Source organism: Clostridia bacterium, from assembly GCA_035561135.1.
In the GTDB taxonomy this organism is placed as follows: domain Bacteria; phylum Acidobacteriota; class Terriglobia; order Terriglobales; family Acidobacteriaceae; genus DATMYA01.
In genome coordinates this window covers 173015-262265 of the sequence record DATMYA010000048.1, presented here as the reverse complement: position 1 = coordinate 262265, position 89251 = coordinate 173015, and the positions used below count along the sequence as shown (strand labels likewise).

Here is an 89251-nt window from a genome sequence, read left to right as displayed (position 1 = left end):
AGCGCGATAAGAACCTCAGGGTCCAGGCGGTTCACTTTTTGCGATGAGTGCTTTGCGATGCCGGCGTCGAGTGCCGACTGCCAGCGCAAAGTGCCCATTACGAGTTCGGTGCAAAGGCCGCGATCGGCGGGGCTCAACTCGCGCAACCGGTCGGAGTGGAGCATCTCGGAGGCGTAGGATTCGCGCTCCTGCACTCTGAGGAGGATATCGAATGCAATAGCGCGCGCTGGCGAAACTGGCATCAGGAGTTGCTCGGTGCGGGGCCAAGTCGTTCGCCCGGTTGCGGGCGATAGCCGTTGATGAAGTCGCGCGCCGCGGCACGCTTCTTGCCTTCGATCTGCAGTTCTTGAATTTCGAGGACAGTCGATTCGCCGCATCCGGCGATAAGTGTGTCGCAGTGGATTGCGATTTCTCCCGGCGCGAGCAGGGCACTGTCGCCTGGGAAGGCCTTCACCGAAAGCAGGTTCAGCTTTTTGCCGCGGAAGTTTGTGTAAGCGCCGGGCCATGGTTGGAATCCCCGCCAGCGGTTTACGATCTCAGTTGCCGTCTGCTTGAAATCAACAGCGCCGTCCTCCTTCGTCAGAATCGGAGCCAGAGTCGCTCGGGCGTGATCCTGCGGGCGAGAAGTAACTTCCCCAGCGGCGAGGCCGCGCAGCGTCTCTACCATGAGTTCGGCTCCCATGGCGGCCAATCGCGGCGCAAGCGTCACAGAGGTGTCGCCGGGTTCAATCGCAAGCTCGCGTTGCAGCAGAATGTCTCCCGTGTCGAGTCCGGCGTCAATGCGCATGGTGGTGTTGCCCGTGACGGTTTCACCACGTGCGATCGCCCACTGAATCGGCGCTGCACCACGGTACTTCGGCAACAGCGATGCGTGCAGGTTCAGGTTGCCGAGAGCAGGAAAATCAATCATCCACTGCGGAATGATCCGTCCGTAGCCGACGACGATGATGGCATCGGGATTGAGTTCTTCGAGCTGGGCGCGGAACTCATGATTACTCTTGATTTTGGCCGGTTGCAGAACCGGCAACGCAAGCTCGAGGGCCTTCCGCTTCACTGGCGAGAAGGCAACCTCCATGCCGCGCCCCTTCGGACGGTCGGGCTGAGTGACGACGAGCGAAACATCGTGACCGGCGCGGACTAGCGCTTCCAGCGTAGGGGCGGCGAATTGTGGCGTTCCGCAAAACACGAGTCGCATTGCGGACTCAATTGTACAGGGGGCTCGCGCGACTGCTTCCGTGCATGCGAGCCGAGTGGTTGCTCTACCACTCGCCGAGCTTCTGGAGCTTCCTGATCTTGCGTTTCATCAGGTCGCGTTTGAGTGCGCTGATGTGGGTTATGTAGAGCCTGCCGTTGAGGTGATCGGTCTCATGCAGGAGAGCGCGGGCGAGCAGTTCTTCCCCGGTCTTCTCGAACCACTGGCCGTTGATGTCCTGCGCGCGCACGGTGACGCTACGCGGGCGCGTCACATTCTCGCGAAAGTCCGGGAGGCTCAGGCAGCCTTCCGCCGAGGTGACGCGGCCTTCGGTATGGATGATTTCAGGGTTGGCCAGAACCAGCTTGGCTTCTGGATCTTCCTTGAAGCTGATGTCGATGACGGCCAAACGTAGTGCGAGGCCGATCTGCGGCGCCGCGAGACCTACGCCGTGCGCCTCGTACATCGACTCGAACATGTCTTCGACGAGCTTCTTGAAATCGCCATCGAAACCAGTAACCGGCTTGGCTGGAGTCTCCAGCACCGGGTCGCCGAACTTAACGATTGGATAGATCATTCAGTAGTTTCGCAATTGCTGGCGGTAGCCTTCAAAATTCCTTTTCGTCTCCAGCATGGAGTCGCCGCCAAATTTTTCCAAAGCACACCGCGCCAATGTCAGCGCGACCATCGATTCACCCACAACGCCCGCGGCGGGGACGACGCATACATCAGAACGTTCATAAGCGGCCTTCACCGGCTCGCGAGTCTCGAAGTCCACGGACGCCAGGGGACGCCGCAACGTCGAAATCGGTTTCAGATAGCCGCGAACGATGATGTCGCTCCCGTTTGAAACTCCGCCTTCGATACCGCCGGCGTGATTCGATCCCCGCGTGAAGTTTGTAAACGCCGAGTCGGCGGGGTTCCGCTCATATCCTATTTCATCATGCACGCACGAACCGAGGGAAGTGGCTGCCGTGACACCGTCTCCGATTTCGACCGCCTTGACCGCCTGCACCGACATCACGGCGCTCGCAAGAAGTGCGTCAAGGCGCTCGTCCCAGTTTACATACGTGCCGAACCCAGGCGGCACGTTGTGCGCTACGACTTCAAATACGCCACCAACGGAGTCTCCAGTGCGCAGAGCAAGGTCCACCTGCTCCTTCATGCGTGATTCGGCTTCTGCGTCGACGCAGTTCAGGAGGACTTCGTCGCGTTTGGCAAGGTCGCGCAACTGCTCCCATTGCACTTCCGAACTTGTCCGTGCGGAGCCGACCTGTAAAACGTGGCTTAAAACTTCTATGCCGAGCTCGTTCAGGAACATCTTGGCGATCACGCCGCCAGCCACTCGCGCGGTGGATTCACGTGCGGATGCGCGCTCGAGCACGTATCTCGCCTCTGGAAAGTTGTACTTAAGAGCGCCGGCCAAATCGGCGTGTCCCGGACGAGGCGATGCCACGCGCTTGTGCTTGGTGGGATCGCCTTGCTCGACGGGCAGCGAGTCCTGCCAATTCTTCCAATCGCTGTTTTCGATCATCAGGGCGATTGGTGAGCCGATGGTCATCCCGTTGCGAACGCCCGACAGCAGGCGCGCGTGGTCGCGCTCGATGCGCATCCTGCCGCCGCGTCCATATCCTTGCTGTCGCCGCCACAATTCGCGGTTCATCCATTCTTGGCTAACCTTGAGTCCGGCAGGCAAACCGGAGATCAATGAGACCAGCGCTTCACCATGTGATTCGCCGGCGGTTGAGAACTTCAGCATAGGTGGATTGTAGTCGATGGCGCGCGATATGGGGCCTTACGGGCTGATCCTCGTGGCGCATTAGATAATTGCGAAGTAGTAAACTTTTGTGCTCGCGTTTACTGGATTCTCAGGTGAAAACCTAGTAGAATATCCAATAACTTAGGTAGTTGGGGTAATCAGTAAGTACTGTCGGTCTCCCCTAAATCTCGCCTTAGTAACGTCTCCCGCATCTAAGGAGTCCATGATGTCCGCCCTGCTGCCAATCAAGGAGAGCGTGCGCGCTCTGATCCTGGAAGTTGCAGGGGCACTGCAACCGCATTTCGCGGATATTACCGCTGCATGGCGCAAGAGGATGTTCGAAGAGTTCCAGTTTGATGGCCGTGCCATGACCGCTTTGGAACGCCTGAATCTCGGAACCGGATTCGCGCTTTTTGGCCATTCCGACTTCGCGGCATTCTCGGAAAACCTGGATTACCACGGAACGAGGCTGGCCAAACTGCAAGTGGATACGCGAGCAGTCGCGCGCTCGCTTGAGTTGTACCTGGAATTGTGTGCGCTTTATGTACATCGGCTTTTCGGCGAACGCCGCTTTGAGGTGATGGCTGCGCTGGAAATGTTATCTTCCGCAAGTTTCGTGGCAATCTCAGGCGCGTATTTCGATACGCAAAAAGCTGCTTCCGACGCGCTGCTTGCCGTGCTGGATGCCGAACTGTCGGCGCGCAACCTTTCCGCCCTGCTTGAGCGCGTGTTGCAGATCACGACCAAAATCTTCGGCGCGACTGCGGGAATAGTGCTTCTTCTCGATCAAGAAACCAACCAACTGCACGTTAAACAAGTTGTGGGTTTGGAGACGGCACTCGACGCGGACCTGAGCATCGCGATGGGGCAGGGATTCTCAGGGCAGATCGCGGCATCTGGCGAACCCGCCATACTGGCGGATTTGACGCAATCGCATGGGGTGCTGAACCCGTACTTGAGACCCGTGGCGCGGTCGCTCTGGGGCGTGCCGCTAAAAAATGGCGACCAGGTTATCGGAGTGGTCCTGATCGGTTTTGGAAAGCTGTACGACTGGCTTCCGCGAGAGCGAGAACTGTTGCGCGCCATTGCCGACCGTTCCGCGCTGGCGATCGACCGGGCAGGCATGACCGACGCGTTACGAGAACGCGAGATGCGTATTGCGGAGCTTTCCGGATACCTGCTGAGGGCGCAGGAGGAAGAACGCAAGCGTATCAGCCGCGAGCTGCACGATGAGACGGGACAGGCTCTGATGGTAATCCGCCTGTACCTGGGCATGTTGGAGAAGAACGTCGGCACGCGCACGGCACGAGCGAAGATCCACGAAACGCTCGATGTTGTAGATCGCACGATTGAAGGGATCCGGCGCATCATCGGCCGTCTCTCGCCGCTCGTCCTGCAGGAATTGGGAATGATCGCGGCCATCCGTAAAGAAGCCAAGGACTTGGCGAAGGGCACCGGGGTGAAGGCACGTGTCAGCGTTTCGGAAGATATTGGACGCCTTGCTCCCGAGATCGAGATCGCAATCTACCGCGCAGTGCAGGAAGCGCTTCACAATGTCGCCAAGCACGCGGAGGCAAAGTCGGTGAACATCCAGATGGCGCGCGAAGAAGGCGCAGTGCGCCTGGTCATAGAGGACGACGGCGTTGGCATCAACCCTGTGCAGAACCCCGGACGCCGCAGTTTTGGACTCGCGGGAATGAGAGAAAGAATCTGCACGCTTGGCGGGACCATGCGCGTGACATCGCGGAAAAACCAGGGAACGCGCATTGCCATTTCTGTGCCCATCCCGCAGCACGGAAACCTGCAGGAATTACCAAAAGGAACTGCCATGCCCATCGGCCATGCGGGCGCGATGCCTCTGGTTGGTACGGGCACAACCGATTAATAAGTGGAGCATAGATGCCGAAAATCAAATGTCTTTTGGTAGATGACCACACGTTGTTTCGCCAGGGTGTTCGCCGCCTTCTTGAAACTGAAAGTGATTTCGAAGTGGTTGGCGAGTCGCCGGACGGCGGGGATGCCGTGGAGAAGGCCCGTGAACTGCGCCCCGACGTAGTCCTGATGGATATAGGCATGCCCGGCCTTTCTTCGTTTGAAGCCGCGCGTCATATTCGCAAGAATCGAGTCGAAACCAAGGTCCTGTTTCTCACCATGTATGAGGACGAGGATTACCTGGTGCAGTGTTTGGAGGTTGGCGCCTCCGGATACGTTCTGAAGGACACGCCTGCCGCGCAGTTGCTCACCGCCGTTCGCGACGTATACAAGGGGGGCAAGTATCTCAGCTCCCAGGTTTTGGGGAAGCTGGTGGAAGATTTTCGAGCGCGTGTGCGTGACGCAAAGATGCGTCCTCGCATCTCAACCCTCACGCCGCGCGAGCGAGAGATACTGAAGTTGCTGGCGGAAGGCAATTCTGTGAAAGAGATCGCCGTGATGCTCGGCCTAAGCGTCAAAACCGTCGAAGCGCACAAGTTCAACCTGATGCGCAAACTCGACATCCACAATAAGGCGCAGCTTGTTACATATGCCATCCAGAAAAAAATCATCAAAATTCCGGTGAACCAATGAGTTGTGTTGGTGTCTCGGGTCTGAAGGGCGCAGGAAAGTTCCCGTGGGACTAATGCGAGTACTCTTCGTCGATGATGAGCCGAACATCCGGCTGACCTTGCCGGCGATCTTGAAGATGCACGGGTTCGACGTTACGGCCAGAGCGACCGTCGCCGAGGCGCTGGCCACCATGCACGCTGAGAAGTTTGATGTTCTCATCGCGGACCTGAACATCGGTCAACCGGGCGATGGTTTCACTGTTGTAAGCGCGATGCGGCGCACACAACCACACGCTGTCACCATCATCCTCACTGGGTACCCGGCATTTGAAACCGCACTGGAAGCTATCCGTAACCAGGTGGACGACTATGTTGTGAAGCCTGCGAACGTGCCTCAACTGCTGAACGTCATCGAGGAGAAGCTGAAGAACCACACGCCGTCTCATCATCTGCCAGTCAAGAGGGTGAGCAGCATAGTGCGTGAGAATAGGCAGGGCATCTTTGATCTCTGGCTGGACGCATGCCTTCAATCGGTGGAGTTAGCCTCCGCCCAATTGAGCGAGGCGGAAAGATTAGATCACCTGCCGGCGGTCGTCGAAGAACTGGCTGCCATGTTGGATTCGCATCCTGGCGCAGTGAGCCAGACGGCAATATCGGCAGCCGAGCAACACGGACTTGCGAGACGCGCGCAAGGCTATACGATTCCGATGATGTTGCTGGAAGTACGGATATTGCGTTGCGCGATCTACCGCACTTTGCAGCAAAACCTGCTGGCGCTCGAAATCAGCTACGTAATCTCGGACATGATCCACATCAGCGATAGCCTCGACCAGCAGTTGCGACGGTCCTGCGAAGCCTATATCCGCGGCAGCGTCGAGCCAACCACTCCTGGCCAGGGGCGGTCAGGCCCCGGCCCCATGCAGACGCAGTAATCCGCGATTGAGGTTTGTGCTGTTCCTACCCTGCGAACGTCGCCAGTGCCTTTAGATCAGGCACTTCTATATCGGGCAGCGCGTGCGCCGGAGGCGTAGCTCCGAATCCAGACTTACCAGCGCGCCGATTAATCCAGACCGTCTTGAGTCCAATCGCCTTCGCCGGAACCACGTCGTGATACAAGCTTTGTGCAACATGGAGAATCTGCTCGGCAGGATGCCCGATCTTCTGCAACGCGATCCTGAAATTATTGGTCGAGGGCTTGTAGCTGCGCGCCTCCTCCGCCGTGATCACCCAATCGAATTCCACGCCTAGCTGGCGGGCCGATGCGGCGAACAGGCTGTTGTCGATGTTCGAGATTATTGCGAGTTTGTATCGCCTCTTCAGCCTTTGGAGCGACTGTGGCGTATCTGGAAAGGGCTGCCAGTCCTTCACCGAGTCGGGTAGCCGATCCATTTCCTGAATTGTGGGGACAAAGTTCAATCGCATTCCGATTCCAGCAACTACCTCGCGCATCACCTGCTGGTAAGAGCGATACGTGCCCGCTTCTATTTGAGCTTCCAGTTCGCCGTAGATTTCGAGCAGCGCGTCATCGGTGGCGTGGACGTTGTGTGCGGCGAGAATGGGGCGAAGGCTACTAAGGATGCCCGTCTCCCAATCGATGAGCGTGCCGTAGCAGTCGAAGGTGAGAACGCGGAACTGCTCGAAATCCAGCATGATTGAGCGTAGCAAAGAATGACGCCTCTGCCGAGGCGTCGTCTCACACTTCTACCAGGTGTGTATCAGAAGGCGTCGCCACCATCACTGCAGGCAGCGGCAGCGGCCTGCTTGGGAGCGGGTGTCTTCTGTAGAAATTTCTGCGTATTCAGTAGAGGCCGCCCGAGTGAAGCGTTGTAGCCGGTCCATGGAGACTCAAGATCCGCCTCGCGTTCGAAGTGCGCTCGCATGCTCTCCATCTTTGAGTCCAGATCGTCGAGATAGTGCAGCATCAGCGCTTCCGGGAACATTGGTAACTTCGGTGAGCCGAACTCGTACTGGCCGTGGTGGCTGATGATGAGGTGTTCGATCAGAATCTTCAGATTGTCCGGGAAGCCTGGGACGAGCGCGATCTTGTCATGCAACATCTCGAGCTCGATGATCATGTGCCCGAGCAATTGCCCCGAGGTCGTGTAGGAGATGGACCGCGCGTACGCCAGTTCGTGAATCTTGCCGATGTCGTGCAGAAAAGCGCCGGTCAGCAGCAGATCACGGTTCACCTGGGCGTAGTTGCGCGAAACGAGGTCGCAGCTGGTAAACAACGAGACCACGTGATCCAGCAACCCGCCGATGAAAGCGTGATGCAGGGTCTTCGCAGCCGGAGCATTCTTGTAGGCCGTCGCGATCGCCGGGTCGGCCATGAAAGCTTCGAGCAAGGCTTTCAGATGCGCGTCCTGCATACTCGCAACGAATGCGGCCAGCGTGTTCCAGAGCTCGTCCACGTCCTTCGTTGTCTTCGGCAGGTAGTCGGCAAAATCAATCTCATGATCGTCCATCGTTCTCACTTTGTGGATGGTGAGTTGCCAACGATTGTTGTACTTGTTAATCAGTCCCTTGATCTTGACGATGTCGTCCTGCTCGAAGGCGTCGAGCACTTCGGTGACGTTGTCCCACATCTTGGCTTCGATCTGGCCGCTGCGGTCAACGAGAGTGAGCGCAAGGTAGGGTTCGCCGTTCTTCTTCGACTTGATCTGCTTGGCCGCGACCACAAAGCTGGCCACGACTGTTTTGTTCTCGAATTGCACGGCGTCGCGTACGTAGAAGTCTTTCATGGGTTCCTATCGAGGGCGCGCCTGCCGCGCCTGAACAGATTTCATGGTACCCCTATATGCTCGCTCGCTGCTTAAGTAAAAACAGCGCCTGTGGCGTGGAGCGGACAGAACAGGGAGCCGGGACAAAAGAAAGGCGACCCCAAAGGGCCGCCGTGTCGAATGCGTTGAGCCTGTTTTAGAAGATCAGGAAGTGTTTCTTGCGTTTTGCCTTTTCCTGCGTGGCTGGGCTGGGGGTGGATGAAGCCACTTCGGGCTTGGTCTGGTTCGGGCTGGCACCCTCATCGATGTATCCGGGTTTCACGTCGATGTAGGCTTCTTCACGCAGCTTCGTGAGATACTCGCGCAGCGCAGGCTGCATCTTCTGCATGTAGATTGCGTCCTGAATCCGCGACTCCGCTTGCGCCATCGTAGGCACGCCAGGCTGCGTGTGTTGCGTTACTTTCATGATGATGAAGCCCTGCTTTGTGCGGATGACGTCGGTCATCTCGCCCGTCTTCATCGAGAACGCCTTGTCCTCTAGCTCCTTCGACAGCACGCCGCGCTTGAATTCGCCGAGTTCGCCACCCTGCTCGGCGGTCGGGCCATTCGAACTCTGCTTGGCTACGTCCTCGAACTTCGCTCCATCTTTAATCTTCTTCAGAAGCTCCTGTGCTTTTGCTTCTGCTTGCGCCAGTTGTTCCGGAGTGGCCTCGACGAGCTTAGGCTGCTCGTTCGATTTATCCCCGCTCGGTGGCGGAGTGGGGACGGCAGCTACCAGTATCTCGCTCAAGCGAACGAGTTCGGGCTGCTCCATCTCAGCCTTATGTTCTTCGTAGAATTTCTTGATCTCATCGGCCGTGACCTGGATGTGCGAGCCCACTTCGCGTCCGATCACCTGCTGCGTGATGATCGAGTTGCGCATGTTCTGCTTGAAATCTTCGAACTGGATGCCCTGCTGCTCGGCCAGTTTTTCCAGTTCTTCCATCGACCCGGCGTTCATCTGCTTGCGGATTTCGTCCAGCCTCTTGATCGTCTCGGTGTCAGCCGTGATCCCGAGATCCTGACCCTTCTGCACGAGCAGTTGCTGGTCGATTAGATCGCGCAGCAGCACCTTCTCGCGTTCGGCAATTTCCGCCTGGGTGACGTTTGGGTTCTGCTGGCGTAGTTCCTGGAGAGTCTGTTCGCGGCTGCGGCGCAGGTCGGCACGCGTAACGATGGCGTTATTGATACGCGCAATAATCTCTTCCACCACGGTGTCTTCCTGTGAAAACGTGGGGATAGCAAATGCGAAGATGGCTAGAAGCACGAAAACGAGTTTTCTCATGGGAAATCCTGCCGCCTCGTCCGTTGCGCCGAATATCTGGTACGGACACATGGCTACTTGGGTCGTGTGCGTATCTCCTATTTTACATTGCAGGCAGCTTCTCGACACGCGGTCTCCCAAAAGCCGGACAGGCACAAAGCATGACCGGCCGCTGCGGGCTGCTAAAATGGCGAGTTCCGGTGGGCCGTCCGTCCAACCATGCCGGGGACCCCTTCCTGGGAGGCCCCGCACCGGGCAGCATGGCGCGCGGCCAAAGGTCTTGCCGGCCGAGGACTCTCATGAAAAACAGATTCGCCTTTCTGGTCGTCGGTTTCCTGATGCTGTCTCTCCTCGCTTATGCGCAAACTGCCCCAGCCAAAGCGAAAACCGCGGCCACTACCGACGGAGCTCCCAACGTGCAGCAACTGCAAAAGATGATGGCGCGATTTGCCCCGACAGAGATGAAGGTCGATACCTCCGCACTCTCACCCGGAGATAAGAAGGCGCTCGCCAAGCTCGTTGAAGCCGCCAGCGTAATCGACGACATCTTCCTTACGCAATTTTGGAGCGGCAACCAGGCGTTGTATTCGAAGCTGAAGAAAGACACGACGCCACTGGGCAAAGCGCGGCTGGAATACTTCTGGATCAACAAGGGACCGTGGTCCGCGCTCGACGGCCAGAAAGCCTTCCTGCCTGGCGTGCCTCCCGAGAAACTCCCCGGCGCAAACTTCTATCCCGAAGGCGCGACGAAGGAAGAGATCGAGAACTGGATCAAGACTCTGCCGGAAGGTGAGCAGGAACAGGCACGTAGTTTCTTTACGGTCATTCGGCGCGCTCCGATGACCGACAAATCCGAACACGAAATGGGTTCCGCGCCGGTGCGCAAGTTGGGCGGTCCCGCGAAGATGGGCGGCCTCAAGACCGTTCCCTTCAGCGACGCTTACAAACACGACTTGGAGCGCGCTGCCAACCTTTTGCGCGATGCGGCGGAACTCACCGACAACGCCAGCCTGAAACGCTTCCTCACGACTCGCGCTGCAGCCTTCTTGTCGAACGACTACTACGAGAGCGACGTTGCGTGGATGGACCTCGACGCGCCGCTCGACATCACCATCGGCCCCTACGAAACCTACAACGACGAGATGTTTGGCTACAAGGCTTCCTACGAGGCATACGTCAACCTGCGCGATGAGAAGGAGAGCGGCAAGCTTGCGGCATTCTCCAACCATCTACAAGAAGTTGAGAACAACCTGCCAATCGACGAGCAGTATCGCAATCCGAAGATTGGATCGCAGGCGCCCATCCGTGTCGTGAATGAAGTCTATGCCGGCGGCGACGGCAACCATGGCGTGCAAACTGCCGCTTACAATCTGCCGAACGATGAACGCGTCGTGCAGCAGAAGGGCTCGAAGCGCGTCATGCTGAAGAACGTGCAGGAAGCCAAGTTCAACAAGACGCTGGTGCCGATCTCGCGCCAGGTGTTGAGCAAGGATGAGCAGAACGATCTCAGCTTTGAGTTGTTCTTCACCCACATTCTCGCGCACGAGTTGTCGCACGGACTGGGCCCGCACCAGATCACCATCAATGGCCGGAAGACCACGACGCGCGAGGAATTGAAAGACCTCTATAGCGCGATGGAAGAAGCCAAGGCCGACGCGCTCGGCCTGTTCTCGTTGCAATACATGATGGACCACGCCCAGCAGATGGGCATGGACAAGGTACTGCCCACGGGAGCAGACGCTGAAAGGAAGCTCTACACCACGTTCCTGGCCTCCTGCTTCCGCACTCTGCGTTTCGGATTGCACGAAGCGCACGGCAAGGGAATGGCGTTGCAGGTGAACTATCTCATCGACAAGGGCGGCTTCGTGGTTCGCCCGGATGGCACGTTCGCCGTGGATTTCGACAAGATCAAGCCCGCCGTCCGCGACCTCACGCACGACCTCTTGATGCTGGAGGCTAAGGGTGACTACGCAGGCTCGAAGAAGATGCTCGCAGAGTTGGGCGTTCTCCGTCCAGACTTCCAGAAGGCGCTGAACAGCCTTACGGCAATTCCGACAGACATCCGTCCCGTATTCGTCACTGCCAACGAACTCATTGGCAGCGGAATGGCTAAGCCGGCAAAGAGCGCGGCGGGGAAGAAGTAGCTTTCTACGAGTGTGTCAGTGCTTACCGCGAGTCTTCGGCCTCGCGGTAAGACTGCTAGAAGATCATTCAAACACCGCTACAACATCGTTCAAAGACTGCCTACAAAATCATCAAAACTAGCGCCGGTATTCCAACGATTAACTTGCCAGCTCCGGCAGGTTAGCGCAGAATCCGTGTGCATTCGCACGAAGAATCGGAGGGTGTCTATGATCCGAGGCCTACTGAACACGGTAGGATTCCTTGTCTTGGTGTCGGTGCTCGCATTCGCAGAAAGCACCCCCAGTGTGTACATCGAGCCGTCACGCAATCTTGTGCGCGATGTCATCCAAGTTTCGGCCGGCCAGGCAAAGTGGTATGCCCTCACATTGGAACGTGGAAGCATCGTCTATGCCGATTTCAAGGTCGAGGGCGGCCTGAACAATAAGGCGGCCGTCTGGTTGCTGGACGAGTTCAACCTGCGGCAGTTTCTCGCGCACCAACAGTTTCGCTACTTTCCCGGCACTTCCGGTGAAGTGCGCGGTGTAGGGCGGTACACCTTCGGCGTTCCGCAGAGCGGAACTTATTACCTCGTCATCGACAATGGTCGCGCGTGGTTCATGCCGCGAAACGTGAAGGTTTACGCGTACGAAGTATTGCCTTACCAGCCTGCCGAGCTTCAAATGGCTGAACAGCAGCTCGCAACCTTCTACAATGTGCTACGCTCGGCGTTCGTCTTTCCCGATTTCTCGATCAGCATCCGGCATTGCGGGATGGAGAACGCATTCTCCGATCCGAACATCACGATGTGCGAAGAACTCCTGGAGAGTTTGGCTGCCCAGCGGCTCGAACCGGCGATCACCTTCATCCTCTTCCACGAACTTGGCCACACGCTGCTGAAGCAATGGGGATTACCGACGTGGGACAATGAAGATGTCGCGGATGAGTTCGCGACAGTTTTCATGATCATGGCACACGAGCAAAACGGAGCGATTGCAGCGGCTAAATTCTGGGCGTCTTCGGGGACACGCCAGGAAGCACTTTCGAAGTTGTACATTGATGATCGTCACACAGTTTCGCCGCAGCGGGCAAGAAACATCCTGCATTGGCTGTCGAAGCAGGATGACCTTGTCCAGCGATGGCAGAAGCTAATCATTCCGAACATGCAAACAGAAGCCTTGAGGCAACTACGGCAAGGCACCTCTGGTGCATTCGATCAACGGATGGTTGAGGCTGAACTGCGCGGTCGGGGTGAGTAGCACCGTACCGCAAAATCGGGTGGCCCAAGTTCACGCCGGTGGTCGACGTTAATCCGGGCGGTACCTCCTCTTCGAACTGCAATGGAATGGGTTTTGAAACTCAGAACTGCGAAGTGCCGACACAATCCATATTCATTAACCCCGGCCTACTGGCCGTACTTGTCCTTGAGATAACGCGCCATCTCCAACTCCAGGCCGTCGTAGCCGGAGTGGACGGTTGTCCTCAGCGCAGACTCCGTTGAGGAGCCCTGGCCGATGCGTTCGAGAATCAATCGAAGATCGCCCATGCCGTATGTGTCGTTGATGTACTCGGTAGCGAGGAGAGCTTCTGTGTACGCCAGCGTCGCCTGCTCGCCGCTCAAGCGCATGAAGGAGCCTTCCAGAAGGTTGAGCGGAACTTGTTGTTTGTTCGCGTACAGCGATGCCAATTGCCGGCCGTACCTGCCTACGGAACGCGGTTCCAGCAACTGAGCGATACCTTCGTGCAGCCACTGCGGACAGCGTCCTCGGCTCACTTGCGTGATGAACGAATGTGCCAGTTCGTGCCGTAGCACGCGCGAGAGTTCCCTCGTCATGGAACTGACGCCCTCGATAGGAATCTTGATCTTGCCATCGTTCAGCGCGCTGATCCAACCCGGCGACTGCGTTACGTCGAAGAAAGCCTGTTCGGTGTAAAGCACGACGCCGATGTTGGCGCGTGGCGTCACTCCAAGCTCGCGTACCATGTCGTCGTAGTGAGACTCCAGGGTTTGCAGGATCGCCTGGCCCAGTTCCACGGAAACCGTTTTTCCTTCGTACTTCAGAGTGAAGTGTCCGCTGTCATTCTGCGAGAACTCGGCTTCGACGGCGGCCTCGCGCTCCGCTTTTTTTAGGTAGCTCTGTACGGTGGCATCCGGTCGAACGAGGAGCGACCGCTTCCAGATGCGGATGGCGTCGCGTGTGCGATCCGCGCCGAAGTATGCGTATCCGAGTACTGTAAGGCTGTCCGCCGAGTTGGGAGAGATGCGCACGGCGCGTTCCGCGTGCGGCACGGCTTCGGAAGCCCTGCCCATCTGCACGAGGAGCGCAGCGTAATGATCGAGGAGAGTGGAATTGTCGGGCAGGAAGGTCAGGGCCCGTTGAAGATACCCCAGAGACTTTTCGCGATTCCCTCGTTCCTGTTCATATCGTGCTGCGATAAAGTAAGCGGCTGCGGCATTTCTAGGATCACCGGCGCGGTCCATGGCGGCCAAGGCATCGGTGTCCAGCCGACCGTCGCGCACGAGCGAAAGGCTCAGGTCATCGGAGCCTTGCAGGGTTTCGGTAGGAGTGTACTCGGGATTGTCTTTTTGAGGAGAAGTGGCGGAGCCTGACGCCGGAGCGCCTCCGGCGTCTATGCGTTCGACCAGCGTTTTCGGGATTGCGTAGGTGTCGTCGCTGATCTCGTATTCGATGCGGCCGTTCTTCTCTCGCGCGGTGTCTACAAGAATGCGCCTGCCATTCTTCAAGACGATCGTATCGGCCTGGGCAAAGGAACTCGCGAGCAGCAGGAAAACGATGACAGGGAAGCGCACGGCAGCGCATTCTAGCAGTAACGAACGGCTGGCAAAAGTGAACTCGTCCCCAAACCCGTTGCGTGTCTGGTTACCTTGGTGCCGCTGCGCCGCTCTCCTGGATCGCGTTCTGCCCAGCACTCTTTTGGCACTCAGTTTGCTGAGTCCTGCTCGTGCCCTGCAAGCGCCCGCCACCGTGCCTGCCACCCCGGGGACAGGCTCAGGACAGGTGCTCACGCTTTATGGTGAACTGCGGAAAGCGCCGCTCGACGCTTCGCAGGTATATCGCGTGCGCGAACTGGCGCTTGATCGCGAAGACGTGCACATCTTCCTCACCGATGGCACGCTGGCCTTCACCGGCTCCATAGATGGACACGTCACGGGTGCATTCTTCGAAGGCGAAGGCGAAGTATTGCTGCGTCCGCCAGATCACGTCGAGCGCGGATCCCTAGGACTTTTCACCGGCGAAGGCGTCCTCAACGAGAAGTTCAAGGACGCCTATCTTCGATTCAACGACGAAACCTACCAGGAACTACGCGCCAACCTGCAGCCCGCAGAAGATGCCGCGCAGTTCATCGCGAAGTGGGACCAACCAGCACGGTCGCTCTCCGAGATGGACGCGCTCCGTTTGCTGAGCAGCTTTACCAGCGATTTCGGCAACACAGAGCCTCGCGACCGCTACCTGCACGCGCGCATCGGTGGAGAGCGCTTCGGCGTTTTCGACATTATCTATGACACTATGGCCGACGAGCAGGTCACCGTCTGGAATCTCCCTGGGCGCGCGAGTTTTCTCGACCTCTGGATGGCGTTCCCGGCACGCAACGCCCGTATGGGCAAGACCGCTGCGCGTCCCATCGATCCGTGGAAGTCCTCATCGGCGGTGAGCATCTCCAACTTCAAGATCGCGGCCGAACTCATCCCTCCACAGGAAATCGATGCGGAGGCCGTGCTCACAATGCAGGTGAGGAACGGCGGCCAGCGCCTGCTGTACCTGGAACTCTCGCGATATCTCCAGGTGAAACAAGCAAAAGTGGATGGTGCCGTGGTCGAGTTTCTGCAAAACGAATCGATTGAAGGCAGCCAATTGGCGCGGCAGGGAAACGACTACGTCATCATTATTCTTCCCGAAGCATTGCACCCCGGCCAGACCTTACAAGTGGAGATCAAGTATCGCGGCAATGTGATGGCGCAAGCCGGCGCGGGTCTTCTCTATGTGGGTGCACGTGGCACCTGGTATCCGAACCGTGGCATGGCAATGGCGAACTTCGATCTCGAATTTCGCTGGCCTGCGGAGTGGACGCTGGTCGCTACCGGCCGTCGTGTTTCTCTCGATAAGCGCGGCGACCTGCTCGTTGGCCGCTGGGTGTCGGACGTCCCGATTCCGTTGGCCGGCTTCAATCTTGGACAATACACGCGCAAAAGCTCGCGCGCCGGCAATGTCGCCGTCGAGAGCTACGCTACTGCCGGCATGGAGTACGGATTCAAACGTCAGCAAAAGGTGGTAGTTGTGCCGCGGTCGCAACGCGGCGAAATGGAAACTGCGGTTGTGGTGCCTTCGCTGGAGGTGAATCCGGCGTACATGGGGCAGGGAGTCGCCGACCGCTCGGCGCGTGCAGTGACGCAGTTCAGTGAGTGGTTTGGGCCGTATCCTTATAGCTCGCTTTCGCTCACGCAATTTCCCGGCAACGCCAGCCAGGGTTGGCCGACTTTGATCTTCCTCTCCGGACTGGTGTTTCTCACTTCTGAGGAAAAGGCGAATCTCAAGCTCGATGATTACGGCCGCATTCTCTACGGGCAACTGATGCAGGACCACGAGACGGCACACCAGTGGTGGGGAGGCGCGGTTTCCTGGGCCGGATATCGCGATCAGTGGCTTGTGGAGGCGCTCGCGAATTACAGCGCGCTCATGCTCCTGGAACGTGAGCACCCGCAGGACTTCGCAAAAACCATGGAGTACTACAGGCAGGAACTCCTGACAAAAAGCCCGAACGGTAAGCAATATTACGAGGCTGGTCCGGTCACGCTCGGACTTCGGCTGTCGTCATCGCAATTTCCCGATGGATACATCACGATCAGCTACGGACGCGGCACGTGGCTCTTCCATATGTTGCGCTACATGATGCGCGACGCCGTCGCCGCCTCGCCGCAGACGCGAGGCGTTTCCGGCGACGAACTTTTTCTGCGCGCGCTGCGCACGATTCGCGAACGTTATGCCCGGAAGCAGATGACCACGCGCGGCGTGCTGGCAATCTTCGAAGAGCAATTACCAACTTCTCTGCGCTTCGAGGGCAAGAAGTCGCTGGAATGGTTCATGGACGGATGGATCAACGGCTCGGCCATCCCCAGGCTCAGCCTTGACGACGTGAAGATCTCATCGAAAACGGGATCGGCGTTCGCGACCTTCACATTGAAGCAGGAGAACGCTCCTGAAGAGCTTGTGACTTCAGTCCCAATCTATGCGGTGTTGGGCGACAATCGCCAGGTCTTTGCATCCCGCGTCTTCGCTGACGGTTCCCAGACAAAGCTGCGAGTGGCTGTACCGCCTGGTACCCGCCGCCTCGTTCTCGACCCGCATCAAACAGTGCTGACGCGCAAGTAGCTCGCACGCTCACCTCGTGCCAATCGTGAGATCTGCCATATAAGAGCAGGTACGTTCTTGTGATTAGCGGGTATTTAAATGAGTGGCCTAGCGAGTGCGCCGCTCTCGATTTGTGGCCATCCTCGCTGTAGTCGAGATGCTCCAACTCCATAACGCCAAATCTTGGCGATGGGAGATTGAACTCCCCGGGGGGGAATGTATGGGAGCGATAATTGGCTGGATCATCTTCGGCATAATTGCCGGAGGCATAGCCAAACTTTTGATGCCGGGACGCGATCCGGGCGGCTGGATTGTCACCATGGTTCTGGGTATTGCGGGTGCCGTGGTCGGCGGTTGGATTGGACGCGCGATCTGGGGCAGCACTGGAGTGAACGACTGGAGTATCGGCAGTTTCACCCTCGCTATCGTCGGCGCGGTTTTGCTCCTGGCGATATACCGCATGATCGTAGGACGACGGAAACCAGGCGATGTTGTCACTCGCGACCGCGACAAGTGGGCCGCCTAGCACAACTCCAACACGAGAGAACCTTAGCGCCTGCGCAACATGCAGGCGCTTTCGTTTTGTGCGCTCTGTCGCGAAAGCGGGCAGGACTAGATATCGCGATTTTTTCGAACCAAATTCCCGCACGGACCCAGCATCCGATATAATGCGAATTGCCGCACACTGCACGAACCTCGCGGAGAGGTGGCCGAGTGGCTGAAGGCGGCGGTTTGCTAAACCGTTATACGGTCAAAAGCTGTATCGGGGGTTCGAATCCCCCCCTCTCCGCCAGCCTTCCTAACTCTCTTCAGCATAACTATTACAACGACGGCTGGTCCAAGCGGAGTGCTTTGTCGGCTGTCATCCAACTCGTACGGCGTCCAGAACCTCCCGCCCGTGACTGCCTGCATCTCAAGAAAGTACGTTCATCGACCGTGCCGATTCGCGGCGACTTGACAGCCGTGATTCAGGAGTCCGGTACAGGCGAGGGAACCCCTTGCAACTCTGTCACGCAATACAAAAAATCCTAATCGCTTTCTTGTTTTTCGATGTTTTTGAAATACATCCGCTGAGTGGGATTTGAGCGTTACCTCTTACCCGCAACGATGAAAGCTGAACAGATAACTGATCCGGTTACTTATCACGGCGAAGGTCCGCGAACGGCTTGAGGTGTATCGGAGAAGTTCGAGAGTTCATGGTTCGAGGCACGATCCTTAAGTGCGATCTTTTGAACTAACCGGAACAGCTTGGCGAGCGCAAACGATTGAAGAGGATCCCTGGTAACGCAACATGATAAAGCGACTGATCCTATTCGGTGCGACAGGCGACCTTGCTGGTCGTTTTCTGCTGCCAGCCCTCGCAGAGCTATACGATGAGGGCAAATTACCGCAAGGCTTTAGCGTCATCGGTGCCGCCGTTGAAGACTGGGATAGTGAGCAATTTCGGCAGCACGCCGCTGAGCGCCTTCAAGAACACACAGCCACGGACGTTGCGGCGGCTTCGCGCGAAGCGGTTGTGCGCTCCCTTCGCTATCGAAGAGTTGATTTGAACGATACTGCCGCCGTCGCGGCCCTCGTCGCAGATGCCACCGGTCGAAACGTCCCCGATGCTGAAGTTGAGCCGGCCGCGGCCTATCTCGCACTGCCGTCGGCCCTGTTCCCACTTGCGGTGAAGGCGCTCGGCTTAGTTGGATTGCCTTCGGGCAGCCGCATTGTGCTGGAGAAGCCGTTCGGCGAAGACTTGGATAGTGCAATTGCGCTGAACAGAATGCTCAAGCGAGTGGCTGGCATCGCGGGCGAGAAAGCGATCTTCCGCGTCGACCACGCTTTGGGACTGGCTACGGTGCAGAATTTACTCGGAGTGCGGCTCGCTAACCGGGTGCTTGAGCCGGTTTGGAACAGCAACCACATCGAACAGGTGGACATTCTTTGGGACGAAACCCTGGCGCTTGAAGGTCGTGCTTCATACTACGACCGTGCGGGCGCACTTAAGGACGTAATCCAGAATCATCTGTTGCAAATTTTGTGCATCATTGCAATGGAGCCTCCGATCAGCATTGAGGAGCATGATTTGCGCGACGCCAGGTTCGACGTGCTACGCTCGGTGCGCCCGCTGACTTCGGCTGACGCAGTATTGAAATCTCACCGCGCCCGCTATACTGCCGGCCGTTTGGGTGACACCGGCGGGGCGGACGGGCGCGTTGTTCCGGCTTACGTCGAGGAGAAAGGGGTTAGCCGGCAGCGCGAAACGGAAACCTTCGCCGAGATCGTTCTGGAACTCGACAGTTGGCGCTGGTCCGGGACTCGCTTTGTGCTGCGAACAGGCAAGGCGTTTTCGCACCGACGCAAGGAAGCCGTGCTGAGGTTTCGCCCCGTCCCGCGCCTGCCCTTCGGCAACGACGCCTCAGCGAGACTTACTGCCAACGAACTGCGAATCGGGCTAGACGGACCATACGGCTTTGCTCTGCATTTGACGGGCCTCAAGACCGGACCGCCATCACATTTCGCGTCGATGATTCTGGACGCGGAACTGCCCGCGCCCGAACTGCCCGCCTACAGCCGCGTGCTGATGGACGTTCTGAATGGCAACAACGCATTGTCAATCAGAGGGGACGAAGCAGAACAAGCATGGCGGATCGTGACGCCCGTGCTGCAAGCGTGGGCCGATGGACGGGTTCCGATGCAAGAGTATCCGGCCGGGTCGGACGGGCCTCCCTCTGCAACGCAGGCGTAGCGATTATGACAAATTCAGCGATCGACACTCGCTACGTCACGATGGTTGCTTCCGGAGCCGCACTCGGCGGATTTCTTTTCGGCTTCGACACCTCAACCATGAATGCGGCTATTACCGGCATTCGGTCCACGCTTGAACTGAGTAGCGCCCAGGTCGGTCTTGTCGCGGCTATTTCCCTGATCGGCGCTGCCATAGGAGCGTGGTTCGCAGGCCCGGTTGCGGCGCGGTTTGGCCGCAACCGCGTCATGTTCATCGCCGGCGCGCTGATTACACTTGGCGCGTTGGCATTCTCGTTGACGAGTCAAATGGTGCTGCTTGGTCTCTTTCGATTGATGGTCGGCTTGGGCATCGGCTCGGCGAGCGCGGTCGTCCCTGCCTACATCGTCGAAATTTCGCCTCCAGCCATCCGCGGACGGCTCGGCTCGTTGTGGCAGTTCGCCATCGTCATCGGACAACTGCTCGGCTTGCTTGCGGGTTACGGGCTGACGCGCTGGGCTGGGTCGGAGGCAGCGCCGTTGTTCTTCGGCGCGGCAGCGTGGCGATGGATGTTCGCCGTAGTCGCTCTGCTCGCGGCTGGCTACGTATTCATCTCACGTTTACTGCCCCAAACGCCGGAAGACTTGATTCGCTACGGTCACGAAAACGATGCCCGGGCGCTACTGAGCAGAATTGGCGGCGTCACGGTGGAAGAGGAAATCGCGTCGATTAGCGAGGAGTTGGGGAAAGAGAGCAGGGTCGCTACGCTCAAAGATTTGCGTGGCTCTAAGTTCGGGCTCAAGGCACTCGTCTGGGTGGGGATTTTGCTTGCCGTCTTCCAGCAACTCGTCGGGATCAACGTCGTCAAGACCTACTCGAACGCTTTGTGGCGGTTGGTCGGGTTCTCCACGGGTGCGTCCTTCACCATCAGCATCATCACCGTGCTCGTGAGCATCGCCTCAACCATGGTGGCGATTGTGATCATCGATATGGTTGGCCGCCGCGCGATGCTCCTCAGCGGAGCGGGGATGATGGCGATGGCGTTGGGAACGCTAGCAGTGTGCTTCTGCACGGCAACTGGCAGCGGTGACGACATCGTCTTGACCCGCCGTGCAGCCATTACCGCGCTCATCGCCATCAACGTGTTCTCCGTCGCGTTTGGCGTCACTTGGGGACCTGTGATGTGGGTGATGCTGGGCGAACTGTTCGCCGGGAACCTGCGTACCGTCGCCGTCGCCGTCTGCACCGCGGCCAATTGGATCACGAATTGGGCCGTCACCCGGACATTCCCGTTGCTTGCGGGTATCGGACTCGGCTTCGTGTATGGACTCTACTCAGCGTTTGCCGTGCTTGCGTTCGTCTTCGTGCTGAAAGCGTTGCCGGAAACGAAGGGACGTGCAATCACTTGATGGCGGATTTCATGTGACTAGCGCGAATCACCAGAGCAACGACGGCGACGGCCTGCGAGGGCGAATGGCTGCGATTGTGTCGCGTGCATGGGCGATGGTGAGTGCTGACGCTTGGCTGCTGCTGCAAAGGACAATCGCTGCGACCGCAGCGTGGTTGATTGCGAAGCGAGTCTTCGATCATCACGAGCCGTTCTTCGCACCCATTGCCGCGGTTATCGCGCTCAATGCTTTACTCGGCGAGCGCGGCTCGAATGCGATGCGGTTGTTGCTTGGCGTGGGCGTCGGAATTCTGGTGGGAGAACTCACGGTCGTCGTGCTCAGCGGCGGTTACGGCGCCCTGGCGCTGTCCACCTTCGTCGCAATGGCGATTGCCCGTGCTCTTGGGGGCGCACGCGTCACTATCAGTCAAGCGGCAGCCAGCGCCATCCTCACTGTGGTATCCGCGAACGATCAAGCTGGAACGGAGCGGCTGTTCGATGCTGTCATCGGCGCCGGTGTCGCGCTCGTCTTCAGCCAATTCCTCTTCTCTCCGGAGCCAATCGCCTTGCTGCGCCGCGCAGAGTCGGCAGCGTTGGCTGACATTTCGCACGGGCTTGAGCTAACGGCCCGTGCGCTCGAACGTGACGACTACGAGTCGGATGAACGTGCATTGAACAGCGTCCGCAATTTGCGCGACCGCTTAGTTGAACTGACTCGCCTGAGACGTGCCAGCAGCCGCGTAGCCCGTCATTCAATCGTCTGGCGGTCGCAGATGACGCCGGTCGTGCGCGAAAAAGAGAGCGCCGATTACCTCGATCTTGTCGGCAGCAGTTGTCTGATGCTCGCGCGTACCGCCATTGCCGTAAAGCCGCCTGAACGCCGAACGCTCGCGCCGAGTGTGCGCGAACTGTCTAACGTGGTCGACGGTTTGGCGAAGAACCTCGGAGACCTTCAGATGCGCCAAGGTGCGGCTGACCGCGCGCTCGACATCGCTCGCCGGCTTGGCAGCAGCGGCATTCGGTCCAAACCGACCCTCGCCGCTGCACAACTAACCGCGCAGATGCTGGCCGCCGACATCATGGTGTTCGCCGGAGTCTCTCCCGACCAGGCTGCGGGCGCAATACAAGCGTCGAGCGGAGAACCTCTAGTTCCTCTCCCGCCGAACACGCCCCGAATACCATTCCTTTTCAACCGACGGCGCCCGCGTAGATGAGCGCCTTACATCTCCGAGTGTCGACGAGGGCGGATCGCTGGCCGGCAACGATCCCGATTAAACTCAGACCAGTTTTTGGCTAACGTCGCTAGGGTTGGTTGCGACGTATACCGTGCTGGTTGTTCTGTGTACATCACCGGCTCGCGCCAATGTAAAAATTGGTTCATCAGGTGGGACATCTAACGGAAACATCGATTCAACTAACCCCACCAAGAAAACTCCACAACTCAAAGGCGCTGGTAGCATTCAACGATAACGACACCGCAAATAGCTTCCTGGTGTCATGGGGGACGAAGTTTTTCGACGCCGTAGAGGACCGCTCCTGGCTACCATTGTCGTTCCGGAAACGGGCGGCTGGCAGAACTGGCAGTCCGTGACAAGTGCAGCCATATCAGCCAGCGGCATCCATAACCTCTACGTGGTTTTCAAGGGCTCCGGTGCAATCGGGAACTTGAACTGCTTTCAGTTTCACTAGACAGCACGGCGCTGAATCACGAACTCTTACCAATCCGCGGAGACGGCGAAAATGAGGAGCCACATGACAGCGTGGATGCGATTTGCAGTACTCGCTATGGGACTCGCTCTGGCTTGTGTGGCACTACACCTCCGGGCGCAGAATGTTTCAGTTGATCCCGCAAAGATGCCACGCATTGCTACCGTCGATGCCCGATTCCAGTCCTACAACATTGAGATGGCGGAAGTCACCGGGGGAAGCTTCTGGAAGCCATACAAGAGTCAGCCCGCGAAGAAGACTGAAGCGAAGCCATCCTTACCGCAGTCCGGCTCCACTCCGGCAGGGATGGACCCGAACCTGTACGAATACCGTCCGCCTATCGACCTCTCAAATAGTCGTCTGCGCAAGTTGGCTGCGGCGCTCGGCCCAGCGTATGTTCGGGTCAGCGGGACATGGGCGAACTCGGTTTACTTCGCGGATTCAGACAACCCGCCGGCCAAAGCGCCAACCGGATTCAGCGGCATTCTGACGCGAAAAGAATGGAAGGGCGTAATCGAGTTCGCGCATGCGGTGAACGCCGAGATCGTGACGTCGTTCACAACGAGTGTAGGTACGCGAAATTCTAACGGCTTATGGACGCCCAAGCAGGCGGACGAATGGCTCGCCTATACCAAATCAGCAGGAGGCCGGATCGCAGCAACCGAATTTATGAATGAACCCACGTATGCGGCGATGGGCGGCGCACCTAAAGGGTACGACGCCGCGGCGTATGGACGCGACGTCGCTGTGTTTGGGCCTTGGCTGAAGAAGAATTCTCCCGGCACTCTGTTCCTCGGCCCTGGTTCTGTCGGCGAAGGACCATTCGCCATGGAGATGGGCAGCGAAATGCTGAAAACGGAAGACCTGTTGAAAGCAACCGGGCCGGTAGTCGACGTCTTCTCCTATCATCTTTATGCTGCCGCATCGAAGAGGTGCGCTGCTCTAGGCGAGCAGAACCAAACGACAGCTGCAGCGGCGCTATCGCCGGAGTGGCTTTCCCGTCCTGAAAAGATTAATGCATTCTATGCAAACCTTCGCGACCGCTTTGAACTCGGCAAGCCGCTCTGGATTACCGAGACCGCCGATGCAGCGTGCGGGGGAAATCCCTGGGCCTCGACTTTCCTCGATACCTTTTGGTACCTGATAGAACACGCAAGTCTGGCGCAACGCGGCGTGAAGGTCATCATGCATAACACGCTTGCTGCGAGCGACTATGGCTTGCTTGACCCGGATACCTTCGAGCCTCTCCCAAACTACTGGGCGACCCTGTTGTGGCACAAACTGATGGGGACCAAAGTGCTCAATCCGCAAATATCAACCCCGCCTAATACTTATGCCTACGCGCAATGCCTACAGGGGCGGCCTGGCGGTGTAACGCTCCTCGTCATCAACGCAGATCGGCAGAAGGAACTCGCAGTCATGCTGCCCGAAGCCGCCGAGCGGTACACACTTACCGCGAGGCAACTGCAAGACATGCTCGTTCAGCTCAACGGCAATACGCTTCGACTCAATGGCGACGGGGGGCTACCCCAACTGGAGGGCGAGCCAACGAAAGCAGGCCGTGTGAGCTTCGCGCCCGGCACGATCACCTTCCTGGCGGTTGCAACTGCGCAGAACAAAGCCTGTGAAGCGGAAGAGTGACGCCGATTACGGGGATCGCTGATGGTGGTTCTCTGCGTAGAGTATTGGCTGCCGTATGCCTGTTAGCCGATTCCCTCCGCCTGATGCGCGCTGTTGCCGGCGAGTATGGTTGGATTTCCCTCCGCGATGCCGGTTGCATCCTTGTTGTATGCCTGTGTAATAGGACCGTCATTCTAGCGGCTTCAGGTAGGAATAATCCTGTTAGTTATCCTGAACGCCACGCCATGAAGATTCGTCGCGAAACCCCGACGAAGCGTTGCCACGCGTGACAATTCGATTCCGGCTTTCTCAATCGCAAATGCGGTGTTATGTTACTGCTCGCATTTACACGTCGTAAACACGAGGATGGCTACATACGAGATCACTTACGCGTGATTGAGGCCGAAACGCTTCAGCAAACCATCGTCGCGTCCGTCGTAACCCAGCGCCCCACGCCCTCCGGCGCCGAGCACGTCTTTGTAAATAACATCCGGCACTGGTCGATGTTTGCGATCGTTCTCATCCACTGCTATGTCTTTGCAGCTGGATCCACGCTGGAACTACCCTTTGGGACAGAGATGTTTGTACAAGCCGCCAAGTTCGGTACCATCGGCTTCTTCTTCATCTCAGGATTTCTTTTGGGTGAGCGCGTGGAGGCAAGAGGGCGCTTGGAGTACTTTAAGAGGCGTCTCCGCCGGCTGTGCGTGCCCTGGATGTTCTGGATTGCGGCGTACTGCTGCTTGCTTGTTGTAGGTCATGCGGTACTCCAGGAAGTACTTCCTACCTTCGACGAAATTGCGTCGCTAGTCTTCCAGGCTTTATTCAATACAGCATACTGGTTTGTTCCGAATATGCTTCTGGCTTCGGCGATGATGTTGGCGTTTGCGCGCTATATAGAAGGTTGGCGATTCGGAGGGGCGCTTCTCGGTGCCGCATTGTTCTATGCTGCGAACATTTATGGCCACTGGATACCAAGTCAACATTCGACAGCAGTATTTGGCTTTGTGGGTTATCTCTGGCTGGGTGCCTGGAGTTCCCGGAACTGGGAGAAGGTGAGAAGGGTTCTGTCGCAGTTCCCACCCCGGCTCCTGCTTTGCCTTGCGATACTTGCGTGGGCCTTGTGCCTTGCGGAAGCGCATCACTTGAGGTCATTGGGAAGCATAGATCCGCTCAATGCGCTTCGCATTAGCAACCAGGCATTCTCAATCGTCGTTGTGATGCTCTTTTTGAAGCTGTCGAAACCCGCCTGGCCCAAGTTCATCAATGTTCGCGAACATACATTCGGCCTGTATCTTACCCACAGCTTGGTCTTGGTGTTAGTCATGCGGGTGCTCAAGCAATACACCGGTTCGGGGCCAGCGTCCTCAGCGCTGGGGCGATTCGGCTTAGGGACGCTTGCCTTCGCACTGACCTACGCGGGTTCGGTGATACTCACCAAGTGGTTGGCCGCACATCCGAAACTGAACTGGAGCGTTGGCGCGAAAGCGAAGGGCAATTGGGAGAGAAGCGCTCCATAGCCAGTTCTACCCTCCGGCACAGAACCTCGCAAGAAGCACGCGCCATGGCTGATTCGTGTTGTACGGGTGCTTCTCGAATTTGAAATTCTGGGCAGAGATCGGGCCGTTAGGCGTTATCTCGCTGTCTAAAATGCAGGGGCGGGTTGGGGGACGCGGGCCTACGACGGCAGCACGCCGATTTGTTTCAACATCCCCATTAGGTCATAGAACAAGTTCTCCTCAATGATCTCACTATTTTTCCAGTGGTAAGGGCCGAACAGTTAGCTGCTTCCGACTCGCTATCCGATTTTCGCGGCCAGCATGGAAATCGATCCGCCATCGACGCCTTCGACTGGAAACGTGACGTCCTCGCTGTTTTGCCTGGTCGCGAGTACATAGAGGAGCGGCAGGTAGTGGTCAGGCGTTGGAATTGAGAGCGCCGCATCTTTTCCAAGCGACTCGTAGTCGATGAGCGGCTTGTACTCCCCGGCCAGGATCATCTCTCGCGCCATCGTCTCGAAGCGCAGCGCCCAATCGTAGGGATCTGACATGTGGCGGCCCCAGGCGTAGGTGTGAAGGTTGTGAACGAGGTTGCCGCTGCCTACGATCAATATGCCTTCGTCGCGCAACGGGGCAAGCTTCTCTCCGATCTGGAAGTGAAAGTTTGCGGGCTGTGTTTCGTCGATGCTTAACTGCACGATGGGTACGTCCGCCTCAGGATAAACGTGTCGCAGCACAGACCATGTGCCGTGATCGAGACCCCACGTTCTATCAAGTACAACCGGGACCGGAGAGAGCAACTCTTGAACCCGGCGGGCAAGTTCTGGATCGCCAGGAGCTGGGTATTGGACTTGGTACAACTCTCTAGGAAATCCGCCGAAGTCGTGAATGGTCTCCGGCGCGGTAGTTACAGTTACTCCCACCTCTGAAACGTACCAGTGCGCTGAAATTGATAGAACAGCCTTGGGCCTAGGAATGCGCTGGCCCAAAAGCTGCCACTGCTCGGTGTACTTATTTCGCAGGACGGCATTCATCGGATTGCCGTGGCCGAAGAAAATCGCGGGCAGAGTGTCAGCCATGAAGTCACCCCAAGTTGTATGTGGAGTAATTTTACCTGCATTATCTTCCGAGGCTGAACCGATCGGTTGCAACCGTTCGCCACGTCGAGCAGCGTCGGCAAGCGGCCATCGTGATAGAACGCCCCGTTATGCTCCGGAAGCATGAACCGAATGAAGACAGTCTGAACCCGGCACTCAATACGTCGAGCAGATCAGAAGCGCGTATCTGTAATCTCGTGCAGTATCGACCACTTCATCTGCATGTGTAACCTATCTCACATTCCGCGTGCGCGCCTGTCCTCTTCACTAGCAGAGCGATTCGGAGCGGCGATCACACGTGGCGGAGTTCGTCTTCGCTGAGGCCGAAGTAGTGTCCGACCTCGTGGATGACCGTGAGGCGGATCTGCTGCTGGATTTCGGCTTCGGAGCCGCAAACAGCCTCGATGTTTCGCTGATACAGGATGACTCGGTCCGGGCCCGCGGATAAATCGAATACGCTCTTCTTCGTGGCCGGTGTTCCAATGAATTGACCCAGCATGAGTGGCCCGTGAGAGACCATGCCGCGCGGTCGCGGGAGCCGGCGTGGCGACTCAGGTGGCAGATTCTCGACGAGCACGGCGACGTTCTTCATGCGTTTGCGGAACTCGTGTGGAAGCGAGTCGAGCGCGTCGGCTACCAGTTCCATGAAACGCTGCTCGCTGAGGCGGGGCATGGGGAGATGGTAACGCAAGTTCAGCCGAGCCTCGGCATACCCCGTGCACAATGCTCTGGCCGTGACCTCAGGGTCCGCTAAAGTTTAGGGACGCGTCTTCGCGATCTCTGGCGCTTTGCGCCTCGCCGGCGAGGGTACCTCCAGGTGGTAACGCGTGAGGTGGTCGCGCAGAATTTCGAAGCCTTCTTCCGGCGTGCTTACGTAATGGAATAGATTGATGTCCTCTGACGAGATCGTGCCGGCATCGGCAAGCGCTTCCAGGTTCAGGACGCGGCTCCAGTACTCCTTGCCATAAATGAGCACGGCGATCCGCTTGGCCAGCTTCTCGGTTTGAGCCAGCGTGAGGATTTCGAAGAGTTCGTCGAGCGTGCCGAAGCCTCCGGGGAAGACGACGAGCGCCTTCGCCAGATAAGCAAACCACAACTTGCGCATGAAGAAGTAGTGGAACTCGAAGTTGAGTTCCGGCGTGATGTAGGGGTTGGGCATCTGCTCGAAGGGCAGATTGATGTTCAATCCGATGGTTTTGCCACCGGCTTCACGCGCACCGCGGTTCGCGGCTTCCATGATTCCAGGGCCGCCGCCGGTGGTAACAACAAAGCGCTGTCGCTTGGAAGGGATGCTCATCGACCACTCGGTGAGCATCGACGCAAGGCGACGTGCATCTTCGTAATAACGCGCCATTTCGACAGCCGTGCGTGCACGTTTCATCTGTTCTACGGGCGGAGCTGCATACGCGGAACCCGGCTTTTCGAGAAGTTGCAGCGCTTCATCGGCGTTATAGCGGCTGCTGAATCGCGCGGAGCCGAAAAAGACTACGGTATCCTGCACGCGTTCGCGACGGAAGCGGGCCAGAGGTTCCATGTACTCGGAAAGGATGCGCAGGGCACGGCCATCCGGTCCACCGATGAAGTTCTTGTTTTCGTAAGCGAGAGGTGCGCGGAAGTTATTCGGGTTCTCTATTTCATCCATGCGTGGCGAACTCGTGCGACAAATGGCCGCAGACAACTTGCCGGTTTAACCGGATCACCAGCATACAGAAATCGTTTCAACGTCGAAAGTTGTTTCCTGGATATCGCTGCCGCATTCGCTTAGGCGGTCTTATCAGCAGGTTTGTTCTCTCGGTAGTGGACGGCCTCCCAGATACCAAGCCATACATCGAGCAAGCCAATACCGGTAACAATGCCGCGAACGAAATTCTGTAGCAGAAACTGTTTCAAAACAGGGAAGCCGATCAGCAGGCTGTTCTCCGTCCACACACGCGTCCACGGCAAAATGGCAAGGAGCATCCCCACTTCCACGCAGAACACTACGTAGACGACCAGCGAAAGGCGGTGCGCCCAGACAGAAGCCCGCGAGTTCTTGTTCCCGCCGGATTCAACGTTCTCGGGCGAAGCAGGGTTGGGCGGCACAACGTTGGGCGGAAGCAGCGTCGGGCCGCCGGCGTCGGGTGGCAAGGAATCGGTCAATGAAGAATTCAATCTGTAGGTCCCCGTTTGAGCGTCCTCGCCGGTTCCGGTACCTCCCGGACTCGAAGTTCCAGGCGCGGCTGCTTTGCGAGTCTGGGTAGGATCCATAGATAGGATTTTACGACTTCAGAGCTTTGATGCGCTCTGCAACGTCACGGTAGTCGATATTGGAACCATAAACTTCCATGAAGTTTGTGAGGGCGAGGGCTCGGTCGCCGGAAAGCTCATGTGCGCACGCGAGTTCGTAGTGGATGGCAGTGCTGGTCTCCCCGTCGGGCGCAAGCTTCAGCGCCTTGTCATACCATTTCAGCGCGGCTTCGGGCACGCCTTTTTCGACAAAGCAATTCGCCAGCCAAGTGTAGGCCTGCATCACCTGAGCGAATGGCTGGCCATGATCGATGGCCAGTGCGACTTTCTGCAACTCGCCGATCGCTTCGTCCAGCAACCCCATTTCCTTGAACGCAACGCCAAGGTTGTAGTGCGTGTCGGGGTCTTCGCCTGCTCCGCTGTCCTCTTCTACGTCGTCTTTGAACTCGGCGAACATGTCGGCGAGCACAGTCGATGTCTCTTGCTCTTCGGCCGTCGGCGCAGGCCCTGAGGCGAAGGCGACTTCGGAGGAGATGGCAGCAGCAATTTCCTGAACGGCCGGTGCCGCTTGCGGAACGGCCCGCAGCGGCGCAGGAGTGGTAGCAATTGCCGGGACCTGGGCGACTGCGGGTTCCGGCGCACTAGTCGGCTTACCCTTCGCGCCAATGACAAAGTCTTCTCCCAGCGATCCTTCAAGATCGAGAACAAAGTTGCCGAGCACATCGGCAGCCTTATCGGGAGTCTCCACGGGCGCAGCAACTGGCGGCAGAGCGGGTTCGACGACCGGCGGGACGATTGTTACCGGCAAAACCGCCGTGGCGAGTGGCAATTCCAGTAACGGCTCCGGTTCGCTTACTGCTTGCAGCGCCACTGGCTCGAGCGGAACCTCCAAGATGGATGGCTCATCGCCAGCAATGCTGAGCGTGGGCAGACTGGGAGCGACGTCCAAAAGCGGCTCGGATTGCTGATCGGCAACGGCGTCGAGGGTCGATGGTTCGAAGAAAAATTCTGCGATGCGCGGTTCCGGTGCGGGCAGGGCTGTGAAGACAGCATCGTCCGCCTGTAAAACCGGTTCTACTTCGATTGAGAACTCCGCTTCACTCCGAGCTTCTGGTTTTGCAGGTAGCTGTCCGTGTAGCTCCACGAGCAACGGATGTTCTGGCGCCTGTACCGCCAGATTGTCAATGGCGGCCGCAGCCTCTGCCCACATTGCCTGCGAAATGTAGAAACGCGCCTCGTCAATAATGTCTTGCGCAGGATCGACTGCTTCTTCCGTGAGCTCCGGCGTGATTTCCAACACATCTTCAAATACATCCGCAAACGCGGCGTCGTCTGAGACGGCCGGCACGACCTCGGGGACGGCCGCGGTGAGGGGCGGGATGTCAGCCGAGACGATCGTCTCCCACTCGTCCGAGAGATCGAATTCGTGTGTTTCCGAAAGTGCCGCTGCAGGTTCCACCTCAGGCGTGGGCAACGGTCTGACCGCGTCCGGTTCGGCTGGCAAGTCGAAGGTAAACTCCTGCACCATGCCTTGCTCGACGGGCACGGGCTCCGCAGTTTCCTCAATTGCAGACGGCATTTCAAACGAAGCCGAAAACGCCTCCGTGGCTTCAATCGCTGCATCGGGCAGAGGCGTCATAGCGACGGCGGGCTCTGCCGTGACCTGTGGGACCGGAATTCCGGCCTTTTCAGCGTACCGGGCCGCCATGTCCGCATACTGATTTGCTTCTGTCGTGTGCCCCGCCGCGGAGTACACGGTATGCAAGACGCTGCACGCGCGGGCGGCATCTTCGAAGCGCTCGCTCCGCGCATAAAGTGAGGCGAGGCGCTGGTTGACGCGCACGTCAAAAGGTGCGAGTGGCAGTACGGATTCCAGCGGTGGAATTGCTTTTGCGGGAACGTTATAGGAATCGAACAGTTCGGCTTCGGTCAGCGCCGTTTGTAATGCGTCGGCGACGGAGTCGGAGTAATGCTGCTCGAGCACGGTCTCCACAGGCTCGAGCTCGTCGACCATGAACGCCTTGCCGCCCTGTTCGACCGACATCGGACGAACCAGAGCATCTTGTCCAAGGCGCGCCAGAACCTGTTTGTGATTCTGCGTGTGGAGCGGATTCTCCGGCTCCATCTCCGCCAGTTCCTTGTAGAGATCACGCGCGCGCACCAGATCGCCTGACTGCACACAGGCATGCGCCAGCAGCTCCATGATCTCGCCGGAGTAAGCAGTATCGCCGGCTTTCTGGAATAGCTTGTGCAACACGTCCAGAGCGGCGGCGTCATCTTTCACGCGGGCGATGCTGCCATGCAGCACCGCTAACGCATTTGGATCCGTAGCGAGCAGGCGGTCGGAAAACTCGTCGTAGAGCTTCAGAGCCTCGGCAACGTTGCCATTTCCGATCAGCATCTCGGCGTAGCTGTTCATGCCGCTCACATCGCTGTGTACGGTGAAGAGCTTGCGCGCGACGGGCTCGGCCTCCTCCTGCCTGCCCTGTTGCAGATAACAATTCAGCAGCGCACGGAGTGAGGCGGGGCGAGAGTCGAGATCGGGGAGTTGCTCGAAATAGATGATGGCAGAAGCGGGGTCGCCCGTTTCCAGCGCGACCTGTCCACGCATTTCCAGCGCGCGCCCGTTCTGCGGATCAAGTTGGAGCACCCGGCCAAGCGCTTCGCCGCAGGCGTCCAGCACATTACGCTGGCGCAATGACTCGGCGGCGCGGAAATAGATATTCCTCGCCTCATCTTTCTTTCCGAGGCGGACGTAGAGGTCCGCCAGCTTCGATTGCATGCTGGCATTCTCGGGATCGAGTTCCAGCAATTTCTGAAAGATATGGGCCGCGCTCTCCAGGGCACCGTTGCGCATGTGGGCATCGGCAACGTGCATGTATTGGGAGCGAGCGTCGGTGTAGAGGCCCTGTTGCGTGTAGAGTTCCGCGAGTTTCTGTACGCATTCGATCGCCGTTGGGCTCAGCTTGGTGAGCTTTTTGTACATGGCGATGGCCTTGACCGTGAAGCCCTGGGTGGCATAGGCGTCGCCAACGCGACGGAAGTAGGTAACGGCCTGGTCCACCTGGCCGATTCGCGCGTTCAAGTCTCCGATGGTGTTGAGGACCGTGAGGTCTTTGGGGTCCTCGCGCACAACCTTCTCATATTCGGTGATGGCATTCTGCAGCTTGCCCTGCTGCACAAATTTCTCCGCCGAGCTGAGAACCTTCGTTTTGTTGAAGCCGAATCCGAGCGCCATAAAGAATTTGGACTCCGGGGGGAAGACACCTAGGCGGCGGCGACCTGCTACCCGGCGCCAGGGGTCTCGACGTCGAGAGTAGCTGTTTACTGCGGGTACAGTACCACAGTTGTTGTTCCTGCCCCAAGCTGTCGGCTAGACCGAAAGTGCGTGTACGCAGGGCATTACGTGCCGGTTACCCGTTTACGTTTGACACTGGCCCACACTGTCAACTACGGTGGCTGGCTTGGACTACTCACGTCTATATAAGCCGGCCGGTCTGCCCCTGGCAGTTCGTAGCATCGCCGTGCTCCTCTTGCTTACGGCGGCTGCGCTGGCCGTGCATGGTTACCATATTGGCGTCGAGGATCAAGCCATCTATCTTCCAGCGGTCAAGCTGGACCTCGATTCCTCTCTGTACTCGCACGACCGGGAATTCTTCCTCCCGCAGACGCGCCCCACGCTGATTGATGAGGCTGTAGCCGCGACCGTCCGCACGACGCATGGCTCGGTGGAATGGGCGGTATTCGCCTGGCATGTCGGGTCGCTGTTCCTGTTCCTGTTCGGGTGCTTGCAAGTCGCGCGACGAATATTTCTGCGAGAGTGTGCGCGATGGGCGGGTGTCAGCCTGGTGACGACGCTGTTGACAATTCCCGTAACCGGTACGGCGCTGTATCTGATCGATCAGTATCTGCATCCGCGCGCGTTGGCAACAGCGTTCATTTTGTTCGCCGCCGCTGAACTGCTGCCCGATGAACGCAAGGCGCGAACGACGCTGGCAGGCTGGGTGAGGATCGCATTGTGGGTGGTGCTTGCAGCACTGGTTCACATACAGATGGCTTTCTTCGGAGTGCTGCTACTTGTGTTTCTGGTTTTCCCGTTCGAAGAGATTTTTCCGTGGGAGCGACAGGCAGATCGGCACATCGATGCGGAAGTTGGTTCGGAAGTGGGTGTATTAGCGGCGGCAACGCTTTTGATGCCGCTCGGCACGTTGTTTCAGTCCGCACCGCCCGAGTGGCGTGAAGCCATGCTGACGCGGTCGCAACACTTCTTATTGAGATGGGAATGGTACGAGTGGCTGGGCGTCTTCGCGCCGATGGCGCTGCTGTGGTGGTTCGCCCTAATCGGAAAGCGCATGGAGTCGCCGGCGCTCGCATTGCTTTGCCGCCGGCTGACATATCTCGCCATCTTCGTTTTTGTGGGTGCGGCGATCACGACGATCCCTTCGCGCTTCGAACGCCTCACGCCCTTCCAGCCGATGCGGATGTTCCACCTCATCTACGTGCTTATGTTCCTGGTGATGGGTGGACTGCTCGGCGAATACGTCTTGCAGAAGAAGGTCTGGCGATGGGTGGCGTTGTTTCTGCCAATTTGTGCCGGAATGTTTTACGCGCAACGCGAACTGTTCCCGTCGACGCGGCATATCGAATGGCCGGGTCGCTCGACAGGAAATGGTTGGGTTGAGGCTTTCGCCTGGGTTCGAAAAAATACGCCGAAAGACGCTTTCTTCGCCATGGACCCTCATTACATCAGCTCCAACGGCGAAGACTATCACGGATTTCGCGGCCTGGCCGAGCGTGGCCAGATGGCTGATCGCGATAAAGATCCCGGCGTAGTCACGTTGTTTCCTGCCATCGCGCCGCTGTGGCATCGGCAGGTGTATGCGCTCGATGGATGGGCTGGGTTCAATGGAGGCGACTTCCACCGTCTGCATACTGACTTCGGCGTGAATTGGGTGATTTTGGCCGTGTCGAGCCGAACGCCATCCGGCGCCGATTCTGCGAAAAAAGGTCTGGACTGCCCCTATCGGAACTCGGCGGTATTCGTCTGTAAGGTAGAGTAATCCTAATAGTTCTTAAGCCGTAATCTATGGAACCCATTCGGCTGTTCGCACGTATACAGAGCTGAGAGACGTTCATGCGCCGGGGCCAAAACATAAAAGAACCCGCAGTTATTGCCTTTGAGACGATGAGAACGCACAAGCTGCGTTCATTCCTCATGCTCCTGGGCGTCATCCTGTCTGTCTCCACGCTGATCCTTGTCGTCGCCCTCATCTCGGGGACGAATCGCTATATGGCGGAGCGCGTTGCGAACATGGGCTCCGGTGTCTTCCTCGTGCAGCGATTCGGCATCATCACCGACGCGCAGGAGTTTGTGAAGGCGTCGCGCCGCAACAAGAACGTCACGTGGGAAGACTACGAGTACATCCGCGACCAGATGCGACTTGCCAAGAATGTAGGCCTGGAGAGCCGGTCGAACGGGCGCATTCGTTACGAGCGAGAGACGGCGGAAGACGTCAGCGTCCGGGGCGTCACGGCGAACATCGGCGAGATGGATATAGAGGAACCGGAGCGCGGACGTTACATATCCGACGCCGACAATGACCATCGCTCGACGACGGCGATGATCGGTTCCGAAGTTGCGAAGAAACTTTTCGCAGGCGCCGATCCGTTGGGAAAGACCATCGTCATCGACGGACACGAGTACACGGTCGTCGGCATTGCGAAACCGATCGGCTCCGTACTCGGGCAGCCGCAGGACAACTTCGCTTATATCCCGATACAGACTTTCATGAAGGTATATGGGATACAGAACCGCTCGTTCAATATCAACATCCAGGCGATCGGGCCGGAGTGGATGGCGCGCACGCAGGACGAAGCGCGAACGTTGATGCGCGCGCGCCGTCACCTGAGCCCGAACGAGGATGACACCTTCGGCGTGGTGAGCAGCGAATCGCTGATGGAGTTGTGGGGCAACCTGACGGGCACGTTGGCCGGAGCCATGGTGGGCGTCGTCTCTGTGTTCCTTGTCATTGGCGGCGTAGTGATCATGAATGTCATGCTGGCGAGCGTGACGGAACGCACGCGCGAGATTGGTATCCGCAAGTCTCTTGGGGCTCGCGGCAGTGACATCCTCATGCAGTTCCTGGTGGAGTCGGCGACAATGTCCACGATAGGCGGCGCGCTGGGCATCGCCATCGCCTGGTTGCTGGCGGTAGTCGTGGAGGCTACGACTCCGGTCCCCATGGCCGTACCCATAGCGGCAGTCATCACGGCACTCACGGTGTCAACCGCAGTTGGTGTGTTCTTTGGAGTTTATCCAGCACGGCGCGCATCGAAACTAGATCCGATTGAGGCGCTGCGGTACGAGATGTAGTACAGGGAACGTATGCGAACGCTGAAAAGAATCTTCCATCTCGGCGAAAACACGAAGATGGCGCTGGCTACCCTGCGCGAACACAAGGCACGTTCGGTGCTGACCGTGCTGGGTGTCGTCATCGCGGTCGTGGTCCTCATCCTCGTCTTCTCCATTATGTATGGCGTCGATAAGGACATGCGCGCGTTCCTGGAAGACTTCGGCACGGACACGCTGTTCATCTTCAAGTTCGACCCCGGCATACGCGTCGGCAGGCTCAGCCAGGAGGAGCGCCAGCGCAAACCACTGACAATCGAGGATGCCGAAGCTATCAAGGATGAGTGCACGTCTGTTCGGGCCGTAACGACAGAGGTGGCATGGAGTTTCCAGCCAGGACCGCGGACGTTCATTCCCTCGGCGAAAGTTGGCAGCAAAGAAGTCTTCAACATTCAGTTCGAGGGCGCTACGCCTTCATATGAAGCGGTTCAGAACGCGCACATGGCGATGGGCCGCTTCTTCAGCGAAGCGGAAGACATGCATCGCGCGGAAGTTGCCGTACTCGGCTGGGACCTGGCCGACACGCTTTTCCCGGACCATCACGCGGTTGGCAAAACGGTGCAGGTCAGCGGAATGACCTTTGAAATCATCGGCGTGATTGAGAAGCGCAAGGGCGTTTTTCTGCGCGACAGCAGCGCCGATAAAGAAGTCATCATTCCGTACCGGACGTACAAGAAGCACCGTCCGCAAGACAAAGAGAACATGATCTCCGTCCAAGCCGAGCCGGGACTGAAAGTGGCGGCAGAGGATGAAGTCCGAGGCGTGCTGCGGCGGCGGCGTGGCGACGGCTTCCACAAGCAGGACAGCTTCGGCCTGACGAGCGCCGAAGCCATGAGCGAGCAGTTCCGCGGCATCATGGGAATGGTAGCGCTCATCACCGTGGTCATCAGCTCCGTCGGTCTGCTGGTCGGAGGCGTGGGCGTCATGAACATCATGCTCATGTCCGTCACGGAACGCACGCATGAGATCGGCGTGCGCAAGGCAATTGGTGCGCGTCGCACAGATGTGATCCGGCAATTCCTTATAGAAGCGGTTCTGCTGACTGGAATGGGCGGCGTCATGGGAGTGCTGCTGGCACTGTTGTTAGTGCTCATCCTGAACCTGGTTCTCCCCAGTGTGCCTGCGGCGGTACCAGCATGGGCCGTAGGTGTGGCCGTGGTAGCGGCAATGGGCGTCGGCCTGTTCTTCGGGATGTATCCGGCGGTAAAAGCCGCGCGCCTGGACCCCGTGGAAGCCTTACGGTACGAGTAGGCAGTCAAAATAAGTGCTAGTGCAGCCACGGATCAGAGCGCAAGAAAGCCGGGCACTTCGCCCGGCTCAGACTGCTGACAAACTAGAGCGTCATATCGACCGGAGCGCCGCAGGCGCGAAGTGGAGACACCTTGTGTTCCGTGTCCCGGACAAACCACAAGGTGGTTGACTACGCGCCCCAAAACCGGCGCTACGCTCGCCATTCACAATTAGAGGTCCGGTCATCGACCAAAATGGGGGTTTGCAAAAATAGCTAACGCACCTGCTCTGATTGCCATCTGATTTTTGATGCAGCAGTTCTGAGGAGGTCCGCCTTGCAATCCTCACTTTTGCGGCTGCGGTTAGGCGTCGTAATCTTGACGGCGGTTCTGCTGACTTCTGTTGCACTCGGTTCAGATGTGGAGAAGACACTCGCATCGCATTCCGGTCTTCGCGGCCGCGTGAAGCAATGCATTGAGCAGACGCTATACCCCGCTCAAGGCGATGTCGCCGAGCGGACCTACACTTCGACATCGATCTACTCGCCCGATGGATCGCTTCTGCAGAGCCGCACCAGCCAAAGTCCGGAGGTGGATTACGTGACCACGTACACGTACGACGCCGACGGCCAGCTTCTGAGAATCACCAGCAGTACGAGTACACCCGATGCCGAACAGTTCAGCGCTACATACTCTTACGACGATAAAGGCCGGCTCGTTTCGATCAGCAGCGGCGGCACTGTGACGACCAGCTATGAGTACGACGAGTATGGTCAAAAGCGCCGAGTCCAACACTACCCTGTTCGCGACGCGGAGCCCAATGCGGCGGTAAGCGGTGTGCAATGGGAGAATAGCGATCTGCACTTTGGATCTCCCTCCGGCGGTACCATCACCACGATCTATGATCAGCGTGATCGTCCCGCGGAGGCGAAGGTAAGCGATGCGAATGAGCGGGTCACCTTGCGCATCGTTCGCGCATATGACGAACAAGGACGGCTTCGAGGTGACAAGCTAATTCCTGAAGATATGGAATCAGCCATCCCGGATGAGTTGGGCGCACTCATGAACGACGCCCAGAAGAAAGCGGTGGCCAAATTCCTGGCGCGGTCTTTTGGTTCCGGGGAGTCGGCATACAAATATGACGCACAGGGCCGCGTAATCGAGAAGCGGGTCACTGGCGGACTACTCGGCAATGAGGTCACCATGATTCGGTACAACGACGGCGGCGATGTCAGCGCGGAGGAGAGCAATCGCACTCCGACGCCGGAAATGAACGCTGCGTTCGGCGTCGATGAGGCTGGCAACATGGCCCCTGTGTCGAAGTCGAAAGGCCTGGGCCCGTCGCGAACCGATGTTCGTTACGCCTACGAATATGACGCGCAGGGGAACTGGACACAGAAGACGGTGTCGGTGCGCTCAGAATCGGATGGCGAGTTCAACGTCTCCATGACCACGCATCGGACATTGACCTACTACTAGGCTTCGAGCATCTCTCAGAAATGCTGTCTTGTATTGACCTAGCGCACGGTGCCCCACATCTGCCTGGTGTTTGCAGATATGGGGCTTAGTTTGATTTCTAGTCGGAACTCGCTAAACGTCACTCGCCACTGGGATGGCGTTCTTGCGGGGGCGCCGGTTCGCTTGCAGTATCTTCTTCCGCAAGCGGAGGGACTTCGGTGTGATCTCAACGAGTTCATCGTCTGCAATGAATTCAATCGCCTGTTCCAGGTTCAGGTTCTTGTGGGGGACCAGCCGGATGGCGTCGTCGGCGCTGGAGGCGCGCATGTTCGTCAACTTCTTTTCGCGAACGCAGTTCACGTCGAGATCGTTGTCGCGCGCATTCTCGCCGATCATCATGCCTTCGTACACTTCGACGCCGGGACCTACAAACAGCTCTCCGCGCTCCTGCAATCCGAACAGCGCATGTGCCGTGGTGGAACCAGCGCGGTCGGCAACCAGAGCGCCGGTCGGGCGGTGGGGAATGTCGCCGAGCCACTCCATGTAGCCGTCGAAGAGCGAGTTCATGACGATGGTACCGCGCGTGTCGGTGAGCAACTCGCTGCGAAGGCCGATCAGTCCGCGGCTGGGTACCTGGAACTCAAGACGCACGCGGCCATAGCCGTGGTTGTGCATCTTCAACATTTGGCCTTTGCGGGAACCGAGCTTCTCGATGACGACGCCGATGAACTCCTCCGGGATATCGATGGTGAGGTGTTCGACGGGTTCCATCAGCTTGCCATCGATGGTCTTGGTCACGATCTCCGGCTTGCCGACCATTAGTTCGTAACTCTCACGACGCATCATTTCGATGAGGATGGCCAACTGCAACTCGCCACGCCCGAGCACCTTGAAGCTGTCCGGGCTGCCGGTATCTTCCACGCGAAGCGAAACGTTGGTGAGCAGTTCCTTCTCAAGCCGCTCACGCAGGTTGCGCGATGTGACGTACTGACCCTCGCGTCCAGCGAACGGCGACGTGTTCACCATGAACTGAATGGCAATCGTCGGCTCATCAATGGCGATGCGCGACAGCGGCGCGGGCGTCTCTATATCGGTAATCGTGTCGCCGATGGTGATGCCTGTCACTCCAGCGACGGCGACAATGTCTCCAAGCTCCGTCTGCTGAATATCAATGCGCTTCAGTCCATTGAAGGAGAACAGTTTGGTAATGCGAACCTTCTCTAGCGTGCCGTCCTGCTTGGCGATCCCGACATCCTGCCCGAAGTTCAGCGTTCCGTTGAAAACGCGCGCAATTGCCAGGCGTCCGAGATAGTCGCTGTAGTCGAGGTTTGCGACGAGGATCTGCAACGGGCCATCGGCGCTGCCTTGCGGTTCGGGGATAGTCTTCACAATCGCTTCGAACAGCGGTTGCAGGTCGCGGCCGGGAACCTCAGGGTCAATCGTGGCTGTGCCCAACTTGCCATTCGTGTAGAGGACGGGGAAGTCGAGTTGATCTTCGCGTGCATCGAGGTCAATGAAAAGATCGTAGATCTCGTTCAGAACTTCCTGCGAACGCGCGTCGGCGCGATCAATCTTGTTGATAACGATAATCGGCGGCAGGCCGGCTTCCAAGGCTTTGCTCAGTACGTAGCGAGTCTGCGGCAGGGGGCCTTCGCTGGCGTCCACCAGGAGCATGACGCCATCTACCATCTTCAGCGCGCGCTCTACTTCGCCACCGAAGTCGCTGTGTCCGGGCGTGTCCACGATGTTGATCTTGATATGGTGATAGAACACGGCTGTGTTCTTGGCCAGGATGGTAATGCCGCGTTCGCGCTCCAGGTCATTGGAGTCCATGACGCGCTCGGCGTGGTGCTCGTTAGCGCGGAAGGTGCCGCTCTGGTTCAGCATGGCGTCGACGAGCGTGGTCTTCCCGTGGTCAACGTGGGCAATGATGGCGATGTTGCGAATAGCCGTGCTCAAAACGTAGGAATCCTTTTCCCGAATGTCAGACGGACGGAAGCAAAACTGGTAGGCTTTCGTTCAGCGCTGGTGCGGGCGTGCGGTTGCGGGCCGGAAGGCTTGAATCCAGTTTACAACAGCGTTGGGCTTCTCCGGCGGGGAAACGGCTAGGAAGGTGCTATAAGCGAGCGGCGTTAGGCGGGTACCGCACTTCGCAACAGCGGAGCTCGGAATACAAAAGGGCGACCGCGATGCCGCCCTTTCGCTACTCACGGAGTTGGTGAGACTTTCAGCAAACTGGCATTAGAGAACGGTAACGTTCTCTGCCTGCCATCCCTTGGGGCCCTTGACGACGTTGAACTGGACGGCCTGACCTTCCTGCAAGCTGCGGAAGCCGTTGGACTGGATGGCGGAGAAGTGAACGAAAACGTCTTCGCCATTCTGACGGCTAATAAATCCAAAACCCTTCGCGTCGTTGAACCACTTAACTGTTCCTTGTTCCATGTTGATGCAAGTTCCTTTTCTGAGTTGTTTGCTGAGTGAGTCGGAGAGAACAACAGAGTCACGTAACGCTGGTTAGGCAGATACTGCTCACGTCCGTCCAAATCAAACGCGCTAAGGATTATATGCAACAAACGGCCGCCGGGCTGCCTCCGGAGTTGCACAGATACTTAGGCAATTCAAGTCGCTGATAAGAAAGAGATTTTATTCCAACAGACTTCAGTCCCAATTGCCAGGGGTGCGGACTTTTGTCATCGCCTATCTCGCTTTAGTGAATAAAAAATAGTTGAAGCTCCGAGTACGAGATAACACTCTATTTAGCCTAGAGAACAGATGCTAAGCCAAATTCAATTTCCCAAGAAGAACATCGAATCTCACGACGCCGCTTCTGGCGCAGCACCCGACACGATCGAGCTACTGCTAGGTTGCCATCAGCGCATTCGCCATTTCAGCGGCGTAGGAGTGAGGCTCGCAAACGCGCAGGGCGTTGCCGCCCCGGAGATCGTGCAGGCCGCGGAAGGTCTGATCCGCTACTTCAGCATCGCGCTTCCGCTGCACGCGCAAGATGAGGACGAGTCTATTCATCCGCGCCTATTGCGCTTCCTGCCCGAAGGAGAACTCGCCCGCCCGGCGTCGGACACAATGGTGGAGCAGCATCAGGAGATTGACCGCATCCTGGAAGCGCTCCTGCCGCTGTGGACTATTCTGCAGGCCGCACCCGCCAGGCTCTACGAACTCGCGCCCGAACTGCGCGGCCTGTCTGCTCGCCTCGATGACCTGTTCCGCGACCACCTGGAAATGGAAGAACAGACGATCTTTCCCGCGATGCGCGCATATGTTCCCGCGACGGAGCTTGAGGCGATTGCGCAAGAAATGAAAGCGCGGCGAAAGTAAACAGATTGGGCGGAGTCACACGCCATTACGAAGCCGTTGCGCGTTACGTGCAACGGCTTCGTTACGTTGAACCCTGGTGTGACAACAATGATGTGACGCGGACGATGAAAACTTCTAAGATGGCTCCGCGGCCAAGCAGAACGCGGGCATCATAGTCGACGAACCAGCGAGCTGTTCTTCGCTTGACTGTGCTTGCCGGATATCATTGTCTGTTTCTTGCCTTATAAGGACCAGAGTAGGGAACCACAGGGAGGATCATGAAGTCAGTTGCCGTTTTGACTAGCGGGGGCGATGCCCCGGGAATGAATGCTGCAATCCGTGCTGTTGTCCGAACAGGGGTGGATCGCGGATGGAAGATGTACGGAGTACGGCAGGGTTTTGCTGGTCTGATGACTGGCAACTTCATTCCGCTCGGCGCACGCGAGGTTGGCGGCATCATCCAGCGGGGCGGCACGATGCTCGGCAGCGCACGGTCGCCTGAGTTCAAGACTGAAGCTGGCAGGGAAAAAGCTCTGCGGGAACTGAACAGCGCAGGCATCGAGGCGCTGGTCGTGATCGGCGGCAACGGATCTCAGGCCGGCGCACATTCGTTGAATGCGATGGGTTTCCCCGTTGTGGGTGTTGCGTCCACCATCGATAACGACCTATATGGCTCAGACATCACGATCGGCGTGGATACCGCCTTGAACATCGCTCTTGAAGCGATCGATCGCCTGAAGGTCACGGCCTCGTCGCACCAACGCGCCATGCTGGTGGAAGTGATGGGACGCAACTGCGGATATCTGGCGCTGATGGCCGGCATCGCCGGTGGCGCCGAGGCGGTTGTCATCCCCGAGCACGAGACTGATCCGGACGCGCTGGCCTCGGAATTGAGCGACGTCTATCGGCGCGGCAAGCCGCACGCTATCGTCGTCGTTGCCGAAGGAGCAAAGTACAACGCCGAAAAGCTGGGGGCATACTTTGCGCAGCACGGGCATCGGGGATTCGACGTCCGAGTCACCACGCTTGGACACGTGCAGCGAGGCGGCTCGCCCGGCGCATTCGATCGCATTCTCGGAACGCGTCTAGGTTCCGGGGCCACCGATTGTCTCGCACGCGGCGAGAGCGGAGTGCTGGTGGGATGGATCGGCAGGGAAATCAAGACAACACCGCTCGATGAGGTTGCTGGAAGCAAGAAGCCGCTCGATCTAGAACTGCTAAGACTCGCGCACATCCTGGCAAAGTGATGGGAATCACTGAAAGCGTTTCGCAACAGTAAAGGGGGCTTTCGCCTGCCGCTGTAATGATCCTTCGATTCCTCTGTCGCGACGCGGGAACCGGTTCGTACTCTCAGTGTCTTCCTGAGCGAGAGCGTAGCCCGCGCCGAAGGACCCCTTTTGTAACGCCACTCTCGCATCGACTACGCGACAGCGTCGTTTCGCCCAGGAAGACACAATCACTTCGCAATCTCTACGGACGTGAGTAGAGGTCGATGATCTCCTCAATCGCGTGCTGACACACGGCACAAAACGTCGGGCCAGAAATCATGATGCATCGCTGCTGCGGCCTGTAATAGCCCTTCGGTTCATAACGAGCGCCTTCGAAAGCTCCAACCTTGCCGGCATAAGGCCCCTCGGAAAGACTCTGCTCCTGGGTCTTGCGTGCTTCGCGCAGCATGGCCGTGATTTCGGTTTCGGGACGTCCTTCGGCGCGCATCTTTTTCGCCTTCTTTTGCGGCTCAGAGATGCTTGCCTCGTAAGTATCTTTCGGCCAGGGCGTTGGAAGCGGAGTGCCGGAAGCTACCAGTGACTTCCACTTCAGAAGCTTCGGGTCAAGCAGGGCTGTGATGTTGGGCTCCCATGGCTCGACTTTTGAATTTGTAGCCCCGTAAGCGACGTTCGCGTTGAAGTAGTACTCGTCTCCCAAATCGCCAAAGTGATGTCCGAACTCGTGAACAAACACCGGAACGCCTGAGGGGTGATCGATACTCACGCTGGCATAGGCGCCGAAAATGCCTCCGTTGCCGTATTCCTTGGAGTTCATCACGATGCCGAGCACGTCATAGGGCGCGAAGGAAGCGGTCGTGCGGATGGCGCGATTGTCGAAGGAAAGCGCATAGCGTTCCGTGCCGAATACGTCAAAGGTCGAGCCGAACAGCGTGCTGCGGTGGATGCCCGCCGACGGATGCGAGACGCCGGACTCGGGCGATGGAGCACAAATAGCCCAAACATTGAAGTCGGCGCGCCGCTCTTTGAAGGGCGAGAATCCGAAGATGCCGTTGGCAAGCCGTCGCACGTCCTTGTCGCACTTGTCAGATTCCGCCGCGGCATAGCCCTCGCCGAGCAGCAACAAGTCGACCTTCATCGATGGGTCGCCGTGCTTTTCGATTTCGATCACGCGCGCGGGAGTTGGTTTCGACTTGTCGATGTACTTGTCTGCCGGATCGACGATAGTGGACCAGATCTCCTGGAACTTGTTCTGCGCGTCGCGCTTCTTGAATACGACGCGAACTGGAGCACTGGGCGCAGGAAAGCGGACGGATTCGTGAAACGTTCGATTCGCTGTTTTCGCTTCGTCGGTCGTCTTCCACTCACCGAAAATGGAAGAGAAGCCGCGCGAGTACAACACGCGATTGCTGGCTGCGTCACGCACCTCATAGAAATACACACCGCGGTTCGTATCATCGATCGACTTCTGCGGATTGCCCGGCCAGGCGAGCGGTTCCATGACGGTGCGATCGACGCTGAACAGTTCCTGGGTTGCGTTGCCAGTATGGAAGTAGTCCAGGCGAAAAGTAGCGGGAGCCTCGGCCAGTGCCGCCATGTAGGGGATCGCGACAAGCGCGAGTAACAGTGCAAGGGACTTCAGTCGCATGGTTCACCTTCACCGGCGTGTTGGTCGAACGTCGCGCCGAATGGATAATGTATACAAAGTAACTCTCGAAACCAATTGAAAGAAATGAAAATTCAAAAAAAGCGTGTTTATTCTGAGCGTAGCGAACGATGACCCAACATTTCGAACGATGGCCCAATGTGGGTTTTCAGCCGCCTGTTCAGGACTCTCGTTATCTTCCTTGACGAGCGACGAAGTCGCGGAGTCGGAAGACCCCTTCAATTGGATGGGAGCAAGCAAAAGGGGCTCCTTCGACTCGGGCTTGTCCCTCGCGCAGGAAGACAAATTCTGCTCATCGCGTTTGTTGAGATGAAATCCAGTTCTCAATTTGCTTCTGTAGAACATTGAGGGGGACGGGCCCCATTGCCAACACTGCATCATGAAAGCTTCTGAGGTCGAAAGCAGGACCGAGTTTCTTTTCGGCTTCTTTGCGAAGCTCACCAATCTTCAACTCGCCAATCTTGTATGCGAGTGCCTGGCCGGGCATGGCAATGTACCGATCAACTTCGTTGGTAACGTCCAACTCCTGGCGAGGCGAATTTTCCAGGAAGTAGTCGATTGCCTGCTGGCGGGTCCACTGCATGGAGTGCATGCCGGTATCGACCACCAGTCGCACGGCTCGCCACATTTCGTAGGTGAGTTGTCCGAAGCGATCGTAAGGATCGTTGTATAGATTCATGTCGTAGCCGAGCCGGGTTTCGGAGTAGAGCGCCCAACCCTCGGAGTATGCCGCGTATCCGGCGAAGCGACGGAAGTTCGGTACGTCTTTCATTTCCATCGCGAGTGCAAGCTGCAGGTGATGTCCGGGAACAGCCTCGTGCAGCGTAAGCGGGAGCATCTCCCACTTCGGGCGCGTCTCGGGCCGATAGAGATTTACGAGGTATGTGCCGGGGCGGGAGCCATCGGGGGCGCCCGGGAAATAGAAGCCGGTTGTTGCGTCGGGAGCAGTCTCGGCCGGCGTAGGTTCCACGCCGTACGGTGCACGGGGCAGCGTCTTGGCAATCTTCAGCAGCTTCGGGTCGATCTGCTTGGCGAGGTTGCGGTACCCGATCAGCAGATCATTGGGCTGCTTGTAGTAAAAGCGCGGATCTGTGCGAAGGAATACGAAGAACTCCTTCAGGGTACCTTTGAATCCGACCTGCTTTAACACCGCGTCCATCTCGGCACGAATACGTTTTACTTCGCTAAGCCCGAGCTGGTGTACCCGTTCTGGGGTGAGGTCGGTCGTCGTGTGCTTCCGGACAAAAAACGCGTACATGTCGCTGCCGGAAGGCATCTGCCAGATGCCAACCTTGTCGGGAGCTGCCGGAATGTATTCCTTGACGAGAAAGTCGTTGAAGCGTCGCAGCGATGGAACGACCGATCGCTCGATGTTCGTTCGCGCCGTCTGCGCCAGTTCTTGTTGCTGCGGGGGCGGGACTGAGGTTGACATCTTCAGGAATGGTTTGAAGAACAAACTGTCGTCGACGCGAGGAACCAACTGCTTCTCGATCTGCGGAGGGATGCGCTTCATGACGACCTTTGGGTTCATCATGCCGTTTCGCATACCCTCGCGCATGAGCGCAATCACCTGATCGACATAGGCCGGGAACGTGGCCAGTCTCGTGTTCCAATCCTGATAGTCCTTCGCCGTTTCGAAACGCAAGTTGGTTGCCAGTTGAGCAGCGCTCTGCACTCCGGGGGGCATGCGGAAGTCCTCCGGCATGCCGCTCATATGGTGTTCGGGCACGAGGTACCAGCGGTACCTGTCCTCTTCGACCCAGGTTGAGTAGAGGTTGTAGAAGACAGCGTAATTGATCTGATCGGCGGGAGAGAATTCGGCAGGCCGAAACGATCGTAAACGTTCGAGTACTGCGAGATGATGTTTGTGTTGCGCGTCGAGGCCTTGAAGGCTGAGGTCATCCCAGCGATCGTTCCAGCGGCGGTCTCCCAGCAGCGAAGCCCATGTCGGATTCTGCTGCATCTCGTAGTCCCACTCCGACTGGAACATCTGTTGCAACTTGCTGTCGGATGTCTGGGCGAAAGCGACGCAACACTGCAATGCAATTAACAAGAGAATTAGAGCAGATGATCGAGCGACTTTAGGCATGGTGCGCCTCCTGCAAACTTGAGTGTAGTCCGTCGGACGTGAATCGGGCGCCGCTTTGTGAGCGAGGCCCGGTTCATCACTCAATTACCGATTTCTATACAACCTTGATTCGGAACACGCATCTCTGCCCACCACGCAAAATCGACTCTTCGACTTCTGCTTCAACAGGCTTTCCGAGAATGGCTGAGTAAGTTTCTTTCTGCCACCCAAGCGTGCAGTCACACTGGCTGGATGGCGTCAGGCCCTTCTCCACCAACGGACAGCTGCACTTCTGCGCCTTATCGATGATTCGGATGGAGCCCGCAGCTTCATCGAATTCTGCCTTCTCAACCCACTTCCCCGGTTCCTGAATTGACTTGAGAAAGCCTTTGATGTCGCCCCTGTATTTTTCAAAGGTCTCACTCCCAAATTGCTTTGCACATTCGCGGCCGAGACTCTCTAAAATTTTCTTGCGTGTCGGCTCGTCAAGACTCTCGTCCAAAACGCTTACCAACTTCGCGTACCGTATTCTGACGGCCTCGAGTTGGCTCTTAAGCCGGTCGGCTTCGGGGTTGTTGGCCTGAGCTACAGCAGCCTGCGGAGCGGAAAATGCGAGGGTAGCTACACACGAACACATTCCGAGCGTGCAGCACTTCATGAATTCGCTTCGGTTCATTGTTTTCATGTTCATCTCGCAAAGTGATCGACCGCACTTCGCCGATCCGGTCCCCAAAAATTGAATGAAAATTGGGCACCGCTTGGCAGCCGACGCCCGGAAATCAACTAAACGCTCTTCTTGCTCACGTTCCAGTACACCGCGTAGCGCTCGTGAACAACCTTATATAGCGGCAAAATCGGGAAGTCGTCTGTCTGCCCTGAAGCCTTGAAGGTAAGAGGCGTTTTCCCATCCTGTTCGACCCATGCCGTCGGTTTGTCTGGATCGGCGGCAATGTCCGGCACTTTGGTCAACTTGCCTCGGGCTTCGTGATCGTCGAAGTTAGACCTTTCCTTCTCGGTGGTTGTGCCAAATGTGCCTGCAAGAACAAGCGGGCCGTACATGACCGCCTGAACGTTTTCATCGTCGGGCATACGGTCGATGTGCAGGCCCATGGGCAAGCTAAGCTCAATCTTGTCGCCGGTTTTCCAGATGCGATTCAGGCTGAGATAACTCGTGGGACTGGCGAACGCCGGTAGCGGAGCGCCGTTGATCTTCACGCTGCCGCCCTGCGCCCAGTATGGAATTCGTAGATTGATGGCCAACTGTACAGGGCTCTTCGCCGAGATGGTGATGGTTGTCCCTTGCTGTTCGGGGAAGTTCGTTTCCTGACGAAGGCGCAGGCCCTTCTCCGGCCATTCGAGTTCGGAGGCGGCGTAGAGATTCACATACACCGCATCGTCACTGTGGAAGTAAATCGTGTCATTCAGTTTCGCGAATTCTTCCACTCCCGATCCGGTGCAGCACCAGAAAGAATTGAATTCGTCGCCGTAGGGCTTGTAGAACCCTGAGACGAGTGGGAGATAGTAGATCGAGGAGCCTTTGTCCATAGGAATAGTGCCCAGGCGATGGTTGAACATGGTGCGTTCGTAATAGTCCATCAGGCGCGCATCTGCCGACCAACCGAAGAGGTGGCGAGTCAGTTTCATCATGTTGTAGGCGCAGCAGCATTCGGTGGAGTTGATGCTGAGTTCCTTCGCGAGATGGCCGGGGTCGGTATTCCATATTTCTTCGTTACTGGTGCCACCAGTGCAGTAGCAACGCTCGCCCACGACTTCGTTCCAGAAGTATTCGGCAATATCGCAATAGCGCTGTTCGCGAGTGAGTTCGTACTGTCGCGCCGCGGCAATCACTTTCGGGATCTGCGTATTCGCGTGTAGTCCCTTCAATTCATCGCGGTGCGCAGCCAGCGGATCGAAGATGTGTTGGTGATCGAAGCGCTTGGCCGTTTCCATGTAGCTCGACTTGCCGGTAACGGCGTACAGGTTTGCGAGAACCTCACCCATTCCGCCAAATTCGGTGCCGAGAATGCGCTGCATGTGCGCGTAGCTGAGCGACTGGCTGTCCGATCGGCCGCTAAAGTACCTGCCTACCCACACCGCCATCTTTTCGACCATGTCGAGTGCCTGCTCGTTGCCGGCGTGAACGTACATGTCCAGCAGCCCGGCCATGATCTTGTGGATGGTGTAGAACGGCGCCCAAACCTTTTCGCGATCGCGCAGCCGATCGAAGAACTCGATCGGAAATGCGCTGAGGTAGCCGTTGTTCTTCAGCGCCTTCTGGCATTCACCCAGTTCAGCAACAAGAGCGCTCCCTTTTTTGCGGAGATCCTCATCGCCGGTGCTCGCGTACATCAGCGCGACGCCCGAGAGATAGTGGCCGCCTGTGAAGTGGCCGCGGAGTTCACCCGTGGGCGCTTCCCATCCGCCGAACGGCTGCGCCGAAGAGGGCAGGCCCGCGTTGATCTTGAACGTGTGTACGAGGCGGTCGACAGGAAGGGCGTGTAGATAGCGACGGTTGGCTTCCATGTGCTGCTTGAAGGGGCCGTCAAGCAATCGAACCTGCTTCATCGGGAAGGGGCTGACTTTCCAGGGGACCTTCTCGTGGCTGACGGTCTTGCCGTCTTTCTGGAAAGTATTCAGAACGGGGTCCTGAAACGGTGATGCCAGAATTTGATCAGGTAGAAGTGCAACTCCGGCCGCTGCGGCAGCCGTACCCAAAAAGCGCCTGCGGGTTACGTCGTTAAGAATGGACATCCAATCCTCCGGCCAAATTTCAGTAAACGCTTACCGAGAAGAACTGCCTGATTCTACGACACGTTTCACCCGAGTGGCTTCCAAAAAGAACTTGGAAGAAGGGGTATGGGCGGGTAAATCAATTGACAATGGATATTTTATACAATTATTGTTTTCCGTATACAGAAGAATGGAATGGGTGCGCGTGTGCATCATGCAGCGGCCAGTAACGACTCTCGAATAGCGGGCCCGATGGGCTCCGTGTTCAACATCATGCGCTTCTCGTTGCATGATGGGCCGGGCATCCGCACCACGGTTTTTCTTAAGGGCTGCCCGCTCGCATGTCTCTGGTGTCATAACCCCGAAAGCCAGGCCGTCAAGCCTGGATTGATGCTCTCGCTCGACCGCTGTGTCCGTTGCGGCGACTGTGTCCCCGCATGCAAACACGGGGCTCTCACCTGGAACCAGGGGCCAGTTCGTGATGCAGCCGTTTGCGTTAATTGTGGCGCGTGCGCGCAGGTGTGTCCCTCAGGAGCGCGGCAGTTGTCCGGACGCAGGATGTCCGTCGCCGAAGTCTGCGATGCCATCCGCAGAGACGTTGTGTTCTTCGATGAATCCGGCGGAGGCGTAACCTTCTCCGGCGGTGAACCGCTGGCACAACCACAATTTCTGGAAGCCATGCTCGACGCCTGCTCCGAACTCGGCATTCACAAGGTGGTGGACACCTGCGCGTTTTCGCCGAAAGAGACTGTGCGCCGGATCTGCCGGAAGGTGGACACGTTCCTGGTCGACCTGAAGATCATGGATGCTTCGCGCCATCAGCAAGTCACGGGCGTGAGCAACGAGCTCATCCTTTCGAACCTTGCCATGCTGGCTCGTGAACACGCTTCGGTCATCGTGAGGATTCCGGTTATTCCGACCATCAATGACGATGACGGGAACCTTGAGCACAGTATGAAGTTCCTCTGCGAAGCAGGCCTGCACCGAGTGGATCTGCTCGCTTATCACGACATCGCCATCAATAAGTACAACCGGCTGGGAGCGCAGTACGACCTCGCCGAGGTAAAACCCCCTACTGCGGAACGAATGGAAGAAATCGCGGGCCGATTCAGAGATAGAGGATTCGACGTCCGTATCGGAGGCTAAGAGATGAACGAGCGAGTTGCTAAATTACGTCGCCAAAGTCTGGATGAGAAGCCATGGCTTTCGATTGAGCGCGCGGCGCTGATCACCGAATTTTACAAGAGTAGCTCGGAGCATTCCGTCCCTGTTCAGCGTGCACTTGCGCTGCGGTATTTGATGGAGCGTAAGTCGATCTCCATTGGGGACGGCGAACTGATCGTCGGCGAGCGCGGGCCGAAGCCAAAGGCGACGCCTTCCTTCCCTGAACTGTGCTGCCACAGCATGGAAGACCTCGAGATTCTGAATACTCGGGAAAAGATCTCGTACAGCGTGGATGATGAGGCACGCAGGATTCAGAGCGAAGAGGTGATCCCGTATTGGAAGGGCCGGTCCATGCGCGACCTGATCTTCCAAGAGATGACGCAGGAGTGGAAAGACGCATACGAGGCGGGCATCTTCACCGAGTTCATGGAGCAGCGTGCTCCGGGACACACGGTCCTCGGCGACGTGATCTACAGAAAAGGACTGCTTGGGCTCAAGGCCGACATTCAGCGCGCGATTGAGGACCTGAACTTCCATCAGGACCCCGAAGCCTACGATAAAGAGCAGGAACTGAAGGCCATGGCGATCGCGGCAGATGCGGTAATTCGCATGGCTGAGCGCTACGCCGAAAAAGCCGAAGAACTGGCCGCAACCGAAAAGAATGCGACCCGCAGGTCTGAGCTGGAGAAAATCAGCGAGGTCTGCCGGCACGTTCCTGCGCAAGCTCCGAGAAACTTCTGGGAGTGCCTGCAAGCTTACTGGTTCGTGCATCTGGGTGTGGTCACGGAACTTAACACCTGGGATTCATTCAACCCTGGCCGGCTCGATCAGCACCTGGACCCCTTTTACCGAAAAGATGTGAGCGACGGAACGGTCTCCCGCGAGCAGGCTCGTGAGCTCCTCCAGTGCTTCTGGGTGAAGTTCAACAACCAGCCCGCTCCGCCGAAGGTCGGCGTTACGGCGGCGGAGAGCGGAACGTACACGGATTTCGCAAACATCAATACGGGTGGCCTGAAGCAGGACGGCTCTGACGGTGTCAACGATGTTACGTACCTGGTCCTCGATGTCATCGATGAGATGCGCTTGCTTCAGCCTTCATCGAACCTGCAGTTGAGCAAAAAGAATCCCGAACGTTTCCTCAAGCGCGGGCTCGAAATAGTACGTGAGGGCTGGGGGCAGCCGTCGATCTTCAACGCAGACATGGTTGTTGAAGAGTTGCTGCGCCAGGGCAAGAGCATTGAGGACGCGCGCTGCGGAGGAACCTCCGGTTGCGTCGAGACCGGCGCTTTCGGCAAGGAAGCCTACATCCTGACGGGCTACTTCAATCTTCCCAAAGTCCTCGAAATCACGCTCAATAATGGCGTGGATCCCCGGACATCCAAGATGATTGGCGCACAGACGGGCGATCCTCGGAATTTCGGCAGTTACGACGAGTTCTACGCGGCCTTCCGCAAGCAGTTACATCACTTCATAGATATCAAGGTTCGCGGCAATAACGTGATCGAGCGCCTGTACTCGAAGTACATGCCCGCGCCGTTCCTCTCCATTCTGATCGACGACTGCATCGCGACAGGAAAGGACTACAACTGTGGCGGAGCGCGGTACAACACAAGCTACATCATGGGCGTAGCGCCCGGTACATGCACGGACGCCTTGTCGGCAGTCAAGTACCACATCTACGACAAGCAGACCATGACGATGGATCAGTTGCTGAATGCGCTAGCCAAAAATTTCGATGGCTGCGAAAAGGAGCGATTGATTTTAGTCAACAAAACTCCGAAGTACGGCAATGACAATGACTACGCAGATGAAATTCTGAAGTCGGTATTTGCAGCGTTTTACGAAGAGATCAACGGCAGGAAGAACACTAGGGGTGGAATGTATCGCGTCAACTACCTGTCGACAACCTGCCACGTCTACTTCGGTTCCGTAACCGGTGCCACACCCGACGGTCGTAGGGCGTGGGAGCCGGAGTCCGACGGTATCTCTCCCTCGCACGGCGCCGATCTCTACGGCCCTACGGCGGTGATTCGATCAGCAGCGAAGATGGATCAATCCAAGACTGGCGGAACGTTGTTGAACCAGAAGTTCACTCCGCAGTTGTTGGCGGGCGATGCCGGCATTACGTCCCTCGCACACCTGGTCCGGTCGTATTTCAAACTCGATGGCCATCACATTCAATTCAACGTGGTTACCGCCGAGACGCTTAGGGAGGCTCAGGCAAATCCTGAACAACATCGCGACCTGATCGTACGGGTTGCCGGATACAGCGACTACTTCTGCGATCTCACAAAAGCGCTGCAGGACGAGATTATTGCCAGGACGGAGCAGACGTCATTCGCGGGAGCTATGGCAAGTTCCGCAATGTAACTGGTTGGTTGAGGCACTCGCTTGCGGGGGGTGCCTCTAATCAAATTAGTTCGGGAAACGATTACTGCAACTCGGATTGTCGGCGAAAAATTGCTTGACGCGACGGGCACGCCGCGATATAGAACGATCTTGAGTTTTAGTAGTTTCTGAAGTAGGCTTATGTGGTAAACGTTTACTAACAGAAGCCGCCTACGCGAATACGGCAACAACGGAATTGCAGAAGTTTGGCAGGGCGAATCGCCTCCCCCGGAACATTGAAGTCTCCGAGGTGACCTTGGAGGTTTCCAGCTTAGCTCGAAAGCTTCGTTCTACTGCCGACTTGGATGAGCGGGTGTGAGTCCGCTCATCCTTCTTTTCAATGATTTTGTTGTCTTGGAAGTTTTGTTCTCGATCTGCGCCGGGACCTTTCGTTCGTGTCGTGCATTCCCAGCTACCAGGTTTCAAACTCACCGGCGTGCCCGGCAGCGTTCAGAACGAAGCTGGTTTCCAAAATTCCGTCCGAGGTCACGAATACGCAGTTTGCAATTCCCACGATTACGGTTGTGGATGATACTTTCGACAACATCGCGACGTGATGGCTGAGATTATCGCGGGTGCGAATGAGCTGGCAGGCAAGTAGTCGTCATCGAGTTTATACAGTCGTACATCGGTCCATTTCGGCTGAAACGATTCGGAGGAATAATGATGAAGTTGCGTAAATTATCTGTAGTGCTCGCACTGAGCATGGCGATCATCTTCGTCGCCGCAGGCTGCCAGCGCAAGCCAGAGGCAAAACTTAATATGGAAAAGCGAGCATTTGGGAAGACAGCGGAAGGCGCAGAAGTCAGCCTATACGTTCTCACAAACAAGAACGGAGTTGAGGCTGCAATCACCAACTTCGGCGGTGCGCTCGTGTCCTTGAAGGCGCCTGACCGGACTGGCAAGTTGGGCGACGTCATTCTTGGCTACGAAAACGTGGACGGCTATGTTAATGATACGTTCTTTTTCGGCGGCACCATCGGCCGCTACGGAAATCGCATCAAGCAGGGTCAGTTCAAACTGAATGGCACTACGTACACTCTAGCCAAGAACAATGGTGCGAACCACCTGCACGGCGGCGTCAAGGGATTTAACAAAGTCCTCTGGGAAGCAAAGGACGTATCGACCGCTGATGTGCCGGCCTTGCAGTTGAGCTACACAAGCAAAGACGGGGAAGAAGGCTACCCAGGCAATCTGTCAGTTCAGGTCACCTTCACGCTGACCGACAGCAATGAACTGAAGATCGACTACGCAGCGACGACGGACAAAGACACAATCGTCAATCTCACCAATCATGCGTACTTCAACCTCGCTGGGCAGGGGGACATCCTTCAGCATCAGCTTCGGTTAGCTGCAAGCCGCTTCACGCCGGTCGACGCCACGCTTATCCCGACCGGAGAGCTCCGCGAAGTCAAAGGCACTCCGTTCGACTTCACGGTTGCGACGGCAATCGGCGATCGCATCAACCAGAAGGACGAGCAGCTAAAATTCGGGGAAGGCTACGACCACAACTTTGTTCTGGATGCGTCGACTGAAGCGCTTCCCATCGCCGCTGAAGTGTACGAGCCCACAACGGGACGCACACTCACCGTCTCGACGACCGAACCGGGAATCCAGTTCTATAGTGGCAACTTCCTCACAGGAACTGCGCCCGGAAAGGGTGGCAACAAATACCCGTATCGGACGGGCTTCTGCCTGGAGACGCAGCACTTCCCGGATTCGCCGAATCAGCCAGCGTTTCCGTCTACCGTGTTGAAGGCGGGCGACCAGTACAAGTCAAGCACTGTTTACAAGTTTTCAGCGAAATAAGAGCGCAAGCATTTCTCCTCGATGCGGTCCTAGCGATCGGGCCGAAATGGCTCGATCGCTGATTTTCATTACCCATCGCAGGCAATTGTTGTTTTGGGCAGCCGCTGAACCAGGGAAGGCGACCGCGCGCGACCTCTGGCTTAAGAAAGACCTCGGCGTGTTCGGTGATGGCTTCAGCGCATTCGTACCAAAGCACGGAGTCGTGCTCATCCGAAATCAAGGCGGCCACGCGGACACGGCTTCCCTCGCCGGCATGTTGCCGCAGCGGGGGCACTTGTTCGAACTGGCTGTTTCAACAGCGAGCGCGAGGAAGCCGTAGCTCGTCTGGTATGTTTGAGTTATGCATTCGATCAGTTGTTCGGCCCTCCTTTTTGACATGGATGGCGTACTTATAGATTCCACCCACGCGGTTGCGCGCGTGTGGTCGCAGTGGGCCGTGGAACACGGTCTTGATCCCGACGAGGTTGTGCACGCGGCGCATGGCCGCCCCAGCATGTCTACCGTGAAGGATTACCTTCCGAATGGGGACCACGAAGCGGAAAATCTTAAGATTGAGCGTCGCGAAATGGAAGACCTGGATGGCTTAGTGGCGTGGCCGGGCGCGCTCGCCCTGCTGAACGCGTTGCCGCCGGAACGATGGGCGATCGTAACATCGTGCACTCGGGCATTGGCTGAAGTGCGCCTCCGTGCCGCAGGACTTCCGCGTCCCCACATCTTTGTCACCGCCAGCGATGTCGTCAGAGGAAAGCCCTTTCCCGATCCCTACCTCAAAGGGGCGCACGCGGTGGGCTTTCCGGCCCGCGAATGTGTTGTGGTCGAGGATGTCCCCGCCGGTATTCGCGCGGGTAAGGCCGCCGGAGCATCCGTAATTGGGTTACGGACGACCGTCGCCGAACGTGAGCTTCGAGATGCGGGCGCCGACTGGATTGTGGACAACTGCGCCAAGATTGCATTAGAGAGTTATCGAAACCAACTGACTCTCGTAGTCGACACGCGCATGGAGCGCGCTACGCACGGTTAATTGTGCCGCAGGTTGCGGCGGTACTCATAGAGCAGAATCATGCAAAGTTTTCGGAGGACTTCATGCACCACGTGGACGAGTTAAGCATTAATACATTAAGATTTTTGGCCGTGGACGCTGTCGAGCAGGCAAATTCAGGACATCCCGGCCTGCCGCTTGGCGCTGCCCCCATGGCGTATGTCCTCTGGAAGCGCCTCCTTCGACACAGCCCCAGCAACCCGGCATGGTTCAATCGCGACCGCTTCGTCCTTTCCGCCGGTCATGGTTCGGCGCTTCTGTACGCTCTGCTCCACGTGTTTGGCTATGACCTGTCGCTAGACGAACTCAAGAGGTTCCGCCAGTGGGAAAGCAAGACACCGGGACATCCAGAGCATGGGCTGACGGCGGGCATTGAAGCAACGACTGGACCGCTCGGTCAGGGCTTTGCAATGGGCGTCGGAATGGCAATTGCCGAAGCGCACCTCGCACAGAAGATAAATAAGACGGGCTTCCCGATCGTCGATCACTTTACGTATGGAATCGTCTCGGACGGCGATCTGATGGAGGGCGTATCGTCGGAGGCTGCGTCGCTCGCGGGCACGCTCGGCCTCGGCAAGCTGATCTACCTCTACGACGATAACCACATTTCGATCGAGGGCGACACGAACCTGGCGTTTACGGAAAATGTGCTCGCAAGGTTTGATGCCTATGGTTGGCACACGCAGACCGTATCAGACGGCAATGATCTGGACAGCATAGAATCGGCAATCCGCACAGCGCAGAGCGTCGACGACCGGCCTTCACTGATCGCCATCCGGACACACATCGGTTTCGGCAGCCCCAGGCAGGGCAAGGCGTCGGCGCATGGCGAGCCTCTGGGCGCGAAGGGCGTGGAGGAAACGAAGAGCAAACTGGGATGGCCACTGACTCCGGCGTTCTTCGTTCCGCAGGAAGTTGGCGAAGTTCGAAACAGCACACTTCAGAACGGCGTCAAAGTGGAAGCCAAGTGGGACGCGCTCGTTGCGCGCTATGCGCAGGAGTATCCAGAACTCGGCGCACTGCTGCAGCGCACGATTAAAGGCGAGTTGCCGGCTGACGTAGCTACGGTGTTCCCGCGCTTCGAGGCAGACAAGAAGGGGATGGCGACCCGGGCGGCCTCGGGCAAAGTGATGAACGCGATCGCCGAGTCCATCCCTGAACTAATGGGCGGGTCTGCCGACCTCGCTCCATCCACCAAGACCGCTCTGACAAAGTTTGCGGACTTCTCCCGCGAAGACAGATCCGGACGCAACATGCACTTCGGCATACGGGAGTTTGCGATGGGCGCCATCGTGAATGGCATGGCACTGCATGGTGGCACGATTCCGTATGGATCCACTTTCCTGGTGTTCTCGGACTATATGCGGCCCGCATTGCGCCTGGCTGCGCTGATGCAGACTCACGCGGTTTTCGTCTTTACCCATGACAGCATCGGAGTGGGAGAAGACGGGCCTACGCATCAACCCATCGAGCACATCATGAGCTTGCGCATGATTCCCGGGCTCACGGTGCTGCGTCCTGCCGATGCCAACGAAACCTCCGCCGCATGGCAAATCGCTATCGAGAAGCAGGGGCCCGTCGTAATGGCCTTGTCTCGACAGAACTTGCCGACTCTGGCCGACTCTGCAAAGACCTTCGATGGTTCGACGAAGGGCGCCTATGTTATCGATAGCGACGCAAATCCCGAAGTCGTACTGATCGGCACCGGCTCAGAAGTTCATGTTGCAGTTGCCGCAGCCGAAAAGCTGCGTGGCACCGGTGTGCGGGTGCAGATCGTATCCATGCCTTGCTGGGAATTGTTCGACAGCCAATCGGACGAGTACAGAGAAGCCGTGCTGCCGCGCGGAATCCCGAAAGTCGCGATTGAGGCGGGCGTATCTCTCGGATGGCAGAAGTACACAGGGCACGACGGTGCGGTGATAGGCATCGACCGCTTCGGGGCCTCTGCACCCGGGGACAAGTTGATGGGTGAGTTTGGATTCAACGTTGAGAACGTCTGCGCGATTGTTTCTGCCGTTCTTCCGAGGAATGCGCACGCAGCAAAGAATGTAATCTGATAGGCGGGGGCGCTGACGAACGGCGTAGCAGGCGAATCCCTGCATATCACTGCTTTGCCGTTGTTGGCAATCGTTTTCTGCGGTATGTTGTTGGCAACTATTTTTTTATGGACATACGAGATATTGCAAAGCGCGCGAAGGTGTCGACTGCCACGGTGTCCCGCACGATCAATCGGGTGCCGACCGTTGACCCACAGCTTGCCAAGCGCGTTTGGAAAATTATCGACGAGCTTGGGTATTACCCCAACAAGCAGGCACGAGCGCTGGTTTCGGGACGCAGCCGTCTTTTCGGGCTGATCGTATCGGAGATCACCAATCCGTTCTTTCCGGAAATCATCCAGGTTTTCGAAGACATCGCGGTCCAGCACAATTATGAAATCCTGACGACCTCGACGGTCCACGATCCTAAGCGCATGGAGCTCTCTGTGCGCCGCATGATCGAGCGCAGGGTCGATGGCGTCGCCGTGATGACGTTTGGAATGGAAGAAAGTCTTCTGCTGGACGATCCGAAACTTCAGAAGGTGCCGCTGGTTTTCGTCGACGTAGGTCCGCGAGCTCCGCACATCAGCAACATCCGTATCGACTACCAGCACGGAATCCGTCAGGCCGTGCAACACATTGCTGCGCTTCGCCACGAACGTATCGCGTTCATCTCGGGGCCGCCCGACCTCAAATCGGCGATTGCCAGGCAGTCGGCATTTGAAGCATCTATGCACGAGATACGGCAGCAGATCGACCCGGATTTGATTATTGCGGGCGACCATACGATTGAGGGCGGGATGCAAGCGATGGGTAAGTTACTTCGCTTGCCGAAGCGGCCCACCGCCGTGCTTTGCTCGAACGACATGACAGCGCTCGGTGTCATGCATGAGTGCTACAAAGAGGGCATTCATATCCCGACGGAACTTTCCGTGGTGGGGTACGACGACATCAGGCTGGCGCGTTTCGTCCTGCCTCCGTTAACGACCGTGCAGATGTCACAGGCCGAACTGGCCCGGTTAGCCTTCCATGCGCTGCTAGCGGATGTGGAGAGGGAAACCCCCGCGGAGCAGGGAACGGAATACGTCCTGCAGACGAATCTGGTGTTGCGCGACTCTACCGCTCTCGCGCCGTCGCATTCGCGCTAGCTAGGCGATGGCGAATGCGATCCGTGAGCACACTGCGCGGAGGGAGTCCCGGCTTCCGCGATGATGCCGCTCGCAAGAAGTTGCAAAATGTGTTTGACAACCCGAGTTCAGGGTTTTATCGTTAAAGCAAGAAAACGTTTACTTGCAAAAAGTGCACGATATGGCCGCTCAGAGGGCCCATGCAATGCTGCTGAAAAGCCTGCGAGAAGAAGTTCTCGACGCAAACCTTGAATTAGTTCGGCGCGGACTCGTGCTGTACACCTTTGGCAACGCGAGCGGTATATCTCGCAAAGACGCTCTCGTGGCTATCAAACCGAGCGGCGTTCCGTATGAGAGTTTGCGGCCCGAGGACATGGTGATTACCGACCTCGAGGGCAAAGTTATCGAAGGCAATTTGCGGCCTTCGTCCGACCTCGCTACCCACCTCGCGCTATACCAGAATTTCCCAGATATCGGTGGCGTTACGCACACGCACTCGGAATTTGCGACCTCGTGGGCGCAGGCGTGCCGGCCCATTCCCTGCTTAGGCACCACCCATGCAGACTATTTCTACGGACCCGTTCCGGTAACGCCATGTCTGCGGCCCAACGAAATCGAAACCGATTACGAAAAGAACACAGGGCTGGTCATATGCCGCACGTTTGCAGATATAGAGCCTGGCAGCGTGCCGGCCGTGCTAGTCGCGAATCATGGCCCCTTCACCTGGGGCAAAAGCGCGGCGGACGCAGCGCACAATGCGGTCGTTCTGGAATCCATCGCGCGCATGGCTTACTACACCGCGGGACTGGCGAACACGCTTGCCCCTATCTCGCGCGAACTTCACGATAAACACTTTTTACGCAAGCACGGCAAAGCAGCTTATTACGGACAGGTATCGGCCAAATGAACCTTGCTCTCGTCCTGATTAACCCCACCCGACTTGTTCACCTTTCGCCGGTGGATTTGGTCGTCATTATTTTCTACTTCGCTCTCGTTCTTGCGATCGGTCTTTATCTCAAGAACCGGGCCAACACAAGCGAGGACTTCTTCCTTGCTGGCCGCGAGATGACAGCCTGGGTTGCGGGTCTGGCTTTTCTTTCTGCAAATCTTGGCTCGCTGGAACTGATGGGATGGGCGGCGGCCGCCTATCAGTACGGCATTCTGGCAACGCACTGGTACTGGATCGGCGCAATTCCGGCGATGCTGTTCCTAGGCATCGTCATGATGCCTTTCTACTACATCTCCAAGACACACTCGGTGCCGGGCTATTTGAAGCTGCGATTCGGAGAGAGCAGCCGCGCATTGTCGTCCATCTCATTTGCAATCATGACGGTGCTGATGAGCGGCATCAACATGTATTCGATGGCACTGGTCATGAGAGTGATCCTGGGGTGGGACATCCACTTCAGTATCTGGGTATCTTCGATCACCGTTGCCGTATACGTGGTGCTGGGTGGATTGCGTTCGGCAATCTTCAACGAAGTCCTGCAATTCATCCTTATCTGGGCTGGCGCGATGCTCGTCCCCATCATGGGGTTGATCGAAGCCGGCGGTTGGAGCAATCTGAAAGCGCAGATCGCGGTCAACGCTTCAGCCGAATACACGCATATGTGGGGAACCCTGGGATCGTTCAGCGGCAACCCCATGGGCATTCACTGGACGGGAATAGTCTTCGGGCTGGGTTGCATTATTTCCTTCGGTTACTGGACGACTGACTTCCTGGTCGTTCAACGCGTGCTCGCGGCAAAGGATCTTCGCTCGGCGAAGCTGGCTCCGATCATCGGCGCCGCTTTCAAGATGTTCGTTCCGTTCATCGTCATCCTGCCTGGCCTGATCGGTCTCGCCGTGCTGCCGATGCAGCTTACAGGTGAGAGCGTTGCGGTCGCAACGGGCGGCCACAGCTATAACGAAGTGCTGCCATTGATGATGGCCCGCTATCTCAGTCCAGGACTGCTTGGCCTCGGCATCACCGCACTGATCGCGGGATTCATGTCAGGTATGGCCGGCAACGTCACCGCGTTCTCGACCGTCTGGACGTACGACATCTACGGTGCGTTGATTAACAAGAAGGCCACCGACAAGCAGTATGTGTCCATGGGACGCTGGTGCACGATCCTCGGCGTCTTGATCAGCATCGGCACTGCCTACCTGGTCATGCAATTCCTCAGCATCATGGATTATGTCCAGGCGCTGTTCAGCTTCTTCATCGCGCCGCTCTTCGGCACCGTGCTTCTGGGCATGATGTGGAAGCGCGCGACGTCACAGGGCGGTTTCTGGGGATTGCTGGCCGGAACCGTATCTTCGATAGGCATGTGGGCTTGGGTGAAAATGAATCCCAAGGCACTCGCATACGTTGCTTTCTCAACAGACGCGAAGGACATGGCAGAGAACATGTACCGCGCACTGTGGTCCTGCATCGTCTGCGTCCTGGTAACGGTAATCGTCAGCTACATGACCAAGCCGAAAGCGGATTCCGAACTCAACGGCCTGGTGTACGGCGTGACAGCTATTCCAGCCGAAGCACCCGTGCCCTTTTATATGAAGCCCATGTTCTGGGCCATAACCGTGAGCCTCATATTTGCGGTGCTCAATATTATCTTCTGGTAGGCGGCAGCTATGTCATCACGAGGCGAGATATCCATCTGGTTCTTCATCGGCCTGTCGTTGCTCGGGAACGGCGTGCTGATTCTAGGGGCGGGACTCTATGAGTTCATCAGTCCGCCTCAAAACCCGGTTGTTCTAAACCACCTGCACGCGAACGTTTGGTGGGGCGCAATCTTGCTGATTATTGGAGCGGTTTACTGCGTCAAGTTTGCTCCATCGCGCAGTCATGAAGAATCGCAGGTAGTCGAATGCGAAGAGGTCCACGCCAAGTAGCGAAGGCCTGATCGTCCGACGCTTGCAGGAGCTGCCGAGCCGTAATCGCCTGGCAGATCACTGGCATTGATGTAGGGCGTCTGTTCCTCAGTCCTAATCTTGATTTCGGGGGACCTTCGACGGGTCCCCCGCTTTTTCGAAAAGCGTTGTGAGTCCGGCGGTGCATTCCGGCGGAGTTCATCTAGCGGCATTCATATTTCGAGGCATTTGATTTTTTATGGCTATCGTGGCTGGAGTAGATTTCGGGACCCTGAGTGTGCGCGTTTCGCTGGTTGATAGCGAACTTGGCGTACTTGATTCCGCTGTTTGTGAGTATCCGCTGCACCGTAAACGCGAGGATCCGGAGCACGCAACGCAGTCGCATGACGATCATATGCGCGCGCTTGCAACCGCAACGCGCAAGGCTGTCGCTCAAGCGGGGATACGGGGAGAACAGGTGGACGCCATCGCCCTGGATACCACCGGGTCCAGCGTCATTCCCGTGGGTGCCGGGATGGTGCCGCTGAGCGAGTACTATCTCTGGTGCGATCACCGCGCCAAGGCCGAGGCGGCCGAGATCACCGAGTTGGCGCACAGCGAAAAGCTGGAGGCCATCAACTGGTGTGGAGGCGTGTACTCCTCAGAGTGGGGATTCTCCAAGCTGCTGCACTGGCTGAGGCACAACCCTGAGAAACGCGACAAATTCGTCAGCGCATTCGAGCATTGCGACATGGTTGCCGCCACTCTATGCGGCATTACCGATCCCTCCAAGGTTGTTCGCAGTGTTTGCGCAATGGGTCACAAGTGGCTATGGAATCGCGACCTGGGCGGCCTCCCGCCGGAAAGTTTTCTGGTCAAGGTTGATCCGCTGTTCAAGGGCGTTCGCGCCAAACTGGACGGCGAATATGCAACGTCCGAAAAAATTGCAGGCCGGCTCTCTCCATACTGGGCTGAAAAACTAGGGCTGCGTTCCGGCATTCCGATTCCTGTCGGAGCCTTCGACGCGCACTGGGATGCTATCGGCGCGGGAGCCAAAGAGAGAGATGTGGTGAACGTTATCGGAACGTCCACCTGCATCATCGGCATTACTCGCGAGACGAAGTTGATTCCGGGCGTTTGCGGCGTCGTTCCTGGAAGCGTACATCCCGCCTACACAGGAGTTGAGGCTGGGTTGTCCGCCACAGGCGACATCTTCAGCGCAATCGCCGAGCGCGCAGGGAAGTCGATTGCCGAACTGAGCACGGGATTGGAGAAATATCGCGCTGGCGAGACCGGGCTGCTGCGAATGACTTGGGACAACGCAGACCGCACTGTATTGGTGAATCCGAACCTGCGAGGCGTCACTTTCGGTTGGCATCTGCAGCACACAGCGCAGGACGAGTTGTTCGCCGCCATCGAAGGTACGGCCTTCCACACCAGGGTCATCCTCGATCGCATGGCGGAGCATGGAGCCGCGATTGATCGTGTGATCAACGGCGGCGGCATTCCGCAAAACAATCCTGTTCTCAACCAGGTCTATGCCAACGTCCTCGGACGGCCGGTGCTGGTGCCGAGCAAGAAGGTCACAAGCCTTGGCTCGGCGATCTTCGCGTTCCTTGCTGCGGGCACGTTCCCCACGATCGAAGAAGCACAGGACAAGATCTGCCCGTCTCACGTGGTCTATCAACCGGAACCCCAAGCACAGAGCGTTTACAACGAACTGTATGGGCTTTATCGCAGGCTCTATTTCGATCTGGGTACTCCGGCGAAGTCCGTCTTCGGAGACGTCCTGCCCGCACTGATTCGAATCGCCGGCGAAAACGCCCGTCAGGTGGCAGACGCAACGAGCAACAAAGCCTGAGCTTACAGGTCTGCGTAAAGCTGGATTCTTTGAAGCGGCACGCCTTCACAGGCGTGCCGCACATTACTGAGTAGTGGGCTCGAAAAACTCGCGTTTGATTCTTCAAGCCATACATACAAAAGGATGAAGGCCAGTGAAAATGATTCGGTTTGTAGTTTGCCTCGTAATCACCGTGCTCTTAGCAGTGAGTTCGGCATTCGCGGGAACCGGCACTGTTACCGTTGACACAAAGAAGCGCGGCCCCCGAATCCCATCCAGTCTTTATGGAATATTCCTGGAGGAAATCAGTCATGCGGGCGAGGGCGGTCTCTACGGCGAGCTGATCCAGAACCGCGGCTTTGAAGAAAGCAATCTTCCGCCAGCCTGCCACCTGGAAGGCAACGTGCTCGTTCCGCCGCGAACCCCGCACTTTTGGACTCAGCCCAAGATCGGCGATTGGACGATGCCGTGGGAAGTGGTTGGCAAATGGCCGGCATGGTCACTGCAGACCGCAGGCGGAAGTGCCGCAGCACTCGATCTTGTCGACATATCGCCACTGAATGACGCTACGCCACATTCTCTACAGGTCAACATTACGGACGTTGCGGAGCATGGGCGCGTCGCGGTTGTGAATGAAGGTTTCTGGGGAATCGCAGTCAAAGACGGCCAGGACTATAAGCTGAAGTTCTATGCTCGCGCGGACCAGGAATTCCGCGGTTCGATCACCGCCTCTTTAGAAAGCTCGACCGGTAAGGTGCTCGCTACGAAGGTCTTCAAGCGCGTACGCGGTCAGTCTTGGCAGAAGTACGAAGCTACGCTGAAAGCCACGGGCTCTGACCCCAAGGCGCAGTTCGTCCTGACCTTCAATTCCAAGGGCAAGGTCTGGCTGGACTTTGTTTCTCTCTTTCCAGGCCGCACGTTTAAGAACCGTCCGAATGGTCTGCGTCCGGATATCGCCGAGACAATCGCGGCCTTGAAGCCAGCGTTTATTCGTTGGCCGGGCGGATGCTTCCTTGAAGGCCTGACGGTTGAGAGTCGTCCCCAATGGAAGACGATGCTGGGCCCTGTCGAGACCCGTCCTGGCACATATAGTCCATGGGGATACTGGAGTTCTGACGGACTCGGATACCACGAGTTCCTTCAGTTCAGCGAAGACGTGGGCGCTGACGCTCTATTTGTCGCCAACGTCGGAGTCTCGTGCGCCTTCCGCAGCGGAACGTATCTTCCCGACGAGCAGATGCCGGAACTGATTCAGGACACGCTTGACGCGATCGAGTATGCCATCGGCCCGGTGGACTCCAAGTGGGGCTCGGTTCGAGCGAAGAATGGACATCCAAAGCCATTCCCGTTGAAGTACGTCGAAGTGGGGAATGAACAGCAGGGAGCTCGCTACGGCGAAAGAGTGGCAAAATTCTATGAGGTGATCAAGGCCAAGTACCCGCAAATCAGCATCGCTCTGAGTTCGTGGATAGCGGGTATCGACCGCGCAGCCATTAACGCGGCAGGAAAAATCGACATCGTCGATGAGCACGCTTACAAGCCGCTCCACTGGCCTGTCGAAAATTTCGACAGCTTCGCCAAGTACAAGCGCGAAGGTTGGGATCTCTACATCGGCGAGTTTGCAACCAACGGCGGTGTCGGAAGAGGGAATCTGCTGGCCGCGCTCAACGACTCCGCTTACATGATGAGCATGGAGAAGAACTCCGACCTGGTGAAGATGGGCAGCTACGCGCCCCTTCTCGAGAACGTCAACAAGCCGAACTGGGAAGTAAACCTGATCCACTTCGACAGCAGCCGGGTGTACGGGCGTGCCTCCTACCACGCAGCCAAGCTGTTTGCCGAGAATCGTCCAGACGTTAATCTTGCAACCAGTGTTGAGTATCAATCCTCCGTCACGAAGCCGATTACCGGCCGTATCGGAGTTGGGACTTTCGATACCTCGGCTGAATTCAGAAACATCCGCGTCGAAAAGAACGGCCAGCTCGCGTTCCAGTCCGATTTCTCAAAGGGTGCCGAGGGATGGACGGCAAAGGACGGTAGCTGGATTGCAGAGAACGGTGCGTACCGGCAGAAGGATCGCGCGACAGCATGGTCCTACTTCGGCGACAAGGACTGGAGCGACATCACCCTCTCGCTCCAGGCCAGGAAAGTTGCTGGCGCTGAAGGCTTCGCCGTGTCGGTTGGCTATGCGGACGACAGGCGAGTTCAGTGGAATGTCGGCGGCTGGGGTAATCGTCAGTACGCAATCCAGGCTGGCACGGGTGTCATAGGCAAAGTGCACAAGGGCAGCGTTGAGGAAGGCCGTTGGTACGACCTCAAAGTCGAGGTAAAGGGTCGAACCGTTCGCTGCTATCTCGACGGGCAACTGGTCAACGAGGAGACTCTTCCACGCGTGGACACGGTGCTCGCAATCGCGGGGATGGACGAAGCCTCCGGCGACATTGTCGTGAAGGTTGTAAACACCAGCGCCGAGGCAGCGTCTATGACGATCAACCTGGATGGTCAGCCTCGTATATCTCCCGGATCCGAAATCACCGTACTAACTTCGTCGAACCCGAAAGACGAGAATTCATTTGAGTCGCCTGAGAAGATCGTTCCCGTTACGAAGAAGATGACCGAGGCAGGAGCGAAATTCACAAACGAATTCCCGCCATATTCGCTTTCGATAATTCGTTTGAAAACGAGTAAGTAATTTTTCGCAGTGTTCGTCTCAGTAGCGTGGCAGATGATCAGAGTTGGCTCGCCAGGGTTGGTCCCCTGGCGAGCCAATTATGTCTCAAGGGTGCGTGCGTCAGACAACTGTCGCTTCTGTGCCGTCTACGTCGCGGTCTGCCGCGGACCTGTTTTCGAGAAAATCGTCTTCGAGAAAATCCAGCAGGCGCAGCGGCGGGGCGGCACAGGCGACGATCACCGAGGTACGGCGAGCGCCGCGCGCGGCCTGGAACGGCACGCAGCAGTCAATGTGTGCTCGCTACCTTCATCAGGACGAGTCCCGAAACGATGAGAATTGCCGCCAAAATACGAGTTACGCTCGCGTGCTCTCCTAGGACCATGATGCCAACAAGGAAGGTTCCGACCGCGCCAACACCTGTCCAGATGACGTAAGCCGTGCCCAGCGGCAGCGTCCTCATTGAGAACGACAGCAAAGCGAAGCTGCCAATCATTGTAACCAGCGTGATTGCCGTTGGAAGTACCCGAGTGAAGCCCTCTGATTGCTTCATGCAGAAAGCCCAGACAACTTCAAGAATTCCAGCGATCAGCAACATGACCCAAGCCATACCCTGCTCCTTCCCAAGAGCCGGGTCGTCCCGGATACTTTCCCAAACTGGGGGAAGGTCGTGGCCTTCGCTTCTTAGAGCTGAATATAGGGAGTTACTTCTTACGAGGCAACACGGCAGGTCTGTGCGCCTTGAGCTGATGGCGGTGGGTCAGGGATTCGAACCCTGGAAGGAGTTACCCCCTTGCTAGTTTTCAAGACTAGTGCCTTCAACCGCTCGGCCAACCCACCGCATTTCGTGACGTGCTAGGAATCCGCTGAACGGCGCCTACGCTGATGCTTTAACGAACACGCTAACACGTTCTCTTCACTCTGCTTCTACCCGCTGCCGCATCGCCTGAACGTAAGTTTTCAAACCGTGTGTACCGGTTTGTTCCACCCGCTCACACATCCCTCCGCGGTTTCCTTATTGTACGACGAGCCACCGTCCAGAATTCCCACTCTGCACGTCCATTTTTTCCGATAGATGCTTCTGCCTGCCTCTCGGCGCGCAGTCTCTCGCGAATAACGGAATAGTCATCCTCCATCCCAATCCAACTGCCGGTCTCAACGATGTTGATCGCTGCGGCGTGAAATCAGCATCGCGGTGGTTTGCTCGCCGTGTCTCGGCTGTACGCCTGGAGCTCAGGCCCTCTACCCGCGTTATAGCCGTTGTGCGGTCAACCAGCGGTAGCAGTGGCACATCTCACTAGACAACAGCAAGGTAGGTTGCAGAATGAGCAAGGACACGGAGAAGGAGTCAGTATGCGGAAGATACTTTTGATAGTTGCGCTGCTGGTCGTCAGCGGCCTGGCCATTGCGCAGACGACTGGCGGTACAGGCACAAGCACATCCGGTACGGGCGCCTCGACCGGAACAACATCGACAACAGGAACAGGCACCAGTACGGATATGCACGGGCAGAACACGACTGGAACGACCGGCACTGCCACCACGCCCGATGTATCCGGAACGACGGGCACAACCGGGACCACGACGGGAGCTGATATAAACGGCCAGACGGGCACCACTGGCTCGACCACCGGCACAACGGGCACCACCGGTTCCACGACAGGCACGACCAGCGACACGAGCGGCATGTCGGGGCAGACCGGTACGACTGGCTCAACCGGTAGCACGACGGGCACGAGCGACACCACCGGAATGTCGGGACAGACCGGCGGCACGACTGGTTCGACCACCGGTACAACTGGCGCCACCGGTTCCACGACAGGCACGACCAGCGACACGACCGGCATGTCGGGACAGACCGGCGGTACGACTGGTTCGACCACCGGGACAACTGGCACCACCGGTTCCACGACAGGCACGACCAGCGACACGACTGGCATGTCGGGACAGACCGGAACGACGGGCTCAACCACCGGTAACACGACGGGCACGAGCGACACCACGGGTATGTCGGGGCAGACTGGTACAACTGGTTCGACCACTGGCGCGACTAGCGATACGACCGGCATGTCGGGACAGACCGGTACGACTGGCTCAACCACCGGAGCGACCGGCACTACGACTGGCACACAGGAACAGCAGGAGTCGACCACTGGCGCCACCGGGGCAACGAGTGGCGCAACTGGCACGCAGCAAGCTGGCGCCAACCTGCCGCAGACCGGCTCCCCGCTTCCGCTCCTTGCGTTGCTTGGCGCGGGTAGCCTGCTCACCGGCGTCGTTCGCCGGTTCCGCGGATAGTCGCCCGAATGCAAGATTGCTTCCGTGTGACACAAGGAAAAGGCTGGAGCGAAGTAGCTCCAGCCTTTCGTTTTGCATAAACGCCAGACTTCAGGCTTCAGGCCTCAAGCCTCTGAGATTAGCGGATGCTACTTGCGTCTTGACGACTGCAGTCTGCTCCTTTCCAGCAAACGAAAGCACAGATTGCTGAATCCTAAATAGTGCCTTTGCGCTTGCAATCGTCGACCGAGGAAGCAGAGTTTGTCGGGGCAGCTGATTGGAGGGAACAGTGAAAGCAAGTTCAGGTATTCTGCTCACAGTGCTGGCCTGCACTATTTTCGTGCAGGCCGACCAACCAATCTCCGAATCGCGAACGCAGGAGAGCGCTGCATCCCAGAGTTCGCAATCCGGCACCATGCAGCAGCAGGGGACGACTCAAGCACCACAAACACAGCAGCCCGGTGCGGCGCAGCAGCCCGGTGCTCCGCAGACTCCGCAACAGGGCGGGATCAATCTCAGCTCGCGTGAGCAGCCAAATTTGAGTGGCTCGCAGGCGCGGATCGGGCGTGAGGTCCGGCACGAACTCGTTATGCTCCCCTACTACAGCTTGTTCGACAATCTCCAGTTCCGCGTCCTGGGCGACACGGTTGTACTGATGGGAGATGTCGTGCGCCCAAGTACGAAGAGCGAAGCTGAGAATGCTGTCAAGAAAATTGAAGGCGTCGAGAGGGTCGACAACCAGATCAACGTGCTTCCGCTGCGTCCGGACGATGACCGCATACGAATGGCAGTTGCGCGTGCCATTTTCAGCGCGGGTGGTTTGTCGCGCTATTCGTTTGAAGCCGTGCCGTCCATACACATCGTAGTCAACGGCGGCAACGTCAGGTTGGAGGGCGTTGTGGACAACGAAAGCGATCGCAATGTGGCCGAGATTTCGGCGAAATCTGTGTCGGGCGTTTTCTCGGTCACAAACAATCTTCGTGTCCAGAGCGAACACTGAAAGCACTGGAACAAGCACTCAGGTTCGCCCCACCGGCAGGGTTCTTGTATATGGAGTAAAAGAAAGAAGCCGGGCTGGTTGGCCCGGCTCACCCATTTCGCTTCTTAGGTCCGTTCGAAAGACGTCAGGTTCTGCGTTTCAATCTGCCGAGGTCGTGCTCGCGGCTGAACCTCAGCGAAAACTTGTTGTGCGTGTCACCGCTTTTTGCACGTTGCTGCACGTTATTGCACCTTATTGCACCAAGGCGATTCGATCCAACTCCTGCTGAATGACTTCCAGTGAGCAACCGGAGCCCTCAACCTTGCTGACTGCATCCCGTGCGGTCTCAGGAGATACGCCGTAGCCCCGCCCAGCCAGAAAGACCTGCAAAAGCTCGGCCGCATCTTGAAAGTCCAGCCCACTCTGGATCAACTCGCTTCTCAGCGCCGCCAATTCAGGAACTGAAAACTTCTCCGCCATCATAGGTCACCTCCGACCCTTTTTGGCTTTTGCTTATTAGACTCACCAAGGGGCATCAACGTTGCAGGCATTTTTGGTGCCAAGAGCGGTGAGTGTTCAAAGCTAATTGAAAAGCCTGTGTCAGGTACAACCCGCCCGTCACACCGATGTTGCGCGAACAGCTTCGGAGTCTCTCGCCAGGCACAGCTCTGCATTTCGGCGCTCAGTCGAATTCGAGAGGTATCTCGACGAGTGAATTTGCAAAACGATGCGCTTACTTCTCGATCGTCGATTCCTGCTCAAGCAGGACTGGGATGCCGTCGCGGATTGGGTACACGCGAAGGCAGTTACTGCATTTCAGCGCGTCATCGCCCTTCATCGCCAGTGGTGTTTTGCACACCGGACATGCCAGCACATCGAGCAGATCCTTGGGTAGCATGAAGCGATTATGCCATGATGCATGGCGATTCGTCTGAAGTGCCGCTTTTTACCCGCGCAGTTTAAGATAGAACTGCGGTCGCAAGTTCAAAGGGAGAGACGCTCGATGTCAGCAACCATTCTTGACGGCAACAAAATCGCCGCGGAGATCAAAGCCGAGGTCGCCGAAGAAGTGAAAAAGCTGGCCGCCGGCGGACTTCGTCCTGGACTTGCAGCCGTGCTCGTTGGCAACAACGCTGCTTCGGAGATTTATGTACGCAGCAAGGTCAAGACCTGCGAGGCGCTTGGAATCTTCAGCGAGAGAATTACGCCGCCGGACACTGTCAGTACCGAAGAACTGTTGGCGCTAGTGCGCGATTTGAATGCCCGGGATGACATAGATGGCATTCTCGTGCAACTTCCACTTCCCCAGCAGGTCGATTCCAAAGCCGTTCTGATGGCCGTCGATCCGGCCAAAGATGTGGATGGATTCCATCCCGTCAACGTAGGCTTTCTTTCCACTGTGCGTCCTGGTCTGGTGCCATGCACTCCGGCTGGCGTCATAGAGATTTTGAAGCGCAGCCACATTGCAATCGAAGGGCAGGAGGCGGTTGTTGTTGGACGCAGCGACATCGTTGGCAAGCCTGTCGCCATGCTGCTCACTAACGCCAACGCAACCGTAACCATTTGCCACTCAAAGACACGTGACCTGCCCGGCGTCTGCCGCCGCGCCGACATTCTCATTGCCGCAATTGGGAAGACGGCCATGATCACGCCTGAGTTCGTGAAGCGCGGCGCAACCGTTATCGACGTTGGCATCAATCGCGTCACAGATCCGCAGGAATTCGGAAGCTACTTCGCGGGAGACGCCAAGCGCGAAGAGGCTTTTGCGAAGAACGGCTCTACCCTGGTTGGCGACGTCCATCCGAAAGCGGCTGAAGTCGCCGGGGCCATCACGCCCGTTCCCGGCGGAGTCGGTCTGCTAACCATCGCCATGCTGATGGCCAACACGGTGAAAGCTGCCAAGATGCGTCGCGGCCACAAGTTCGCAGTAACTGCCTAGGTATTTACTGCTCTATGTTGAAAGTCGGACTCACCGGTGGTGTCGCTTGCGGAAAAACCACGATCATGCGGCTGTTCGCTGCGCGTGGTGCCCACATCATGTTTGCCGATGAAGTCGCGCACGACCTCATGCGGCCGGGCCACTCCGTCTACGAAGCTGTCGTTGAGCGCTTCGGCCGCGAGATTCTGAATGCCGACGGCATCATCAATCGTCCTCGCCTGGCCGCACTCGCGTTTCCGGGCCGCATCAAGGAACTGAACGCGCTCGTGCACCCGGCGGTCATAGCCTTTCAGGATCGCTGGATGCAGGAGATTGGCGAACGAGACCCGCACGCCATCGCCATCGTTGAAGCCGCTCTGCTCGTTGAAGCCGGAGCGCACACGCATTTCGATAAAGTTATCGCTGTGGTCTGCGACTTGGGACAGAAGGTTCGCCGCTTCGCAGAGCGTCAACAGCTCTCGTTGAACGAAGCCGCCGAAGAAGTCCGGCGGCGCATGGCCGCCCAGATTTCCGACGTGGAAAAAGCGCACGTCGCCGACTACGTCATCGACAACTCCGGCACCGTCCAGCAAGCCGAGACCCAGGTTGCACGCATCTGGCAAGAGCTCACGATGGCCAAGGCAGCGGGACATGAACCGGCGTGAAACTTTGTGTAGCCATGCACGTCTATAATGCTGGGCACGTTTGTCTTTAGACAAAACCACTTCGCCCCGAAAAGGTGAGAAGCGCAATGAAAGTGGCACGTCCCTTCGTTTTTGGCCTGGTACTCGCGGCAGCTTTTTACTTCTACACGTCGCATCGTTTTGGCGTTGCGCCCGGAACCTGGGTCACGCGTGACAAGGTCGAGATCACCGAGGCCGCCGGCCCGCAGACCTTCGATTCTGAAGAACAAAACAACATCGATGTTTACAAACGCGTGTCGCCAGCTGTGGTCAACATCACTTCCACGGCTGTGGCCTTCGACTTTTTCTATGGCGCCGTCCCGCAGGAAGGCCAGGGATCTGGCTTCATCATCGACAAGGAAGGCCACATTCTCACCAACTATCACGTTGTTGCGAATGCCCGGCAGCTTGAAGTCACCATGTCGAATCGTAAGAAGTTCCCGGCGCAGGTTGTCGGCCTCGATCCCTCGCACGATCTTGCGGTCATTCAGATCAAGGTTCCGAACCTTGTGCCGGTTGTCATGGGCGACTCGCGCACGCTGCAAGTCGGTCAGAAGGTATATGCCATCGGCAATCCTTTCGGGTTGAACGGCACCATGACGCGGGGCATCGTGAGTTCAATCCGCTCCGTGCGTACGCCGGAAGGTGCTTTCATCGACGAAGCCATCCAGACCGACGCCGCTATCAACCCCGGCAACTCCGGCGGCCCACTGCTCAACGCGCGTGGAGAAGTCGTTGGGATCAACACCATGATTTACAGCGCTTCTGGCGGCAGCGCCGGCATAGGCTTTGCGATTCCGGTGAACGCCGCCAAAGCTGTGCTCAACGATCTCGTCACGATCGGTCGCGTAAGGCGACCCTCGCTCGGCATACGGCCGCTTCCGGTCGGTCCTGAGCTCGCGCAAGAGATGGGCCTTGCCGCCGATTCCGGTATCCTCATCGTGCAGGTCGTTCCCGGCGGCGCTGCCGAGCGTGCCGGACTGCGTGGCGGCACCCAACGCGCTCTACTTGGCAACACGCCCATTATGGTCGGAGGCGATCTCATCGTTGCCATCGACGGTCAGTCGGTCGAAGACCAGCAGGATCTCGCGCACGTTATGAATACTCATCGTGCGGGCGATACTGTAACCGTCACCGTCCTTCGAGCGCGAAATAAAGTTGACGTGAAAGTCACACTCGATGAGGCGAAAGACCGCGGCCGCAGCTAGCGGGAGTCGAAGAGAGGGCGCAGCCCCAAGCTGCGCTGCGCCTCAGTTAAAACTCGCTTCATCTTAAGATGGTTCAGCGCCTTCGGCGCTCCGGTCACATGACACTCTAGTGGTTAACCCAGCCGCTTGACGCATGCCCGCGTGCTTCGGTAAATTCCTTGTTGCGCCTATGTTTACGCCTGAAACTGTCTCAAGCCTTTAGCTCTCTTCGCGGATGCAAACCAACGGGCGTGTATACGTGTGTTCCGGTTGTCCGCTTCTCCGAAAAGAAAATGTGAACAGCGTCGCTCCGTTGCGACGCATGGAGAAATCGCTTGAGCTCGCAACCTAAACTGAACAACGTCACAGCAGAACTGCAACTCGCGCGACGTCTCGAAGCAGCTGAGATGTTGCCCTGCAAGGAAGTCGTCGAACTCGTCTCGCAAACAAACCACGAACTCGGCTGCATGATGGAGCCCATCGCCGGAGGGTGGGCCTTTTTTGCGGGCGTTGGCTCGCCCATGACCCACGCCATCGGCATCGGACTCCACGGCGCGGTTTCGGATGAAGACTTCGATCGTCTCGAATCCTTCTATCGCGACCGCAACTCGCCGTGCGAGATCGTCACTTCGCCGATGGTGGATGGTTCTCTGCTTGAGCACGCCGGCAAGCGCGGCTACCGCCTCACCGAATTCAACTCGGTGCTCGCGCTCGATCTGCGAAGCTACACGGCGGTGCCGCCTCCATCGCAGATCCGCATTGTGCCCGTTGGCCCGCCGGAAATTGCGGCGTGGTCACAAGTGCTTGTCGAAGGCTTTGCCGAACTCGGAGCGCTTCCTCCCGAGTTGTTCCGGCCGTTTGCCGAAATTCGCAATTCCGTTTGCCGGCTTGCCTTTCTCGATGGAGTGCCCGTTGCCAGTGCCGCAGGCTCCGTGTGTGCCGAACAGGGAATCGCGGCATTGTACGGGGCTGCAACTCTCCCGACTTTTCGCCGACGTGGCCTGCAAACGGCACTGCTGCATAGTCGGCTCAGGACAGCGCAGGAGGCCGGATGCGATCTGGCCGTCGTAACCACGCAACCGGGTTCCGACTCGCAACGCAACTCCGAGCGCCTGGGCTTCCACGTCGTTTACACCAAGGTCGTGCTCGTCCGCGATTTTACCGCCAAGTAAATCAGCAGGCGCGGGTGCTCAGTGCACTCGCGCCTGCTCAACTGGCTGCGTACGCGACTCGTGCTAGATTCTTGACCGGAGCTGGATACTCATGAACACCGACTCTGTCCGTCAGCACTGTCTTTCTCTCCCTTATGTCACGGAAACCGTGCAATGGGGCGACGACCTTGTATTCAAAGTTGCAGGCAAGATGTTCGTCATAATGTGCCTGGAACCGGGAAAACTCGCCCTCTCCTTCAAGGCGACTCCAGAAGCTTTCTACGAACTGCAGGAGATTGAAGGCATCATCCCTGCGCCCTACATGGCACGCGCGCAGTGGGTCGCGCTTGAGCGCTTCAACGTCCTGCGCGATGACGAACTCCGCGACCGGCTGAACACGTCCTACCGGCTCGTCTTCGAAAAACTTCCAAGGAAGGTTCAGCAGGAGTTAGAAGCTGGCAGATTCACAACCAAGAAAATGCCGGCAGGTACCAAGAAACCGACTGCACGCGAGGCGGCATCCCCGGCCGCGGAGAAAGTTGCGGTGAGCGGAGCGAAGAAGTCCACACGCAAGAAGTCTGTCCAGCAAACAAAGCACGCGAGAAGTAAGACTACGGGCTCTCGCTGAGCATCAGCGCGGACTATGGTTGAAGATCATCCGATACGCACGTTCATCTCCGCAGCGCGCTTCGGATCGTCCGTGTCGCGCAGCGCCACGTAGAGCAGGCGCAATAGGCCAAGCGAAACGGCTCCGATCAGCAACCCCGCCCAATCACTTGATTTATTCAGACGTTCACCAGGCAAGCGTTCGCCAATCATTGCCATGCCGCGCACCTCGCCCCGAAACTCGTGCTGTTATGAGATGAGCGTTTGGGGGCAGGAGTGAGTAGAGTTCGCCGCGTGCTCCCGATTGACTCGCACGCCGAGTCGCGCTAGCCTCAACTGCTTTCTTCCAAACGCAAACGCCCGAACGTGAACACCGGAACGCGAACACTTATGCGAAGCCAACGCGCACGGCACGCCCTTCTGGTACTCCTGCTTCTCTGCTTTGCGGCGAATACTTCTGCCGCGCCCATGCGACCGGCACACGCGCCGAAGGCCATGGTCGCAAGCGTCCACGAGGCAGCCACACGCGCCGGTCTCGAAGTCATGCGACAGGGCGGCAATGCCATTGATGCCGCCGTGGCTACCGGCTTCGCATTGGCAGTCGTGCATCCGCAGGCTGGAAACATTGGCGGCGGCGGATTTCTCCTCGCACGCTTCGCCGACGGGGATGTTCACTTCCTGGACTTCCGCGAAAAGGCGCCGGCCAAAGCCACGGTCAACATGTATCTTGACGAGCAGGGCAACGTCATCGACGACCTCAGCCTCGTCGGCTACAAGTCCATCGCCGTTCCTGGTTCTGTCGCCGGCCTCGTACACGCGCAGAAGAAGTGGGGCAAGCTGCCCCTGCCGCGCGTGATGGTGCCAGCGATCCGTCTTGCTCGCCAGGGATTTCCGCTTTCGCATGAAGATGCGCAAGATTTTCGCGACGAGCACCTGGCCAAGTTTCCCGACTCTCATCGCATCTTCCAGCGCAACGGCCACTTCTACGAGCAGGGCGAGATGTTTCGCCAGCCTGAACTGGCGCGCACACTCGAGCGCATCGCACGCAATCCCGATGGCTTTTACCGTGGGGCGCTTGCGAAGCAGGTTGCGGCTGCCATTCAACAGGGCGGTGGACTGGTCACGGAGAGGGACCTGGCGGACTACAACGTTGTCGAGCGTCAACCTATCCGGGGAACCTATCGCGGTTTTGAAATCATCAGTGCGCCGCCACCTTCCTCCGGCGGAGTCGCGCTGATCGAGACCTTGAACATCCTGGAAGGCTACGATCTTTCCAAACTCGGCAGCCGATCCGCACAGAGCATGCACCTTACGCTGGAGGCTTTCCGGCGTGCATTTTTCGACCGCGCGGAATTTCTCGGCGACCCGGATTTTTCGCCCATTCCGGTTGCGCAACTCACGGACAAGAAGTACGCGCGCAAGTGGCGCGAATCGCTTTCGCCCGACCACGCAACCCCAAGCGCGGAACTCAAACGTCCCAGCTTCGGCGAACTCGACGTGAACGCCTCGTTGCGTTTACCCATGAACTGGACGGAACCGGAACATACGACCCACTACTCTGTCGTCGATCCAGCCGGCAACGCCGTCTCTGTTACCACTACGCTCAACGACAGCCTCGGCTCGCGCGCGACCGCCCAGGGCCTCGGATTCCTGCTCAATGACGAGATGGACGACTTCGCATCCAAGCAGGGCGTACCCAACGGTTACGGACTCATACAGGGGCCTGCGAATGCGATCGGCCCGGGCAAGCGGCCGCTTTCGGCCATGACGCCTACGATTGTTCTGCGCGACGGCAAACTCTTCCTCGTTCTCGGCTCGCCCGGCGGGCCGACCATTATCACGACAGTCGCGAATGTCCTGATGGGCGTTGTCGATTACGGGTTGAACATCCAGGAGGCTGTCAACGCTCCGCGCTTCCATCACCAATGGATGCCCGATTCCGTTCGCATTGAAAATGTGGGATTCTCGGCTGACACGCTTACACTGCTGGAGGGGAAGGGGCACAGGTTATCGCGACGTAATTACTGGGGCGACGCCGAGTGCATCGCAATCGATCCAAAGACCGGCGAGCGCCTGGGCGCTTCCGACGCACGCAACAACGGCAAAGCGTTGGGCTATTAAACGGAGAGGTTTCCTGGAAGATACTTGCTAAAGAGATCTGCTGAACAGAAACGGCTGTGGCGATTCGCGGGCGCATCCAATCTGCGCGAGGATAGGTAGAGTCCAGATGCTGAAGGCAATGTCGACTTACGTTCACGTACGCGAGCGGTTGCATCCCGGCCTGCTCGATGAACTGTCGCGCGGTGGTGCGCAGGCTATCGAGGTCTTTGCATCGCGCGGCCACTTCGACTACACCAACCGGCAACACGTGCGCGAGATTGCCAACTGGTTCGGCACCAGCGGCGTTGAGTTTAACTCCATGCATTCGCCTATGTTCAATCAGACCGACTGGGGCAATAACGGTGCGCCGCCGCTCAACATCGCCAGCATCGACCGCAAGAGCCGCATCGACGCCATGGACGAAATCAAGCGCGCCATCGAAGTTGCCGAGCAAGTGCCCTTTCGCTTTCTCATTCAGCACATCGGCACCGGCGGCGAAAACTATGACGAGCACAAGTTCGATGCCGCGCTCACCTCGCTTGAGCACCTGCGAGCCTTTGCCAAGCCGCTCGGCGTTCGCCTGCTTGTCGAGAACATCCCGAACGAACTCTCTACTCCTGACCGCCTTCTTGAGCTTATCCGCATCAGCCACTTCGAAGACGTAGGCGTCTGCTTCGATTTCGGCCACGCTCATCTTGGCGAGGGCGTTGAAGTCGAGTTCGACTTGCTCAAGGAGCACATTCGCTCAACCCATGTTCACGACAACAAGAAAGACCGCGACACCCACCTCTGGCCCGGAGACGGTTCCATCGACTGGACACAGGCGATGGAGCTGCTGCACTCCGCCCCTCACGTTCCGCCGATCCTTATGGAAATCGATGGCGATCCGCAGGGCGATCCCGAGTTCGGTAAAGTCGTCCCCGTCAAGATGCAACAAGCCTGGACGAAACTGGAGCGCGCCGACGCAACCGCGTAGGTTTCCAGCAATTGATGTAATTTGTCTTCCTCGGCGAGACGAGAAGTCGCTGAACTGCCTGAGCTGCCTGAGCTGCTGAGCTAAAGCAACCCTTGTTTTCCTGAGCGAGGGCGTAGACCCGAGTCGAAGGACCCGTTTTGTCACCTCCGTGCTGCCCGCAAATGCACCGTAACTGGCCCGCAGGAGCACCTCTCCGCTACAATCGAAAGGTTAGCCTTACGACGTCACTTGTAACCGTGCATGCCGTCGCAGGCTCCAGTCTAATTACGGAAAACATCATGGAAGCAGTACAGACAGCACCTGTCACCACCATCGCTGACATCGGCAAACATGAAGGCCAAACCGTCACCATCCGCGGATGGCTCTACAACCTGCGCGAAAGCGGCAAGCTCCTGTTCCCAATCTTCCGCGATGGCAGCGGCGTCATTCAGGGCGTCGTTCCCAAGAACGCGGTTGCGCCCGAAGTCTTCGACGCGATTAAGGGGCTAACGCAGGAGTCCAGCGTGATCGTCACCGGCAAGGTTCGCGCCGACAAGCGCGCTCCCGGTGGCTACGAACTCGATGTCTCCGGCGTGGAAGTCGTGCAGAAGGTTCCCGACAACGAACCCTATCCCATCACGCCGAAAGAACACGGCGTCGACTTCCTGATGGAACACCGCCATCTCTGGGTGCGTTCGGCGCGACAGGCTGCCATCCTCCGCACGCGCGCCGAAATCATCAAGGCCGCGCGCGACTTCTTCGACGATCGCGGCTTCGTTCTGACGGACCCGCCGATCCTCACACCAGCCGCCTGCGAAGGTACGAGCACGCTTTTCCCGGTGGACTATTTTGGCGACGAGGCATTCCTGACGCAGTCCGGCCAGCTTTACATTGAAGCCACTGCAATGGCGCTCGGAAAGGTGTACAGCTTCGGCCCCACCTTCCGCGCCGAGAAGTCCAAGACGCGCCGCCATCTCACCGAGTTCTGGATGGTTGAGCCTGAAGTTGCGTATGCCACGCTCGACGACATCATGCGACTGGCGGAGGACTTCATCAGTGCGATCGTAACGCGAGTGCTTGAGCATCGCCGTGCCGACCTGGAAGTGATTGGCCGCGACATCTCCAGGCTCGAAAAGATCGCCGCACCATTCCCGCGAATCTCCTACGACGATGCAGTGAAGATGCTGCACGAAGGTTTCGAAAAGGGCGAACTCGAAACCAAGTTCGAGTACGGCAATGATTTTGGCTCGCCCGATGAGACCTACATCTCGTCCAAGTTCGATCGGCCCCTGATGGTGCATCGTTACCCGGCGGCGGTAAAGGCCTTCTACATGGAGCCTGATCCGAATGACTCGACCAAGGCGCTCTGCGTCGACGTGCTCGCGCCCGAGGGCTATGGCGAGATCATTGGCGGATCGCAACGCATGGGCAATTACGAGGCGCTGCTGAAGCGCATCCACGAGCACAATCTGCCCGAGGAAGCCTTCAAGTGGTATCTGGACTTGCGCAAGTTTGGCGGTGTGCCGCACTCCGGGTTCGGCATGGGCGTGGAGCGTGCCGTGGCGTGGATCTGCGGATTGGACCATGTGCGCGAAACCATTCCGTTTGCGCGCATGTTGCACCGCATGTATCCGTAGCTAATCTGAGGTTGGGCGGGCCGTTCCAGCCCGCCTTCTTTCGGCCAAGCCTTTAGACGGCGCCGCGCATCGCGTGGGGCGATGCACGGGGACGCGAACCAGCATCTACATACGTGCCATTAGTGCCGCACGTCTCCATGTGCGGATAGACATCGCTCGGCATGGATGAGTAAACGGTTCGGCTCACCCGCTCTTCATTAACCAGAAGTAGGAACCATGGAATTGACTTTATGATCAGCGTACCTGCATCCTTCGCTAGCATCGTTTCTAAAAAGATTCGTGTCATTGGCGTACCGCTCGACCTCGGCCAGCAGCGCCGTGGAGTCGATATGGGGCCTTCGGCAGTCCGCGTTGCCGGACTTGAAACCAAGCTTGAGGCCATCGGCCATGTCGTTGAAGACGCCGGAAACATTGAGGTGACGCTTGCCGAGCAGCAGAACTTCGGCGATCCGAACGCGCGTTATCTCCGCGAGATCACGGCGACCTGCACCAGCACGGCCGAACTCGTACTAAAGACGCTGGAATCCGGCATGGTCCCGCTTGCCATCGGCGGAGACCACTCCATGGCCGTAGGTACCGTCAGCGGCGTCGCTGAGTACTATCATCGGCAAAACCAGAACATCGGCTTGCTGTGGATCGACGCGCACTCTGACATCAACACGCCCGGCACTTCGCCCAGCGGAAACGTGCACGGGATGCCGCTCGGCGCGATCATGGGACTCGGCCCTGCGGAACTTGCCGGCATTTTCGGATGGTCGCCCAAAGTGCGCCCGGAGAATTGCGTCCTCGTTGGTATCCGCGACGTTGATGCGAACGAAAAAGAAAACATTCGTCGCGCCGGAATCGAAGTCTTCACGATGCGCGACATCGACGAGCGCGGCATGCGCAGCGTCATGGAAGAAGCTTTACGCATGGCCGGACGCGGTACCGTCGGCTATCACGTCTCGCTCGATATGGATTGGATCGATCCTGAAGATGCGCCCGGCGTCGGCACTCCCGTCCCCGGCGGCGCTACCTATCGCGAGTCGCACCTGGCCATGGAAATTATTGCCGACCACGGACGCATGACCAGCTTCGAGATAGTCGAAGTCAATCCCGTCATCGACGAGCGCAACCGTACGGCAGAACTGTCAGTCGAGTTGGCGCTATCGGCGTTCGGGAAGAAGATCCTTTGATGGAATTTGTAATCGGGTGATTGGCAATCAGGCAATTTGTAATCGGGATTTCACGGGCAGTCGAAGGCGTTTCGAATTTACTGCATCGCGCCGCTCGCGCAAGAGCGTTATCCTGTTCAACTAGCAACCGACAACTGATGACCGGCAACTGACCGCCGGCAACTGACAACTGAAACCTGGCAAACTCGAAAATGAAGAAACTTCGCGTCGGCATTCTCTTTGGCGGTCGCAGCGGTGAGCATGAAGTCTCGCTGCTGTCCGCCGCATCCGTTCTCAAGGCCATCGACAAGAAGAAGTACGAAGTCGTCCCCATCGGCATCACCAAAGACGGCCAGTGGCTGACCGATCTGCACGCCGAGCGCCTGCTGCGTGGCGAAACGAAAGCGCCAGGCACCGATGCCTCGCATTTGCGCGCGGGCGATCCGGCCGCAACACCCGGCGCGGCGCTGCTCGCCAAGGGCGAGTCCGTCCTCGTGCCGCCCGTCCCCGGAGATTGTTCGTCCCTCATCCCGTTTGAGACATCGGGCGCGCACGCCGCCGCTCATGCCGTTGATGTAGATGTCATCTTTCCTGTGCTCCACGGCACCTTCGGCGAAGACGGCACGATCCAGGGTTTGCTCGAACTCGCCGACATCGCCTACGTTGGTTCTGGCGTTCTTGGCTCCTCGGCGGGCATGGACAAAGACATTATGAAGCGGCTGTTCCGCGATGCTGGCCTGCCCATCGTGAAGCACGTTACCGTGCTCCGCAACGAGTGGGAGAGCGCGCCGAAGAAGGTTCGCAAGTTGGTCGAGAGCTCTCTGAAGTATCCGGTGTTTGTGAAGCCGGCGAACCTTGGCTCGTCCGTCGGTATCAGCAAGGTGCACGAGGGCGGCGAACTCGCGGCAGCCATGGATGAAGCTGCACTGTATGACCGCAAGATCGTCATCGAGCAGGGGGTCGGGGGAGCAAAGCGCAAGCCTCGCGAGATCGAGTGTGCCGTGCTCGGCAACGACAATCCGCAGGCTTCTGTCTGCGGCGAAATCGTGCCCATTAAAGAATTTTATGACTACGACGCAAAATACATCGACGAAGGTTCGGAGCTGATTTTGCCCGCAAAGCTTTCGCGCCGTTTGCAGAAGCAGGTGCAGCAGATGGCGATTGCGGCATTTCAGTCCGTGGACTGCTCAGGCCTCGCGCGTGTCGATTTCCTGATGGATCCGCAAACGGAGAAGTTGTACTTGAACGAAGTGAACACCATGCCGGGCTTCACCTCCATCAGCATGTATCCCAAGCTCTGGGGTGCCACAGGCATCGCTTATACTGAGCTCATCGACCGCCTCATTCAGCTTGGCCTCGAACGCTACGCCGAGAAGAAGAAGAATCGCTACACCAAGGCATAGGTAGCAGGAAGCCTGCGTCTGCGATATACGGCTTCTTGCTATCGAAAAGCACGCCGCCGCGTCCAATTCAGCAGCAGGAAGCGATGCTACGGGCGCGCTGATTGCCCAGAGCGCATACTCTCTGACGCGCGCCCGCTTTTTATTCCGCCCGCCTGCCATTCCCGGGAACTTAGCCTGCGAAGCTGTCGTACCAGCAAACAGGGGGAACCATGCGCCGAATATTTTTCGCTATCCTCGTCATAGTGGTAACAGCTTCTTCTGCCTTCGCCGACCAATGGAACAAGGCTTACCAGGTCGGAAGCAAGCCTTCACTACGAGTTTTGACAAACGACGGTAGTGTTCGAATTAGCGTTTCGAAGGGCTCCATGATTTCAGCCGCGGTTCGCACGGAAGGCTACAAGATTGCGACCGAGGACGTTCGCATCATTGAGCGCCAGAACGGCGACAGTGTCGAACTGATCGTTAAGGTGCCTGAACGTTTGCACATAGGCGTCGTTCGTCAGCGCAGGCTTGAGATTGCGGTCACGGTGCCAGCCAATACGCAGCTTGATCTGCGATCGTCAGACGGCAGCATTCGTGTCTTCGGCACCCGCGCCCCCGCGAGCCTGTCGAGTGGCGACGGTTCCATAGAGGTCAGCGACTTCGAAGGGCCACTGCAAGCTCGTACTTCAGACGGCAGCATTCGTGCCGCCGGTCGTTTTGATAATCTCGACTTGCAGACGTCCGACGGCAGCATCCAGTGCGAAGTGCGTCCGGGCTCGCGTATGGCGAACCGCTGGCAAGTGCATAGCGGCGACGGGAGCATACGACTTCGCCTGCCGCAGGAGTTCGCGGCTGAACTTGATGCGCACGCTTCAGATGGACGTGTCAGGAGCGGCATGCCCGTCACGATTAGTGGAAAGGTCAGCCGCAATGCGATTCGCGGCAAACTTAATTCGGGAGGGCAGTTACTCGAGGTATCCAGCGGCGACGGGTCCATATCGATTGATCGCTGGTAACGTGCCGACTTGGACTCGGTATTCATTCTAAGCGGTTCTACGGGCACGCCCAAGAGCGTGCCTTTTCAGCGAACTGAGTAGCTCAACAGAGTGCTTAAGAAAAGACATCCGCGGTTCCTATTATTTGTATCCGCTGTTTGTTTTTATTCATCTAAATAGTTGGTTAATTCATAATGGCTCCTAGAAAACGCTCTCATCTCGGCTCCCGCAACCAGCCTGAACTCAGTCGCCACACAATCCTTCAAGCCGCCATACAGGAGTTTGCTGCGCATGGTTTGGAGGGCGCGCGCATCGATTCAATCGCACAATCAGCCCGCGTCAACAAGGCCCTGCTCTACTACTACTTCCGCGACAAGGAAGGGCTTTACGGAGCTGCGCTCGATCACACCTTCGGGAAATTGGTCGAGACACTTGATCAGGTACTTGACCTCGACCTGGCGCCGGCGGAAAAGGTGCTGGCCTACGCTGGCGCGCACTTCGATTACGTCGCGAGTAATCCTATTTACCAGCGCCTTTTGCAGCACGAACTCATGCGCACGGGAGCCCGCAATTCGCTACATTTCGAGCGTATCGTATCGCGCCATTTACGTCCGGTCTTCGGCAAGTTGGCCGTGGTGCTCGCGAAAGGCACAAAGCTTGGCGTATTTCGACAGGTTTCTCCCGAACAGTTCATGCTTTCGATGGTTGGTGTCGTAGTTTTCTACTTCAGCAGCATGCCGATTACGCGTGCTTTCAGTGACCTGGACCTGCTCGCTCCAACAGCCCTGCGTGAGCGTCGCGCCGCTGTACTCGACTTCATCTCGGCCGGCCTCTTCCGCGATCCCGCGCTGGCGGATCACGTTTTGGGCCTGCCGCACATAACCAAGGCAGACATCCCTGCCGCCGACGCTCAGTCGGCGTCATTATGAATTCGCCTCCAACGATTCTGTCTTCCGAGCGAAGAGCGTAAGCCCGGAGTCGACGGACCCCTTTTGCCAGCTCTGTGCAGAGGGGCCCTTCGACTCCGCGACTTTGTCGCTTCGCCCAGGAAGACACCGCGAGGCGAACGCAAGTAAAGCGATCCACCGGTGCAAGGCCTTGCTGAAGGAACGCGGGGCCTGCTGCAGTCTGGCCTGACCCGAGGTATCTTTCTGTGTTCGCGACCATCACGCTGCCGAATGCACGGCTTGTAGTACTGCTATGTTGTACAATCGCGCGCTCCAGCATCGGAGGGATAGCTATGAAGCGACTCGGGTTCGTCTGCATTTTCACGAGCTGCGTGGCAGCAGCGGCACTGATCGGAACTCCGCAAATCGACGCGCAGGCTACCTCCGGGAAGGCGAAGCGGGCTGTGCGTGCGCGCACAGCGGCTGCCAAAATGCTTCCGGAGCTGAAGCCGTTCATCGGCACATGGAAGCTAGTGTCGTCCATGGAGACGCTTGCGGACGGCACGGTACGGCCGTACGGCTTTGGTCCGAACGCAGTGGGGTACCTGATGTACGACGCGACCGCGCATATGTGCGCCCAGGTGGTGAATCCTGATCGGCCGAGATGGAGGAATCCCGAAAAGCCCACGCCCGAAGAGGTGAAGACTGCCTTCGACGGATTCGGAGGATACTGCGGAACGTACTCGGTGGACGAGAAGGCATCGACGGCCACGCATTTGCCGGAAGTGCCATTCGACCCGAATATCGTCGGTCAGCCGAAGCCGCGGACTTACAGGTTCGATGGCGATCGTCTCATCTACAGCGGCAGTGAAAGCGGAGAACAGGGCGAGACACGCTGGGAGATGGTGTGGGAGCGCGTGCGCTGAGAGTTCGTGAAGCGATATAGTACCAGCGGGCGAGAGCCTGATGTCTAGCCTGAACGAGAACGGAACACAATGTCTACAACGCTGTTTGACGCGAAGCCCTACGACCCGAGACGCGACCGCCGCAGGAATATCATCATCGGTTCCATCATCCTGGCCATCCTGATCCTCTTGCCGCTGGCATGGTGGTTTCGCCATTGGCCGGAAGAACACAAGGTCGATCAGTTCTTCACGGCCATCGAGCAAAAGGACTTCGAAAAGGCGTATGGAATCTGGGTTGCGGACAAGGACTGGAAGCTGCATCCGCAGAAGTTCACGAAATATCCAATCGGCGAGTTCTACATCGATTGGGGGCCGGGCGGGGAGTGGGGCCTGATCAGGTCGCACAAAGTGGATGGTTCGGCCGCGCCACGAGGCGGAAGCGGAGTCGTCGTCGTAGTGACCGTCAATGACCGTGTTGAGAAGGCACGTATCTGGGTCGAAAAATCCGATCAGACCTTAAGCTTTTCGCCGTTCTAGCGAGGAGGAAAACTCCGATCTCAACACCGCCTTTGGCGGGACTCTACCCGGATGCATAGATTGTGCTGCTCTGCCCCACCCCCGCGGGCCTCTTCGTTCTAAGCTGCTATCGAATGCGTGCTTATTGTGAGAAGGGTGTTTTTTTCTAACGCGCCCCACGAAGGTTGGCGAAAAGCGCCGTTCACTTGGGCGCGCGGACCCGGACCGATGGGATGAGCTTTTCAACCCTGTTTAGCTTCTTCGGCTCTGATTGGGGTCCGCAGCGATTTGTCGAATGAATCGATCTGTTCCGCCAATCCGAAGACTCGAAGTCTATCGCCAACCTCGAAACGCGCCGTAGCCGGTGGATTCATCACGGTGTCTTGTTCTTTCGTGATCGTAAGAATCGTAATTCCAAAACGCTCGCGGACGTGCTGCTGACCGATGCTTTCGCCGGTGGCCATTCCCGGTGTTATCAGAATTTCGCGAACCTGGGGCAAGCCCGCCAGCGTCTCTCGCGGTTCGTAGTGAGCGAGTTCGACGGCGCTGCGGAACTCTGAAAGGTAAGCCGCAGCTTTGGAGCCCGGTACCTTCAGGTAGTCCAGCGCGCGGCGAATGAGTGCGAGCGATGCTTCGGCTTCCGGTTGAACTATCTCCGTGGCTCCGATGCCTATGAGCGCATCGCGGTCCTGCTTTCCGTGTGCCCTGGCAATGATGGGGACGGTCGGATTGAGCCGCCTTGCGATTTCTGCGGCGAGCAGAGCGCGGTCGAGTTGCGGCAGTGTTATGACGACCAGCGCCGCGTCCGCTACGTTAGCTTCCTCCAGGATGTTTACGTGAACGGGGTCGCCGAAAATTGCCGGAACGCCCCGAGAGCGGAGAGTCTTCACAATGTCAGGATCGATCTCGACTACTACATAGGGAGTTCCAAAGGTCTCCAGCGCGGTTCCAACGACGCTGCCGACTCGACCAAATCCGCATAGGACAACGTGGTCGTGCAGTTTCTCCACGGTCGCGCCCCCGAGCGCGTTGTGCTCCGCGGCAAATCGATATCGCCCAATGATAGCCGGGACAAACCGCATTAGAAGAGCGTTGAGCAGAATCGTGACCAGTGCGGTGGCGAGGGTGGCGTTATATACGTCGTCGCCAACCAGCTTGGCATTGCGCGCGACTTGCACGAGGATGAACGAGAACTCTCCGATCTGGGTCAGTCCAACGGCGACGAGGATAGCCGTCCACACGCCGTAGCCGAATAGCAACACAACCGTACCCCACACCACAAACTTGCCGAAGATGACGAGTGCAACGAGCGTCGCCAGTAACGGCAGGTTCGAGAACAGGGTGGAAGGGTCGATGAGAGCTCCGATGGTGACAAAGAAAAGAGCGACGAACGCGTCTCTCAACGGGAGCAGTTGCGCGAGTGTCTGGTGCGCGTACTCCGATTCGCTGATGACCATGCCTGCGAGGAACGCGCCAAGAGCCAGAGAGAAGCCGACGGCCTGTGTCACGGCAGCAGTCGCGAATCCCAGGGCCAGCGCAACAAGCAGATACAATTCCTGGCTGCGTGTGCGCGCGACGCGCGTCATGATCGGCGGGACAAGTTTGTAGGCTATGAAACCGATCGGTATGAGGAGCAGTGCGGACTTGCCAAACGCGATTCCAATTGCGAGGAAGTTGCCATTTTGAATCGATGACAGCGAAGGCAGCAGGACGGTCATGACAACGACTGCCATGTCCTCTACGAGCGTTATGCCGATCATGACACTGCCGTGACGCGAATGGAGCTCGCCGCGGTCGATGAGCAGGCGTGACAGCACCATCGTGCTCGCAACCGAAATAACAGCTCCGATGGTGATCCCCTGCGCAGTAGTCCAGCCCAGCAGATGTCCAACCGCTAAACCTAGGGCGATCGAAAGCAGGATGCCCAGGAAGCCGCCCAGCAGGGCAACCCATTTGACGCGAAGCAGGTCCCGTGCTGAGAACTCGATTCCAATCGAGTACATCAGCAGAATGACGCCGACTTCCGCAAGCATTTCAAGAAAGTGCAGGTCCGAAATCGCAGGACCGGGCGTGAATCGTCCGATGAGGATGCCACCGAAGACGTAGCCAAGAATAAGCGGCTGGCGCAGGCGTCTTGCGAGAAGCCCTCCCGCGAGGGCGGCGACAAAGACGTATGCGAAGTCAACAAAGAATCTTGGCTCTGGCGTCATGTTGAACTAGTCCACTTTCAGAATGAAGGAGTTAAACGGTTCCGTATGCAATTGAGTTATGGGACGCAAGTAACGGCACAACTCGCAACATCTATCTGCGAGATTGAATGGCAACGCGAAATGATGAATGCTCATGTCATCTCCCAGGGCCCATCGAATCCGGCAGCGAAGGTTGCGCTAACTAGCAGAGGAGAGTGCAGGTCATCTCAAGCAGACGTTCACGACGCATCGTTGGTACAGGCGTCCCAAATGCCAGGGCGAATGGTTCGGGGAGGATCGCCGGACGGAGTACGGTCGCAACTAACAGACGCATCACACCCGGTTGCTTGATCTTGACCACGGCGGTTGGTGTCGCAGTCGCCGGACAGACGAGGACGAACGCCAGCAGTACGCAGGCGAGAATCGGTACCCCGAGGGTGAGTCGGCGAAGCATGACCGCATCCATTCTAATCTAACGTGGACGCAGCGAGCCTCGCGGAAGCAGGACGAGGCACGACGCAACGGCTACTCCTCCCGGGCTCCAATCGTGTATCCGATCGACGCACCGTAGCGTGCTAGTCGTCCGCTATTGAACAGTGAGTTGTCGTGTACCAGGTACAGGTGCGCCTCCGGGCGAACGAAGATACGGCTGGAGACATAGAATCGAACGCCACCTGCGAAGTGTCCCATGAAGTTGTTGACGCTGGTGTAGTTGGTGCAACCGGTGAAATTACAAACGAAATAGGGCTGGTAAAAACGGATGCTCTGGCCACCAATCCCGGCCATCAGTTCGCCTGCGAGTCTCTTCCACTGCGGCACCCAGATCGCGTTGACGTCATAGAAGATTGGGCGATAAGGCTGAATCTGCTGGTAGGAGCTCTGGCTCCCGCGCCAGGCAACCTCGCCGTTAACGCCGAAGCCATGCCCGAAGAGCAAATCTGCGCTGAAGGCCGGAAAAGCTCCGCCGCCCAGGTTCTGAGTTGCAGCTAAGTTTGAATCTGATTGCGACGTAGTCGTGCCTACGCCGAAAGCAAAATCGACTTGCTGCTGCGCGTGGGCAACACTCGGTGACAGCATGAGACATGCGGCTGCGAAACAAAGTGTGGCGACCAGAGGTAAGTTTCTCAAGTAAGTCTCTCCGGCTCCGTTTGATGTTCTGGACAGGTTTGCGGTTTGTTCGGGGAACCGCAAAAGCGGCGTGACCTCGGGCTGACCGGCGGTGCGCCTGCCGCTCTTGTGAGGACGACTACTCAGGCTTGCTTTTGCCGTCGCTGAAGTGATTCTTCACCTTCTGCAGAGAGGCTTCGTCTTCTACGTTGAGGCAAGTTTTTGAGCGATCGATCTGGCGCATGAGGCCGCAGAGGACCTTGCCTGGACCAACTTCCACAAACTGATCGATGCCGTCCGCGATAAATCCGCGCATCGACTTCTCCCACTGCACTGCTCCGGTGACCTGGCGGATGAGGGCGTCGC

General features: G+C 57.7%; 74 protein-coding genes and 2 tRNA genes (1 of these 76 only partly in view). 47 read left to right on the top strand and 29 right to left on the bottom strand.

All coding sequences use genetic code 11. The features are described 5' to 3' along the window. The 4 genes from VN622_10375 to aroC form a co-directional block, all read right to left on the bottom strand. A partial coding sequence (locus VN622_10375) for a transcription antitermination factor NusB (protein ID HWR36262.1) occupies positions 1 to 242 on the bottom strand: 242 nt, incomplete at its 3' end. Continuing rightward, positions 242 to 1195, bottom strand: a complete 954-nt coding sequence (gene fmt, locus VN622_10370; GenBank protein HWR36261.1) for a methionyl-tRNA formyltransferase — start codon at positions 1193 to 1195, stop codon at positions 242 to 244. The genes VN622_10375 and fmt, both read right to left, overlap by 1 nt. 64 nt (positions 1196 to 1259) lie before the next feature. Continuing rightward, on the bottom strand, positions 1260 to 1769 hold the full coding sequence (gene def / locus VN622_10365; GenBank protein HWR36260.1) for a peptide deformylase: 510 nt from the start codon (positions 1767 to 1769) through the stop codon (positions 1260 to 1262). After that, entirely contained in the window at positions 1770 to 2951 is a 1182-nt protein-coding gene (gene aroC, locus VN622_10360) for a chorismate synthase (GenBank protein ID HWR36259.1), read from the bottom strand. Between the two features lie 223 nt (positions 2952 to 3174). On the opposite strand from aroC, the gene VN622_10355 reads away from it, so the two are divergent. Genes VN622_10355 through VN622_10345 form a run of 3 tightly spaced genes read left to right on the top strand, consistent with a single transcriptional unit; the run spans position 3175 to position 6426 of the window. Continuing rightward, complete coding sequence (locus VN622_10355; GenBank protein ID HWR36258.1) at positions 3175 to 4836, top strand: GAF domain-containing sensor histidine kinase; 1662 nt, start codon at positions 3175 to 3177, stop codon at positions 4834 to 4836. Positions 4837 to 4850: 14 nt separating this feature from the next. Continuing rightward, positions 4851 to 5516 carry a response regulator transcription factor gene (locus tag VN622_10350; GenBank protein ID HWR36257.1) on the top strand — a complete coding sequence of 222 codons (666 nt, stop codon included), beginning with the start codon at positions 4851 to 4853 and terminating at the stop codon, positions 5514 to 5516. 52 nt (positions 5517 to 5568) lie between these two features. After that, entirely contained in the window at positions 5569 to 6426 is an 858-nt protein-coding gene (locus VN622_10345) for a response regulator (GenBank protein HWR36256.1), read from the top strand. Positions 6427 to 6451: 25 nt separating this feature from the next. Here VN622_10345 and VN622_10340 read toward each other — a convergent pair whose 3' ends face one another. The 3 genes from VN622_10340 to VN622_10330 form a co-directional block, all read right to left on the bottom strand. After that, positions 6452 to 7159 carry a haloacid dehalogenase type II gene (locus VN622_10340; GenBank protein ID HWR36255.1) on the bottom strand — a complete coding sequence of 236 codons (708 nt, stop codon included), beginning with the start codon at positions 7157 to 7159 and terminating at the stop codon, positions 6452 to 6454. A gap of 50 nt (positions 7160 to 7209) precedes the next feature. Further along, the gene (locus tag VN622_10335) at positions 7210 to 8235 is read right to left on the bottom strand and encodes an OB-fold nucleic acid binding domain-containing protein (protein ID HWR36254.1); all 1026 of its coding nucleotides are present in this window, start codon (positions 8233 to 8235) and stop codon (positions 7210 to 7212) included. 175 nt (positions 8236 to 8410) lie between these two features. Continuing rightward, positions 8411 to 9538 (bottom strand): peptidylprolyl isomerase, encoded by a 1128-nt coding sequence (locus VN622_10330; protein HWR36253.1) that lies wholly within the window; start codon positions 9536 to 9538, stop codon positions 8411 to 8413. A gap of 278 nt (positions 9539 to 9816) precedes the next feature. Between VN622_10330 and VN622_10325 the strand changes: the two genes are divergently transcribed. Together VN622_10325 and VN622_10320 are read left to right on the top strand one after the other, a co-directional pair. Continuing rightward, positions 9817 to 11661, top strand: coding sequence for a hypothetical protein (locus VN622_10325; GenBank protein ID HWR36252.1), 1845 nt, complete (start codon positions 9817 to 9819; stop codon positions 11659 to 11661). A gap of 207 nt (positions 11662 to 11868) precedes the next feature. Then, on the top strand, positions 11869 to 12897 hold the full coding sequence (locus VN622_10320) for a DUF4344 domain-containing metallopeptidase (GenBank protein HWR36251.1): 1029 nt from the start codon (positions 11869 to 11871) through the stop codon (positions 12895 to 12897). A 146-nt stretch (positions 12898 to 13043) separates the two neighbouring features. Here VN622_10320 and VN622_10315 read toward each other — a convergent pair whose 3' ends face one another. Further along, positions 13044 to 14450, bottom strand: a complete 1407-nt coding sequence (locus tag VN622_10315) for a hypothetical protein (protein ID HWR36250.1) — start codon at positions 14448 to 14450, stop codon at positions 13044 to 13046. A gap of 124 nt (positions 14451 to 14574) precedes the next feature. Between VN622_10315 and VN622_10310 the strand changes: the two genes are divergently transcribed. From VN622_10310 to VN622_10275, 8 genes are all read left to right on the top strand, one after another. After that, complete coding sequence (locus VN622_10310; GenBank protein HWR36249.1) at positions 14575 to 17028, top strand: M1 family aminopeptidase; 2454 nt, start codon at positions 14575 to 14577, stop codon at positions 17026 to 17028. A gap of 199 nt (positions 17029 to 17227) precedes the next feature. Continuing rightward, a complete protein-coding gene (locus VN622_10305; protein ID HWR36248.1) occupies positions 17228 to 17533 on the top strand; it encodes a GlsB/YeaQ/YmgE family stress response membrane protein in 306 nt (101 codons plus the stop codon). A gap of 174 nt (positions 17534 to 17707) precedes the next feature. Next, a tRNA-Ser gene (locus VN622_10300) sits at positions 17708 to 17800 on the top strand. Between the two features lie 498 nt (positions 17801 to 18298). Further along, complete coding sequence (locus tag VN622_10295; GenBank protein HWR36247.1) at positions 18299 to 19741, top strand: glucose-6-phosphate dehydrogenase; 1443 nt, start codon at positions 18299 to 18301, stop codon at positions 19739 to 19741. Positions 19742 to 19746: 5 nt separating this feature from the next. Continuing rightward, a complete protein-coding gene (locus VN622_10290; GenBank protein HWR36246.1) occupies positions 19747 to 21126 on the top strand; it encodes a sugar porter family MFS transporter in 1380 nt (459 codons plus the stop codon). Positions 21127 to 21190: 64 nt separating this feature from the next. After that, entirely contained in the window at positions 21191 to 22318 is a 1128-nt protein-coding gene (locus VN622_10285; GenBank protein ID HWR36245.1) for an FUSC family protein, read from the top strand. A 538-nt stretch (positions 22319 to 22856) separates the two neighbouring features. Further along, complete coding sequence (locus VN622_10280) at positions 22857 to 24452, top strand: hypothetical protein (protein HWR36244.1); 1596 nt, start codon at positions 22857 to 22859, stop codon at positions 24450 to 24452. A gap of 371 nt (positions 24453 to 24823) precedes the next feature. Further along, entirely contained in the window at positions 24824 to 25948 is a 1125-nt protein-coding gene (locus VN622_10275) for an acyltransferase (GenBank protein HWR36243.1), read from the top strand. A gap of 278 nt (positions 25949 to 26226) precedes the next feature. Here the strand turns inward: VN622_10275 and ygiD are convergent, their stop codons facing one another. The 5 genes from ygiD to VN622_10250 form a co-directional block, all read right to left on the bottom strand. Continuing rightward, a complete protein-coding gene (gene ygiD, locus VN622_10270; protein HWR36242.1) occupies positions 26227 to 27006 on the bottom strand; it encodes a 4,5-DOPA dioxygenase extradiol in 780 nt (259 codons plus the stop codon). A gap of 310 nt (positions 27007 to 27316) precedes the next feature. Further along, positions 27317 to 27715, bottom strand: coding sequence for a metallopeptidase family protein (locus VN622_10265; protein HWR36241.1), 399 nt, complete (start codon positions 27713 to 27715; stop codon positions 27317 to 27319). 66 nt (positions 27716 to 27781) lie between these two features. Further along, positions 27782 to 28666, bottom strand: a complete 885-nt coding sequence (locus VN622_10260; GenBank protein HWR36240.1) for a TIGR00730 family Rossman fold protein — start codon at positions 28664 to 28666, stop codon at positions 27782 to 27784. Between the two features lie 119 nt (positions 28667 to 28785). After that, positions 28786 to 29175 (bottom strand): hypothetical protein, encoded by a 390-nt coding sequence (locus VN622_10255; GenBank protein HWR36239.1) that lies wholly within the window; start codon positions 29173 to 29175, stop codon positions 28786 to 28788. Positions 29176 to 29281: 106 nt separating this feature from the next. Continuing rightward, entirely contained in the window at positions 29282 to 32488 is a 3207-nt protein-coding gene (locus VN622_10250) for a tetratricopeptide repeat protein (protein ID HWR36238.1), read from the bottom strand. A gap of 226 nt (positions 32489 to 32714) precedes the next feature. Here VN622_10250 and VN622_10245 point away from each other — a divergent pair, with 226 nt between their 5' ends. From VN622_10245 to VN622_10230, 4 genes are all read left to right on the top strand, one after another. Further along, positions 32715 to 34310 carry a hypothetical protein gene (locus tag VN622_10245; protein ID HWR36237.1) on the top strand — a complete coding sequence of 532 codons (1596 nt, stop codon included), beginning with the start codon at positions 32715 to 32717 and terminating at the stop codon, positions 34308 to 34310. 125 nt (positions 34311 to 34435) lie between these two features. Further along, the gene (locus tag VN622_10240) at positions 34436 to 35623 is read left to right on the top strand and encodes an ABC transporter permease (protein ID HWR36236.1); all 1188 of its coding nucleotides are present in this window, start codon (positions 34436 to 34438) and stop codon (positions 35621 to 35623) included. A gap of 12 nt (positions 35624 to 35635) precedes the next feature. Continuing rightward, positions 35636 to 36910: an ABC transporter permease gene (locus tag VN622_10235; GenBank protein ID HWR36235.1), complete on the top strand. Its 1275-nt coding sequence runs from the start codon at positions 35636 to 35638 to the stop codon at positions 36908 to 36910. Between the two features lie 314 nt (positions 36911 to 37224). Next, on the top strand, positions 37225 to 38367 hold the full coding sequence (locus VN622_10230) for a hypothetical protein (GenBank protein HWR36234.1): 1143 nt from the start codon (positions 37225 to 37227) through the stop codon (positions 38365 to 38367). Between the two features lie 111 nt (positions 38368 to 38478). On the opposite strand, the gene typA is transcribed toward VN622_10230, so the two are convergent. Both typA and VN622_10220 read right to left on the bottom strand, forming a co-directional pair. Beyond that, entirely contained in the window at positions 38479 to 40305 is a 1827-nt protein-coding gene (gene typA / locus VN622_10225; GenBank protein HWR36233.1) for a translational GTPase TypA, read from the bottom strand. Between the two features lie 282 nt (positions 40306 to 40587). Next, on the bottom strand, positions 40588 to 40788 hold the full coding sequence (locus VN622_10220) for a cold-shock protein (protein ID HWR36232.1): 201 nt from the start codon (positions 40786 to 40788) through the stop codon (positions 40588 to 40590). A 330-nt stretch (positions 40789 to 41118) separates the two neighbouring features. Between VN622_10220 and VN622_10215 the strand changes: the two genes are divergently transcribed. Further along, positions 41119 to 41679, top strand: a complete 561-nt coding sequence (locus VN622_10215) for a hemerythrin domain-containing protein (GenBank protein ID HWR36231.1) — start codon at positions 41119 to 41121, stop codon at positions 41677 to 41679. A 257-nt stretch (positions 41680 to 41936) separates the two neighbouring features. Beyond that, a complete protein-coding gene (locus VN622_10210; protein ID HWR36230.1) occupies positions 41937 to 42905 on the top strand; it encodes an ATP-dependent 6-phosphofructokinase in 969 nt (322 codons plus the stop codon). A gap of 223 nt (positions 42906 to 43128) precedes the next feature. Here the strand turns inward: VN622_10210 and VN622_10205 are convergent, their stop codons facing one another. The 4 genes from VN622_10205 to VN622_10190 form a co-directional block, all read right to left on the bottom strand. Next, the gene (locus tag VN622_10205) at positions 43129 to 44532 is read right to left on the bottom strand and encodes a M64 family metallopeptidase (GenBank protein HWR36229.1); all 1404 of its coding nucleotides are present in this window, start codon (positions 44530 to 44532) and stop codon (positions 43129 to 43131) included. 310 nt (positions 44533 to 44842) lie between these two features. After that, positions 44843 to 46639 (bottom strand): DUF885 domain-containing protein, encoded by a 1797-nt coding sequence (locus tag VN622_10200; protein HWR36228.1) that lies wholly within the window; start codon positions 46637 to 46639, stop codon positions 44843 to 44845. A gap of 94 nt (positions 46640 to 46733) precedes the next feature. Next, positions 46734 to 47303, bottom strand: coding sequence for a hypothetical protein (locus VN622_10195; protein ID HWR36227.1), 570 nt, complete (start codon positions 47301 to 47303; stop codon positions 46734 to 46736). A gap of 98 nt (positions 47304 to 47401) precedes the next feature. Continuing rightward, complete coding sequence (locus VN622_10190) at positions 47402 to 49369, bottom strand: beta-L-arabinofuranosidase domain-containing protein (protein HWR36226.1); 1968 nt, start codon at positions 49367 to 49369, stop codon at positions 47402 to 47404. Positions 49370 to 49543: 174 nt separating this feature from the next. On the opposite strand from VN622_10190, the gene VN622_10185 reads away from it, so the two are divergent. The 12 genes from VN622_10185 to VN622_10130 all read left to right on the top strand — a co-directional run bounded on the left by VN622_10185 (position 49544) and on the right by VN622_10130 (position 66278). Next, positions 49544 to 50494, top strand: coding sequence for a glycyl-radical enzyme activating protein (locus VN622_10185; GenBank protein HWR36225.1), 951 nt, complete (start codon positions 49544 to 49546; stop codon positions 50492 to 50494). 3 nt (positions 50495 to 50497) lie between these two features. After that, entirely contained in the window at positions 50498 to 52882 is a 2385-nt protein-coding gene (gene hypD, locus VN622_10180; GenBank protein ID HWR36224.1) for a trans-4-hydroxy-L-proline dehydratase, read from the top strand. A gap of 684 nt (positions 52883 to 53566) precedes the next feature. Further along, positions 53567 to 54709 (top strand): aldose epimerase family protein, encoded by a 1143-nt coding sequence (locus VN622_10175; protein HWR36223.1) that lies wholly within the window; start codon positions 53567 to 53569, stop codon positions 54707 to 54709. Between the two features lie 46 nt (positions 54710 to 54755). Then, positions 54756 to 55028: a hypothetical protein gene (locus tag VN622_10170; GenBank protein HWR36222.1), complete on the top strand. Its 273-nt coding sequence runs from the start codon at positions 54756 to 54758 to the stop codon at positions 55026 to 55028. A gap of 21 nt (positions 55029 to 55049) precedes the next feature. After that, positions 55050 to 55730 (top strand): HAD family hydrolase, encoded by a 681-nt coding sequence (locus VN622_10165; protein ID HWR36221.1) that lies wholly within the window; start codon positions 55050 to 55052, stop codon positions 55728 to 55730. A gap of 62 nt (positions 55731 to 55792) precedes the next feature. Next, complete coding sequence (gene tkt, locus VN622_10160; GenBank protein HWR36220.1) at positions 55793 to 57805, top strand: transketolase; 2013 nt, start codon at positions 55793 to 55795, stop codon at positions 57803 to 57805. 107 nt (positions 57806 to 57912) lie between these two features. Further along, positions 57913 to 58932: a LacI family DNA-binding transcriptional regulator gene (locus VN622_10155; protein ID HWR36219.1), complete on the top strand. Its 1020-nt coding sequence runs from the start codon at positions 57913 to 57915 to the stop codon at positions 58930 to 58932. Positions 58933 to 59116: 184 nt separating this feature from the next. Then, the gene (locus tag VN622_10150) at positions 59117 to 59818 is read left to right on the top strand and encodes an L-ribulose-5-phosphate 4-epimerase (protein HWR36218.1); all 702 of its coding nucleotides are present in this window, start codon (positions 59117 to 59119) and stop codon (positions 59816 to 59818) included. Continuing rightward, on the top strand, positions 59815 to 61518 hold the full coding sequence (locus tag VN622_10145) for a sodium:solute symporter family protein (protein HWR36217.1): 1704 nt from the start codon (positions 59815 to 59817) through the stop codon (positions 61516 to 61518). The genes VN622_10150 and VN622_10145 overlap by 4 nt, the downstream gene beginning before the upstream one ends. A gap of 9 nt (positions 61519 to 61527) precedes the next feature. Next, complete coding sequence (locus tag VN622_10140; protein HWR36216.1) at positions 61528 to 61788, top strand: hypothetical protein; 261 nt, start codon at positions 61528 to 61530, stop codon at positions 61786 to 61788. 217 nt (positions 61789 to 62005) lie between these two features. Next, positions 62006 to 63607: a ribulokinase gene (locus VN622_10135; GenBank protein HWR36215.1), complete on the top strand. Its 1602-nt coding sequence runs from the start codon at positions 62006 to 62008 to the stop codon at positions 63605 to 63607. Between the two features lie 139 nt (positions 63608 to 63746). Next, positions 63747 to 66278 (top strand): alpha-L-arabinofuranosidase C-terminal domain-containing protein, encoded by a 2532-nt coding sequence (locus VN622_10130; protein ID HWR36214.1) that lies wholly within the window; start codon positions 63747 to 63749, stop codon positions 66276 to 66278. 265 nt (positions 66279 to 66543) lie between these two features. Here VN622_10130 and VN622_10125 read toward each other — a convergent pair whose 3' ends face one another. Together VN622_10125 and VN622_10120 are read right to left on the bottom strand one after the other, a co-directional pair. Then, positions 66544 to 66864 (bottom strand): multidrug efflux SMR transporter, encoded by a 321-nt coding sequence (locus tag VN622_10125; GenBank protein HWR36213.1) that lies wholly within the window; start codon positions 66862 to 66864, stop codon positions 66544 to 66546. Positions 66865 to 67004: 140 nt separating this feature from the next. Then, a tRNA-Ser gene (locus VN622_10120) sits at positions 67005 to 67094 on the bottom strand. A 513-nt stretch (positions 67095 to 67607) separates the two neighbouring features. Here VN622_10120 and VN622_10115 point away from each other — a divergent pair. Both VN622_10115 and VN622_10110 read left to right on the top strand, forming a co-directional pair. Next, complete coding sequence (locus tag VN622_10115; protein HWR36212.1) at positions 67608 to 68552, top strand: hypothetical protein; 945 nt, start codon at positions 67608 to 67610, stop codon at positions 68550 to 68552. Positions 68553 to 68820: 268 nt separating this feature from the next. Beyond that, on the top strand, positions 68821 to 69531 hold the full coding sequence (locus tag VN622_10110; protein HWR36211.1) for a BON domain-containing protein: 711 nt from the start codon (positions 68821 to 68823) through the stop codon (positions 69529 to 69531). Positions 69532 to 69762: 231 nt separating this feature from the next. Here the strand turns inward: VN622_10110 and VN622_10105 are convergent, their stop codons facing one another. Both VN622_10105 and VN622_10100 read right to left on the bottom strand, forming a co-directional pair. Next, a complete protein-coding gene (locus VN622_10105) occupies positions 69763 to 69993 on the bottom strand; it encodes a hypothetical protein (GenBank protein HWR36210.1) in 231 nt (76 codons plus the stop codon). Between the two features lie 250 nt (positions 69994 to 70243). Further along, entirely contained in the window at positions 70244 to 70408 is a 165-nt protein-coding gene (locus VN622_10100) for a Trm112 family protein (GenBank protein HWR36209.1), read from the bottom strand. A gap of 105 nt (positions 70409 to 70513) precedes the next feature. Between VN622_10100 and VN622_10095 the strand changes: the two genes are divergently transcribed. From VN622_10095 to VN622_10075, 5 genes are all read left to right on the top strand, one after another. After that, a complete protein-coding gene (locus VN622_10095; GenBank protein HWR36208.1) occupies positions 70514 to 71449 on the top strand; it encodes a bifunctional 5,10-methylenetetrahydrofolate dehydrogenase/5,10-methenyltetrahydrofolate cyclohydrolase in 936 nt (311 codons plus the stop codon). A gap of 14 nt (positions 71450 to 71463) precedes the next feature. Further along, on the top strand, positions 71464 to 72093 hold the full coding sequence (gene coaE / locus VN622_10090) for a dephospho-CoA kinase (GenBank protein HWR36207.1): 630 nt from the start codon (positions 71464 to 71466) through the stop codon (positions 72091 to 72093). Positions 72094 to 72179: 86 nt separating this feature from the next. Beyond that, a complete protein-coding gene (locus VN622_10085; protein HWR36206.1) occupies positions 72180 to 73319 on the top strand; it encodes a trypsin-like peptidase domain-containing protein in 1140 nt (379 codons plus the stop codon). 314 nt (positions 73320 to 73633) lie between these two features. After that, complete coding sequence (locus tag VN622_10080; GenBank protein HWR36205.1) at positions 73634 to 74470, top strand: GNAT family N-acetyltransferase; 837 nt, start codon at positions 73634 to 73636, stop codon at positions 74468 to 74470. A 91-nt stretch (positions 74471 to 74561) separates the two neighbouring features. Beyond that, positions 74562 to 75077 carry an MmcQ/YjbR family DNA-binding protein gene (locus VN622_10075; protein HWR36204.1) on the top strand — a complete coding sequence of 172 codons (516 nt, stop codon included), beginning with the start codon at positions 74562 to 74564 and terminating at the stop codon, positions 75075 to 75077. 26 nt (positions 75078 to 75103) lie between these two features. Here VN622_10075 and VN622_10070 read toward each other — a convergent pair whose 3' ends face one another. Continuing rightward, complete coding sequence (locus VN622_10070; GenBank protein HWR36203.1) at positions 75104 to 75274, bottom strand: hypothetical protein; 171 nt, start codon at positions 75272 to 75274, stop codon at positions 75104 to 75106. A 171-nt stretch (positions 75275 to 75445) separates the two neighbouring features. Here VN622_10070 and ggt point away from each other — a divergent pair, with 171 nt between their 5' ends. From ggt to asnS, 3 genes are all read left to right on the top strand, one after another. Next, positions 75446 to 77176 (top strand): gamma-glutamyltransferase, encoded by a 1731-nt coding sequence (ggt, locus tag VN622_10065; protein ID HWR36202.1) that lies wholly within the window; start codon positions 75446 to 75448, stop codon positions 77174 to 77176. A gap of 118 nt (positions 77177 to 77294) precedes the next feature. Further along, positions 77295 to 78131 (top strand): sugar phosphate isomerase/epimerase family protein, encoded by an 837-nt coding sequence (locus VN622_10060; GenBank protein ID HWR36201.1) that lies wholly within the window; start codon positions 77295 to 77297, stop codon positions 78129 to 78131. A gap of 278 nt (positions 78132 to 78409) precedes the next feature. After that, entirely contained in the window at positions 78410 to 79747 is a 1338-nt protein-coding gene (asnS, locus tag VN622_10055) for an asparagine--tRNA ligase (GenBank protein ID HWR36200.1), read from the top strand. Between the two features lie 52 nt (positions 79748 to 79799). Here the strand turns inward: asnS and VN622_10050 are convergent, their stop codons facing one another. After that, positions 79800 to 79934, bottom strand: coding sequence for a hypothetical protein (locus tag VN622_10050; GenBank protein ID HWR36199.1), 135 nt, complete (start codon positions 79932 to 79934; stop codon positions 79800 to 79802). Between the two features lie 43 nt (positions 79935 to 79977). Here VN622_10050 and rocF point away from each other — a divergent pair, with 43 nt between their 5' ends. From rocF to VN622_10020, 6 genes are all read left to right on the top strand, one after another. Continuing rightward, entirely contained in the window at positions 79978 to 80922 is a 945-nt protein-coding gene (gene rocF, locus VN622_10045) for an arginase (protein HWR36198.1), read from the top strand. A gap of 191 nt (positions 80923 to 81113) precedes the next feature. Continuing rightward, positions 81114 to 82304, top strand: coding sequence for a D-alanine--D-alanine ligase family protein (locus VN622_10040; GenBank protein ID HWR36197.1), 1191 nt, complete (start codon positions 81114 to 81116; stop codon positions 82302 to 82304). A 209-nt stretch (positions 82305 to 82513) separates the two neighbouring features. After that, positions 82514 to 83302 (top strand): DUF4097 family beta strand repeat-containing protein, encoded by a 789-nt coding sequence (locus VN622_10035; protein ID HWR36196.1) that lies wholly within the window; start codon positions 82514 to 82516, stop codon positions 83300 to 83302. Positions 83303 to 83475: 173 nt separating this feature from the next. After that, positions 83476 to 84210, top strand: coding sequence for a TetR family transcriptional regulator (locus tag VN622_10030; GenBank protein ID HWR36195.1), 735 nt, complete (start codon positions 83476 to 83478; stop codon positions 84208 to 84210). A gap of 311 nt (positions 84211 to 84521) precedes the next feature. After that, entirely contained in the window at positions 84522 to 85094 is a 573-nt protein-coding gene (locus tag VN622_10025) for a lipocalin-like domain-containing protein (protein HWR36194.1), read from the top strand. 69 nt (positions 85095 to 85163) lie between these two features. Continuing rightward, positions 85164 to 85610 carry a hypothetical protein gene (locus VN622_10020; GenBank protein ID HWR36193.1) on the top strand — a complete coding sequence of 149 codons (447 nt, stop codon included), beginning with the start codon at positions 85164 to 85166 and terminating at the stop codon, positions 85608 to 85610. A 221-nt stretch (positions 85611 to 85831) separates the two neighbouring features. On the opposite strand, the gene VN622_10015 is transcribed toward VN622_10020, so the two are convergent. The 4 genes from VN622_10015 to fabD all read right to left on the bottom strand — a co-directional run. Then, positions 85832 to 87799 carry a cation:proton antiporter gene (locus VN622_10015; protein ID HWR36192.1) on the bottom strand — a complete coding sequence of 656 codons (1968 nt, stop codon included), beginning with the start codon at positions 87797 to 87799 and terminating at the stop codon, positions 85832 to 85834. Between the two features lie 181 nt (positions 87800 to 87980). Next, positions 87981 to 88232 carry a hypothetical protein gene (locus VN622_10010; protein HWR36191.1) on the bottom strand — a complete coding sequence of 84 codons (252 nt, stop codon included), beginning with the start codon at positions 88230 to 88232 and terminating at the stop codon, positions 87981 to 87983. A gap of 71 nt (positions 88233 to 88303) precedes the next feature. Then, positions 88304 to 88855 carry a hypothetical protein gene (locus tag VN622_10005; GenBank protein HWR36190.1) on the bottom strand — a complete coding sequence of 184 codons (552 nt, stop codon included), beginning with the start codon at positions 88853 to 88855 and terminating at the stop codon, positions 88304 to 88306. Positions 88856 to 89024: 169 nt separating this feature from the next. Next, positions 89025 to 89251 carry the 3' end of an ACP S-malonyltransferase gene (gene fabD / locus VN622_10000; protein HWR36189.1) on the bottom strand. 742 nt of this gene lie beyond the right edge of the window, so the window shows 227 of its 969 coding nt (coding positions 743-969); the start codon falls outside the window, past its right edge; its stop codon occupies positions 89025 to 89027.

What these genes read in the sequence shown, in the direction of transcription:
- fmt (HWR36261.1), bottom strand. Translation starts at nt 1,195, where the DNA reads ATGCGACTCGTGTTTTGCGGAACGCCACAATTCGCCGCCCCTACGCTG.
- def (HWR36260.1), bottom strand. Translation starts at nt 1,769, where the DNA reads ATGATCTATCCAATCGTTAAGTTCGGCGACCCGGTGCTGGAGACTCCA.
- aroC (HWR36259.1), bottom strand. Translation starts at nt 2,951, where the DNA reads ATGCTGAAGTTCTCAACCGCCGGCGAATCACATGGTGAAGCGCTGGTC.
- VN622_10355 (HWR36258.1), top strand. Translation starts at nt 3,175, where the DNA reads ATGATGTCCGCCCTGCTGCCAATCAAGGAGAGCGTGCGCGCTCTGATC.
- VN622_10350 (HWR36257.1), top strand. Translation starts at nt 4,851, where the DNA reads ATGCCGAAAATCAAATGTCTTTTGGTAGATGACCACACGTTGTTTCGC.
- VN622_10345 (HWR36256.1), top strand. Translation starts at nt 5,569, where the DNA reads ATGCGAGTACTCTTCGTCGATGATGAGCCGAACATCCGGCTGACCTTG.
- VN622_10335 (HWR36254.1), bottom strand. Translation starts at nt 8,235, where the DNA reads ATGAAAGACTTCTACGTACGCGACGCCGTGCAATTCGAGAACAAAACA.
- VN622_10330 (HWR36253.1), bottom strand. Translation starts at nt 9,538, where the DNA reads ATGAGAAAACTCGTTTTCGTGCTTCTAGCCATCTTCGCATTTGCTATC.
- VN622_10325 (HWR36252.1), top strand. Translation starts at nt 9,817, where the DNA reads ATGAAAAACAGATTCGCCTTTCTGGTCGTCGGTTTCCTGATGCTGTCT.
- VN622_10320 (HWR36251.1), top strand. Translation starts at nt 11,869, where the DNA reads ATGATCCGAGGCCTACTGAACACGGTAGGATTCCTTGTCTTGGTGTCG.
- VN622_10305 (HWR36248.1), top strand. Translation starts at nt 17,228, where the DNA reads ATGGGAGCGATAATTGGCTGGATCATCTTCGGCATAATTGCCGGAGGC.
- VN622_10295 (HWR36247.1), top strand. Translation starts at nt 18,299, where the DNA reads ATGATAAAGCGACTGATCCTATTCGGTGCGACAGGCGACCTTGCTGGT.
- VN622_10290 (HWR36246.1), top strand. Translation starts at nt 19,747, where the DNA reads ATGACAAATTCAGCGATCGACACTCGCTACGTCACGATGGTTGCTTCC.
- VN622_10285 (HWR36245.1), top strand. Translation starts at nt 21,191, where the DNA reads ATGGCTGCGATTGTGTCGCGTGCATGGGCGATGGTGAGTGCTGACGCT.
- VN622_10280 (HWR36244.1), top strand. Translation starts at nt 22,857, where the DNA reads ATGACAGCGTGGATGCGATTTGCAGTACTCGCTATGGGACTCGCTCTG.
- ygiD (HWR36242.1), bottom strand. Translation starts at nt 27,006, where the DNA reads ATGGCTGACACTCTGCCCGCGATTTTCTTCGGCCACGGCAATCCGATG.
- VN622_10260 (HWR36240.1), bottom strand. Translation starts at nt 28,666, where the DNA reads ATGGATGAAATAGAGAACCCGAATAACTTCCGCGCACCTCTCGCTTAC.
- VN622_10250 (HWR36238.1), bottom strand. Translation starts at nt 32,488, where the DNA reads ATGGCGCTCGGATTCGGCTTCAACAAAACGAAGGTTCTCAGCTCGGCG.
- VN622_10240 (HWR36236.1), top strand. Translation starts at nt 34,436, where the DNA reads ATGAGAACGCACAAGCTGCGTTCATTCCTCATGCTCCTGGGCGTCATC.
- VN622_10235 (HWR36235.1), top strand. Translation starts at nt 35,636, where the DNA reads ATGCGAACGCTGAAAAGAATCTTCCATCTCGGCGAAAACACGAAGATG.
- VN622_10220 (HWR36232.1), bottom strand. Translation starts at nt 40,788, where the DNA reads ATGGAACAAGGAACAGTTAAGTGGTTCAACGACGCGAAGGGTTTTGGA.
- VN622_10215 (HWR36231.1), top strand. Translation starts at nt 41,119, where the DNA reads ATGCTAAGCCAAATTCAATTTCCCAAGAAGAACATCGAATCTCACGAC.
- VN622_10210 (HWR36230.1), top strand. Translation starts at nt 41,937, where the DNA reads ATGAAGTCAGTTGCCGTTTTGACTAGCGGGGGCGATGCCCCGGGAATG.
- VN622_10205 (HWR36229.1), bottom strand. Translation starts at nt 44,532, where the DNA reads ATGCGACTGAAGTCCCTTGCACTGTTACTCGCGCTTGTCGCGATCCCC.
- VN622_10200 (HWR36228.1), bottom strand. Translation starts at nt 46,639, where the DNA reads ATGCCTAAAGTCGCTCGATCATCTGCTCTAATTCTCTTGTTAATTGCA.
- VN622_10195 (HWR36227.1), bottom strand. Translation starts at nt 47,303, where the DNA reads ATGAAAACAATGAACCGAAGCGAATTCATGAAGTGCTGCACGCTCGGA.
- VN622_10190 (HWR36226.1), bottom strand. Translation starts at nt 49,369, where the DNA reads ATGTCCATTCTTAACGACGTAACCCGCAGGCGCTTTTTGGGTACGGCT.
- VN622_10185 (HWR36225.1), top strand. Translation starts at nt 49,544, where the DNA reads ATGGGTGCGCGTGTGCATCATGCAGCGGCCAGTAACGACTCTCGAATA.
- hypD (HWR36224.1), top strand. Translation starts at nt 50,498, where the DNA reads ATGAACGAGCGAGTTGCTAAATTACGTCGCCAAAGTCTGGATGAGAAG.
- VN622_10175 (HWR36223.1), top strand. Translation starts at nt 53,567, where the DNA reads ATGAAGTTGCGTAAATTATCTGTAGTGCTCGCACTGAGCATGGCGATC.
- VN622_10170 (HWR36222.1), top strand. Translation starts at nt 54,756, where the DNA reads ATGGCTCGATCGCTGATTTTCATTACCCATCGCAGGCAATTGTTGTTT.
- VN622_10165 (HWR36221.1), top strand. Translation starts at nt 55,050, where the DNA reads ATGCATTCGATCAGTTGTTCGGCCCTCCTTTTTGACATGGATGGCGTA.
- tkt (HWR36220.1), top strand. Translation starts at nt 55,793, where the DNA reads ATGCACCACGTGGACGAGTTAAGCATTAATACATTAAGATTTTTGGCC.
- VN622_10155 (HWR36219.1), top strand. Translation starts at nt 57,913, where the DNA reads ATGGACATACGAGATATTGCAAAGCGCGCGAAGGTGTCGACTGCCACG.
- VN622_10150 (HWR36218.1), top strand. Translation starts at nt 59,117, where the DNA reads ATGCTGCTGAAAAGCCTGCGAGAAGAAGTTCTCGACGCAAACCTTGAA.
- VN622_10145 (HWR36217.1), top strand. Translation starts at nt 59,815, where the DNA reads ATGAACCTTGCTCTCGTCCTGATTAACCCCACCCGACTTGTTCACCTT.
- VN622_10140 (HWR36216.1), top strand. Translation starts at nt 61,528, where the DNA reads ATGTCATCACGAGGCGAGATATCCATCTGGTTCTTCATCGGCCTGTCG.
- VN622_10135 (HWR36215.1), top strand. Translation starts at nt 62,006, where the DNA reads ATGGCTATCGTGGCTGGAGTAGATTTCGGGACCCTGAGTGTGCGCGTT.
- VN622_10130 (HWR36214.1), top strand. Translation starts at nt 63,747, where the DNA reads ATGATTCGGTTTGTAGTTTGCCTCGTAATCACCGTGCTCTTAGCAGTG.
- VN622_10125 (HWR36213.1), bottom strand. Translation starts at nt 66,864, where the DNA reads ATGGCTTGGGTCATGTTGCTGATCGCTGGAATTCTTGAAGTTGTCTGG.
- VN622_10115 (HWR36212.1), top strand. Translation starts at nt 67,608, where the DNA reads ATGCGGAAGATACTTTTGATAGTTGCGCTGCTGGTCGTCAGCGGCCTG.
- VN622_10105 (HWR36210.1), bottom strand. Translation starts at nt 69,993, where the DNA reads ATGATGGCGGAGAAGTTTTCAGTTCCTGAATTGGCGGCGCTGAGAAGC.
- VN622_10100 (HWR36209.1), bottom strand. Translation starts at nt 70,408, where the DNA reads ATGCTACCCAAGGATCTGCTCGATGTGCTGGCATGTCCGGTGTGCAAA.
- VN622_10095 (HWR36208.1), top strand. Translation starts at nt 70,514, where the DNA reads ATGTCAGCAACCATTCTTGACGGCAACAAAATCGCCGCGGAGATCAAA.
- coaE (HWR36207.1), top strand. Translation starts at nt 71,464, where the DNA reads ATGTTGAAAGTCGGACTCACCGGTGGTGTCGCTTGCGGAAAAACCACG.
- VN622_10085 (HWR36206.1), top strand. Translation starts at nt 72,180, where the DNA reads ATGAAAGTGGCACGTCCCTTCGTTTTTGGCCTGGTACTCGCGGCAGCT.
- VN622_10075 (HWR36204.1), top strand. Translation starts at nt 74,562, where the DNA reads ATGAACACCGACTCTGTCCGTCAGCACTGTCTTTCTCTCCCTTATGTC.
- VN622_10070 (HWR36203.1), bottom strand. Translation starts at nt 75,274, where the DNA reads ATGGCAATGATTGGCGAACGCTTGCCTGGTGAACGTCTGAATAAATCA.
- ggt (HWR36202.1), top strand. Translation starts at nt 75,446, where the DNA reads ATGCGAAGCCAACGCGCACGGCACGCCCTTCTGGTACTCCTGCTTCTC.
- VN622_10060 (HWR36201.1), top strand. Translation starts at nt 77,295, where the DNA reads ATGTCGACTTACGTTCACGTACGCGAGCGGTTGCATCCCGGCCTGCTC.
- asnS (HWR36200.1), top strand. Translation starts at nt 78,410, where the DNA reads ATGGAAGCAGTACAGACAGCACCTGTCACCACCATCGCTGACATCGGC.
- rocF (HWR36198.1), top strand. Translation starts at nt 79,978, where the DNA reads ATGATCAGCGTACCTGCATCCTTCGCTAGCATCGTTTCTAAAAAGATT.
- VN622_10040 (HWR36197.1), top strand. Translation starts at nt 81,114, where the DNA reads ATGAAGAAACTTCGCGTCGGCATTCTCTTTGGCGGTCGCAGCGGTGAG.
- VN622_10035 (HWR36196.1), top strand. Translation starts at nt 82,514, where the DNA reads ATGCGCCGAATATTTTTCGCTATCCTCGTCATAGTGGTAACAGCTTCT.
- VN622_10030 (HWR36195.1), top strand. Translation starts at nt 83,476, where the DNA reads ATGGCTCCTAGAAAACGCTCTCATCTCGGCTCCCGCAACCAGCCTGAA.
- VN622_10025 (HWR36194.1), top strand. Translation starts at nt 84,522, where the DNA reads ATGAAGCGACTCGGGTTCGTCTGCATTTTCACGAGCTGCGTGGCAGCA.
- VN622_10020 (HWR36193.1), top strand. Translation starts at nt 85,164, where the DNA reads ATGTCTACAACGCTGTTTGACGCGAAGCCCTACGACCCGAGACGCGAC.
- VN622_10015 (HWR36192.1), bottom strand. Translation starts at nt 87,799, where the DNA reads ATGACGCCAGAGCCAAGATTCTTTGTTGACTTCGCATACGTCTTTGTC.
- VN622_10010 (HWR36191.1), bottom strand. Translation starts at nt 88,232, where the DNA reads ATGCTTCGCCGACTCACCCTCGGGGTACCGATTCTCGCCTGCGTACTG.
- VN622_10005 (HWR36190.1), bottom strand. Translation starts at nt 88,855, where the DNA reads ATGCTGTCACCGAGTGTTGCCCACGCGCAGCAGCAAGTCGATTTTGCT.